General features: G+C 69.4%; 83 protein-coding genes, 2 tRNA genes, 2 pseudogenes and 1 riboswitch. Of the genes and pseudogenes, 45 read left to right on the top strand and 42 right to left on the bottom strand.

Annotated features, from left to right (window positions below; translation table 11 throughout):
• Positions 1 to 34: 34 nt before the first annotated feature.
• Together G6O68_RS24450 and G6O68_RS24445 are read left to right on the top strand one after the other, a co-directional pair.
• Positions 35 to 307 (top strand): hypothetical protein, encoded by a 273-nt coding sequence (locus tag G6O68_RS24450; RefSeq protein ID WP_165251272.1) that lies wholly within the window; start codon positions 35 to 37, stop codon positions 305 to 307.
• A 5-nt stretch (positions 308 to 312) separates the two neighbouring features.
• Positions 313 to 1500 carry a phosphoadenosine phosphosulfate reductase domain-containing protein gene (locus G6O68_RS24445; protein ID WP_165251271.1) on the top strand — a complete coding sequence of 396 codons (1188 nt, stop codon included), beginning with the start codon at positions 313 to 315 and terminating at the stop codon, positions 1498 to 1500.
• 10 nt (positions 1501 to 1510) lie between these two features.
• Here the strand turns inward: G6O68_RS24445 and G6O68_RS24440 are convergent, their stop codons facing one another.
• Positions 1511 to 1681, bottom strand: coding sequence for a hypothetical protein (locus G6O68_RS24440; protein WP_165251270.1), 171 nt, complete (start codon positions 1679 to 1681; stop codon positions 1511 to 1513).
• Positions 1682 to 1838: 157 nt separating this feature from the next.
• On the opposite strand from G6O68_RS24440, the gene G6O68_RS24435 reads away from it, so the two are divergent.
• From G6O68_RS24435 to G6O68_RS24385, 11 genes are all read left to right on the top strand, one after another.
• The gene (locus G6O68_RS24435) at positions 1839 to 2081 is read left to right on the top strand and encodes a hypothetical protein (protein WP_165251269.1); all 243 of its coding nucleotides are present in this window, start codon (positions 1839 to 1841) and stop codon (positions 2079 to 2081) included.
• A gap of 85 nt (positions 2082 to 2166) precedes the next feature.
• Positions 2167 to 2466: a hypothetical protein gene (locus G6O68_RS24430; protein ID WP_165251268.1), complete on the top strand. Its 300-nt coding sequence runs from the start codon at positions 2167 to 2169 to the stop codon at positions 2464 to 2466.
• Between the two features lie 79 nt (positions 2467 to 2545).
• The gene (locus tag G6O68_RS24425; protein ID WP_165251267.1) at positions 2546 to 2779 is read left to right on the top strand and encodes a hypothetical protein; all 234 of its coding nucleotides are present in this window, start codon (positions 2546 to 2548) and stop codon (positions 2777 to 2779) included.
• A gap of 440 nt (positions 2780 to 3219) precedes the next feature.
• Entirely contained in the window at positions 3220 to 3861 is a 642-nt protein-coding gene (locus G6O68_RS24420) for a GTPase domain-containing protein (protein ID WP_165251288.1), read from the top strand.
• 1138 nt (positions 3862 to 4999) lie between these two features.
• Positions 5000 to 5072, top strand: a tRNA-Val gene (locus G6O68_RS24415).
• Between the two features lie 129 nt (positions 5073 to 5201).
• On the top strand, positions 5202 to 8372 hold the full coding sequence (locus G6O68_RS24410) for an efflux RND transporter permease subunit (protein WP_165251266.1): 3171 nt from the start codon (positions 5202 to 5204) through the stop codon (positions 8370 to 8372).
• A 7-nt stretch (positions 8373 to 8379) separates the two neighbouring features.
• Positions 8380 to 9750, top strand: coding sequence for an efflux RND transporter periplasmic adaptor subunit (locus G6O68_RS24405; protein ID WP_206108202.1), 1371 nt, complete (start codon positions 8380 to 8382; stop codon positions 9748 to 9750).
• A 105-nt stretch (positions 9751 to 9855) separates the two neighbouring features.
• A complete protein-coding gene (locus tag G6O68_RS24400; RefSeq protein ID WP_206108201.1) occupies positions 9856 to 11457 on the top strand; it encodes a TolC family protein in 1602 nt (533 codons plus the stop codon).
• A 180-nt stretch (positions 11458 to 11637) separates the two neighbouring features.
• Positions 11638 to 13011 carry an MFS transporter gene (locus G6O68_RS24395; RefSeq protein WP_206108200.1) on the top strand — a complete coding sequence of 458 codons (1374 nt, stop codon included), beginning with the start codon at positions 11638 to 11640 and terminating at the stop codon, positions 13009 to 13011.
• A gap of 61 nt (positions 13012 to 13072) precedes the next feature.
• Positions 13073 to 13363 carry a hypothetical protein gene (locus G6O68_RS24390; RefSeq protein WP_165251265.1) on the top strand — a complete coding sequence of 97 codons (291 nt, stop codon included), beginning with the start codon at positions 13073 to 13075 and terminating at the stop codon, positions 13361 to 13363.
• A 22-nt stretch (positions 13364 to 13385) separates the two neighbouring features.
• A complete protein-coding gene (locus tag G6O68_RS24385) occupies positions 13386 to 13724 on the top strand; it encodes a hypothetical protein (protein WP_165251264.1) in 339 nt (112 codons plus the stop codon).
• Here the strand turns inward: G6O68_RS24385 and G6O68_RS24380 are convergent.
• From G6O68_RS24380 to kaiC, 18 genes are all read right to left on the bottom strand, one after another.
• A complete protein-coding gene (locus tag G6O68_RS24380) occupies positions 13681 to 14163 on the bottom strand; it encodes a YpsA SLOG family protein (RefSeq protein ID WP_165251263.1) in 483 nt (160 codons plus the stop codon). The genes G6O68_RS24385 and G6O68_RS24380 overlap by 44 nt on opposite strands.
• Positions 14164 to 14191: 28 nt before the next feature.
• Complete coding sequence (locus G6O68_RS24375; RefSeq protein WP_240911491.1) at positions 14192 to 15199, bottom strand: 3'(2'),5'-bisphosphate nucleotidase; 1008 nt, start codon at positions 15197 to 15199, stop codon at positions 14192 to 14194.
• A 99-nt stretch (positions 15200 to 15298) separates the two neighbouring features.
• Complete coding sequence (locus tag G6O68_RS24370) at positions 15299 to 16153, bottom strand: uroporphyrinogen-III synthase (protein ID WP_165251262.1); 855 nt, start codon at positions 16151 to 16153, stop codon at positions 15299 to 15301.
• 46 nt (positions 16154 to 16199) lie between these two features.
• Entirely contained in the window at positions 16200 to 17456 is a 1257-nt protein-coding gene (locus tag G6O68_RS24365; RefSeq protein ID WP_165251261.1) for an MFS transporter, read from the bottom strand.
• Positions 17457 to 17515: 59 nt separating this feature from the next.
• Positions 17516 to 20464, bottom strand: a complete 2949-nt coding sequence (nirB, locus tag G6O68_RS24360; RefSeq protein WP_165251260.1) for a nitrite reductase large subunit NirB — start codon at positions 20462 to 20464, stop codon at positions 17516 to 17518.
• Between the two features lie 19 nt (positions 20465 to 20483).
• Entirely contained in the window at positions 20484 to 22748 is a 2265-nt protein-coding gene (locus G6O68_RS24355) for a molybdopterin oxidoreductase family protein (RefSeq protein WP_165251259.1), read from the bottom strand.
• Entirely contained in the window at positions 22745 to 24418 is a 1674-nt protein-coding gene (locus G6O68_RS24350) for a DmsC/YnfH family molybdoenzyme membrane anchor subunit (protein ID WP_165251258.1), read from the bottom strand. Before G6O68_RS24350 ends, G6O68_RS24355 begins: the two co-directional genes overlap by 4 nt.
• 240 nt (positions 24419 to 24658) lie before the next feature.
• Positions 24659 to 25306: a response regulator transcription factor gene (locus G6O68_RS24345; protein ID WP_165251257.1), complete on the bottom strand. Its 648-nt coding sequence runs from the start codon at positions 25304 to 25306 to the stop codon at positions 24659 to 24661.
• Positions 25275 to 26729 (bottom strand): ATP-binding protein, encoded by a 1455-nt coding sequence (locus tag G6O68_RS24340; RefSeq protein WP_165251256.1) that lies wholly within the window; start codon positions 26727 to 26729, stop codon positions 25275 to 25277. The genes G6O68_RS24345 and G6O68_RS24340 overlap by 32 nt, the downstream gene beginning before the upstream one ends.
• Positions 26730 to 26953: 224 nt before the next feature.
• Positions 26954 to 27895 (bottom strand): sugar phosphate isomerase/epimerase family protein, encoded by a 942-nt coding sequence (locus tag G6O68_RS24335; RefSeq protein WP_206108199.1) that lies wholly within the window; start codon positions 27893 to 27895, stop codon positions 26954 to 26956.
• The gene (locus tag G6O68_RS24330; protein WP_165251255.1) at positions 27892 to 28578 is read right to left on the bottom strand and encodes an ester cyclase; all 687 of its coding nucleotides are present in this window, start codon (positions 28576 to 28578) and stop codon (positions 27892 to 27894) included. The genes G6O68_RS24335 and G6O68_RS24330 overlap by 4 nt, the downstream gene beginning before the upstream one ends.
• Positions 28579 to 29238: 660 nt before the next feature.
• Positions 29239 to 30012 (bottom strand): ester cyclase, encoded by a 774-nt coding sequence (locus tag G6O68_RS33005; RefSeq protein ID WP_240911490.1) that lies wholly within the window; start codon positions 30010 to 30012, stop codon positions 29239 to 29241.
• Between the two features lie 446 nt (positions 30013 to 30458).
• Positions 30459 to 34586, bottom strand: a complete 4128-nt coding sequence (locus G6O68_RS24320) for a ThuA domain-containing protein (protein ID WP_165251254.1) — start codon at positions 34584 to 34586, stop codon at positions 30459 to 30461.
• Positions 34587 to 34747: 161 nt separating this feature from the next.
• A complete protein-coding gene (locus G6O68_RS24315) occupies positions 34748 to 35041 on the bottom strand; it encodes a hypothetical protein (RefSeq protein WP_165251253.1) in 294 nt (97 codons plus the stop codon).
• Positions 35042 to 35485: 444 nt separating this feature from the next.
• Positions 35486 to 37435, bottom strand: coding sequence for a glycosyltransferase family 2 protein (locus G6O68_RS24310; RefSeq protein ID WP_165251252.1), 1950 nt, complete (start codon positions 37433 to 37435; stop codon positions 35486 to 35488).
• Positions 37436 to 37472: 37 nt separating this feature from the next.
• Positions 37473 to 38819: an HlyD family secretion protein gene (locus tag G6O68_RS24305; RefSeq protein ID WP_165251251.1), complete on the bottom strand. Its 1347-nt coding sequence runs from the start codon at positions 38817 to 38819 to the stop codon at positions 37473 to 37475.
• A 30-nt stretch (positions 38820 to 38849) separates the two neighbouring features.
• Positions 38850 to 39182, bottom strand: a complete 333-nt coding sequence (locus tag G6O68_RS24300) for a circadian clock KaiB family protein (RefSeq protein WP_165251250.1) — start codon at positions 39180 to 39182, stop codon at positions 38850 to 38852.
• Complete coding sequence (kaiC, locus tag G6O68_RS24295) at positions 39175 to 40947, bottom strand: circadian clock protein KaiC (protein ID WP_165251249.1); 1773 nt, start codon at positions 40945 to 40947, stop codon at positions 39175 to 39177. The genes G6O68_RS24300 and kaiC overlap by 8 nt, the downstream gene beginning before the upstream one ends.
• Positions 40948 to 41246: 299 nt before the next feature.
• Here kaiC and G6O68_RS33820 point away from each other — a divergent pair.
• The 5 genes and pseudogenes from G6O68_RS33820 to G6O68_RS24270 form a co-directional block, all read left to right on the top strand.
• Positions 41247 to 41417 (top strand): annotated as a pseudogene (locus tag G6O68_RS33820) (transposase); the annotation flags it as partial.
• 85 nt (positions 41418 to 41502) lie between these two features.
• Positions 41503 to 41907, top strand: a pseudogene (locus G6O68_RS33815) (transposase); the annotation flags it as partial.
• A gap of 1379 nt (positions 41908 to 43286) precedes the next feature.
• On the top strand, positions 43287 to 44480 hold the full coding sequence (locus tag G6O68_RS24280) for an efflux RND transporter periplasmic adaptor subunit (RefSeq protein ID WP_165251246.1): 1194 nt from the start codon (positions 43287 to 43289) through the stop codon (positions 44478 to 44480).
• Positions 44481 to 44499: 19 nt separating this feature from the next.
• The gene (locus G6O68_RS24275) at positions 44500 to 48018 is read left to right on the top strand and encodes an efflux RND transporter permease subunit (RefSeq protein WP_165251245.1); all 3519 of its coding nucleotides are present in this window, start codon (positions 44500 to 44502) and stop codon (positions 48016 to 48018) included.
• 134 nt (positions 48019 to 48152) lie between these two features.
• Entirely contained in the window at positions 48153 to 49748 is a 1596-nt protein-coding gene (locus tag G6O68_RS24270) for a TolC family protein (protein ID WP_240911488.1), read from the top strand.
• 259 nt (positions 49749 to 50007) lie between these two features.
• Here the strand turns inward: G6O68_RS24270 and G6O68_RS24265 are convergent, their stop codons facing one another.
• From G6O68_RS24265 to G6O68_RS24255, 3 genes are read right to left on the bottom strand one after another with little or no spacing between them, the layout of a single operon-like run.
• Complete coding sequence (locus tag G6O68_RS24265) at positions 50008 to 50334, bottom strand: DUF5681 domain-containing protein (protein ID WP_165251244.1); 327 nt, start codon at positions 50332 to 50334, stop codon at positions 50008 to 50010.
• Positions 50335 to 50372: 38 nt separating this feature from the next.
• A complete protein-coding gene (locus G6O68_RS24260; RefSeq protein ID WP_165251243.1) occupies positions 50373 to 50948 on the bottom strand; it encodes a terminase small subunit in 576 nt (191 codons plus the stop codon).
• 3 nt (positions 50949 to 50951) lie between these two features.
• Positions 50952 to 51302 carry a hypothetical protein gene (locus tag G6O68_RS24255; protein WP_165251242.1) on the bottom strand — a complete coding sequence of 117 codons (351 nt, stop codon included), beginning with the start codon at positions 51300 to 51302 and terminating at the stop codon, positions 50952 to 50954.
• Between the two features lie 513 nt (positions 51303 to 51815).
• Between G6O68_RS24255 and G6O68_RS24250 the strand changes: the two genes are divergently transcribed.
• Both G6O68_RS24250 and G6O68_RS24245 read left to right on the top strand, forming a co-directional pair.
• Positions 51816 to 52658, top strand: coding sequence for a hypothetical protein (locus tag G6O68_RS24250; protein ID WP_165251241.1), 843 nt, complete (start codon positions 51816 to 51818; stop codon positions 52656 to 52658).
• 170 nt (positions 52659 to 52828) lie between these two features.
• Positions 52829 to 53071, top strand: coding sequence for a hypothetical protein (locus G6O68_RS24245; protein WP_165251240.1), 243 nt, complete (start codon positions 52829 to 52831; stop codon positions 53069 to 53071).
• Positions 53072 to 53777: 706 nt separating this feature from the next.
• On the opposite strand, the gene G6O68_RS24240 is transcribed toward G6O68_RS24245, so the two are convergent.
• The 5 genes from G6O68_RS24240 to G6O68_RS24220 form a co-directional block, all read right to left on the bottom strand.
• The gene (locus G6O68_RS24240) at positions 53778 to 55952 is read right to left on the bottom strand and encodes a DNA polymerase (RefSeq protein WP_240911494.1); all 2175 of its coding nucleotides are present in this window, start codon (positions 55950 to 55952) and stop codon (positions 53778 to 53780) included.
• Positions 55953 to 56457: 505 nt separating this feature from the next.
• The gene (locus G6O68_RS24235) at positions 56458 to 56670 is read right to left on the bottom strand and encodes a hypothetical protein (protein ID WP_165251239.1); all 213 of its coding nucleotides are present in this window, start codon (positions 56668 to 56670) and stop codon (positions 56458 to 56460) included.
• A 42-nt stretch (positions 56671 to 56712) separates the two neighbouring features.
• A complete protein-coding gene (locus tag G6O68_RS33635; RefSeq protein ID WP_165251238.1) occupies positions 56713 to 56997 on the bottom strand; it encodes a DUF1580 domain-containing protein in 285 nt (94 codons plus the stop codon).
• 668 nt (positions 56998 to 57665) lie between these two features.
• Complete coding sequence (locus G6O68_RS24225) at positions 57666 to 58784, bottom strand: tyrosine-type recombinase/integrase (RefSeq protein ID WP_240911487.1); 1119 nt, start codon at positions 58782 to 58784, stop codon at positions 57666 to 57668.
• A 248-nt stretch (positions 58785 to 59032) separates the two neighbouring features.
• A tRNA-Ala gene (locus G6O68_RS24220) sits at positions 59033 to 59105 on the bottom strand.
• A 90-nt stretch (positions 59106 to 59195) separates the two neighbouring features.
• Between G6O68_RS24220 and G6O68_RS24215 the strand changes: the two genes are divergently transcribed.
• From G6O68_RS24215 to G6O68_RS24205, 3 genes are all read left to right on the top strand, one after another.
• The gene (locus tag G6O68_RS24215) at positions 59196 to 60101 is read left to right on the top strand and encodes a glycosylase (RefSeq protein ID WP_165251237.1); all 906 of its coding nucleotides are present in this window, start codon (positions 59196 to 59198) and stop codon (positions 60099 to 60101) included.
• Positions 60102 to 60455: 354 nt separating this feature from the next.
• On the top strand, positions 60456 to 61616 hold the full coding sequence (locus G6O68_RS24210; protein ID WP_165251236.1) for a DUF1559 domain-containing protein: 1161 nt from the start codon (positions 60456 to 60458) through the stop codon (positions 61614 to 61616).
• 41 nt (positions 61617 to 61657) lie between these two features.
• A complete protein-coding gene (locus G6O68_RS24205) occupies positions 61658 to 62137 on the top strand; it encodes a hypothetical protein (protein WP_165251235.1) in 480 nt (159 codons plus the stop codon).
• Positions 62138 to 62186: 49 nt separating this feature from the next.
• Here G6O68_RS24205 and G6O68_RS24200 read toward each other — a convergent pair whose 3' ends face one another.
• The 5 genes from G6O68_RS24200 to G6O68_RS24180 all read right to left on the bottom strand — a co-directional run bounded on the left by G6O68_RS24200 (position 62187) and on the right by G6O68_RS24180 (position 70757).
• Positions 62187 to 64736 carry a hypothetical protein gene (locus G6O68_RS24200; RefSeq protein WP_165251234.1) on the bottom strand — a complete coding sequence of 850 codons (2550 nt, stop codon included), beginning with the start codon at positions 64734 to 64736 and terminating at the stop codon, positions 62187 to 62189.
• A gap of 852 nt (positions 64737 to 65588) precedes the next feature.
• Positions 65589 to 66629, bottom strand: coding sequence for a hypothetical protein (locus tag G6O68_RS24195; protein WP_165251233.1), 1041 nt, complete (start codon positions 66627 to 66629; stop codon positions 65589 to 65591).
• Between the two features lie 19 nt (positions 66630 to 66648).
• The gene (locus tag G6O68_RS24190; protein WP_165251232.1) at positions 66649 to 68043 is read right to left on the bottom strand and encodes a glycoside hydrolase family 5 protein; all 1395 of its coding nucleotides are present in this window, start codon (positions 68041 to 68043) and stop codon (positions 66649 to 66651) included.
• Between the two features lie 120 nt (positions 68044 to 68163).
• Positions 68164 to 70032, bottom strand: a complete 1869-nt coding sequence (locus tag G6O68_RS24185) for a M6 family metalloprotease domain-containing protein (protein WP_165251231.1) — start codon at positions 70030 to 70032, stop codon at positions 68164 to 68166.
• Between the two features lie 161 nt (positions 70033 to 70193).
• A complete protein-coding gene (locus G6O68_RS24180) occupies positions 70194 to 70757 on the bottom strand; it encodes a DNA-3-methyladenine glycosylase I (RefSeq protein WP_165251230.1) in 564 nt (187 codons plus the stop codon).
• Between the two features lie 205 nt (positions 70758 to 70962).
• Here G6O68_RS24180 and G6O68_RS24175 point away from each other — a divergent pair, with 205 nt between their 5' ends.
• Complete coding sequence (locus tag G6O68_RS24175; RefSeq protein WP_165251229.1) at positions 70963 to 74985, top strand: Ig-like domain-containing protein; 4023 nt, start codon at positions 70963 to 70965, stop codon at positions 74983 to 74985.
• Positions 74986 to 74988: 3 nt separating this feature from the next.
• On the opposite strand, the gene G6O68_RS24170 is transcribed toward G6O68_RS24175, so the two are convergent.
• Genes G6O68_RS24170 through G6O68_RS24160 form a run of 3 tightly spaced genes read right to left on the bottom strand, consistent with a single transcriptional unit; the run spans position 74989 to position 77061 of the window.
• The gene (locus G6O68_RS24170; RefSeq protein WP_165251228.1) at positions 74989 to 75765 is read right to left on the bottom strand and encodes a sugar isomerase domain-containing protein; all 777 of its coding nucleotides are present in this window, start codon (positions 75763 to 75765) and stop codon (positions 74989 to 74991) included.
• Positions 75762 to 76592, bottom strand: a complete 831-nt coding sequence (locus tag G6O68_RS24165) for an SDR family NAD(P)-dependent oxidoreductase (RefSeq protein ID WP_165251227.1) — start codon at positions 76590 to 76592, stop codon at positions 75762 to 75764. Before G6O68_RS24165 ends, G6O68_RS24170 begins: the two co-directional genes overlap by 4 nt.
• A gap of 7 nt (positions 76593 to 76599) precedes the next feature.
• Positions 76600 to 77061 carry a RidA family protein gene (locus tag G6O68_RS24160; RefSeq protein ID WP_165251226.1) on the bottom strand — a complete coding sequence of 154 codons (462 nt, stop codon included), beginning with the start codon at positions 77059 to 77061 and terminating at the stop codon, positions 76600 to 76602.
• A 227-nt stretch (positions 77062 to 77288) separates the two neighbouring features.
• Between G6O68_RS24160 and G6O68_RS24155 the strand changes: the two genes are divergently transcribed.
• The 12 genes from G6O68_RS24155 to G6O68_RS24100 all read left to right on the top strand — a co-directional run bounded on the left by G6O68_RS24155 (position 77289) and on the right by G6O68_RS24100 (position 89506).
• A complete protein-coding gene (locus G6O68_RS24155; RefSeq protein WP_165251225.1) occupies positions 77289 to 78182 on the top strand; it encodes a carbon-nitrogen hydrolase in 894 nt (297 codons plus the stop codon).
• Between the two features lie 278 nt (positions 78183 to 78460).
• Positions 78461 to 79585 (top strand): agmatine deiminase family protein, encoded by a 1125-nt coding sequence (locus tag G6O68_RS24150; RefSeq protein ID WP_165251224.1) that lies wholly within the window; start codon positions 78461 to 78463, stop codon positions 79583 to 79585.
• Positions 79586 to 79622: 37 nt separating this feature from the next.
• Positions 79623 to 82181 carry a DUF5060 domain-containing protein gene (locus tag G6O68_RS24145; protein WP_165251223.1) on the top strand — a complete coding sequence of 853 codons (2559 nt, stop codon included), beginning with the start codon at positions 79623 to 79625 and terminating at the stop codon, positions 82179 to 82181.
• A 48-nt stretch (positions 82182 to 82229) separates the two neighbouring features.
• On the top strand, positions 82230 to 83633 hold the full coding sequence (gene tnpC / locus G6O68_RS24140) for an IS66 family transposase (RefSeq protein ID WP_165251222.1): 1404 nt from the start codon (positions 82230 to 82232) through the stop codon (positions 83631 to 83633).
• A gap of 46 nt (positions 83634 to 83679) precedes the next feature.
• Positions 83680 to 84294, top strand: coding sequence for a hypothetical protein (locus G6O68_RS24135; protein ID WP_165251221.1), 615 nt, complete (start codon positions 83680 to 83682; stop codon positions 84292 to 84294).
• A gap of 57 nt (positions 84295 to 84351) precedes the next feature.
• Positions 84352 to 84747: a hypothetical protein gene (locus G6O68_RS24130; protein WP_165251220.1), complete on the top strand. Its 396-nt coding sequence runs from the start codon at positions 84352 to 84354 to the stop codon at positions 84745 to 84747.
• 414 nt (positions 84748 to 85161) lie between these two features.
• Positions 85162 to 85383 carry a hypothetical protein gene (locus G6O68_RS24125; protein WP_165251219.1) on the top strand — a complete coding sequence of 74 codons (222 nt, stop codon included), beginning with the start codon at positions 85162 to 85164 and terminating at the stop codon, positions 85381 to 85383.
• Positions 85384 to 85476: 93 nt separating this feature from the next.
• Entirely contained in the window at positions 85477 to 86541 is a 1065-nt protein-coding gene (locus G6O68_RS24120) for a DUF1559 domain-containing protein (RefSeq protein WP_165251218.1), read from the top strand.
• 168 nt (positions 86542 to 86709) lie between these two features.
• Positions 86710 to 87396, top strand: a complete 687-nt coding sequence (locus tag G6O68_RS24115; RefSeq protein ID WP_240911486.1) for a M15 family metallopeptidase — start codon at positions 86710 to 86712, stop codon at positions 87394 to 87396.
• Between the two features lie 38 nt (positions 87397 to 87434).
• Positions 87435 to 87516, top strand: a riboswitch (Fluoride riboswitch).
• Positions 87517 to 87744: 228 nt separating this feature from the next.
• Positions 87745 to 88320: a fluoride efflux transporter FluC gene (locus G6O68_RS24110; protein WP_165251217.1), complete on the top strand. Its 576-nt coding sequence runs from the start codon at positions 87745 to 87747 to the stop codon at positions 88318 to 88320.
• Complete coding sequence (locus tag G6O68_RS24105) at positions 88317 to 89054, top strand: DUF190 domain-containing protein (RefSeq protein WP_165251216.1); 738 nt, start codon at positions 88317 to 88319, stop codon at positions 89052 to 89054. The genes G6O68_RS24110 and G6O68_RS24105 overlap by 4 nt, the downstream gene beginning before the upstream one ends.
• On the top strand, positions 89051 to 89506 hold the full coding sequence (locus G6O68_RS24100; RefSeq protein WP_165251215.1) for an EamA family transporter: 456 nt from the start codon (positions 89051 to 89053) through the stop codon (positions 89504 to 89506). The genes G6O68_RS24105 and G6O68_RS24100 overlap by 4 nt, the downstream gene beginning before the upstream one ends.
• 46 nt (positions 89507 to 89552) lie before the next feature.
• Here the strand turns inward: G6O68_RS24100 and G6O68_RS24095 are convergent, their stop codons facing one another.
• The 3 genes from G6O68_RS24095 to G6O68_RS24085 form a co-directional block, all read right to left on the bottom strand.
• Entirely contained in the window at positions 89553 to 92315 is a 2763-nt protein-coding gene (locus G6O68_RS24095) for a serine/threonine-protein kinase (protein WP_165251214.1), read from the bottom strand.
• Between the two features lie 115 nt (positions 92316 to 92430).
• Entirely contained in the window at positions 92431 to 94629 is a 2199-nt protein-coding gene (locus tag G6O68_RS24090) for a calcium-binding protein (protein WP_165251213.1), read from the bottom strand.
• A gap of 95 nt (positions 94630 to 94724) precedes the next feature.
• Entirely contained in the window at positions 94725 to 95291 is a 567-nt protein-coding gene (locus G6O68_RS24085; protein WP_240911485.1) for an ECF-type sigma factor, read from the bottom strand.
• Between the two features lie 526 nt (positions 95292 to 95817).
• Here G6O68_RS24085 and G6O68_RS24080 point away from each other — a divergent pair.
• The 7 genes from G6O68_RS24080 (at position 95818) to G6O68_RS24050 (ending at position 109209) form a co-directional block, all read left to right on the top strand.
• The gene (locus G6O68_RS24080; RefSeq protein WP_165251212.1) at positions 95818 to 98097 is read left to right on the top strand and encodes a DEAD/DEAH box helicase; all 2280 of its coding nucleotides are present in this window, start codon (positions 95818 to 95820) and stop codon (positions 98095 to 98097) included.
• A 144-nt stretch (positions 98098 to 98241) separates the two neighbouring features.
• Positions 98242 to 101028: a phosphoenolpyruvate carboxylase gene (gene ppc / locus G6O68_RS24075; RefSeq protein ID WP_206108197.1), complete on the top strand. Its 2787-nt coding sequence runs from the start codon at positions 98242 to 98244 to the stop codon at positions 101026 to 101028.
• A gap of 1045 nt (positions 101029 to 102073) precedes the next feature.
• Positions 102074 to 104845, top strand: a complete 2772-nt coding sequence (locus G6O68_RS24070) for a type I restriction endonuclease subunit R (protein WP_165251211.1) — start codon at positions 102074 to 102076, stop codon at positions 104843 to 104845.
• Positions 104842 to 106449 (top strand): restriction endonuclease subunit S, encoded by a 1608-nt coding sequence (locus tag G6O68_RS24065; RefSeq protein WP_315852139.1) that lies wholly within the window; start codon positions 104842 to 104844, stop codon positions 106447 to 106449. The genes G6O68_RS24070 and G6O68_RS24065 overlap by 4 nt, the downstream gene beginning before the upstream one ends.
• Complete coding sequence (locus tag G6O68_RS24060; protein WP_165251209.1) at positions 106446 to 106751, top strand: hypothetical protein; 306 nt, start codon at positions 106446 to 106448, stop codon at positions 106749 to 106751. The genes G6O68_RS24065 and G6O68_RS24060 overlap by 4 nt, the downstream gene beginning before the upstream one ends.
• A complete protein-coding gene (locus G6O68_RS24055) occupies positions 106751 to 107725 on the top strand; it encodes a PD-(D/E)XK nuclease family protein (RefSeq protein WP_165251208.1) in 975 nt (324 codons plus the stop codon). The genes G6O68_RS24060 and G6O68_RS24055 overlap by 1 nt, the downstream gene beginning before the upstream one ends.
• The gene (locus G6O68_RS24050; protein ID WP_165251207.1) at positions 107722 to 109209 is read left to right on the top strand and encodes a class I SAM-dependent DNA methyltransferase; all 1488 of its coding nucleotides are present in this window, start codon (positions 107722 to 107724) and stop codon (positions 109207 to 109209) included. The genes G6O68_RS24055 and G6O68_RS24050 overlap by 4 nt, the downstream gene beginning before the upstream one ends.
• Positions 109210 to 109348: 139 nt before the next feature.
• Here G6O68_RS24050 and G6O68_RS24045 read toward each other — a convergent pair whose 3' ends face one another.
• From G6O68_RS24045 to G6O68_RS24035, 3 genes are all read right to left on the bottom strand, one after another.
• Complete coding sequence (locus tag G6O68_RS24045) at positions 109349 to 109654, bottom strand: terminase small subunit (protein ID WP_165251206.1); 306 nt, start codon at positions 109652 to 109654, stop codon at positions 109349 to 109351.
• Between the two features lie 284 nt (positions 109655 to 109938).
• Positions 109939 to 111252: a Calx-beta domain-containing protein gene (locus tag G6O68_RS24040; RefSeq protein ID WP_165251205.1), complete on the bottom strand. Its 1314-nt coding sequence runs from the start codon at positions 111250 to 111252 to the stop codon at positions 109939 to 109941.
• Positions 111253 to 111624: 372 nt separating this feature from the next.
• Positions 111625 to 111930 carry a terminase small subunit gene (locus G6O68_RS24035; protein ID WP_165251204.1) on the bottom strand — a complete coding sequence of 102 codons (306 nt, stop codon included), beginning with the start codon at positions 111928 to 111930 and terminating at the stop codon, positions 111625 to 111627.
• A 599-nt stretch (positions 111931 to 112529) separates the two neighbouring features.
• Here G6O68_RS24035 and G6O68_RS24030 point away from each other — a divergent pair.
• Positions 112530 to 113129, top strand: coding sequence for a PEP-CTERM sorting domain-containing protein (locus G6O68_RS24030; protein ID WP_165251203.1), 600 nt, complete (start codon positions 112530 to 112532; stop codon positions 113127 to 113129).
• Positions 113130 to 113245: 116 nt separating this feature from the next.
• Here G6O68_RS24030 and G6O68_RS24025 read toward each other — a convergent pair whose 3' ends face one another.
• A complete protein-coding gene (locus tag G6O68_RS24025) occupies positions 113246 to 114190 on the bottom strand; it encodes a hypothetical protein (protein WP_165251202.1) in 945 nt (314 codons plus the stop codon).
• A 255-nt stretch (positions 114191 to 114445) separates the two neighbouring features.
• Here G6O68_RS24025 and G6O68_RS24020 point away from each other — a divergent pair, with 255 nt between their 5' ends.
• Positions 114446 to 115300, top strand: coding sequence for a hypothetical protein (locus tag G6O68_RS24020; protein WP_165251201.1), 855 nt, complete (start codon positions 114446 to 114448; stop codon positions 115298 to 115300).
• The last annotated feature ends 43 nt before the right edge of the window (positions 115301 to 115343 follow it).

Raw genomic sequence — 115343 nt, 5'->3', positions numbered from 1 at the left:
TGCGGGCCCTCATCTGGATAGGCGAGGTGCTGGGATGATGTCCAACCCGCGGATCGGCGACCGCTGCCGGATCCACTACCGCGAGGCCGTCGCGGCTGTCATGCCCCACCACGGCAAGCTCGGGACCATCCGGATCGTCGCGCGTCCGTCCGGCTCCGTGGCGGAGACCATCCGCTGGGTCGAGGCCGACGTGTTCGAGCGACGGAAGGTGGTGAAGCGCGGCCCCCGCAACCACCTGGTCGAGCTGGACGAGGGCGGCGAGGTCGTCGTCCCGTGCGGCAACCTCTACGCCCATGAGGAGGATTGACCGTTATGCAGGCGACTTTTTTCGACGCCCAGCGGATGGGGATCTCCGACTCCGTGGAGCTGACGGCCCGATCGCTGCAGGCCCACGGCGTGAGGCATCGCCACTGGGCGATCGCCTACAGCGGCGGCAAGGACTCGACGACCCTGTTGACGGTCGTCATGCACCTGCTCAAGACCGGCGCGGTCGAGAGGCCCGAGCGGCTGACGGTGTGCTACGCGGACACGCGGATGGAGCTGCCGCCGCTGGCCGCCTCGGCGAGCCGGATGCTCGGAACCCTCCGAGCCGAGGGCGTCGAGGTCCGCGTGGCTCTGCCGCCGATGGACGAGCGGTTCTTCGTGTACATGCTAGGCCGCGGCGTCCCGCCGCCGACGAACCACTTCCGCTGGTGCACCGGCCAGATCAAGGTCGAGCCGATGGAGGCGGCCCTGCGCGAGATGTACGCCGGCGAGAAGATCCTGATGCTGACCGGCGTCCGCCAGGGCGAGAGCGCCGCCCGCGACGGCCGGATCGCGATGAGCTGCGGCAAGGACGGGGCCGAGTGCGGCCAGGGCTGGTATCAAGAGACTCTGCCTGACCACCTCTGCGACACGCTCGCCCCCATCCTCCACTGGCGGACGTGTCTGGTCTGGGACTGGCTCACGGGCGCCATGCCGGCGGAGCTGCGCCACGGCTACGAGACCCGGCTGGTGGCCGAGGCGTACGGGCTGGATGAAGAGGGCAGCGTCGCCGAGAAGAACGCGCGGACCGGCTGCAACGGCTGCCCGCTCGCCTCGCAGGACGCGGCGCTCGACAACCTGCTGAAGTCGCCCCGCTGGGGCTATCTGCGGCCGCTGAAAAAGCTGAGGCCGCTCTATCGCTGGCTCCGCGAGCCGACCCAGCGGCTTCGCAAGCCGGGCTTCGAGCGGAGCAAGGCCGGCGTCGTCCGCCACACCAACCGCATGGGCCCGCTGACGATGGACGCCCGGCGGACCGCCCTGCGAGAGGTGCTCGCGATCCAGGCCCGCGTCAACGAGTATGCCGGCGACATGCCCGCGGTCGACATGCTCGACGAGTTGGAGGTGGCGAGGATCGAGGAGCTGATCGAGGCGGGGACGTGGCCGAACCGCTGGACGGGGGACGAGCCGACCGGGGATCAGCCCTTTGAGCGGGTGCACCGAGACGGATCGCTGCAACGCGAGATGTTCGGTGGCTGAGGAGACCTTGTCAACCGCCGCCGTCGGTCGGCCCGGCGTCGTGACCGGAGAGGGGCGGCTGCAACGCCTTGTCTGCGGCATCGAAGAGCACGTCCCTCGCCCACGTCGAAGTCGGCGACCCCACCGCCTCCGCGGCCGCATCGAGCTTCGCGCGCTCCTCGTCCGTGAGCCTGATCCGCAAGGGCCGATCGCTCTTCCGCTCTCCCGAGATGGCTTTTCTGCCCACGAAATCGACCCTCGCAAGAAAAAGTGTAGCCACACTATTGACTGTTTGGTTTGTGTGGCTACAATATGAGTGTAGGCGATGACGACGAGCGAAGCAAGGCAGGAGCGACGAGATGACGACCAAGACCCTGACCGTCGGCGACGCGGTGATCGCGAAGGAAGAGGGCGTCTTCATCGTGCGGTTCGACGACGACGCGGCCGAGTTCGACACGCTCCGCGAGGCCCGCGAGTTCGCGACCGAGCGGCGGAACGACCTGCTGCTGGAGAAGTTGATCGAGAACGCCGGCCGGCTGGGGATGAGCAACCCCAAGACGACAGCCCGGCTGCTGGCGGCGATGGAGGCCTTGAAGGCCTGAAATGGAGAGGGGGCGGCCGGTGCTGGTAACACCGCCGCCCCCGAGCATCCCCCCGAACCCTGTCAGGAACGAAAGGACGGACGCAATGTACGACCCCGACCTCCGGATGATCAAGGCGGACCCGATCAACAAGGCCCTCGGCGAGTTGCGGTTCGCCCGATCGCAGGTCGACTGCGCGAAGCCGGCGAGCTTCGAGGGCCGGCGTGAGAGCGCCCTGAACGCGATCGACGACGCGATGAGGCGGCTCGAAGAGGCGATGGAGGAAGGCCGCCGCCTCGCGGAGGCGAGGGCCTTCGAGGAGCGCGTGGCGGCGATCCACGAGGGGACCGAGGACGGGCGGGTGACCGAGGCCGACGTGATGGCCGCGGGCCTGGCGGTGGGGTGAACCCGCCGCAACGCGAACCAGCCCCGCCGGATCGGCCGGCGGGGACCTCCCGCGACCCCTCGGAGCCAGGACCCCCACGATGGACGAAGCCCCCAAGATCGCCAGCCCCGACCAGATCGATCGCGACGCCGCGCGAAGGTCGTACGAAGGCGTCAGCATGGACCCCGAGCGACGGGGCGATCAGGACCGCGAGGATTACGCCGCGACGGTGAACGGCCTGTACGCCGAGCTTTGGCCGCTCGCCCAGACCGAGGAGCAGCGCGTGATCCTCGACCGCGAGATGCACCGCTTCCGCAACTGCTACCGCCATTAGGTGACGGAGTCTTCGCGCGGATTCACTGGTGAGCTGACTATTTCGCGACGAGGAAGGTCTCCATGTTCGCGAACGATGGGTGAGCTGGAACTTGGCACACGCGAGAAGCTTGCTTAGAATCGCAGGGAGCATTGAGACACTGCTGGTTTTGGTGGGTGCGTGAGTGGGTGTTAGCTATCAGAAAGTGCGCGAAGTAGGGGGGCAATACTATTGTTCCCTTTTGTTCAATCGCGAGGATCGCAATGGCAAGCAAGACCAGGTTGTTTCAGTTCGCGACAAACCTAGGACAGCAATGCGTAGGGCCTGCTGGATGGGTGTTTGGCACTGGGCTTGCGGTTGGTTCCATAGGCATTGGTATTTCCGGGCCAATCGGTCTTGGCTTGGCATGGGCTGGCGGGGCAATCATGGTTGGGGCCAGCGGTGCGGGGTGGTAGAAAGCAATCCCGCCAAGGCGACGGACGGCTGTTGAACTGAACTCGCGAAAAATCTCTATCAGGGATGCCTTAGAGCTAGAGCCTCCCATTTTCAAGTTAGGCGTCGTTGGGGACTCCGAAGCGGGGAAGACCACTCTTGTAAATAGGTTGCTGCAACGACCGCTTCCTCAGCAACGAACCCAAGGGGTTGGTGCCTATATTGCAGCCCTGCAGACAAATCCGTCCGAGCATGTCGCGCTTGTTGACGGTGGAGGCGAGGAGTACGTTCAGCAATTCCAGGTTGCCGAGTATGCTGATGCGTTGTGTGTTGTTCTTGATCATAACCGAAGCCATGTTGATGAAGCGGTGGATCCTCGACGTCTTGATAAAAGCCTTGAATTTCAAAGGAACTTGCGCGGTTATATACGGGATGTGAGGCTTGCCAATAGGCCTCTTGTTTGGATCCTGGTTAACAAGAGGGATTTATGGGAGAAGCTGGATGAGCAGGCAGTTCTCTCTTTTCGCGAGACAATCAAGGCGATTGAGCATGACTGGGTGCATAGCAATCTGGCTCGGGAAGTTGTCGTCTTAAATCATAGTAATATGATTGGGGATGATGTTGCAGCTTTTCACGCCTTGGTAGTTCGGCATTGTGGTCGGGAGGGCTGAGATGGAGTGCCGTAAGCTGGGCCGTACTTGGGTGGTGAACTCAGCACCGTTTGAATTTGTGTTGATCGGGCCTAGGGTTTCAAGCACTGAGTATACTGGGGCGCAAGAGCGGCCGTACGAGCGTGATGTGGTTTTGGTGCGAACTATTGATTTGAATCCCGATCTTTTGGCGTTGGCAATTGAGAGTCGAGAGGGGGATCCTGTGGGTGGTGATGCGTACTATGGGCACTCATACGAGTTTCGGTTGGATTATTTATCGTCTCTAGCGAGGTTGTTTTTTGTTGCGCCGTATAGGTTGCCCGGTCGTCTTCGCAGTCTAGCAGCCGTACGTGTAGGTATGGTCGTTTGGTCCGATCAGCGGGACTTTAACTATGTGTTCGCTTGGGCGGGTAGAGTGAATGAACCTGGAAAAAAATACGTCGAGGTTGTCGTGCGTCGGTATATAGCTGATCTACAGGCGGGGTTATTGACCGAGGATGACGAAAGAATCGAATGGGCTCTTGCGCCGATTGTTTATGGTTGCATGCGAGTAAACATTGGGTCATATCAGGAGAGTGTCAAAGCAGATGGTGTTGCCAGGGAGGCCAGGGTTAGCAGCTATGTATCTCTTGTTGTGTCTGGGGTTGCATTTCTGATTGCGGTGGCTTCTGTGTATATTTCGGTCGTATTCAGGAAATAATGCGTGATTATTGGTTGTGTCGCAGGTGTAGAGTGCGCGGTTACGCTGTGATTGGTGGTTTGAGATGACCTCGGCGATCGGTCCTTGGCAACTCGGCGTCGAGGGCTGACCGCGGAGGTCTTCGAACATGTCGCATGCGTCTCCCGAGCCTCGTCCGGACCGCCCCCAGGATCATTTCGCGTGCCTGACCGCCATTCCCTCCGCGACGCCCGCCGCTACAGAATCGCTACAGAAAAGCAACGATCCCGGTGAAGCTTGCCCGCTCGGCGGCGAACCAGTAAAATCCAATCGGCGGACGGCTTGGACGTCGCCCGCCGCCCCGAACGACCTGCTGCCTCGAGGGGAGACAAGACGCCCCCCGTTCTCTGGGCGACGCCCCCGCTCCCACGCCCTGACCCCCTCGCCTTTTCGCGAACCGCGCTCGCGCCGGTCGGGTCTTTGATTAGAATGCCAGCCGAAGGGCGATTAACTCAGCGGTTAGAGTGCCTGCCTTACACGTAGGAGGTCGGGGGTTCGAATCCCTCATCGCCCATTCGACCGCCCGGCCGGCTCCCCACGTCGATGAATTTCTGTTAAGATTGTCTCCTGGGCCGATCGCGACGGATCGGCGTCTGGGGAGAGGCGTCCGGCCCCCCGTCCTGACTCGTTCCGGGGGCCGTCGATGGTCCGTGCGATAATCGTCTGGAGCCTGCACAATCGGCTGATCGTCATCCTCGGGGCGATCGCGCTGATCGGCGTCGGGTCGTACTCCGCGGTCCACCTGAACGTCGAGGCGTATCCCGACCCGACGCCGCCCCTGGTGGAGGTGCTCACCCAGAACCCCGGGGCCAGCCCCGAGGAGATGGAGCGGCTGATCGGCATCCCGATCGAGACGGCCCTGAACGGGATGCCGGGGCTGGAATACCTCCGCAGCACCTCGATCGCGGGCCTGAACGACGTCAAGTGCCAGTTCGCCTACGGGACCGACTACTCCGCGGCGCGACAGGAGGTCCTGAACCGGATCGGAATGGTGGACCTCCCCGCCGGCGTGAAGCCCGAGCTGTCGCCGTGGAGCCCGACCGGCGAGATCGTCCGGTACGTGCTGGAGGGCCCCGCCTACACGACCAACCAGATCAAGGCCGTGCAGGACTGGGTGGTGACCCGGATGCTCAAGCAGGTCCCGGGCGTGATCGACGTCATCGGCTTCGGGGGGACGGTCAAGCAGTATCAGGTGCTGCTGGACACGCGGCTGCTGAAGCAGTACGGCGTGACGATGCAGCAGGTCGAGGAGGCGATCACGCGTTCGAACGCCAACGTGGGGGGGGACGTCCTGACGCTCGGCTCCCAGGCGCACAACGTGCGGGCGATCGGGCTGCTCGGCGGCGGGGTGGACCCGCTGGACCCCGCGAACGTCGATCGGGCCATGGTCATCGAGACCGAGAAGCTCGACGACGTCCGCGACGTGGTGATCGCCGCCGCGCCCGACGGCACGCCGATCTTCGTGCACCACGTCGCCCGAGTGGTCGTCGGTCACCGGCCCCGGCTGGGGGTCGTCGGCCGCGGCGCCGAGGACGACGTGGTCGAGGGGATCGTGATGATGCGGAAGGGGGAGAAGTCGCTCCCCACGTCCGAGGCGGTCGCCGAGAAGATGCGGCAGATCGAGCGTGACAAGCTCCTGCCGGCCGGCATGACGATCCGGGTGTTCAACCAGCGGACCGACCTCGTCCACGTCACGACCCACAACGTCCTGCACAACCTGCTGGTGGGGATCGGCCTGGTGGTGGCCGTGCTGTTCGTCTTCCTGGGGGACCTGGCGAGCGCGGCGGTCGTGGCGCTGGTGATCCCGCTGGCCCTCTTGTTCGCGATCTCGGTCCTGTACGCCCAGGGGAAGTCGGCGAACCTGCTGTCGATCGGCGCGGTCGACTTCGGGATCATCGTGGACAGCTCGGTGATCATCGTCGAGACGATCTACCACCACGTCACGAGCCCGACGGCGGACCGGTCGAAGCCCCTGGTGGACCGGATCGCCGAGGCCTCGCGCGGGGTGGAGCGGCCGATCTTCTTCTCGACGATGATCATCGTCTGCGCGTTCCTGCCCCTGTTCGTGATGAGCGGCCCGGCGGGGGCGCTGTTCGGGCCGATGGCCGCGACCTACGCGTTCAGCATCCTCGGGGCGCTGCTGATCGCCGTGACGCTCGCCCCGGTGCTCTGCTCCTTCCTCTTCCACGGCAAGACCGAGGAGAAGGAGACGCTGGTCGACCGGGCGATGAAGTGGGTCTACTCCCGGGCCCTGCGCGCGGCGCTGGCGAGCCGCCCGCTGGTTCTGCTGGGCATGGGGGGGCTCCTGGCGGCCACCGTCGCCGCGGCGGCGAACCTCGGGGCCGAGTTCATGCCCGAGCTGGAGGAGGGGAACCTCTGGATCCGGGCGCTGATGCCGTCGACCGTCTCGCTGGAGGAGGCGGCGCGGATGGCGCCGCGGCTCCGCGCGGTGATCGCCTCGATCCCGGAGGTCCGGGGGGTGATGTCGCACGTCGGCCGCCCCGACGACGGGACCGACGTGACGAGCTTCTTCAACCTGGAGTTCAACGTCCCCCTGCGGCCGATGGAGGAGTGGCGGCCGGGGATGACGCGGCGGAAGATCGAGGCCGAGCTGAACGCGAAGTTCGCGGACTTCTCCGGGGTGGACTTCGGCTTCAGCCAGCTGATCCGCGACAACATCGACGAGGCCCTCTCGGGCATCAAGGGGGCGAACTCGGTCAAGCTCTTCGGCGGCGAGCTGAAGACGCTGGAGGAGACGGGGCGACGGGTCGTCAACGCGCTGCGGTCGGTGCCGGGGGTGGAGGACGTCGGCCTGTTCCACATCCTGGGCCAGCCGAACCTGGAGATCCGCATCGACCGCCGGGCGTGCGCCCGCTACGGCGTGAACGTGGAGGACGTGGAGGACGTGATCCAGGTGGCGATCGGCGGCCGCGCCTTCTCCGAGATGGTGGAGGGGGAGAAGCGGTACGACATCATCCTGCGGCTCCCCCCGGACCTGCGCAACGACCCGGACGACATCGCCCGCATCCCGGTCGACGTGCCGGGCCGCGACGGCGGCCGCGGGGCGCGGATCCCGCTGTCGCAGCTGGCCTTGATCGAGCCCCACAAGTCGGGGGCCTCGTACATCTACCGCGAGAACAACCTCCGCTACATCCCGATCAAGTTCAGCATCCGGGGCCGGGACCTGGCCTCGGCCATCGACGAGGCCCGGCGGAAGGTCGAGGACCCGAGCACGGGGGCGAAACTGCCCGAGGGCTACCACCTCGTCTGGTCCGGCGAGTTCGCCCAGATGCAGGCGGCGAACCGCGGGCTGATGTTCACCGTGCCCCTCTCGGCGGTGCTGGTGCTGGTGCTGCTGTACACGCTGTTCGGCTCGATGAAGGACGCCGCGATCGTCATGCTTGGGGTCTTGCCGGCCGTGGTCGGCGGGATCTGGGCCCTGGTGCTCACCGGGACGACGTTCAGCATCTCGGCGGCGGTGGGGTTCATCTCGATCTTCGGCGTCGCGGTCCAGAACGGCGTCCTCCTGATCTCGTACTTCAACGAGCTGCGGTCGGAGGGCGAGAGCGTCCGGGAGTCGATCGTCGGCGGGGCCGAGCGCCGGCTCCGGCCGGTGGCGATGACCTCGCTGACCGCCATCCTGGGGCTGCTGCCGGCCGCCTTCGCCACGTCGGTCGGCTCGCAGGCCCAGAGGCCGCTGGCGATCGTGGTCGTGGGCGGCATGTCCGCCGCGCTCTTGCTCTCGCAATTCCTCATCCCCGTGCTCTATTCCTACTTCCCGGCGCGAGGGGTCCGCCCCGCCGGGGGAGACTGAGGCCCGCATGACGACGCCGACGCCGGCCGCGGCCGAGACCCCGGGGCCGCCCGACCGAGCGGGGGGCGGCCCGACGCGCCGCGGCCCCGCACGGTTCCTCAAGCCCGCCGCCTGGCTCGTCGCGATCGCCGCGGCGGCCGTCGTCGTCTGGAGGCGCCCCGACGTGGCGTCCGAAGCCTGGCGGGCGATCGCCGGGGGCCACCAGGCGGCCCATCATCCGGCCGACGCGACCCCCCCGCGGGTCGCGTCCGGCCCCTGGGACGGCGCGATCGTCGTCGCGGAGCGGGCCCGGGAAGCGATGGGGATCCGGGTCGAGCCGGCGAGGCCGCAGTCCGAGCCCATCCGCCTCGAACTCCTCGGGACGACCGAATACATCTCCGACACGCTCACCAAGGTCCGGCCGATGTTCGAGGGCCGGGTCGACAAGGTGTACGTCACGGTCGGCGAGTCGGTCCGCAAGGGGGACCCGCTGATCGACCTCTACAGCACGGAGCTCGCCGCCGCGAAGAGCGTCTACGAGATCGAGAAGATCCAGTGGCTCTACGACAAGAAGCTCCTGGAGATCCGCGAGTCCCTGCTCCAGTCGAAGGCGGTCTCCCAGCAGCTCTACGACGAGACCAGGAACAACGAGATGAAGAACCGCCGCGAATACGAGGTCGCGCGGGACAAGCTCCTGGTCTACGGGCTCACCGAGCAGGAGGTCGAGGGGGTGGAGTCCGAGCCGGGGTCGGAGAAGGCCCGGCTCACGCTCCGGTCGCCGGCCGACGGCCTGGTCATCGACCGCGACGTCGCCGTGGGGAACCTCTACGACGAGAACGACACCCTGCTGGTCGTCACCCCGCTGGAGCGGCTCTGGGTCTGGGGGAACGTCTTCGAGAGCGACCTCGACCTGGTGAGCCTCGGGCAGTCGTGGGAGATCCGGTTCCCCTTCCTCGGCTACACGGCCCGGGGCAAGGTCGAATACATCTCGAACCGCGTCGACCCGTCGAGCCACGCCGTCCGGGTCCGGGCCTCGATCCCCAACCCCGAGGGGAAGCTCAAGTCCGACATGCTCGTCCGCGGCCTGCTGGAGATCCCGCCCGTCGAGGGCCGGGTGGAGGTCCCGAGGACGGCCCTGGTGGTCGTCGACGGGCTCGCCTACGTGTTCGTCGAGGTCGAGGGGAGGCCCGACGCTTACGAGCGCCGCGACGTGACGGTCGCCCACGAGAAGGAGGACCACGCCGTCCTCGAGCGCGGGCTGAAGGCCGGCGAGCGGGTCGTGGTCGTCGGCGGGCTGCTCCTGCAGCAGATCTACGAGAACGAGGAGGCCGCGGCCGTCGGCGCGGCCCCGGGGACCTCGGAGCCGGGTCGGGCCCCGGCCGCCTCGCAATCGCGTTAAGCGCCGCGGCCGTCGCGACCGATATCTTGGGAGGTCGGCGAGACGGGACCGTCGGCGCCCATCCTGGGAGGCCGCATCTCGCTTCGGGGTCACGAGGAGCGGGGGATGAAGCGATCCAGCCGGGCCGTCCGCGCCATGATCCTGCTCGGGGCCCTGGCGCTCCTCGCCCTCGTCCGCCCGGCCCGCGCCCAGGGGCCCGCGGTCGATCCGGCCGGCCCGCCGGGGCGGGTCGAGTCGCGGGGGGGCCTCGGCGTGCCCCTGGGCTCGGCGGGCATCTCGGCCTTCGACACGACCCCCGGCGCCATGGGCCAGCCGATCGGCGGCCGGGCCGGGCCGTCGGTCAGCCGGGCGCCCGTCGGCGGCCTCCAGCCCCCCACCACGGGGCGGGAGCCCGAGCAGCCGGAACGCTTCAGGCTCCGGGCCCTGGAGCCGGCGGACGTCCCCCAGTACGGCGAGCTGGAACTCCCCGCCGACGCGCCCGACCAGACGGGCCCGCCCGACGGCCTGACGCTGGATGCGGCCATCGACCGGCTCGTCGAGCGGAACCTGGCCCTGCTCGCCCTCAAGCACGAGATCGACCAGGCGCGGGCCGACGTCCTCACGGCGAGCCTGCGGGTCAATCCCGTGCTCTACGCCGACACCCAGTTCATCCCCTACGGCCGGTTCAGCAACGAACGCCCCGGCGGGCAGACGCAGTACGACGTCAACGTCACCCTCCCCGTCGACGTGACCGGCAAGCGGAAGGCCAGGACCGCGGCGGCCCGGCAGGCGAGCCGCGTGACCGAGGCCCAGTTTCAGGACGCCGTGCGGCTCCAGATCGACAACCTCTACACGGCCTACGTCGACGTCGTCGCCGCCGAGGAGACCCTGCGGTTCAGCCGGGCCTACGCCGACGGCATCCGCAAGCTCCTGGAGCTGAACCTGGACCTGCTGGAGCAAGGGCAGATCACCGAGGCGACCACCGACGCCCTCCGCGCCCAGGTCGAGCAGGCCCAGTACCAGGTGCGGGAGGCGACCCAGGCCGTCGGCCGGACCTCCCGCGCGCTCGCCGTGCTGCTGGACGTGCCCAGGGTCGAGGTCGACGCCCTCCGCGTCCGGGCGCCCCGCCGCCAGGTCTCGGACCTCCCCATGCCGATCGACGCGATCGTCGCCGAGGCGGTCGCCTGCCGTCCCGACCTGGTCGCCTACCGGCTCGGCGTCGGCCGCGCCGACGCCGACCTGCGGCTCGCCCACGCCGAGCGTTACTCGGACGTCTACGTCCTCGCCCAGCCCTACACCTTCCAGGACAACAGTCCATTCGGGAGCAAGAGCGCCACCTCCTGGGCCGTCGGCGTGACCGTCCCGCTGCCGCTCTACAACCGCAATCAGGGGAATATCGCCCGGGCCCAGTCGAACGCCGTCCAGACCCGGATCGAGGTGGCGTCGATCGAGCGGCAGGTCGCCGCCGAGGCCGAGGAGGCCGCCCGCGAGCTGGAACTCAGCCGCGACGGCGTGTTCGAGCTGGAGCAGCAGATCCTGCCGTCCTCGCGACGGGTGCGGGACGCGGCCTTCGCCCGGTTCCGCGGCGGCGAGGCCAACGCCCTCGAATATCTCGAGGCCCAGCGCCAGTACAACGACGTGGTCCGGCAGTACCGTGACTCCCTCGTCCGGCATCGCCGAGCCATGCTCGACCTGAACACGGCCGTGGGCGCCCGCATCCTCCCCTGAGCCTTCGACCGACCGAGGCAAGCGGCCGGCCGGGACCGACGGCTCCCACCAACTTCCTCCTCAGGCGACGCCCCCGAAATCCGGCATGGAGATTGCGTTCTGGACGGGCCGGGGCGCGGCGGGGACGGCGGGGGAGTCCGACTCGCGGGCGAGCGCCGAGCGTCCGACGGGGGGCCGCCGATGGCGTCGGAGGAGATGGGGCCGGCTCGAAGCTCGCGGTGGAGCGCCATGGGCCGGGCGTTCGCGAATCGGAATTACCGCCTCTTCTTCCTGGGTCAGGGGGTCTCGCTCGTCGGCACCTGGATGACCCGCCTGGCGACCGGGTGGCTCATCCTGCGCCTCGCCGGCGCGGACGCCCCGTGGCTGCTCGGCGTCGCGAGCTTCGCGGGCCTGGCTCCGACCTTCTTCCTCGGCCCGATCGCCGGGGTGTTCGTCGACCGCTGGGACCGCCGCCGCGTCCTGGTGGTCACCCAGGTCCTGGCGATGTTCCAGTCGGCCGCCCTGGCCTGGGTCGCGTTCAGCGGGCCGAGCGGCCCGCTCGCGATCGCCCTGGTCGTCGCCCTGAGCGTGGCGCAGGGGGCGATCAACGCGTTCGACATGCCGGCCCGGCAGTCGATGATGGTCGAGATGGTGGCCCGCCGCGAGGACCTCCCCAACGCCATCGCCCTGAACTCGTCGCTGGTCAACGGCGCGCGGCTGGTCGGCCCGGCGACGGCCGGCGTGGTGATCGCGGCCGTGGGCGAGGCCTGGTGCTTCGCGATCGACGCGGTCAGCTACGCGGCGGTCGTCGCGGCCCTGCTGGCGATGCGCCTGACGCCCCGACCCCGGGCGGCGGCGGTCGGCTCGGTCGGTCGTCGCCTGGTCGAGGGGTTCCGATACGCCTTCGGCTTCCCGCCGATCCGGGCCCTGCTCCTGCTGCTGGCCCTGATCAGCTTCGCCGCGATGCCGCAGTCGGTGCTGATGCCGGTGTTCGCCGCGAGGGTGCTCGGCGGGGGGCCGTCCACGCTCGGCCTGCTGTCGGCCGCCCAGGGGCTGGGGGCGCTGGCCGGGGCGCTGTACCTGGCCTCGCGGGTCTCGGTCCTCGGGCTGGGGCGGGTGATCGTGGCGGCGGCGGGCGTGCTGGGGATGGGGCTGATCGGCTTCTCGCAGTCGGGGTCGGTCTGGCTGTCGGCCGCCCTGCTGACGGCGACCGGGGCCGGGATGATGGTCCAGATGGCCGCGTCGAACACCCTGATCCAGACGATGGTCGACGAGGACAAGCGGGGCCGGGTGATGGGCTTCTACGGGATGGCCTTCCAGGGGGTCGCGCCGTTCGGCAGCCTGCTGGGGGGCTGGCTGGCGGGGCTCGTCGGCCCGCGCCCGGTGGTGTTCGGGTCGGGGCTGCTGGTGCTCGCGGGCGGCGCGGCGTTTGCTTCCCAGTTGCCCAGGCTGCGACGCCACGCCCGGCCGGTCTACGCCCGCCTCGGCATCATCCCCGTCGCGGCCGATGCGGCCGCCCCCGTCGCAGTCCGGCCGCCGAGCCCGAGGGAGATGGGCGAGCCCGTCGGGCCTTGATTCCGCGTCGCCCGCCCCGAAAGATCCTACCGGTCCCCCATTCCGGTCCCAGGAGGCCCCCATGGACGAGCCGCCGAGGCCGAAGTTCACCCGCGTGGCGACGCTCGCCGGCCCGGACGGCGAGCCCCTGTCGTTCATCACCCGCATCTGGCGCAAGGGCGCGGCCCGCCGCTGCACCCTCTGCCCGACCTGCAACCGCCAGTCGCTGGCGATCTTCTCCATGTGCGTCGTGGTCACCCCCGGCTTCGTCGACGACGAGGAGGCCGCGATGCACGCGTTTCAGTCGGGAGACTCCCAGCCGGAGACGCACGTCGAGATCCGGGAGCTGAACCCCGACGAGGGCGAGGACTGAGCGGGGAAGGCGAGGACGAGCCATGGTGATTCTGCGGCGGGTCGCGATGCTGGTCTTCATCGCCCTGCCGATGTCCCTCTCGTTCGTGGGGACGCTCCTGAGCCTGATCGGCGCCCTGGACTATCCTTCTCGACCGGCCTTCTCGGCTCCGGCTTGGTTCTTCGTCATCCTGCCCGCCGTCTCGGCCGCCCTATACGGGATGGGCGCGTACGACAGGATGCGGGGACGATCCTGGCCGGGGTGGGTCGACGGCGTGGCCTTCGTCCTGCTGATCCCCGGCCTGTTGATCTGGGGCTTGATGCTCTGGATCGGCCTGATCATCGCCGCCCACGGGGGGGGCTCGATCGTAGTTTGGCAATGACGCGGTCGAGGAACGCCCCGACGAGCGGCCCGATCTCGGGCGACCGCGACGTCGGCTCGCCCGCCGCGACGAGGACGCCGATCTCGAAGACTTGCAGCCAGTCCGCGGCCTCGGCGGGATCGGCGAATCGCGGGTGGACGACCAGGAAGGGCTTGCCCAACTCGCGGCACGCGGCGAACACGTCGGCGGCGCCGGGCGAGTCGGCGTCGCCGAACCAGAACAGCCCGTCGGCCCGTCGCAGGTTCGCCCGGATCCGCCGGGCGTCGTCGAACGGGAACTCGATCGCCCCGTAGAGCGCGCCGAGCCTCGGCGCGGGGCCTTCCTCGGTCAGGAAGCCCCGCGGCATGTAGCCCCCGGTCTCGACCCCCGCGCGGCGGGCCGACGCCCAGGCGGCCTGCTCGGTGCCCGCCTGCCCCCCCGTCACGAGCTTGCGGAGCATGGGGAATTCCTCGGAGGAGCGGGAGCCTTCAGGCGGATCCGTAAGCCTCGGCCAATGCGGCGATGACCCGGTCGTGCAGGGTGCCGTTGGTGGCCACGACGCCGCGGTTCTCGGACAGCTCGCGACCCTTCGTGAAGTCGAGCGGGCGGCCCGTGACGTCAGTCACGACGCCGCCGGCCTCGGCGAGGATCAAGGCCCCGGCGGCGTGGTCCCAGATCTTCTCCCGGTAGTCCTTCCGCGTGGGGAGGCGCAGGTAGATGTCGGCCTCGCCCCGGGCCACGACCGCGTACTTGGCCTGGCTGTCCAGGCGGACGGGGGCGGCGGCCACGCCGAGCCGCTCGGCCACGAGCGCCGACTGGTCCTGGGCGCTGTGGCCCGACTCGACCGACTCGCAGATCCGCGCGTCGCGCGGGTCGGTCCCCGCCCCGACCCGGATCGGGGTCGCCGGGCCCGCCGCGTCGAGCGGCCGGACCTCGGCCCCCTCGCCGCGAACGGCAGTGAAGACCGCCCCGACCGCCTCGTCGCCCGCCCGGACCGGTAGATTCGGGCAGGCCATCGCGGCCACCTCGATCCGGCCGTCGACGATCAACGCCAGCGCGACGGCGTACTGGCCGCCCCGGAGGAAGCCCTTGGTGCCGTCGATCGGGTCGAGCGTCCAGAACCGCCCGGCGCCCCCCTCGTCGCGGCCCAGGTCGATCCAGCTCAGGACCGATTCGCCGTCCGCCTCGGGCCGGATCCCCTGCACGAACTTGAGGACTCGCGAGGCCGATTCCTCGGCCCCCGCGCGACGGAGCATCGCGGCGTCTTCCTCGGCGACGATCCGATCGCCGGGGAAGGCCTCCGCGAGCGTCCGGCAGATCAACGCCTGGCTCCCGAAGTCGGCGATCGTGACCGGGCTGCGGTCTTCCTTGTCCATCGCGGCGGTTTCCAGGCCGCGCTGGACGGCCCGGCAGAGGATGGCGGCGTCCCGCACGGCGGCCGTGGCGACCTCGCGTTCTCGTTCGAAGGCCGCGTTCGGGCTCGTTCCATCCATCATCCCGCTCCTCCTGGTCCGCGATCGAAAACGGCCGCTCCACGGCCTCGGTTCCCATTCATCGGCCGACGAGGCCTCGCGCGTTGAATCGCCGTCCCGCCGTCAGGAGGGCTGGGCGACCTTGCCGACGCCCCGCCAGCCGGCCGCGACGGCGGCGACGAGGTGGCCGGACTTCGGGTGCTCGGGCTCGACGTCCACCGGCAGGCCGTGGGCCCGGAGCGCCTCGGAGGTCGTCGGCCCGATCGAGCCCACGACGACGCGTGCGGCCAGGGCCTCGCGCAGGGGTCCTTCCAGGCCGTCCTCGCGGGCGACCTGGAGGACGTGCTCCACCTGCTGGGCCGCCGTGAAGAGCGCGACGGGGATCCGCCCGGCGGCCAGCTCGGCGAGCGTGGCGCGGAGCGGGCCGACGTCCTCGGGCAGGGCCCAACGATAGACCGGCACGCGGGTGACGGTCGCGCCGCGGGCTTCCAGCCCGTCGGTCAGCTCGGGGACGGGCTTGCCGTACTCCTGCACCGCCACGCGCAGGCCGGCGACGGGCTTGCGCTCGTCCAGCGTCGCCAGGGTCTCCCGCCAGGTGTTCGGCGACGGGACCGAAACGTCGATCGCCACGCCCAGCTCGCGGAGCGCGGTCGCCGGCTTCGGCCCCCGGGCGACGACCGTCGTCCGGCCCAGGACCTCCGCCCAGCGTTCGCGGGGGAAGCGGGGCGCGAGGGCCTCGACGAGGTAGCGGATCCCCACGCCGGTCTCGAAGATCACGAGGTCGAAGCCGCCGGCTTCCAGGGTCTCGGTGAACGCGAGGGCGGCGGGGTTGTCCCCCAGGGGGATCTCGCGAAGCGCCGGGGCGGCGACCGCGAGGCCGCCGTGGCGGGCCACCAGGTCGGCCAGGATGCCCGCCATCCGCGCCTCGAAGACGGCCACGCGGAGGCCGTCGAAGGATCGGGCCGTGGGATTGCTCATGGGGCTCACATCCGAAAGGCGAAAGGGCGGGGGGCCGGTCGGTCGGTCAGGCGGCGCCCGGGGCCTCGGCCAGCGTCGGGCCGGGGACGAGGGCCGCGTCGGCGGCGGGCCCGCCTTCGACGACCAGGCTACCGCGCCAGCCTCGGCTCGCGTAAGCCAAAGCCGCCGCCCCGCCGAGGCCGCCGGCCAGGGCGAAGGCCACGAACCCGCCGCTGAAGCTCCCCGTCGCCCCCTTCATCGCCCCCAGCAGGGTCGGCAGCAGGAAGCCGCCCAGGCCCCCGGCCGCGCCCACGATGCCCGTCGCCACGCCGATCTCCGCCGGGAACCGCTGCGGCACGAGCTGGAAGACCGCGCCGTTGCCCATGCCCAGCGAGGCCATCGCCGCGAACAGCAGCGCGGTGCCCGCCCAGAGCGGCGGCAGCGTCCCCAGGCCCAGCAGCGACACGCCGGCGGCCAGGTACAGGACCGTCAGCATCCGGACCCCGCCGAGCCGGTCCGCCAGGTGTCCGCCGATCGGCCGCAAGGCCGAGCCCGCGATCACGCAGAAGGTGGCGAAGTTCCCCGCCTCCACCCGCGAGAGCCCGTACTGGCTGAGGAAAAAAACGCTCAGGAAGCTCGCCAGGCCGACGAACCCTCCGAACGTGATGCCGTAGAGCAGGCAGAACCACCAGGTGTCGCCCCGCCCCAGGACCTCGGCGTAGGCCCGCAGCGGGCGGGGGGCCGGCTGGTTGGGGCCGTCCTTGGCGAACGCGGCGAAGAAGGCCATCGTCGCCAGCAGCGGGATCAGGGCCAGGCCGAAGACCGCGTGCCAGCCCCAGGCCGCCGCCAGCCGGGGCCCGAAGAACGTCGCCAGCGCCGTGCCGCTGTTCCCCGCGCCGGCGATCCCCATCGCCAGCCCCTGATATTGCGGCGGATACCAGCGGCTCGCCAGCGGCAGGGCCGCCGCGAAGCTCGCGCCCGAGATCCCCAGCAGCAGCCCGACCAGCAGAATCGCGCCGAACGAATCGGCCCAGAGCCAGCCCAGGAGCAGGGGGATCGTCGTCAGCACCATCCCCAGCAGGCCCGTCCGCCGCGCGCCGATGCGGTCGGTCAGGAGCCCCAACGCCAGCCGGAGCACCGCGCCCCCCAGCAGGGGGACCGCGACCATCAGCCCCTTCTGCGCGTCGGTCAGGCCGAAGTCCGGCGCGATCGAGGTCGCCAGCGCCCCCGGCAGGAGCCAGACCATGAAGCTGACGTCGAAGTAGAGGAACGCGCTCAACAGGGTCGGCGCGTGGCCGGCGCGGCGGAAGTCTCTCAGGTTCATCGGGCCGGGGCTCCGGGGGGGCGGGGTAAAGGGGTGGAAGCGGGGACGGTTCGGGTCGGTCAGGAGCAGCCCGAGGCGCAGGCCAGGGCCATGCGCGCGAGTCGGCCCATCTCGGCTTCGGGGGGCAGCTCGACGTACACGTCGTCCCCCTCGACCTTCACGGGGAAGACCTCCAGGCGGTACGGCTCGCCGCCGAGGCACGAGCCCGATTCGAGCGAGAAGGCCTTTTTGTGCAGCGGGCAGGCGACCTTCGGCACGCCCTGCGCGTCGCCGAGGATGCCGCGCGAGAGGACGGCCTCGCGCTTGTGGGGGCAGGTGTTCTGGCTGGCGTACCATTCGCCCTTCGACGCGAACCGGAAGACGGCGATCTCCGCCTCGCCGTGCTTGATCGCGCGGCCGCCGTCGCGGGGGAAATCCTCGACCGACCCGGCGAAGACCCACGACCGACCGGCCCGGGCGGCGGGCGTCTTCGCGACGGGCAGGCCGACCTCCTCGATCGGCACGACGTCGGCCGGCCAGTCGGCGGGGCGGGTCTGGCCGCGTTCGGTCACGAACTCGATGCCCGGCGTCACCTCGTCGGTGTTGGCGAACTGGCGGAAGAACCGGCGCTTCTCGGGGTCGTCGACGACGGCCTTCCACTCGCATCGGTACGAGTCGACGTGTCCCTGCATCTGCCGCTCCAGCTCGTCGGCCAGGCCGAGGCGGTCGTTCACGATCACGTCGCGGAGGTAGTCGATGCCGCCTTCGAGGTTCTCCAGCCAGGTCGAGGTCCGCGTGAGCTTGTCCGCGGTGCGGATGTAGTACATGAGGAAGCGGTCGAGGTAGCGGATGGCCGTCTCCTCGTCCAGGTCCGAGGCCAGCAGGTCGGCGTGGCGCGGGCGGGCGCCGCCGTTGCCGCAGACGTACAGGTTGTAGCCCTTCTCGGTGGCGATCAGGCCGAAGTCCTTCCCCTGGGCCTCGGCGCACTCGCGGACGCAGCCCGAGACGGCCCCCTTCAGCTTGTGCGGCGACCGCAGCCCCCGGTATCGCAGCTCGACCCGGATCGCGAACCCGACCGAATCCTGCACGCCGAACCGGCACCACGACGAGCCCACGCAGCTCTTGACCGTCCGCAGCGACTTGCCGTACGCGTGGCCGCTCTCGAACCCGGCCGCGATCAGCTCGGCCCAGATGTCCGGCAGCAAATGCACCGGGGCGCCGAACAGGTCGACGCGCTGGCCGCCGGTGATCTTGGTGTAGAGCCCGTACTTGCGGGCGACCTCGCCGAGCACGATGAGCTGCTCCGGCGTGATCTCGCCGCCGGGGACGCGCGGGACCACGGAGTAGGTCCCCCCGCGCTGGATGTTGCCGAGGAAGCGGTCGTTGGTGTCCTGGAGCGTGGCGTGGGCGGGGGCCAGGACGTCCTCGTTCCAGAGGCTCGCCAGGATCGAGGCGACGGTCGGCTTGCAGACCTCGCAGCCGACGCCCCGCCCGCAGGCCGCAATGAGGGCGTCGAACGTGCGGAAGCCCCGGACGAGGGCAATCTGATAAAGCTCGCGGCGGGTGTGCGGGAAGTGCTCGCAGAGGTGGTCGTCAACCTTCGCGCCGGCGGCCTTCAGCTCGGCCTTGAGCAGCTCGCCCACGCGGGGGAGGCAGCCGCCGCAGCCGGTGCCGGCCTGCGTGCAGGCCTTCACCTGGGCGAGCGTCGTCAGCTTCTCCGAGCGGATCGCCTCGCGGACCTGGCCCTCGCTCACGTTGTTGCACGAGCAGACCTGGGCGTCGATCGCCCCGCCGAGCGCCGGGCCTCGGCCGGTGGAGAGCAGCTCGCCGGGCGGGAGCGTCAGGGGCTCGGGACTCTTGAAGACCGAGAGCAGGGCGCCGTAGTCCGAGGCGTCGCCCACGAGCACGCCGCCGAGCAGCTTCGTGCCGTCGGGGGCGAAGAGGAGCTTCTTGTAGACGCCCCGGAACGGGTCCTCGAAGGTCAAGGCTCGCGCCCCGGCGGCGTCGGCGAACGGTTCGCCGAAGCTCGCCACGTCGACGCCCATCAGCTTGAGCTTGGTGGACATATCAAAGCCCGAGAACCGTTTCACGGAGCCGGTCAGGTTCGCCGCCGCGACCTCGGCCATCTCGTAGCCGGGGGCGACCAGGCCGTAGACCATGCCGTCGTGCGCGGCGACCTCGCCGACGGCCAGGATCTCCGGGTCGGACGTCCGCATCGCGTCGTCCACCACGACCCCGCCGCGCGGGCCGACCTCCAGGCCGCAGGCGCGGGCCAACTCGTCGCGGGGCCGGATGCCCGCCGAGACGACGACCATGCCGACGTCGAGCACGCCGCCGTCGGCGAACGCCAGGCCCTCGACCTTGCCGTTGCCGAGGAACTCCCGCGTGCTCTTGCCCAGGTGGACGCGGACGTTCATCGCCTCGATCTTGTCCAGCAAAGCCTTCGATCCCGCGTCGTCGATCTGCCGCGGCATGAGCCGGGGCGCGAACTCGACGACGTGCGTCTCCAGCCCCAGTTCGCGGACCGCCTTGGCCGCCTCCAGCCCCAGCAGCCCGCCGCCGATCACCGCCGCCGAGCCCGCGCGGGGGGCGTAGGCGAGGATCGCCTCCAGGTCCTCGATGGTCCGGTAGACGAAGATCCCCTTCTTGTCCACGCCCGGCACCGCCGGCACGAACGGCGCGGAGCCGGTGGCGAGCACGAGAGTATCGTAGTCGACCTCCAGCCCGTTCGCCGAGACGACCCGCCGGTTCTCGCGGTCGATGCTCGCCACGCGGTCGCCGACGTGCAGGTCGACCCCGTTCTCGGCGTACCAGGTCCGGCAGGCGATCTTGAGGTGCTCGGCGTCGCGCTTGTCGAAGAACTTCGACAGGTTGACGCGGTCGTAGGCCGGCCGGGCCTCCTCGCAGAACGTGGCGAGCTTGTAGCGGCGCTCCAGGTCGAGCGCCACCAGCCGCTCGCAGAAACGGTGGCCGACCATGCCGTTGCCGACCACCACCACGGACTTTCGCGGGTCGCGTTTCCTGATCATGAGGCCCTCGTGCTGGCGTTCAATGGCTGGTCGACGTATCGGCGCGCCGGGGGATCTCGCCGGCGCGGGCCGCGCGGACCCGCGCCGCGCAGGACTTGTAGGAGGGCTGGCGGGACTCGGCGTCGAACGCCGCCAGGGTCAGCCGGTTGGTCGCGGCGTCGTGCATGGGGAGGAAGAGCTGGCCGGCGGCGACGGTCGGCGTGACGAAGGCCCGCGCCCGGGCCTCGCCCCGGCGGGACGCGACGACGGCCCAGTCCCCAGTGGCCAGGCCGGCGGCCTCGGCGTCGACCGGGTTGATCTCGACGTAGGGGTCGCGCGGGTGGAGCTTGCGGAGGACGTCGGATTTCGCGGTCCGCGTCTGCGTGTGCCACTGCGCCGCCGAGCCCCGGCCGGTCAGGAGCTGCATCGGGAAGTCGCCGCCCGCCGGCTCGGGCGCCGGCCGGGGCTCCTCGAAGAGGAACCGGGCGCGGCCGTCCGGGTGATGGAACCGGCCGTCGGCGAACAGCCGACGCTCCGGGCTCGGGTCCGCGCCCTCGGCCGGGAAGGGCCACTGGATCCCCCCCGCCTCGTCGAGCGCCCGGTAGTCGGCGATCCCGGTGACGTCGCAGGGGCGGCCGGCGGAGAGCCGCTTGAGGATCTGGAAGGCCGCCTCGGGCGACGACCATTCGTCGAACAGGGCGTCGCAGCCCGCGTAGTGGGCGGCGAGCTTGAAGATCTGGAAATCCGCGAGCGCCTTCCCCGGAGCGCGGCGGACCTTCTTGTGCAGGCCGACCCGGCGCTCGGAGTTGATGAACGTCCCCTCCTTCTCGCCCCAGCCCGCCGCCGGCAGGAGCAGGTCGGCCAGCTCGGCGGTCTCGGTCGAGTGGTACATGTCCTGGACGACGAGGAAGTCCAGCTCGCCCAGCGTCTCGCGGAACCGCGACTGGTCGATCCAGGAGTGCGCGGGGTTGGTGCCGATGATCCAGAGCCCCCGGATCTCCCCCGCGCGGACGCCGTCGAGGATCCGGTCGTACGACCAGCTGGGGCGGTCGGGGATGCGGCCCTCGGGGATATCGAGGATCTCGGCGACCTCGGCGCGGTGGGCGGGGTCGGCGAAGTCGCGGCCGCCCAGCAGGTTCGTCGTGTTCGAGAACAGCCGCGAGCCCATCGCGTTGCACTGGCCGGTGATCGAGTTCGCCCCCGTCCCCGGCCGGCCGATGTTCCCGGTCAGGAGCGCCAGGTTGATCGCCGCCTGCGCGGTCTTGACCCCCTGGTGGCCCTGGTTGACCCCCATCGTCCACCAGAACGAGACCCGGCGGCCGTTCGCGATCCGGTCGGCGGCGTCGCGCACGACCTCCTCGCGCAGCCCGGTTTCGCGGGCGACGTATTCCGCATCGAACCGGCCGACGAAGGCCGCGAACTCGTCGAAGCCCCGCGTGTGGGCGTCGATGAACGGGCGGTCGATCGCGCCTCGTTCGATCAACAGATTCGCGAGCCCGTAGAGGAACACGAGGTCCGACTTGGGGCGCACCGGCAGGTGGAGCGTGGCGGCCATCGCCGTCTCGGTCCGGCGCGGGTCGACGACGAGGATCTCGGGCCGGTGGGGGTTGCGCGTCGCCCGCTCCCAGAGCACCGGGTGGGCGATGCAGGGGTTGGCTCCGATCAGGACGATGCAGTCGGATTCTTCGAGGTCCTGATAGGTGTAGGGGGGGGCGTCGAAGCCGAAGGCCTGCTTGTAGGCCACGACCGCCGAGGCCATGCACTGGCGGGTGTTGCCGTCGCCGTGGACCATGCCCAGGCCGAACTTGGCGACGGCCCCCAGCAGGGCCATCTCCTCGGTGGCGATCTGGCCGGTGCTCAGGAAGGCGACCGAGTCGGAGCCGTGCTCCTTCTGGATCGCGCGGAAGCGGGCGGCGAGTGTCGTCATCGCCTCGTCCCAGCCGACCTCGCGACGCCGGCCGTCGGCCCCTCGGAGCAGGGGGGCGGTCGCCCGGTCGGGGGCGTCGAGGACGGTCAGGGCCTCCCAGCCCTTGGGGCAGGCCATCCCCCGATTCACCGGATAGTCGGCCGTCGGGGTGAGGTTGACCGCCTCGCCGTCGCGGAGGTGGACGGTCAGGCCGCACCCCGTCGAGCAGAAGCCGCAGACGACGCCCGTCGTCGCGTCCGGGGCCTTCGAGGCCGGGACCTGCCCCAGCCCGAAGCCCCCCGGCTCGCGGCGAAGCTCCCGGGTCAGCCGGCCGTCCCTGGCGCGGACCAGGCCGAGGAGGCGGTCGAGGACGCCTTCGCGTCGGAGTTCGGTCGTCATGACGGCAGCCCCCCCGGCATCCTGGGTTTGGAGACGGCCCGGAAGAACAGGCTCCGCTCGACGAACTCGCCCGCCAGCGACGCCCCCAGGGCCAGGCCCGAGGCGATCGCCGTCCCGATCGGCGCCCCCGCGAACAGGACCAGGACCGCCGCCGCCGGCAGGACGAAGCCCCCCGCGATCCCCAGCGTCCGCCTCAGGTCGACGGCCCGTCGCAGGGGGCCGCGCAGCAGCCGGGCGGTGCGGCCGAGCGGGTCGTCCCCCGTGGCGTCGAGGTCGCGGGCCTCGAAGGCCAGCTTGACCGCGGTCGCCGCGCCCAGGGCGAGCGCGGTTGCGATCAGGGGCGTGGTGGCTCGTCCACCCTGGACGCCCAGGCAGGCCAGGGCCACGGCCAAGCCGAGCACGACGGCCGTGCCGGCGAACTTGCAGCCCGCGATCGAGGCCCGCCAGTAGGGCCGGCGGACGACGTGGTAGACCATGACCGAACTCCCCACCCCCGCCCCGCCGCTCGCGACGACCGCCGCCAGCATCCCCAGGCGGAGCCCGGGGCGGCCGTCGAGCCAGCCGGGGAAGAGCAGGTCGGCCGCCACGTAGGCCGCCGCGACCTTGGCGAACAGGCCGAGGGTCGCGATCTCGCGACTGAGCCAGGAGTGCCGGATCCCCAGGATCGCCCGGTAGGCGTACAGGGGCCGCCCCAGGTGGAGGAGGCTCGCGCCCAGGCCCAGGAAGCCCATCGCCAGGCAGGCCCGGGGATGGGCCGATCCGGCGACGCCGTCCGTGGCCCCCGCCAGTCGGGCGAGCAGTTCGATCAGGAAGCCGCCGGCGGCGAGCTGGGTCAGCACGAGCATGACCGCCAGCGGCGTGTGGCCGTGCTCAGGGGTCGGCAGGTGATCGTCGGCCGGGCGGAGATCGCCCGGGACGAGCGAGCGGAACCGCGTCGCGGGCCGGGTGTAGGCCGGGTCGAACGCGCCGGGGAGGAACGCGCCGGCCTCGGCGTCCGCCCGGACCTCGGCCACGTCCACGACCCGGATGCGGATCGCCTCGTGCGGGCAGGCCTGGACGCAGGCGGGGGCCTCGCCGACCTTCAGGCGGTCGGCGCACATGTCGCACTTGCGGACGATGCCCTTCGCCGGGTTGTACTTGGGGGCGTCGTACGGGCAGGCCAGGGTGCAGTACTGGCAGCCGATGCACTGGTCGTCCAGGTGGCGGACGATCCCGGTGATGGGGTCCTTCTCATAAGCCTCCACCGGGCAGGCGCTCTGGCAGGCCGGCTCGACGCAGTGGTGGCAGGCGGTGGTGACGTGCTGGAGGACCGGCAGCGCCGTCGAGCCGCCGATCAGGAGGCCCACGTCCCGCCAGGTCTCGTCCGCGTCCAGCCCGTTCAGCGAGTGGCAGGCCGCGACGCACGCCTTGCAGCCCGAGCATCGGCCGAGGTCGACCTCGAACGCCAGCTGCTGGCCGGGGCCGGGCGGCTCGGCCGGCAGGAGCGCCGAATAGTACTGCGCCTGGATCGGCTCGGCCGCGTCCTGGTGGACCTGCGCGAACCGCTCGACGGCGGTCAGGTCGCCCTGCTCGGCCAGGAGCGAGGCGACGAGCCGGTCGCCCCGAGGCCTGCTGGGGGCGGGCGCTTCACGATCGGCGATCGCGGTGGGACGTTCCTCGACGACGGGCATGGCCGCTCCTCGCTCGGACGGTTCGAGGGGTCGCGACCGGTCGGGCAAGGGGCCGGTCCGTCCTCGTCGAGGGACCTACCTATCGCAGCGAGAGTGCCGAGGCTCGGGAGAGTGCCTGGTTTTGCGGAAGCCCGAAGGGGCCGGCGGGGTGGTCCTTCGCGAAACCGAAGGGTCGATGGGGCTCGTGAGCCGGAGGGCTGTTTGAATCCTCGGCAGACGTGCCTTGATCGCGGGCTTCGTTCAGGCCGAGCGGGGAGGCGAGATCTGCCGCGAAGGCGGCTCGGCCTCCTCGACTGCGATCGCCAGCCGCAGCAGTTCCGACAGCGACCCGGCCCCCAGTTTCCGCATCAGCCCGGCGCGACGCAACTCGACCGCGCGGGGGGTGATGTCCAGGAGGGCGGCGATCTCCTTGTTGGGCCGACCGTCTCGGATCATCGCCAGGACCTCGCGCTCCTTGCCGGTCAGGGTCTCGAACCGCGAGCGGATCGCGTCGGCCTCGGCCTGGCGGGCGAGGCGGGCGGCGTCGTCGCGGATCGCCCGCTGGATCTTCTCCAGCAGGACCTGGCCGTTGAAGGGCTTCTCCAGGAACTCCACCGCGCCGGACTTCATCGCCCGGACGGCCATCGGCACGTCGGCGTGGGCGGTGATGAACAGGACGGGCAGGCGAATCCCCCGGGCCGCCAGGCTCTCGAACAAATCGAGCCCGCCGGTCCCCGGCATCCGCACGTCCAGCACGAGGCACGCGGGGCCGGCGTCGAGGGACGCCGCCGAGAACGCCTCGGCCGAGTCGTAGGTGACGGCCCGGAGCCCGACCGTCGTCAGCAGCCAGCGCAGGGAGTCCCGCATGTCGGGGTCGTCATCCACGATGTGGACCGTCGGCTCGTTCATGATCCGGCGGGGCGGCGGGGATCTGGAACCGGAACGTCGTGCTCACGCCCGGCTCGGACTCCACGAAGAATCGCCCCTGGTGGGCCTCCACGATCGTGCGACAGATCGCCAGTCCCATGCCCATTCCGTCGGCACGAGTGCTGAAGTATGCGTCAAAAATTCGAGACAGGATCTCGGGCGTAATGCCCTCGCCGTTGTCTCCCACCTCGAATTCCACGCCGTCCGGGTTGGACCTCGTCGTCCGGATAACCAGCCTGGGATTCGGGACTTGCGACTGGGCGAGGGAGTCCAGGGCGTTGCCGACGAGGTTCACAAGCACCTGCTGGATCTGCACCGGGTCCCCGACGAGACAGGGCAAGTCGGGCGCCATGTCCAGATGGACGGCCGCGCCGGAGGCCTGGAGGCGGCCCCGGAGGATCTCGATCGCGTCGTTCACGGCCGCCTCCGCCCGGAACGGTTCGAGGCTCGGGCCGTGTCGGGTGACGAACCGTCGGACGTGGCCGATGATCCGCCCCGCCCGCAGGGTCGCGTCCCGGAGTTGGCGGAGCGCGCCGCGGACTTCTTCCAGGGGCGGCTCCGGCTTTTCGAGGGCGATCAGGCAGCCCTCGGCGTAGTTGGCGACGGCCCCGAGCGGCTGGTTCAGCTCGTGGGCCAGGGCCGAGGCCATCTCGCCGACCGTGCTGGCCCGCCCGGCGTGGCTGACCTGCTCGAGCAGGCTCCGGTGCCGCTCCCTCGCCGCCTCCAGCTCCTTCGTCCGTTCCCGGACGCGGGCCTCCAGCTCATCCCGAGCCCGCGCCAGCTCGTCCACCTGGCGCCGCAACAGCTTCGCCGCCGGCCGGAAGATGAGCGCCCCGATGGCCACGAGGCTCGCCAGGGTCATCCCGGCGAGCGCCCAGCCGATCCGGCGGAAGGTCGCGATCCGGCCCCGAGCCTCCTCCTCGTACAGGCCGACGACGCGGTCCATCCGCCGGAGGTACTCCCCCTCGTGGTCCAGGATCGCGGCCACGGCCTCTCGTGCGGTCGCGGCGTCGGGCGGGTCGGCCGAGGCCGAATCCAGGAGCCGGCGGGCCGCGTCGCGCATCGCCACGAACGACGGCCCCAGCGCGGCGAGGGCCTCGCGGACGGCCCGGCCGTCCCGGCCGTCTCCCCGGAGCAATCGGTCGTGCGACTCGGACCAGAGGTCCAGCACCCGCCGCACCTCCCCGAGCGCCTCCCCCCCTTCCGCACCCCGGCCCCGATCGAACTCCAGGGCGGCCTTCGCCAGCCGCTGGCTGAGCATCCGCTGGCGGCCCGAGACGTTGATCAGGGGGGCGTCGGTCGCCAGCCGGGCCAGGTACGGCTGCACCAGCAGCCGGTCCCCCAGCACCAGCAGCATCACCACCGCCAGCGCGGCCCGGTACTGCCGCTCGAACACGTCGATCATCGCGGCGCTCGTCATCTTCGCTTCACTCGAATCCTCGATCCGCGGGTCTATGTTTAATTTAGCGTGAATGCCTTGAATGGAGGCGCCGAAGGAATAGAATGTCTTCGCGGTCGGGGTCGACGCCGACGAACGAGGCGGCCTGGGATGGACCAGTCCGCCCCCCGTAATGCACGCGAGGTGCCGTCGGGAGCCCCGGGGCGACCGGCGGCATCCGCGTATGCGCCTCAGCCCAGCAGGGCGAACGCCCGCTTCAGGGACCGGGCCGCGGCGGCGACGGCCTCGTCGGCGGGGAGGGTCCGCAGGGTGGCGTTGAACGGCTCGGCCCGGACGGGGCCGTCGTAGCCGAGGGCGACGAGGGCCGACAGGAAGGCTTTCAGGTCGATCACGCCGGTGGCCCCGGGGAGTTCCCGGACGCCGTCGCGCTGCTGGTCGAGGGGGACGGACCGGGGGGCGTCGTTGAGGTCGCAGGCCACCACGTCGCGGTTGGCGAGGCCCTGGAGGTCGTCGGCGGTCTCGCCAGCGGTGTGCCAGTGCCAGGAGTCGAGCACCAGGCCGACGTCGTCGCGGCCGATCTCGGCGATCAGGTCGCGGGTCTCGGCCAGGGTATGGACGAACGGGTGCCGCGAGGCCGTCCAGGCGGTCTTCGGGCCGACGTACTCCAGCCCCAGCCGGAGGCCCTGGTCGCCCAGGACCTTCGCGACCTCGCCCAGCCGCCGGGCGTGGCGGCGGAGGTTCGCCAGGTAGGTCAGCCGATCGTCGCCCGGCCGGATCCAGGTGCCGACGCGGGTCGCCCCGGCTCGGGCCAGGGCTGCGGCGAAGGCGGGCAGCTCGGCCATCCCGGCGCGGAAGGCCTCCTCGTCGCCCCGGAAGTCGACCGCCAGCGCGGCGGCGCCCCAGGTCAGGCCCTTCACCTTCAGGTCGGCGAGCAGCTCTTCCACCTGGCCGTCGGACAGCCCGCCAAGGTGGCCGGCGTCCGGCGCGACCGACCGGAACCCATGCCGATGCGCCAGCGCGATCGCCGTCGGCAGGTCGGCCTGGACGCCGAGGTTGCCGCAGACCAGGTCCATCGTCATCGCCGAGGCCGGCGCCCGGGACTCGGCCCCGGGGACGAGGCCCGCCAGCCCGATCGCGGCCGAGGCCCGCAGGAAACCCCGCCGCGTCGTCATCGCCCGCCCTCCGTCCGGATCCCCGCGCCTTCGGCGAACCGCGGCCCCTCGCCGTCGCGGAGCCAGCGCGGGGAGGCCCCGGTCTCGGCGAGGAAGTCCAGCAGCACCTCGGCCGGCATGGTGACGCCGGTCTCGTAGTTGTACCAGGTCCGCACCGGCAGCCCGAGCCGGCGCGCCATCTCGGGGCCGCCGGAGGGCCCCAGCAGCTCCTCGCGGATCTCCCGGATGCGCTCCGACAGCTCGGTCCGACGCCGGATCCGCCGGTCGCGCTCCGCGTCCGAGACCTCGCTGAGATGCTGCAGCAACGCCCCCTGGTTCCAGGCGTCCCAGGCCTCGACCATGACGCCCTTTTCGAACCGCTGCCAGGTCATCCCCCGGACCGAGACGTGGCGGTGGCAGGGCTCGATCCCCAGCGCGTCGCCGGCGTGCGTCCCCGTCGCGGCCCAGCGGACGACCACCTCGTCCCCCTCGCCGAGCAGGCCTTCCATGTCGAATTTCAGGTCCGGGAAGGCGGCGAGGAACTGCTCGCGGACCCTCAGGAAGGGCTCGATCCCGAAGGTCTCGCCGGATTCCATGTGGCCGACGACGTCGGGGCTCATCAGCTCCGTGATCGGCTCGTCCCGCCGCTCATTCCAGACCTCCTGGAACCACCGCCGCGATAGGTCGCGATTCTGGGCGCTCATGTCCGTCTCCCGGCTGGGGGATCTTTCACCGCCGCAAGCCCACGAAACCCAGGATAGCCGAGCGGCTGGCTGGCTCATACCATGAACCGACCGATGACGCGGCCCCCGAACCCGGCCCCGAAATCGGCTTCGTTCGCGCCGGCCTGAAAAGGAAACCGTCGGACGCAAGTGGTTTCAGGTCAAGGCCTTGTCTAGCGTTCTCAGTGTCCGGAAATTGGCTTCGTTCGGCGCGATTCGCGACACTCCTCTCACTCAACACCACCAGGGCGGGTAGGAAGGCCGCAGGGTGCCACGGGTTCGGGGAATTCGTGGCACCCGGTTTAACGCCCCTCGACGGTCCCGAGCCGGTGGCATCCCGGACGCAACGTCGCGAATCGGCTTCGTTCGCGCCGGCCCGAAAACGAACCCGTCGGACGTAAACTCTTAGCCTTGATGGTGTTGTCGTGCGGTAATCCCGCCCGGAATTGGCTTCGTTCGGCGCGCTTCGTGGGTCGAGGCCGTGCGCCTCGACGTGGTGGCCGACGCGGGAGCACCGCCCACTTTCCGACCGCCGGCTTGCCAAAGATCCGGGCGCACCGCCCCCTAACCCCATCATGCGTCACGAAGTCCGATCGGGGAGACGCCGATTCTGCGGAAGGAGGGGGCGGCCGGCTCGTGGGATCAGGTGAGCGGGGCCGAGTCGGGGTCGTCCCGCTCGGCGTCTCGGTCCTCGGACTCAAGCTTCTCAAGGCCGATGCGGAGCAGCTCGATCGGCGAGGGGCCGGCGGCTTCGGGGGTGCGGCGGTAGCGCGGGCCCTCGCCGGAGAAGAGCCAGTGGGGCTCCACGCCGGTCTCTTCGAGGAAGCCCAGGAGGACCTCGGCGGGGACGGTGACGCCGGTCTCGTAGTTGTACCAGGTCCGGGCCGGCAGCCCGAGCCGGCGGGCCATCTCGGGGCCGCCCGATTCGCCGAGGACCTCGGCGCGGATCTCGCGGATCCGGCCGGCCAGCTCGGAGCGACGTCGCACGACCTCGGGGTCCCCGACGCCGGCCGGGCCCGGCTCCAGCGACCGGAAGAGGCCGTCCTGGTTCCAGCCATCCCAGCCCTCGACGAGCACGCCGTCCTTGTAGCGGTGCCAGGTCATCCCCCGGAACGACACCGGCCGGCGGCTGGGCTCGAAGCCGAATCCGTCGCCGGTGTGCGTCCCCGAGGCGCGCCAGCGGACGACCACGTCGTCGCCGTCCGCGACCACGTCCTCGATCTCGATCCGCAGGTCCGGAAACGCCGCGAGGAACTGGTCGCGGATCTCCTTGAACGGGCCCGGCCCTTCGAAGTCGCCCGATTCCATGTGCCCGATCCCGTCCGGGCTCATCAGCTCGTCGATGGCCTCCGTGCGCCGATCGTTCCAGACCTCCTCGAACCACCGTCGCGACAGCGTGCGATGCAAGGCGCTCATGGTCGTCCTCGTGGGTTGGTCCCCATCATCGGGGTATGCAGGAGCGTTTCCGAATCGTCGGCGGGCGGGGCGGCGAAAGCGAGGAAAATCCGGCGAGACCTTCAAGGCGACTCAAGGTCGAGGCGGGAACCGCGTCGCTCGCGATCGAGCCGCAGCAAGGGGAGGCGTCCGACACTCATAGTCCTTCCCCCCCGTCGGGGGAAGGTGGCCGGAAGGGTCGGATCAGGGGGAGCACGAGCGCCGTACGGAGAACCAGCCGGTCTGGCAAGCCGTCGCGTCCTCGCGTCGTCCGCCTTGATGGTCCCCCTCATCCGGCCTTCGGCCACCTTCCCCCACCAGGGGGGAAGGGAAGTCGTGCGAGGGCCGACGGAGTTCTCAAGGACGCAAGCCGTCCGGCCGTCCCCAGCCGAGGGGGGCGGCCTCCGCCGCCGATTTTCCGCGATCGCTCACTCCAGACGCGCCCCCTCGGTCGCCAGGTCGATCAGGCGGTCGGTCGGGTGGTCGGCGGTCCAGGCGATCGCGCGGAGGAGGATGAGGCGGAAGAGGGGGTCGTCGAAGCTCCAGGTGTAGTGGCCGGGGATGGAGACGAAGACGCGGCCCTTCCCCTGGCTTCGGGTCCACATCAGGGGGCGGGGCTCGCCTTCCTCGGGGGCCGTGGCGAGGACCTCGATCCGGCCGACGTCGCCCCGGAGGTTCCAGTAGGTCTCGTCGACAAGATGAAGTGCGGCGAGGCCCTCGGTGATGGGCGACTTCGCGGCGAACGTCAGGTCGAGCGGGCCGTGGCGGAACTTCGCGCCGTCGGCCCAGGCGAGGCCGATCAGATCCGCGAGCGCGTCCGGGGCCTTGCCGCCGTTGACGGCGAAGTGGATCACGACGAGCCCGCCGCCCCGGTCGAGGTACGCGCGAAGTTTCGCGGCCTGGTCGTCGGACCAGGTGCCGTTGGCGGAGTACCAGACGATCACGTCGGACTCGTCGGCGAACTCCAGTCCGGTGCCGTCCGCCACCTCGCGGACCGTGACGTTGGGGGCCGAACGCAGCAGCGGCGCCCAGCGGTCGAGCCAGAGGGGATAGTCGTGCTCGTCGATCCCGTGGTCCTTGGGGCCGGCGGCGAGCGTGATCCGCAAAGGCTTTGCGGCGGCGTCGGCCGGGGCCTTCCTCGCCTTCGTCGCGGCCTCCCACTCGGCGCGGGTGCGGGGCGGGGGGGCGTCGTCGCGATGGATAGGGGCGGGGGCCGGCGGGCCGAGCAGGAGGAAGGCCATCAGGTGCTTGAAGTCCTCGGCGCCGATCGCGGCCGGGAGCCCCCCGGGCATCGTCGAGATCCCCGCCGGTTTCATCTCCTCCACGTCGGCCCGCGAGACGATCAACTCCTCGCCCGTCGTCAGCCCCATGCGGAGCCGGTCGTCCTCGGTGCGGACCGAGCCGGTGAGCGTGCGGCCGTCGGCCATCGCGACCTGGTACGCCACGAAGTCCGGGTTGATCGCGGCGCTCGGCTCGGTCACGTCGCGCAGGACGGACGCGAAGTCGCGCTCGACGAGGTTCGACAGGTCGGGCCCGATCGTCCCCCCCTCGCCCCGGATCGCGTGGCACTGCGAGCAGCGGGCGCTCGCCCCCAGGAAAACCTCGCGGCCCCGGCGGCGATCGCCCCCGGCGAACTCGGGCGGGAACGTCGACTCGCGCGAGGGCTCGGGCGAGCCGTCCTCGGCGACGCTCGCCCACGGGACCAGCAGCCGATTCGGCGGCAGCAGGCGCGGACGCGGGTCCTCGTTCGTGCGGTAAGACACTTCGAGCATCCCGCCCGGGCCCGTCGAGCAGGCGGCGACGATCGGGACCGGGGCCTCGGAGACTTCCCCAAAGGTGGCGACGATCTCGACGAGCCCCTCGCCGGCGTCTCGGGTTTCGAGTTGGGCGCCGGGCGCCTCCACGCTCAAGCCGCGACGGCCCTTGAACGTGAGGATCGGCCGCTCCGGTGGCAGGCCCGGGTCGACGGTGGAGCCCGGCTGGACGGCGGGGCGGAGCAGGTCCTTGAGGCGGACCTGGGCGCGGAGCGTAAGCAGGCCCGGCCGGTCGAGGCCCGCGAAGAAGCGGTCGTGCTCGGCGCTGGCGAGGGCCAGGCCGCGCGCGACGGCCGGGTCCAGGTGGGGGAGCCAGAGTTCCTCCGCAGGTCCTCCGCCCTCCGGTTCCCAGCGCGCCGCGACGCCGTGCAGGTCGAAGGCCAGGTCGGTCTCGGGGCTCTGAGGGAGGGGGCCGGTCTTCGCGCCGGGCGCCGGGTCGGGCCGACCCAGGCCGGGGATCGTGAGGGCGTGGGGCAGGGGGGCCGACTGGGCGTCGGTCGTCAGGATGAGCGTCCGGCGGTCGGGCGACAGGCCCACGCTCCGAACCGGCAGCAGGTCGCGCGGCGAGGCGAGCTGGCTCGCGACGACGGCGTAGCCCGGGCGCAGGGTCTCGAAGCGGTCGCCCGGCGCGACGGCGCGGCCGGACTCGATCAGGATGCGTTTCGACATATTCTGGAGCGACGCCGGGTCGAGCGGGCGGTCGAAGGCGATGCGGACCTCGCGAGGGCCGCTCGACCAGGCGAGCGTCGGCAGCGGCAGGCGAGCGGCGTGGCGGATCTTGTAGAGCTTGCCCTTGCCTTCGGGGCCGCTCCCCCAGTCGGGGGCGCCGCTGTGCGCCGCGACGACGAGCGAGCCGTCGGCCCCGACGCACGAGTCGACCAGCAGCATCCCGGCGACGGCGATCAGGTCCGTCCGCGCGGCGTACTCGCCCCGGACCTTGACCAGGTGCGTGCGGTCGAGCTTGCCGCGCGAGTAGCCGCAGACGATCGCGTCGCCGGCCCACCACTCGGGGCCGAACCTCGGCTCATCGCCCCGGCCGTTGAACGTCAGGCCGCAGGTCGACTGGTGCTGGGGCGCGTAGTCGAACGTCGAGGGCTCGTCGATCACGCCGGGGAGGTGCTTCGCGTGCCGCGGGGGGAAGCCGTAATGGCGCCCCGGCCGGACGTGCAGCAGCTCGTCGAACGGGTTGCCGTTGGCGAGCCACGTCGCCCCCTCCTGGTCGGTCGCGAACAGGTCCCCCTCGGCGTTGAACTCCAGGCCCACCGAAAACCGGATCCCGGTGGCCACGACCTCGCGCGAGCGGAAGTCGGCCGCGACCTTGAGGATCGCCCCGCGCTCGCCCCTCACGTCGTATCGGGCCCGCCCGTCGGCGTCCAGGAGGTAGCCGTTGGTGAAGTTCTGGGTGCCGGTGCCCAGGTAGATCGAGCCGTCCGGGCCGAGGGCCACGCCCATCGCGTCGACGCTGTGGATCAGCTCGGGCCAGCCCTTGGCGACGACGATCTCCCTGTCGGCGCGATCGTCGCCGTCCACGTCGACGATCAGGGCGAGCTTCCCCTTGCAAGGGATGAACAGGCCCGAGCCGTGGGGATAACCCGGCGGCGTCAGGGCCGCGTCGATCGGCGAGACGATCGATCCTCGGCCGTCCCAGAACAGCTCGGCGCGGTCTTCCAGGCCGTCGCCGTCGGAGTCGGACAGGACGTGGATCATCCCGTCGTAGCCCACGGCGAACAGCTTGCCGTCGGGTCGGCGTCGAAGGTTGTTCACGTTCTTCAGGTCGAGAGGCAGCTCGAAGACCTCGAAGCCGGGGACGAGCATCTGGAACGGCGGCGGGTTCTTCACGGATTCCAGCCGGCGTCGGCCGTCGGCCTCGGGGATGGTCCGGAGGACGTCGGTAAGGCCGCGATGCCTGGCGTCCAGGTAGTCGCGCACCGCGTGGGCCTCGGAGTCGGAGAGGGCGCGGTCGTACAGGAGCACCTCGGCCACGTCGCCGTGCAGGAAGCCCTGGACGAACGGGGGCCGGGCCTCGTTGCTGTAGAGCCGGGCGCCCAGGGTGAGGCGGTCCAGCCGCATCGGCTCGGACTTGCGCGGGCGAGGCTTCTGGGGGGCCCGGTCGAACGTCGTGACGATCTCCGACCCGTCGATCCGCACCATCACGACGACGAACTCGCGGAAGTCGCGCGGGGAGTCGACGACGTTGAAGAAGCCCTGGAAGCCGCGACCCTCGACGTTGAGCGCGTCGAACCGCGTCGACGCGAACGGCCCGAGGTCGATCGTCAGGCCCGAGGTGTAGTCGTTGCGGCCGTCCTCGGAGCCCGCGAGCAGGCCCCGGAACATCCCCAGGTTGCTCGCCGGCGCGACGACGACGAACGCGGTGGCCTCGCGGATCGGGCCCTCCAGGCCCTTCGCCTCCAAAAAGTCGTCCTCGCCGTCGAACCGGACGAACGAGCGGCCGTCGGCCTGGATGAGCCGGGGGCGGGCTTTCGCCTCGGGCTGTTCGAAGTCGCGGCGCGAGCCCGAGGCGTCGGGCCAGGTCGCCATCGCCGCGCCGGGAGCGGCCTCGACGCCCGCCGGCCGGCGCCCGGCGTCGAGCCAGGCTCGCAGGCCGTCGCGAACCGGCAGGCCGGCGTCGGCCCAGGGCTCGATCTCGACGGCCGCGGCCGCGCGGGCCGCCATGAGGATGATCGCCGCGAGCGCCTTGAACGCTCGACGGCTCGACCGGACCCGCAACCCTTCGCGCGACATCGGCCCGCCCTCCCTCGTGTCGGGGCCGCGCGATCCGCCGACGCCCGGCGATCGTCGCCCCGCCGCCGATGGTATCCGCCGGGGGTCGCTTGAGGAAGCCGCCCGCCCGGCCGTCGATCCGCCGCGACGCGCGAGGGATCGCGAGCATGCTCGTGTTCGAATCAGCGACGCCGGCGGTCGGCGTCCGACGGGGGTGCGGAGCCCTGGTCGCGCATCGCGGCCCGGAACTTCGCCGCGAACGGCAGCAGCCAGAGGATCATCCGGAACCTGGACAGGAGCTGGGTGATGGCGATGCCGCCGATCAGCCCTACGACTCCCAGGAAAATGGAGAGCCAGGCGAGGGTCCCCGGCCAGTAATACCAGCCGCCGACCGCCCCGAGCAGGGCGAGGCCGACCGAAGTCGCGTAGGCGACGCGGATCGCCCGCAGGATGAATGGCTCCGGTGGCTGCGTCATGATGGCCCATCCCGTCCGGGCTGCTGCGGGAGTGGAACATCCCCGCCGGCGACCTCACCCTGACGGGAGACCCCTGGGGGGTGTTGAAGGCGCCGCCGACGTTCGTCGAAACCCTGGGAAGTCAGGAGTCGACCTGGAGACTCGGGCCGCTAAAGGCCAGTGGAGCGGAAGGGGATCGAACCCTCAACCACAGCATTGCGAAGCGGCCGACGGCGACAGTCAGAAAACCGCGTAAACCCTGTCGCTGTAAACAGTCTACCGGCTTCAGGCCCTTTTGCAAGGCCCATCGAACGATTGCGAGGGATCGCGGTGTCGACGATCGGCCGGCCGGTAGAAAACAGGTAGTGTAAGGGATGGCAAATTGGGACTATCCCCAGGCCCCGTGGTGCGGGTGGAAATCCGAGTCGATCTGGTCCCGTCCGCCTCGCCTTCAGGCCAGTTGCCTCAGTCAAAGCCTCGGAGCGCGATGCCCTTGGCGAGTCGGCGCATCGAGGGCCGGGTCTGGATCGTGCCCGGGCCCATCGTGTAGACCCAGGGCAGGACGCGTTCGCGGACCCCCTTCTCGGCCAGGTCGAACCGCAACTCCAGGTCGTCCCCGCGCACCCCCACCGCAACGGCCCGGAACGCGACGTCCTCCGGCAGCCGGATCTTGAGGGAGGGTGGGACGGCCTGTCCCCTGGGCCACCGGATGAAAGCTCCGCCGGCCGACACCCCGGACATCACGACGACGAACGACTTCCCGTCCTCGGTCTCGCAATCCACCGCTTCGGAGGACGGGGCGGGCGCCGATTCACACCGGCCGTCCCGACTCGCCAGGACCACCAGGAACAGGAGCAGGATGTTGGGGACGGAGAAGAAGAAGGCCGCGATCAGATGATCCGGATTGGCGATCAACCGGGTCTCCGGTCGCGTATTGATCAGCAGGCCGAGGACGTTCAGGGCGATGAGGGCCTGCGCCGAAGTTCGGGCGAATCGATCGACGCCCCGGGCGGCCCCGCTCCCTTTCGGAGTGACCCGGAACGGGACGCCGAAGGGCTTGATCAAGGTCGCCGCGATAGTCGGCACGATGCGGAAGCTGAGCAGGAGCGACTGCCCGGCCGTCACGAACGGAACGTGTCGACCATCCGACAGCCAGCCGATCAGGCCTAACAGGGCGATGATCACGGGGAGCTGGTAATTGATCAAGTCCGACAGGTGGGCGTTCCGGATCGGTGCCAGCCCGGTCCACAGGAAGATGATCGGGACCAGCACGCTGAGCAGTCGGGCCGGGGTCTGCACCAGCCAGTCGAGCGGGAAGAAGAGCAGCCGTTGGAGCAGGGTGAGGCCGGGGCCGAACACCCCCTCTTTCAAGAAGAGCATCTGGAGGCCGCCCCGGCACCATCGCTGACGCTGCACGAACATCGCGGAGACGCTCTCCGGCGCCAGGCCGAAGGCGAGCGGCTCGTTCAGGAATCGCGTCACGAACCCCTGGCGCATGAGGACCAGCGTGGAAAGGATGTCTTCGGTCACCGACGCCGTCGGCACGCCGCCGACGCCCATGATCGCGGATCGCCGCTGCACGCTGGCCGAGCCGCAGCAGAAGGCGCAGCCCCAGGCGTCCCGGCTGGGCTGCAGCACGTCGAAGAAGAGGTGCTGCTCGTTGGGCATGTCGTCGAGGCGAAGGTTCGCGAGGTAGGGGTCGGAGTTGAAGAAGTGGTGGGGCGTCTGCACGATGGCGATCGTCGGGTCCGCGAAGAAGCCGACGGTTCGCATCAGGAAGTTGGGCTCGGGGACGAAGTCGGCGTCGAGGACGGCGAAGAACTCCCCGTCGGTCCTGGAAAGCGCGTGGTTGATGTTCCCGGCCTTCGCATGGAGGTTGTCCGGCCGGGTCAGGTAGTTCACGCCTTGCGCCGCGCAGTAGTCTCGCAGCCACGGCCGCCGGCCGTCGTCGAGGACCCAGACCGTGAAGCTCGGATAGTCCAGGTTCCGGCAGGCTCGGATGGGCCGTCGCAGGACCTCGAGATCCTCGTTGTACGTGCAGAGGAAGACGTCGACGCGCGGATGGTCCCCGTCCGGCAGTCGACGCAAGTCGTGCTCGCGTCGATTGGCCTCCCCGGTGCGATCGCTGGTGCTCGAGAGCATGGCGAACGTGAGGCCGAAGTTGGCGGTCGCCGCGATCTCGCACTGGAACAGGAACCAGATCCAGGCCCCGGCCGCCGTCAGCGGCGACTCCGGCAGGACGGTCGCCACCAGCCGCCATCGCATGTAGCGGACGGCGACGATCATCCCCAGGGCCACGGCGAGCGTCCGGGCCCAGGTCCGCTTGCTGGGCAAGGCGGGCAGGACCGCGAGGAGGAAGCCCGTCACGGCCAGCGAGACGGCCCACTCGCCGCCGATCGAGGGAAAGCTAGTCATCGCGGGGCGCATCCGTGAGGGGGGTGGGCTTGGGCCGTCAGCGGGCGATCCAGACGTAGGCCGAACGGCCGACGTGGAAGCAGTTCGCCGCCGAGCCGCCCTCGGGCTGACGGTCGAGCGCGATGATCGCCCGATAGGTGTCGGGGGTGCGAGGGATCAGGGCCGCCGCGCCGCCAGGCGCGGGCTCGGTCTCGTGCGAGCCGGCCAGGCGGACGACCCGGCCTTTCACGACTTCCGAAGAGCCCAGCAACCGAGCCTGGATCGGCTGACCCGGGTGGACCCGAGCCAGGTCCGACTTGCTGAAAGTCGCTTCGAGCATGAGGCGGCCCGGGTCGAGGATCTCCATGGCCACCGAGCCGGGGGAGACCTCGCTGGCGTCGGAGACCGTGGAGGCCCACACCACACCGCCGACCGGCGCGGACACGGTCTGGGCGTCGTGCGTCGAAAGGTAGGCGTCCTCGCTGAGGATGCGGGCCGCCAACTCGCCCAGCTCTCCCTCCAGCTCGGACACGCGGGCCCTGAGGGCCGCCTGCTGGATCTCGATGTCGTCGCCCCGCTGCTCCGAGTTGACCCGATCCTGGCCGCCGTCGCCCTCGCCCAGGAAGAGGCCCTTCCGGGCCGCCGCGAGCTGGAGATCCGAGCGGGCCGCCGCCTGACGCGCGACATTCAGCTCGTGACGGTTTCGCTCCACGTCGATCTCGGCCTGGCCGAGCTCGAGGCCGCTCGTCTGACTCTTCCGCGACAGGAGCCCGAGCGATCGCGCCTCGGCTTCGCTCGATCTCAGGCCCGAGGCGACGGCGTCGGCGTGAGCCCCCCGCTCCGCGGCGAGCGTCTCGGCGTGGCGAATCCGCAGATCTCGGTATTCTTCGAAGTGGCTCCTGAGGGAGTCCTTCAGCCGGTCCAGGTCGCCGATCTCGACGTTCAGGGCCGAAACGGTGTGGCGGACGGCCGCGATCTCGGCGCGAAGCCGCTCCGACGGCCGACGGTCCGCCGGCGGGGGCTGGACGATGAACAACGCCTGCCCCGCGACCACCGTCTCGCCGACGGCCGGAGGGGTGCCGCGCACCCGGCCCTGCACGGGCACGGCGACGGCCACCAGGGGGGCCGTGATAGCCGCCTGGACGCTGCCCCGGTACAGGTACGCGAAGATCGCGAACCACGCGGCCGCCCCCAGCAGCGTTAGACCGAACGCCAGGCGCAGGAGCCGTCGCGGCCAGACGCGAATCCAGAGCGGGCGCAGCTGGATCCCGTCCGGCGTCTCGACGATCAGGGCGTCGACTTCGCCATCGCGGATCGCCCTGAGCGCCTCCTCGGCCTCTTCGAGCCGCCTCCGGAGCTCGACGTCCCCGGGGGCCTCCGCCACGGCCGGCCGATGGTCATCCATGACGACCTCGGATGGGTCGCGGGCCTCCCATCAAGGCGGCGTGGGCTCGACTTCCAGCCCCGCGAGGACCCGCCGGACGTCGGACAGGTCGCCGATCACCTTGCGCTTCGGCAGCGGGGCGGTCCGCACCAGGGTCGGGATCGCGACGATCTCGTGGGCCTTGGCCAGTTGCGGGCTCGTCGCCAGGTCGATCACCTCGATCCAGTATCGTCCGCACAGGTGCTCCTCGCAGATCTTCTTGAGGTTCGCGATGGCCACGAGGCATCGCGGCGTCCGTCCGGCCACGTACAGTCGGAGTTCCCACGTTTCCGGCCCGGCCGCCGACGCGTCCGGCTCCGGGGGGGCGTCCTGGAGGTCATTCATAATGCCCTTCCACCAGTGCGGTGCCCTCGCCCTGGGCGTCCGCCTTGCGGTTCTTCGCCATGGCTTCGGTGACTTCGACGCGCTTGACCTCTCGCTTCTGAACGCCGAGCAAGAAGCGCTTCAGGTCGGCCTCCTCGGCCTCGTGTTCCGCCTTGAGGGCCTCGATACGGGCGTCGATCGCCCGGCACTTCATCCCCACGTCACGCTGCTTCTGCTCGACGTCCTCCGCCGTACTCCTCTCGGCCGCCAGGTCTTTCGCCTCCTGGGAGAGCCGGGCGGAGCCGGTGAGGACCCCGTCGGCCCCCAGGTAGACGTCCGTGAGCTTAAGCCCTTCGGAGCTCAGCACGAGCTCCCGGACCTGGTTGGAATGGGCCATCCCTCGCGACTTGAGGATGTTCAGGGCCCGGTTCCGCTCGCCGTTGAGCTCGATGGCGCGGATCAGCATCCAGGTGTCGATCAAGGACGCCATCCCGGCGTCCCGAAGCTCCATGGTGTCCCCACCGTTGGAGAGGCTGGTGAAGAGGCCGGTTATCTCGCGATCCTTGAGGGTGTCGACCAACCGCATCAGCATCCGCTTGACGTCCGCGTGGCCCCCGACGGCGTTCAAGTTGGTGATCGGGTCGACGACCATGGCCTGGGGCTCGAAGTCTCGGACCTGCTCGTGGATGTAGGCGAGGTGGTTCTCCAGCCCGAAGAGGGTGGGCCGGGTGGCGTGCAATCGGAGCAATCCCTGGTCGACCCACGGGGCCAGGTCGATGCCGATCGACCGCATGTTTCGGATGATCTGCCTGGGCGACTCCTCGAAGGCGAAGTAGAGGGCCCGCTGGCCACGGCGGCACACCGAGTCGACGAAGGCCGCGGCAAGGCTCGACTTGCCGGTCCCGGCCGTTCCGGAGACCATGACGCTGCTGCCGCGATAATACCCCCCCCCGCCGAGCATCGTGTCGAGCCGGTCCACCCCGCTCGGGATCCGATCGATCGGGGCGGCGTGTTCCAGGCTCATCGCGGAGACGGGCAGGACGTCGATGCCCCGCGGGCTGATCAGGAACGGGTACTCGTTGGTTCCGTGGGTCGTGCCGCGATACTTGACGACCCGGATGCGCCTCGTCGCGACTTCGTCGATCACGCGGTGGTCCAGCAAGACCACGCAGTCGGAGACGTACTCCTCCAGCCCGCGTCGGGTCAGGCTTCCTTCCCCCCGTTCCGCCGTGATGACGGCCGTGATGCCCTGATCCTTCAGCCATCGGAACAGCAGCCGAAGCTCGCTGCGGACGACGTCCTGGTCGAGCAGCCCTCCCAGGAGGTTCTCGATCGTGTCGATGAAGATGCGCTTCGCCCCGACGGAAGAGATGGCATGTGCGGCGCGGAGGAACAGCCCGTACAGGCTGTACGAGCCGGATTCCGCGACGTCGCCGCGGTCGATTTGGACGTAGTCCAGGGCCAGCCGCTTCTGCGCGACCAGCTCGTCGAGGTCGAAGCCTAGGGACCGCACGTTCGCGGTCAGCTCCTCGGCGGTCTCCTCGAAGGCGATGTAGACTCCCGGCTCATCGAACTGGACGGCGCCCTGCACCAGGAATTCCAGGCCGAACAGGGTCTTGCCCGACCCCGCGCCGCCGCAGACCAGCGTCGGCCGTCCGCGGGGCAGCCCGCCGCCGGTAATGTCGTCGAAGCCGCGGATTCCGGTCGGCGTCTTGGGGAGCGACCGTAGGTTCGAGACGTTTTGCTCACCAACCGGCGGGAGCTGGTCGAATATGAGAGTTTCCATACCCCCAACCTAGGACGCGGGGACGGCTTTGATGCATCAGGGCCGCCGGGGGCCGAAATTAAGTAGGTTCAGGAGGTCCAACACCTAGTTGGGGTCGCCCGGGATCGACCAGAAAAGCGACCTTCGTGCGATGCATCGGTGGACCAGACGCCACCCTTGCGGGGGGGGGCGACGAGACTGGCGGCGACCCCTTACATCCTTGGACATACGAGCAAAGAAGCCCCTTAGGGTGTGCTTGATGAACCGGCCGTCGGTCGCGTTCGTAGAACCTTGTTCCGATCGAACAAGGAGGGACGAAGATGAGACGGCACGAACTGACGGAGGCCCAGTTCGAGGCGATCCGCCGCCTGCTGCCCCGGGGCGGCGGCCGCGGCGGCCGGTGGCGCGACCAGCTGAAGGTGCTCAACGGCTTGTTCTGGAGGCCGCGGACCGGCTGCCCCTGGCGCGACGTCCCCGAGCGTTACGAGCCCTGGCCCACGATCTACGGCCGATTCCGCCGCTGGAGCCGCGACGGGACGCTGGATCGAATCGTGAAGGCGTTGCAGATGCGGCTCGATGAGGGGGGCCGCATCGACTGGGACCTCTTCTGCGTCGACGGGACGTCGATCCGCGCGGGCCGGGCGGGGCCGCCGGCGGCGGAAAATAGGGGGCGCGGAGGAGCCCGGAGACCACGCCCCGGGCCGCTCGCGCGGCGGATTCGGGACCAAGGTCCACCTGGTCGTCGACGGTCAAGGCCTGCCCCTGGCTGCCGAGGTGACCGGCGGTCAGCGGCACGAGTCGACACGGTTCGAGAAGGTGATGGACGCGGTCCGCATGCCCCGCCGCGTCGGACGCCCTCGCAGCCGACCGGCGAACGTGGCCGGTGACAAGGGCTGCAGCTACGATCGCATCCGACGCTGGCTGCGCAGCCGCGGCATCGGTGCGACGATCCCGCAGCGATCCGACCAGAAGGCGAGGCATCGCGGCCGGCCCCCGAAGCTCGACGCCGATCTCTATCGTCGCCGCAACGTGGTCGAGCGGCGTGGGTTGGCTGAAGGAGTGCCGGGCCGTGGCCACGCGCTTCGAGAAATTGGCGCGCCACTACCTCGGCATGGTCAAAACCGCCATGATCGAAAGGTACTTGCGCCTACTCGATCCGTGATACAGACCCTAGTGTGACGGCCGCTTGGCCGGAGGGCTTGTGGTGCCGGTATGTGTGCGTCCGGCGGGTGGGCGTGGACATGGGCCAAATCTCCAAAACCGGTAGGCTACCGGCTTTCTTGGAGTCATTCGGCCGCACCGCCGAGGTCCGGCGGGTATCCTAACGCAAGGATTTGAGGAGAGTTAGGAATAGTGGAGCGGAAGGGGGTCGGACCCTCAACCTCAGCATTGCGAGGCGGCCGGAGGAGTCAGGGGGAAAGCCGTATAACCCCTGACGCCGTAGAGATCTGACACGATTATCGCCCGTTGGCAAAACTTCTCGTTCGATGGCGTAGAACTGCGGGGGATCGCAGTAGACATGAGCCGCTATCCAGTAGTCGTCCGGTAGTCGCCGGATGCCTCCCCCGTGCCCTGAGAGATCTCCCAGGGCCCCAGTCCGGCTTGCTACGCTTGCCCATCCGACCGCCCGTATGCGACTCTGGATGGATCGAAGCGGCAGGGAGGTAGTTAATGGTGAACGTAATGCGTTCACCGCCTGCCGGGCGGGGGCACGCCCTCGGCGAGGGTAGGATTGCGTTGCCAGGCCGGTAAATTCTACTTTGCTGACGAAGAGTACCAGTAGCCGCCCGAGCCAGGTAGGATGATCTCCGATCCGCACGAGGCTGCGATCGGACGAGCACGCCGGAGTTCGCGAGGTACGCGACTTTTAGAGAGGACTTCGGACGCCGGCATCGGCATGGAAGAGCGTACCGCGCTGCCCAGGTGTCAGGCCAGCCCTCGCTCGGCATTCCCCTGAGCCAGGCCGCAGCCCCCGCCGCTGGGCCATGGTACGTCAACATTCCTTGGACGCGGGTCGCTGGATTTGCCGAGGGAATCTTACTGCAACGTTCGCGACCCATCCCGTCGCGGGGACGCCGAAGGCCGTGGAAGGGCCCCGGCTGTTTAGCACTCGCCGCGTGCAGGTCGACGCGGCAACGCGAATTCCGATCCCGGGGGGGCTCATGGGCCGTCGTTTTCGGACGCTTCTGCTTGTCCTCGCGGTTCCGGCCTTCGGCCTCGCCCTTCTGATTCCGGAAGTGCGCGAGCCGATGTTGCGATCGCTCGAGTCCGCTGGCTCGCCGGGGGAGGTGGCTCGCCCTGAGGAGCTCCCCCACGAGGCCGGGCGGCCCGCGGTCGAACTGGTTCCAGGGCGACGGGATATGCTCGTCGTGCCCGCGGCCGTGGTGGAGGCGCTCAAGATCCGCACCGAGGCGGCGCGGGCGGCGAGCGAGGTTCGCAGCCTTTCGTTGTCCGGATCGCTGGCCCTCGACGCCAACCGTTTGGCGAGGGTGCACCCCCGCTTCGAGGGCGAGGTCGTCGAGATCGGGACGATGCCCGAGCCGGACGCACGATCCGCCTCCGGCGGGACCCCGGCCCGCCCGCTCCGGTTCGGCGACGAGGTCAAGGAGGGGCAGCTCTTGGCGGTCCTCTGGAGCACCGCGTTGGGGGAGAAGAAGAGCGAATACGTCGACGCCCTCTCCCGGCTCCGCCTCGAGCAGGAGACGCTGGCGCGGCTCGAGAGGCTGCTCAAGGACCAGGCGATCCCCGAGCGCAACGTCCGCGAGGCCAAGCGGGCCGTCGAGGCCGACGAGATCGCCGCGGCCCGCGTCGAGCGGACGCTGCTCTCGTGGCGGCTGACCGACGCGGAGATCGGGGCCCTCAAGGCCGAGGCGGAGCAGATGCACGAACACAAGGCGGCGAGGGTCAAGGACCTCGAGCGGTCCTGGGCCAGGCTTGAGATCCGGGCGCCGTTCGCGGGCACCGTCGTCGAGAAGAACGTCGCCGTGGGCGACATCGTCGCGCCGGACTCGGACCTCTTCAAGATCGCCGACCTGAGACGCTTGGCCGTCTGGGCGCATATCTATGAGGAGGATCTTCCGACGCTGCTGGCGCTGCCCGCCCCCGTGACGTGGACCGTCCGGCTCAAGTCGGACCCGACGGCCGCCCCCCTGACGGGGGTCATCGACGAGATCGGCGACATCATCGACCCGAACCAGCACACGGCGCTCGTGATGGGCCACGTCACGAACCCGGCGGGGAGGCTGCGGGCCGGGCAGTTCATCGTGGCCTCCATCCCCCTGCCGCCGACCCCGGGCGAGGTCGAGATCCCGACTTCGGCCCTCGTGGAGGACGGCGACGAGAGCGTGGTCCTCGTGCAGCCCGACCCGGCCCGGCCTTGTTACGAACTGAGGCGCGTGGCCATCGCGCGGCACACCAGCGAGGTCGCCTTCATCCGCCCCGCCGCGGGCCGGCCCAGCTCGGTCGCCCTCGGCGAGCGGGTGGTCAGCTCGGGGGCGTTGGAGCTCCGGGCGGCCTTGAGGGACCTCCAGGCTTCGGCCAAGAACTCGAACTAAGCAAGGGCCCCCTCCTCCCATGGTGCGCAAGCTCTTCGACTGGGCCGTGGGCAACCCCCTCGTGGTCATCCTCCTCGCCGTGGCGCTGGCCGGGGTCGGGGGCTACTCGTTCGTCCACATCAACGTCGAGGCCTACCCGGACCCGGCGCCGGCGATCGTCGAGGTGGTCGCGATGTACCCCGGAGCCTCCGCGGAGGAGGTCGAACGCCAGGTCACCATCCCCCTGGAGGTCGCGCTGGCCGGGATGCCGGGGCTCAAGGCGTCGCGCAGCAAGGCCCTCTTCGGGCTGGCGTTCGTCAACAACCAGTTCGACTACGGGACCGACTACAACCAGGCCCGTCAGGAGGTCATCAACCGGCTGAGGTCCGTCGAGCTGCCCGAGGGGGTGGTCCCGGAGATCTCGCCCAGGTCGCCGATCGGGGAGATCTTCCGCTACACGCTGAGCAACCCCGAGGACGCGCTCGGCCGCCCGATCTACTCGATGAACGACCTCAAGACGCTCCAGAACTGGACCCTCGTCCGCGAATTCCGCCGCTTGCCCGGGATCATCGACGTCATCAGCTTCGGCGGGACCCGCAAGCGGTACGAGGTCCGGCCCGACCCGGACCGTCTGAAGCGCTACGGCGTCACGTTGACGCAGCTCCAGGAGGCGATCGCCGAGAGCAACGCCAACGTGGGCGGCGATTACATGGTGCAGGGGGACACGGTCCAGGTGGTCCGCGGCCTCGGGCTGCTGGGCAAGGGGCTCGACCCGTTCCAGCGCGTGCTCGGCCTCAAAGACCCCGCGGCCGCCCGCGATATCCTCCGCGCCGAGGAGCGGAAGCGGATCGCCGAGATCCGCCGCATCGTGGTCACCTCGACCGACAATGTCCCCGTCCGCGTCGAGGACGTGACGGAAGGGGGGCCGCTCAAGTCCTGGGAGGAAGTCGGGGCCCAGGGGGTCGTGGTCGCCAATCACACCCGCCTCGGCCGCGTCATCCTGAGCCGCCCCTCCGGCCCGTCCGGCGAGCGGGACGGCGTCGAGATCGAGCGGGGCGGGTGGGTCGACGAGGACGACGCGGTCCAGGGCCTGGTGATGCTCCGCAAGGGGGCCGACACCCTGCCGGCGCTCAAGGCCGTGGAGGCCAAGATCGAGGAGCTGAACACGGTCCCCGGCCGCCTCCTCCCGGGCGTCAAGATCGTCCCCTATTACAACCGGACGGATCTCATCAACGTCACGACCGAGACGGTGCGCGAGAACCTCCTGGTGGGGATGGCCTTGGTGGTCGCCATCCTGCTCATGTTCCTGGGGAACGTCCGCTCGGCGCTGATCATCGCCATCAACCTGCCGCTGGCCTTGCTCTTCGCGTTCGCGGTCCTCTACCTGCGGGGCCGGTCGGCCAACCTGCTGTCGATCGGGGCGGTCGATTTCGGCATCATCGTCGACAGCTCGGTCATCGTTGTGGAGAACATCTATCGCAAGCTGAGCACGGGCGAGGACGCCGACCTCCCCCTGGGAAGCCGGATCGTCAGGGCCGCGATGGAGGTCGAGCGGAGCCTGTTCTTCTCGACGATCGTCATGGTCTGCGCCATGCTCCCGCTGTTCACGATGACCGGCCCCGAGGGGCAGATCTTCGCCCCGATGGCCGACACTTACGCCTTCGCCCTGGCCGGGGCCCTGGTCCTGGCCGGGACGCTCTCCCCGGTGCTCTGCCTCCTCCTGTTCCGCCGCCTCAGGCCGGCCAGGGACAACGCGCTCGTCCGGGGGATCAAGGCGGCCTACCTCTGGCAGCTCGGCTACGCCCTCAACCATCGCGTGCTGAGTCTCGCGGCGTTCCTCGCCCTCGCCGGCGTCACGGCGGGCTGGGCCGTCCCGAGGCTGGGCCGCGAGTTCATGCCGGAGCTGGACGAAGGCCATATGTGGATTCGGAGCATATTCCCGATCAACATCTCGCTGGACGAGGTGTCCGACAAGGCGAAGCTCGCCCGGTCGATCATGCGGAAATACCCGGAGGTCGAACTGGTCGCGGCCCAGCTCGGCGGTCCCGACGGTGGGACCGATCCGACGAGCTTCTACAGCGCCGAATTCTTCGTCCCGCTCAGGCCGCAGCATGAGTGGCCCGCCGTCAAGGAGCAGGTCGGCTGGCGACGCTGGATCGCCCCGAAGCGGCCGAGGAGCCGGGAGGAGCTGGTCGCGGAGCTGAGCGCCGAGCTGTCCGGGACCATCATCGGGGTGAACTGGAACTTCTCGCAGCAGATCCGGGACAACGTCATGGAGGTGCTCTCCGGCGTCCAGGGGGAGAACTCCGTCAAGATCATCGGGCCCGACCTGGACGAGCTCGAATCGGTCGCCGCCCGCGTCGAGGCGGCGCTGACGGAGGTCCGAGGACTGACCGACGTCGGGGTCTACCGGATCAAGGGGCAGTCCAACCTCGAGTTCCCGATCGACCGCGAGAAATGCGCCCTCTGGGACGTGAGCGTCCAGGACGTCGAGGACGTGATCCAGACGGCCGTGGCCGGCAAGCCGTTCACTCGCATGATCGAGGGGGAGAAGTCGTTCGACGTGACGCTCCGCTGGCCCGAGAGGCTCCGCCAGAGCGATACCGCGATCCTCGACATCCCGGTGAACGTGGCCGGGCACAGGGTCAGCGGCGGGCGCGATGACGTCGCCGGCACGTCGCTCACCGGCCCGAGCCAGAGCGTGGCCTCGATCGGCACGAGCGGGGCGATGCCGGCCCTGGCGGGCAGCACCCTGAGCACCGGGGTCAGCGACTTCGGCGACTCCCCCTGGCGGCGCCTGGGAGACCTGGTCACGCCGACCGACGCCCACGGCGACCCGGCCCCCGACGCGACCTTCATCCACCCCGGGGCGTCGATGATCTATCGCGAGGAGGGGAATCGGATGATCGCCGTCAAGTTCGGCGTCCGCGGCCGTGACCTCGCCGGGGCGGTCGCGGAAGCCCAGCGCAAGGTCGGCCCCCTGGTCGAGGCCCCGTATCGGATCGAGTGGAGCGGCGACTTCAGGCAGATGGAACAGGCCGAGCGCCGCATGCTGCTCATCGTGGGTCTGTCGCTCGCCCTGATCTTCCTGCTGCTCTACCTCGCCTTCAATTCGCTCCTGGACGGGATGGTGATCTTCGCCAACGTGGTCGCCATGTCGATGGGCGGCGTCTGGGCCCTCCTCCTGACGGGGACGAACTTCAACATCTCGGCCGCCGTCGGCTTCGTCTCGGTGCTCGGGGTCGCGGTCCTGAACGGGCTCCTGATGGTCTCCACCTTCAACGCCCTGAGGGCCCAGGGGCTCGACGTCCGCGCGGCGGTGACCCGGGGCGTCGAGCGGCTGATCCGACCGGTGACCATCACGGCGCTGGCGGCGATCCTCGGGCTGATCCCGGCGGCGTTCTCGACCCGCATGGGCTCGCAGGCTCAACGACCGCTGGCCATCGTCGTGGTCGGCGGCATGATCATGACCCTGATCGTTGCCAACCTGGTCCCCGTCCTCTACAGCCTCTACGGCCATCGCGAGCCCCCCGCCGGCTCCGGTGACATGGCGCATTGATCCCGCCGTCGGGAAAGCGCCGATCCCGCCCAAGTCCCGCCGTCATTCATGCCGATCTAAGCTGAGGCCGTACACCACATGTGCGGCGGGCACCGGCAGGACGCCGGGACCCTATCCCGGCAAGGAGGTCGGCCGTGATTCGCAGGCATTCGATCCCATACCGATGGGACCTTGCAGCTTTACTGGCCGTCGTTTTGGCCGTGGGAGCGTCCCGCGCCGCCGCCCAGGGGCCGACCGTCGATGCCCAGGATTCCGCCCGGGTGCCGTCCGGGACGACCCTGGGCCCGCTCCCCGGCTCCGGGGGCACGCGGGGCGGGGCCCCCGCCGACATCGGGACGATCCTCGGCGGTCGCCCGGGCCCCTCGGTGCCCCGGGCGCCGACCGGGATCACCCGACCGGGACCCGGGTTCGGCATCCGCCCCACCGAGGGGGTCACGCTCCCCCCGGCCCTGCCTTTCACCGAGGCGCCGCTCTACGGCCCCCTGTCGATCCCGCCGTCGGCCGAGGACGAGGGCCCGCCGGACGGCCTGACGCTCGACGCGGCGATCGACCGCCTGGTCGGGGAGAATCTCGAACTCAGGTCGCAATATCACGAGATCCCCAAGGCGCGCGCCGATGTCCTCACCGCGAGCCTCCGGGCGAACCCGATCTTCTACGCCGACAGCCAGCTCATCCCCTACGGCGACTTCTCCGAGAAGCGGCCCGGCGGCGCGACCCAGTACGACGTGAACGTCACCTATCCGCTGGACGTCTCTCATAAGCGCCAGGCCCGCACCGCGGTGGCGGCGCAGGCCGTGCGGGTGATCGAGGCCCAGTACCAGGACGCGGTTCGGCGGCAGATCGACGCCCTCTACGAGGCCTACGTGACCATCCTGGGCGCCAGGGAGACCGTCCGATACGCTCGGGCCAGCGTCATCGGCCTTGAGCAGCTCCTCGAGAAAGCCGAACGGCTCCTGACGGGCGGCGAGCGGAGCCGTGGCGACGTCGAACGCATCCGGGTGCAGCTCAACGCGGCCAGGGTCGGGCTGGCGGACGCCGAAGAGGCCCTCCTGAGCGCCAAGAGGCCCCTCACGCCCCTACTGCGAATCCCGCTGGCCGAGGTCGAGTCGCTGGAGCTTCTCGGGACCGTCGGCGATCAGTCCCCGCCGCCGCCGCCGGGGGAGGCGCTGATCCAGATGGCCTTCGAGGCTCGGCCGGACCTGGCGGCCTCCCGCCTGGGGATCGCCCTGGCGCAGGCCGACGTGAAGCTGGCGAAGGCCGAGCGCTACCAGGACGTCTACCTCCTGGCGCAACCCTACACCTTCCAGAACAACGCCCCGTTCGGCACCAAGAGCGCCCATTCGTGGGCCGTGGGAGTGACCGTGCCGCTGCCGATCTACAATCGAAACCAGGGGAACATCCAGCGCGCCTACGTCAACGTCTCCCAGACCCGGACGCAACTTCACCAGCTCGAGCTGACGATCGCCACCGAGGTCCGCCAGGCCGAGCGGGAATATCTGGTCACCCGCGAGGCCGTCGACCGCATCGAGCGTGAGCTGCTGCCCGGCGCCCGGAGCATCAGGGACGAGGCGCTCCGACGCTACAACGAGGGCGAGGCGGCCCTGGTCGACCTCGCGGTTGCGCAGCGGGAGTACAACGAGATCGTCCGCCAGTACCGCGACACGCAGGTCCGCCATCGCCGCAGCATGCTGGGACTGAACACGGCGGTGGGCCGTCGCGTCCTTCCCTGAGCCCGACGTCCCCGGCCGGGGCGTGCGACGCCGAACCTGATTTCTCACCCCCACCTCCCAGTCCCATTCGTTCGCCATTGCCTCGACCTCACGGCGGAGTGTGGCGAGTTGAGAGATCCTCAAATTCGTATGGGGAGGTCGGAGCGGTCAGCGAGGTACGGTGGCCTGCCATTTCGCGGCCTCCGGGGCCGTCGCTCGAAGCGAACTCATTCGACGCTCATGGGTCGTCGCCGGGGAGGTCCCCCCCGGATGCCGACGCTTATCGGAGGACTCCCGGGAGGTTGATCCGGGGGAATTTCTGGGCCATCCTCCGCGCGACGTCGACGAGCGTGGTTTGCGGTCCTCCGGCCCCGGCCGGGGGTGACGCGCCTTCGAGCCACTTGAGTACGGCGAGACGATCTCCGGCCCTGGTCGCGCCGTTCACGATCTCGGCCGCCCACGCGTCCAGGGTGGTCCGCTCCGGGGCCGCCGGGTCGGGTCGTGCCAGGGCCCGCCGGAACGCGTCTCGGGCGCTCCTGGAGCCTTTGGGGCGGCCGGCGGGGTTGCCGCTCCGGCCGGCCGGGAATTGCGTCTCGGAAGAAGGCATGGGCCGGTCTCCTGAAATCGTCCTGCATCATCAGGGCGTCATGCCGCCGGGATGCGAGCCTCCCCGGCGGACAGGTCGACCTCGGGGTCGTCGTCGGCCAGCAGCAGGGCCAGGCCCATCGACGATTCCCGGCGCTCGCGATACAGGCCGTGATAGCGGGCCAGCTTGTCCAACGCGTCGAGCTTGTCGAGCAATTCCAACTCCACGCGCGTTTCCACCGTCTCGCCCTCCCGGGTCGTCGTGGTGCGGGTCGTGAGCTTGAACCGCTTGACCAGACGGAGCCGGTCTTCCCGCTTCGCCCTCTCCAAATCGAGCGAGACGCGGCCCCGGTCGTCGAAACGGAGGAAATGCCGCATATCGCCGGTGGCGATCTCGGCGAGCCGGGCGAGGATCTCGTCCGAGTCGAGCGCGGCGGCCGTCCGGCCCGAGATCGCGGCTCGGATTCCATCATTCGCCATCAATCTCGGCCCGGCCATGTGGGGTTGCCGATATCCGGCGCGACGCGCGGCCTCGGTCGAGTTGCCCCGGGCCGGGCCGACGAACGCTTCGACGATCAGGCGTCGACGATAGGTCAGGTCTATCGGAGAGTCTCCAAGCCTCGATCGTGCTTTCATGATTTAAGCTTCGACGTCCAGGATCGTGACGATCGGAGACCGGCCCGGCGATCGGACCGTCGAGACCAGCCCCGCCCGCTCCAAGAGGTCCAGGCCCGGGGAGGCCGAGAATCGGGAGAGGCCGAGATCCGGCCAACCGTCCAAGGCCAGCTCGAACACGGCCGGCCGTTCCCATCCGGCCAGTAACCAACAGACCATGCCGACGTGGGGCGCACGCCTGGGGAGTCGCGACGCGGGCAGCCACCAACGCCAGGGGATCGGGCCGTACAACGGCCGACGGGCCGATGCGGACCCCGAGCCGGCCGGGACCGAGACGGCCGGCTTGCAACCCGGCTCCCGTTCCACGTCCAGCAACCCGGCACCTTCGGCCGCATGGAGGCCGCGTCGGGCCGAGTCGGGCGATATCTGCAACCCTCTCGCGATGGCGTCCAGGCCCCATCGGTTCGGCGTCCGCTATCGACAGCAGAGGAACCGGCAGGCCATCGCGACGTGGAGGCCAGAACCCGGGAGCCGACAGGCCGACGCCAGCCAGAGATAGGGGATCGGCCCCTTGATGAATGGATCTCCCGGCCGATGGCGGGGCGGCCGCTTCCGGGCCGGAGCCTCGCCTGTCAGCTCAGGCGGGAGCCGGAATCGCTCCAGATCCCACGTTTCTTTCTCCGACGCTGGGGAAGGCCCCATAGATCGCTCCTCAGAAAAGGAACCGGCTTTTCGAGATTACAGACCAATTTGGATATGCTGATAGGAACTAAAGTGCGCGCGGAGAATTCCCGGAAAGCTCAGCGGGAAGGGACGCCCGAAGGGCGGGAGAAAGGTCGCCGAGTGGGGCAGCCGAAAGGATGTGGGTTACGGATCGAAAGGGCGGCCATGCATTTGAAGCGGATCGGGGGCCGGTTCTACACCTATGAGTCGGCACGCCGGGGCGGGCGGTCCACCTCCCGCTGCTGGGGCCGCATGCCGGATCTCTTCGTCTCCGCGTGCCTGGAAGTGGCGAGGGACTGCCGCGAGACGAGAGAGGCCGACGCCGCGATGGAGCGACGCAAGCAGGCCCGTCTGCTGGCCCCGCTCGTAGCCTTGCAGGACGAGATCGCCGCATATGGCGCGGAGGTCGACGCGGCGGTCGCGGAGGCCCTGGAATCGCTCGGATACCACCGCCGGAGGCGCGGGCCCTGGCGTCAGAGGAGGGGGGCCGACGTGGGCGAGACGACGATCCAGGTGACCCGGACCAACCTCGGCCAGCTGCTCCATCTGGCGAACAAGGGGGACGCCTTGGCGGCGGAGAAGCTTCCGGCCGCACTCGAAGCGGCGGCGAGGGCCGGTGGTGACATCGGGACGGAGACCGCTTCTCTGGTATTGGACGTGCTCCCGGCCCCGAAAGAGCCGGCCGAGGCGCAGGTCGAGTTAATGCGCCGCGAACTGTCCCCGCCGGGATCGTCGCCGGTCGTGCGGCTGATGGCCTCGCGCGTCGTCTGCGACTGGCTGCACGTCCAGACCTGGGAGCGTTACCTGGCCTTGGCCTGGGGCAACAAGCACCCGATGTCGGCGGGGACCTTGCGGCTGATCGAGAAGAACTTCGACCAGGCCGTGCGACGCTACCAGGCGAGCTTGGTCGCCCTCGCCCGTATCCAGCGGTTGAGCCTGCCTGTGGTCGCCCAGGTCAACATCGCACAAGCCGGATCTCGGCAGGTTAACCAGGCGGCGGTGAGGTAGGGTCGATCCTCAGACGCGGCGTCATGTAGGTAACTCGCTGACGACGCCAGTACCGCATTCCCGAGTCGCGGGGAACTAGGATTCGGTTCCTGCCAGCAGCGAAAGAATCGGAGGTTGCAACTAGGAATTCTGGACCCGTTTCCACCTCGCCAGCTTGGGAGACCGCAGCAATGAACCGAGCCGACCGGCAGTTCCTCAAGCTCGTGTCGAAGATCGAACGGGCCCGACGGAAGCGGAAGCGCCCTAGCGTCCCGGGTATTACCGCGAAGCAACGGGCGTTCATCGACGCGTACCTGTGGAAGACCAAAGGCAACGCGACCGAGGCGGCCCGGCTCGTGGGCTACAAGTGGCCCGGCAAGGTCGGCCCGGCGCTGGTCCATCACCCGCTCGTCAACCGCGTCCTACACGCCTAGGTCGGCCTTATGGTCGCATCGCACGGGGGGCCGCTCCGGGCCGGACTGCTGACGTTTCAGTGAGAGGATTGGAGCCGCCGTCTTTTGGGACCCTCGTGAATCACCGTCCATACCGGATTCGTTACGACACGTAGAACGTGGGTCCTGTCGGAACTGGCAGCCAAGGCCGCCATACGGCCTTTTTGTACAAACGCCTCAAGCGAGCACAAGTCTCGGCGTGCTTCCCATAATCTTTAGCCGCGCGTTCATAATCGGCAGCAATTCCGAGTCGCTCCGGCTCTCGGAGGTCGTTTAGAATTCGAAGACTCGTCCCGTCTATCTCGCATCCGAGACCGTCCCAATTCATCTCTCTTAGGCTTTGATCAAGGGCCGCCTCATTGCGGGGAGGGTTTCGGAAGATTCGGCTCATCAGGACCGCGTTCTGCTGTCGCCGCCGGTACCCTTCCTCTACCCATCCATACCTCTCAGCCCGATCGGAGCAGATCGCCCACCGCTGCCAACCCTGCACGAGCCCCAGCGAGATGCCCACGAAGACAACGAGGAAAATCAGCCGCCGGACCGTGATTCGCACACGGCTCGCTCGCATAGTCAGACCCCCCGTCGCATGACAATGGTCACTCTTCAACGACACAGCACCGAAACCGGCAAACCGCTCCGCCGACCGACCCCCACTATATGCCGAAAGAGGAAGACAGAAGAGTAAGAGTTAGGCGGGGTTGGCGATTCCGCACGGGTTCGCCTGCAATCCAACACAGCCCCTCCCGGCGATCCCGCTCGGGTGCGGCTCCAACGGGAGCCAAGCCTGCCATGCTCGGGCGAGGGGCCGGCGGTCGGCCTTCCTGCTCCCGGGAAGCAACGCCATGACGCGCCCCCAGAATTCCCGGCCTCGATCGTCCATGTAGCGTTCCGGCCATCGGACGATCTTGACGTCCGACCGGAGGCGGAACCCGTCCAGGATGACGGCCGACGCCTCCGCCATCGCCTCTTGGGTCGCGGCCGCGATTTCGTCGATCGATTCGGCTGGCCCCTCCGCCAGAATCGCGTCATGGACCGGAGCGATGATTGGGAGGCCCCGATCCGTCGCCAGGCAGCAGGCCAGCCGCAGCATCTCGGCCCCGTTCGCCTGGCATGGGTAGTTCCGGAGCGAACGCGGGTTGGCGTCGGGCCCGACGTGAAGGGTCCAGCCGAACACGGTATGGAGCCGGCCGAGCAGCATCGCGTGGGTCTCGGCCCCCTCCGACCATCGCCAATAGGCCGGGTAAGTCTCGCGGTGGAGCCGCAACAGCTCCCGACCGTAGGCCGTCGGCTTGCCGATCCTCCGGGCCAACGCCTCCGGGCCCATGCCGTACTGGACGCCCAGCACGCAAGCCTTGAAGAGTTCACGATCGGCCCCGTGGGTTTGCTTGGTCCCGTCCTTCGGAATCCGCCCGGCTTGCTTGCCGAACGCGAGGTAGGGGTTTCCGGATCGGTAGGCGTCCGCCATCGCTTCATCTCCGGAGAGGGAGGCCGCAATCCCGAACTCCTGTTGCGACCAATCGAGGTAGGCCACGGCCCGGCCCGGCTCCGGCTTGATGAGGCCCCGGAGCCATGTGGACGGTCCGAAGATGAAACGGGAGTTGGACGGAGCGTTGCGGCCCGTCTTGGCCCGGTAGGGGCTCAGCAGGCTACGATTCCTGCCGTCGGCCCCGACTGCCAGCTCGCGGAGGCGCAGTTGGGAGAGGGAGACTCGGAGTTCCCGCATGAGGGCCACGTCGGGGTGGCTCCGGGCCATCTCCCGGAACGTGTCGTCATCCAGCGCCAGCTCCCCGGATTCGAGCCTCGGCCACGACACACCGGATCGGGCCAGCCAACCGGCCCAACGCTCGGCCTTGAACGTCTTGCCGTCGAACACGCCGAAGCGGGAGTCGACCGACCGAATGAGCCGCTCCTGGACGGACTCCCAACCCTCGCGGAGCCGGGAGAGGGTTTCCGTATCGATCGGGACTCCGGCCCATTCCATCCTGGCCACGGCCCCCATGTATCGGCCTCGGCAGGCCACGGCCCGGGGGAGATCCAGTTCCGGCAGCATCCGAGGGAGCAATTTCGACAACGCCAGGACGTCGGATTCGCAATAGGCCGGCAACGCCTCCCGTTCCTCCGCCGTCCAGGGGCCGCCCCGGATGGCCAGATCCCGCATAGCTCCCTTCTCGGTCGCGTCCATCGCGTCCAGGCCGTACCGCATCAGCGCCCCCAGCAGGCCGAACCCGTTGGGCGGACAGAGGCCATTGGCGACGTTCCGGAACTCCGCGTAGAGATCCAGGACGCGGGCCGGGAGCGGCCAACCCAACGCCAGATGGCAACCCAGCTCGGCCGAGGCGAAGTAGGCGACGAACAGCGCATTGGGGCCGATCGGATAGGGCGGGAGCCGACGGGCCCTGGAGGTCGTCTTGCCAAAGCCGGATGGTCCGGCCCGACCGGAACTCCCGAGCCACCAGACAAACGGGGGTGGGCCGTTCGCCTGGCGGGGTCGAGAACACGAAATCGGCGAGCCAAACCTCCCGGTAGGCGTCCAAGCCATGTCCGGGAGGCATCGATTAGACCTCCCCGCGAAGGCGTTTTGGAGGACGGGGTGGGACCTGTCGGAGACCATCTTGTCCCGGAACGCGGTCTTGATGATCTCCTGGAACGTCAGGTCGGGCCAACTGGGCTCCGCCGCCGGGCCGGTGGCGACGGAGAGATCGTAGGCGCCCAAACTCATGTTGGCCGTGATTCGGACCCAGCGAGACTTGGCCTCATCGGCCGCGTCCAGGGCGGATCGGCTCCAATCGTCGATTTTGCCATCGGGGCCCGGCAGGCGGATCGGCCAGAGGAACGGCACGCCTTGCTGGTTGACGGCCGTCACCAGCAACCGGGGGGAGAACGTCGCCTCCGAGGCCAGCTCGGGCCAGAGGCCCTGCGCGACGAGGTAGACCTCCCGGTCCTCTTTCAGCTCGAGGACCGGCGTCGAAAGCCAATACGACGAATCGGGGTGGGCCCGGACGAACCACTCCTGGGATGGCTTCCGAACAGGAATCGTCGTGACGAGCCGTTTGACGCCGACGGCCGACGCGTGTCTTGCGGGAGCCGGAGCGAGGCCAGGTCGAACGGATCGGCCGCACCGGGCCGTAGCGCCTCCGGAGGGCCTGGGAGGCCGACAGAGGCCGCTCGACCGTCGGTCCCGACGTCCGGTGTGGTTTCGTCGTCGGGCCCGTAGCGGCCAAGCGGGAGGCCGTTCTGTTCATGATTCGCATCGCGGGATTCCCCGCGCGTGAGACGCTTGCTGGGATTCATCTGGATGAACTCCGTCGTTAGCGAGACGCGAGCTATGAGAGGCCGTCGGGATCACCTCCCCGACGGCCTCTCCCGTTTCAGGCTCCGTTGGATTTCACGGCTTGCGCCAGGACCTCGGCGACGAGACTGGTGAGGCCCGGGAGCCGGTCTTTCAACTCCGACAGGGCGAGGGTCTCCACCGTCGGCTTGCGGTCTTCGGTTTCGAGCACGAACCGCAGGGAATCCAGCTCGATCGAGAGCCACGCTTCTCGGCCGGAGCCGAGCCCGATCAGCAGGTAGGGCTTTTTCACGGCTTAGGCCCCCATGTCGGTCAGCTTGCGTTCGGCCTCCGCCTAGGCTCGCCGACGTTGAGCGAGGGTCCGGCCGGAAGGGCTCGGTGCGATCCCGGCTCCGGCTTGGACGGGAGTCGACAGCCGCTCGAAGAACCGTTGCAACGCCTCTCGTCTGGTGCAACGCGTGGCCCCGACCTGGATGGTCTCCAACACGACTCCCCGGCAACCGGCCGTCGCCCATCGGTAGAGAGTCGAGATGTGGGTTTTCCGCCCCCTTCGACGTCGGGGGAGTTCGTCGGCCGCTTGGGCCAGAGGGAGGAGCGCTTCGCATGACGAGTCGATCATGATGACCCTCGGGGCAAAAGGGGACCGGGGGCGGCGGTTACACCCGCGCAGGGTGAAGCCGGCCCGTGAGGGAGCCTTTGGAAGTTGGTGGTGTGAGGAATTGAAGTGGGGGGGCTTGCGCGCCCCAGAGATCCTCATCGCAAGTCTCGCGGGAGTCCGACTCCCGCTGATCGAGAATTTGCTGACGGTGGCGATAGAAGGTGGGACGCGAGATCCTTAAAGCCATGCAGATTTCGTCGGGCGTGAACAGCTCTTGGGAAAGGAGATGTTCGATCGCCATTCGGACGGCCTGTGCGACGGCCGTTCTATCGACCTGCTTCGATGACGCGCAGGCCTTACGCTTGGGACGCGACGGGGAAGTCGCATGAGATTGGGGTTTCTCGGAGCGAGATCGGGGCATCTGCGCCGCCCCTCCCGGATGAAAGGTGAGCCCCGGCTCTTGGGCGTCGTCGAACTGAGCCGTCCCAGAACTGCGGGATACACGGAGCGAGGTGGGATGTGAGCGGGGGGCGCTTTTCGAAATGCGAAAACCCGAGGGCATTCGAGTGCCATCGGGTCTTTCTTCGCTTCATAGTTCTATTTAAAGGGCCCTGTCGGGAGCGTGTCTCAAATCTCACGCTCTCGCAATCGGAACCAGTTGTTGGCGAAGGGGATAAAACCTTTGCGGATTATCGCGAGCATGCAATTCGGGCTTGCCGCTCATCCGAATCCCGATTCCATCGGCCGATCCGTCCCATCGCCTCCGCCGCTTTCGTCCCGTCCAACTTCGCATACAGTTCCGTTACGACCGGGAAGCTATGACCGAGGACGGCCCTCGCCACGTCGAGGCCGAATTCCTTCCGGAGCCGGGTCGCGGCCGAATGCCGGAGTTGGTGGGGGTGCCATGACGGGACCTCCGACTCTCCCCGCTTCGCCCGATCCGCGTTGGCCCGCTTGACCCCATAGGCGATCGCCCGGCGGTAGCTCTCCGTGGTGTAGACCTCGCCCGGCTCTTTCTCCGGCCTGGCCTTCCCCCGGTTTCGTTGCGAGGGCTGGACGCGGGTCCTGCGCCGCTCCCGCATCGCGGCCTGCCGCTCGGCCGTCGCCTCCGCCGGGGAGAAGAGGTAGGCCGTCAGCTCGGTCCGGAGCCACGGTCGGAGGATCGCTTGGGCCGCCGGGCCGAGATAGATCCGCCGCTCCCGGCCGTGGTGCTCGGTCTTGTGCCGCTCCGGCGTGTAGACCCAGACCTTGCCCGAAGTGTCGATGTCGGCCGTTCGCATGACGCACGCCTCGCCGGGCCGCATGCCGGTGAGACGCTGCAACTCGACCAGCGCCCAGACCTGTCGCGAGACATAGGGCTCGATGGCGTCGACGAACGCATCGGGGACCGGCCGAACCGGCTCCGACTCCCGAACGTCGGCCCGGCCTCGCCGGAGGCCCGGGACGGTTTGCAGGGCTTGATGGACCGACGGGGGGACCATCTCCTCCGAGACGGCCCACTTGAAGACGCGAACGATGCGGCCGATGCGGCGGTTGATCTCGGACCGGCAGATGTCGGCCTCCGCCATCGCCCCCCGGACCGCCTTCAAGGCCACGGGGCCGAACTCCCGGGCCGGAGTTTGGCCGTAGAGTTGCCGAAGCGGCCGGCCGGCCAACCGGATGTTCCCCGGCTCGACAGTGGGCTTGCCGTTCTTGACGTAATACCCGTCGGCATGCCGGAGGTAGGCCAAGAACAGTTCGTTGACGGAAAGGTCCGCCTCGGCCGCTGGAGTCGCGAGCCGACGGCCGTTGGAGAGCCACTCGGCCAAGAGACGATCGTACTCCCCCGACTCACCGGGGAGCCGTGCCGTCCGAGGTAGAAGTCTCGGCCGTCAAAGGTGACGACCGCTTGGCCGGAGGGCTTGTGGTGCCGGTATGTGGGCGTCCGGCGGGTGGGCGTGGACATGGGCCAAATCTCCAAATCCGGTAGACTACCGGCTTTCTTGGAGTCATTCGGCCGCACCGCCGAGGTCCGGCGGGTATCCTAACACAAGGATTCGGCAAGGGTTAGGAATAGTGGAGCGGAAGGGGATCGAACCCTCAACCTCAGCATTGCGAACGCTGCGCTCTCCCAATTGAGCTACCGCCCCGATCAGCTTCGGGTTAGTAAAGAGAGTAGCGATGGCGGGCCGTCGATGCAAGACGAACCTAGACGATTCAGGGCGAGGGGGGCGGTGGGGATGTTGAAGTCGTTGGTGCGGTTGGTGTTGGGGACGGCGGTCCTGGTCGGAGGCGGGGCGGGGGCCTTAGGGGAGGATGAGCCCTGGCGGTTCACCTCGTGGCGGCCGGTCGCGGGGAATCCGGTGTTTCGGGGGACGGGCGAGGACACCTGGGACCGCCTGATCCGCGAGCGCGGGTTCATCCTGCCGGACGGCGACGGCTTCACCCTGTGGTACACCGGCTACAATCCGGAGCGCCCGAGGGGCATGGCGCTGGGGAGGGCCACCTCGCCCGACGGCAAGGTCTGGAGGCGCGATCCCGGCAAGCCGATCTTCGCGAAGTCGTGGGTCGAGGACCTCTGCGTCGTCCGGGTCGACGGGACGTTCCAGATGTTCGCCGAGGGGAGGGGGGACGTCGCCCATCGGCTCAGCTCGACCGACGGCGTGAGCTGGACCGACCACGGCTCGCTCGACGTCCGCAAGGTCGACGGCTCGCCGATCGGCCCCGGGTCGTTCGGCACGCCGACCGCCTGGTACGAGGACGGCGTCTGGCACCTCTTCTATGAGCGTCGGGACGACGCGATCTGGCTGGCGACCAGCCGCGATCTGAAGGTCTGGACGAACGTGAAGGACGAGCCGGTGCTGGCCCGGGGGCCCGAGCCCTTCGACCGCGCGGCGGTGGCCGTCAACCAGGTCGTCCGCCGCGACGGCTTCTACTACCTGTTCTATCACGCCCTGGCCGACCCCGCCGTGCGCGTCTGGACGACGAACGTCGCCCGCTCCAGGGACCTGGTCCGCTGGGAGAAGTTCCCGGGCAACCCGATCATCGGCGACAACTGCTCGAGCGCCGTGCTCGTGACCACGCCCGACGGGGACCGCCTCTACACGATGCACCCGGACGTGAAGGTCTTCGAGCCGGCGGACTGACAGTCGTCCGGCGACGGGACGACCCGGCGCGATTGGGACATGCTCGAAAAATGAAACGACAGGTTGGAAATCGCGGACACGCCTTGTAAACTCGGGTCGGCCGGCGCCCCTCCTCCCCCTCTCTCCTCGCCTGGTCGCATCGATTCGACGGATCTTCACGTCGGATCCACGGCGCTTTCATGATCGCACGTTATCCCTGGACGACGACGACGACGACGATCGGGCCTCCTCTCTCGGCCGGGATCGCTCCGCGTCGTCCGCGCGAGCTTCGATCGGCGGGCGTCCGTCGGGCCTGGCGCGTCGCCGCGTCGCATCGCGTTCTCCGCCCTCATCCCCTTATGTGAGAGAGCCCCGATGCCTGGAAGACCCCCGAGCCGGGACTGCGCCCGGTCCGCGTTCACGCTGATCGAGCTGCTGGTCGTGATCGCGATCATCGCGGTCCTGATCGCGCTTTTGCTCCCCGCCGTGCAGTCGGCCCGCGAGGCCGCCCGGCGGGTGCAGTGCACGAACAACATGAAGCAGATCGGCCTGGGACTGCACAACTACCTGAGCACGCACAACACGTTCCCCCCCGGGCGGATGACGCCCGACCTGAGGGTCGGCTCGACCGTCTCCACCAGCTACACCAGCTACGGGACGATGACTCCGGACACGGCCGGCGGCTGGACGGGGTATTACTCGGTCCATTGCCACATCCTGAATTACATGGAGCAGGTCAACGCGTACAACGCGATGAACTTCTCGGCGCCGAACACCTCGCGGATCACGTCGGGCGGCGGGGCGACGGTGTACTCGCCGAACTACACGGCGTTCGCGATCGCGCAGAGCACGTTCCTCTGCCCGTCGGACCCCAACACCACGGCGGGGGGGATCAGCGAGAACAACTACCGCTACAACTTCGGCGGGTCGACCCCCTACGCCGGGGCGGAGGCGCACAACGCCCAGGCGACGATCACGGCCGCGTCCGGCGGAAACGGCGCCTTCACGATCGGTCCGGGGATCTCGGTGGCGGGCTTCACCGACGGCCTGAGCAACACGGCGGCGTTCGCCGAGCGGACGAAGGGGACGGGCTTCCCCGTCGCCACGCAGCTCCCCTCGCTCTCGGACAACGTGACGCGAGTCGGCCGCGCCGCCGGGCTGCCGAACCGGGACGAGCTGTTCCAGGACTGCCTCACGGCGCGGCGGATCGACTCCTTCAACTTCAACGCGCAGGGGCGGCTGCTTCCCGGCTCGGACTTCTCCGACGGCTGGCCGTTCGCCTGGTACATCGCCACGATGTACAACCACGTCGCCACGCCGAACTGGAGGGGGATCGACTGCGGGTCGTACAGCTCGACCATGGACACGCCGGGCGAGCACGCCATCGTCTCGGCCCGGAGCCAGCACCCCGGCGGCGCGAACGTGCTGCTGGGGGACGGATCGGTGAGGTTCGTCAAGGATTCGGTGAACCTGGAGACGTGGCGCGGCCTCGGCACCCGCGCCGGGGGCGAGGTCCTCAGCTCCGACGCCTACTGACTCCCGACAGCCCCCTTGTCCCCTCCTGGAGCGATCGCGAGATGACCAATACCCCGGGGCGGGCCCTTCGGCTCGCCCTGCTCCTCTCCCTCGCCTCGGCACCCCTCGGGTGCGGCTCCCCCGCCGCGCCCGGGGGCGGCTACGTCGCGGACGAGGTGGGGCCGCACGGCGGCCTGCTCGTCCCCCTGCCGAACGACGTCGGCTTCGGCGAGGTGCTGGCCAGGCCCACCCCCAAGGCGACCGCCCGGGCCGACGGCGTGCTCGCCGCCTACTTCCTGGCCCCCGACAAGGCCGCGGCCCTGACCCCGCCCCCGGCGTCGGCCTCGCTCAAGGTCCGGCTGCCCGGGCAGGACGCGCCGGCGGACGTGGCCCTCCATCACAAGCCCGACGCCAAGGACCCGCGCGGCGGGTCGCTGTTCGTCTCGGAGCCCGGGATGTACCAGACGGATCAGCTCTTCGGCGATCTGATCGTCGAACTCGGCGGCGGATCGGCGACGATCCCGTTTGAGAAGCATCGCTGACGACCCGGGCCCGGCGCGGGGGCTCCCCGGCCGGGCCCGATCGCCTCGCTCAGGGGCGACTCGATCGGAGCCGCGTCAGCGGCGGCTGGTCCTTGCCGGTGAAGTACAGGAAGACGGGCCCGGCGCTCGTGGGCGCATTCTGGCTGAGGACGAACTGGTTCTGGTCGATGATCGCGGTCTGCGTGAGGTTCGTCCCCGGCCGGATGCCGGGGCCCCAGACGTACGCGCCGACCACGGCGTTCGCCTTGTCGTTCGGCCGGATCTGGTTGTAGACGACCGGGTCCTGCAGGGAGATGATCGACTGCCCCGCGAGGTCGCCGGTCCCCTGGGTGATCGTCGCCAGGCTGCCGACGGTGCCCCACTGCGCGCTCGGGGCCCATTCGACCTGATTGCCGAGCCCCTTGAGGCCGCCGATGGCGATGGAGAGGGTGCTCGTGCCGTTCGCCCCCACGTCGGCCGTGTCGTCGTCGAACGAGAAGCCGTAGCCGGAGAGGCCGAGCCGGCTGTGGATGAACCAGACGTAGGGGTCGAGGTTGAACACGTTGTAGGTCTGGCCTCCGGTCGGCTGGCTCGGCGGCGGATACCAGAGCGATTCCCCGTACTGGACGAAGTCGGGCACCCCGCGGAGGGCGGACTTGACCAGGTCGCGGACGTCGGCCGAGATGTTCACGTAGTTCGTCGGCAGGGCCGTCGGCAGGAACCCGACGTTGCCGCCGATGGAATTCCCCACCACCTCCATCGAGCCGGGGAGCGCGGGGACCTTCCTCGGCGCGGTGCTGAAGACGCTGAGCACCTCATACACGGTGGCCGCGAACTGCTTGGCGTACGCCTGCCGGGCGGGAGGGAATCGCAGCGGGATGATCGTCGCCTGGTCGGCGAAGGCGATCGGCTGCGGGGCTGTGAACGTCAGTTCCGCCTGGGTGGGGGCCGACACCCCCGGGATGGGCGCGCTCAGGTAGATCGTCTGGACGTTGTTCACCGTCTCGATCTTGACGATCGTGGTTAGGGCGGTGATCCCCGCGCCGGTCACCTGCATCCCCAGGGCCAGGCTCGGCTGGTTCTGGGTGAAGGTGAGGACGCGGTAGTCGTCGCCGCTGTTGTCGGTGTCGGAGGCGATGTTTGCCGCGAGGGTCTGGGGGGCGACGCCGTTGAACAGGCCCTGGTAATAGGCCGCCCAGGAGTACCAGAGGTTCGTCAGCTTGGACGCGTAGGGGTCGCTGGCGGGGTTGGAGAAGACGAACGTCTCGGGCGTGCCGTCGGGGATGTTCGGGGCCCCGGCGAGGAACACGGTGTTCGTCGCGGTGCTGACCGACTGGACCCGGCCCGCCGGCGCCCCGTTGGCCGTCACCGCCATGCCCGGCGTGAGCGCCTGGAGGATATTGTCCACCCCTGGCACGTTGGTCACGACGGCCCGGTTGGGCGCTCGGAAGTTGCCGCCGAGCGCGTACTGGATCGGCCCGGTTCCGCCGCTCGAAAGCATCCAGTGGTTGTTCGGCCCGAAGGGCCGGCTGTAAGACGACCGGATGCCCGCCAGCGGGCTGGCGAAGAGGATGTTGGCCCCTCCGGGGATGCGGAGGCCCACGCCGCGGTTGGTCGGCCCGTAGTTCGGGTTGAAGAACGTCGGCCAGCCCCGGCCCCCGAAGTAGGTCCCCAGGCCGTTGGCCGGGGTGTTGCCCGTGAAGTTCGCGATCGCGGCCTGGAGGCTGTTCGGACCTTGCAGGTAGGACTGCTTCGCGCCGATCCAGCCGTAGTCGCGCTTCACGTTCGTGTTCGGGACGGGGACGTTCGTCGCCTGCATCGCGACCGGCAGCAGAAGGTGGTCGACGTAAGACACGTCGTAGTTGATGAGCGTGACGAGCTGAGACGGGTCGATGGGATTGCTGGGCGTGGAGAGCTTGGTCAGGAAGTCCTGGTCGCGGATCGTGAACTCCAGGAGCTGCTCGGGTGCGTCGGCGCCCGGGTTCACGGCCGCCATCGGGTCCTCGGAGTGGTAGAACATCACGATCCCGTCGCCGCCGCTGCTGGCGGCCGCGTCGACGACGAACCGCTCCGTGTCGGTGCCGTCGATGTTCTTGTAGAAGAAAAAGAACGGGTTGGTGATCGGGCTGTTCTTGCTCGTGTTCGGGTCGGTCGGCAGCAGGTCGGCGGGGTCGGTGGCGACGGCCGCCCGTCCCGAGTCCCAGAAGACCAGCGGGACGTTGACCGTGATCGACTGGCCGGGGAGGAGCCCCAGGTAGTTCACACCCGCCTGCGCGTAGCCGATGTAGCCGCGATATTCCTCGTTATGGTCGTCGATCGGGTCGTAATAGCCGCCGGCCGTCGACTGGCCCGTATTGGGCCCGTACAGGAACGGGTACATCGTCTGCGCGGAGTTGTTGTAGATCGTGATCTGCTTGACCGGCACGTCCCCGTACGTCGCGTCGCCCACGAACAGCACGTCGCTCAGGGCGCCGACCGTGTTGTACCTGTCCGGCGAGCCCGGGGGCGCCAGCGGCATCTCGACCCCCGTCATCAGCTGACGCTCTTCCAGGATCGCCGCCCCGACCGCGAACCGCGCCGCGACCTTCCGCCGACGCCAACGCGCATCGTCTTTGACCAACGATCCAACTCGGAGCCCGGAGAGCCGATCCGCGAGACGCCTGGGGCTGATCATGGTGTCGCCTTCGAGAAGGGCCGGGCCCACGCCGGGGACCGGATGTCGGGTGGTTCTGCACGACTTCATGGATGACCGTCGACGGTCTTACGCTCGAGCCGATCGGATGGTGCGGATCCGATGCGACTTTTGAATATTGGGTAAGATATGCTGTTTGGGGTGGCCTGGCAAATGGGTTCGCCGCGACGTGATGATTTCTTGGCCGGTGGGTAAGCGGACGGGGCTTCAGGCCGACGAACCCATGGTGCCGGCGACGTCTCCCAAGGGGATCCAATCGCCCCGGTAGACGACCGAGCCGCTCGCCTTCTCGATGACGAACAGGATTGGCCAAGTCGAGACGGGCATGGCTTCGGCGGAGAGGTCGATCTTCACGAGGCGGCCGAGGGCCGCGCCGCTCCACCAGACCCACTCCCGGTCGTGCAGACCGTCCAGCCAGTTCTCGACCTCGTAGGACGGCTCACGCCCGAGGGCCTCGCGGAGCCAGCCTGGCAGTTCCGCGAGGCCGTCTTCCGAGTCGAGCTATTCTCCAGGCTCCTCGTCGCACCACCGCCCCCACCTCGCTATCACCTCCCACGCTTGGCGAATCCGCTCCAGCAGGGCGAGGGCCTCTCCTGCATCCAAACCACGCGCGACGAACGTGAGTCCGAAGCCCGGCGGCCTGGCGTCGGGGGTGCGATTCGCCAGGTTCGCGAGTTCGTTTGGCGTCATCGGATTGGGATCCCTCAGGGCGTTCGCGGCGTGGCCGAGGGGGCGTCGGGAGTCGCGCCCGTGGAGCGCGGCCGGCCGGGAGGGATCCGGTCAGGGCTCGGACGTTCGGGGCGTGAGGCGGAACTCGTAGCGCTCCAAATCGTCGCGGGCGAACCGTTCGGCGTCGGTGAGCATCCCCTCGTCCTCCACGCCTCGGTTGACGACCGCGATGTTCAGGTCGTATTCGCCCGAGGGGATGGCGACCTGGGGCGGTTCCGCCTCATCGAAGCCACAGGTCATGGCGATCGCGTCGACGATCCGGAGCGGGGCCGCGAAAACGGGCTCGCCGACGGCCCCGGGCGGAGGATCGTCGAGGAGGACGTCCACGCGGATGCTGATGGGGTCGTCCTTGGTGTAGAACTCGATCACCTCGGGCGTGATCTTCCGACCGCCGCGGTCGAAGTCTTCGTCGGTGGGCAGGCCGTGGTCGAGCAGGAGGGCCTGGGGATCGCCGATCAGGACCGGCGCGGGGGGCATGGAGAGCACGAACTTGGCGATCGGCGAGCCCGGCCGGCGGTCGCGCTGATAGGCCCGCCAGGCCGGGGGGACCTCGCGGTCCGGCCTCGACTGGGGCTCCAGCCGCAGGGCGCGCACCATCGCGTCGATGGGGGCCGGGTCGAGCGGCCGATCGAGGTCGCGCGACCCGGCGTGTGCGGAGATCCAATCGCCGTCGAACGAGATGAAGTACTCGATCCGGACCACCTCGGCGGGGTCGCCGTGGCGCTGGACGAGGCGGTGGATCGTTGAGCCGTCGGCCCCGTGCAGGATCTCTTCCAGGAAGGGGGGCAGGGGGGCCCGCATCGCGCGATAGGCCCGCAGCCCGTTGTCGACCTGGTCGGGCTCCAAAGGACGGACGTCGAGCCACCAATCGGGTTCGAAGACCTGAGCCTGGGTCGCGTCATGCTCGGTCACGGCCGCGCCGGGGGGGAAGGCCAGGCGGAGGAGGTCGGGCGCGGGCTTCATGGGGCGTCCCTTCTTGGACGAGAAGACGGCCAGGCCGAGCAGCGCCAGGATCGCGAAGGTGAGGAGCGGCAGCGGTCCCCGGCCTCTCGGGGCGGCTTCGACCTCGTCTCGGCTCGTCTTCGGGTCCATCGCACGCTCCGGCGTCGTGTCACTTGGCGAGGAGGATGAGCACCACGTCCTCGGCGAAGGCGGGCGAGACGAACTGGGCGCCGGTGACCGCCCCGTCGAAGTCCAACTCGCCCTGCGCGAGCACGTCGCCGGTGATCGGGTCGATCCAGCGGTACGCATACGAGGCCGGCGGGAGGTTCAGCGTCAGTCCGAAGCCCGGCCCCTGGTCGACGTAGGCGAGGACCGCGCCGGGGCGGGCCAGGATGTCGAGGTGGCTTCCTTTGAAAAGCTTGGCCCCCCCGAGGACCTCGCGAGCGGGCCCCATCTTCCAGACCTGGGCCTCGCGGAGGATCCCGGCGAGGACGCTCATCTGCTTGCGGAAGGCGGGGCCGCCGCCGCCGGGGGTGGGGGGCGTCACCTCGGCCGTGCCGTCGGGGTGGGCGGCGGTGAACGAGTAGTCGAGGTTGTTGAAGAGGGCCCCGCCGGCCATCAGGAACCGCCAGGCCTGGGTCCGGTAGACGCGGTCGTCGTTCCCCTTGAAGCCGGTCTCGTTGTCGCCGATCGGCCGGTCCAGGTGGGCGTTCATCGTCACGGCTTCGGGGACGGCGTAGTGGAAGTTGTAGAACGAGACGTTGGGGTCGGGATTCTCGACCTTCCCCTTGTCGTTGGCGAAGTTCTGCGAGATCAGGTGCTTCTTCGGCAGGGCCCGCTCGGCCTCGACGATCGTCGCGGCGATCTGCGCCTGCCATTCGGCGTTGGCGCCGAAGTAGGGCTCGTTGCAGATCTCGTAGTAGAGGTTGTCGAACTCGTTCAGCTCGGCCACCGTCTTCTTCACGAGCGCGACCTGGCGTGCGGTGAGGTCGTCGTGCTGGAGGGTCAGGACCTCGCCTCGGGGGCACTTCCCCTCGCCGTTGACGTTGTTGGCGGCGTTCATCGGGTTGATGGCCCAGAGGCCGTCGTCGTAGAGCACGCAGAAGAGGTCGTACTCCACGACCACCCCGCGCTCGGCGGCCAGCGTCAGGAACTGCTTCAGCCGCTCGAAGTAGGCGTCGTCGTAGCGGTCGAGGTCGAACTTCTCGGGCTCGCCGGGCTTCGAGACGAGCAGCCAGGGGGACGCGAACCGGCCGGGCTTCGGCGCCAGGGTGTTGTCGCGGATGTTGAACGAGCCGGGCGTCTCGCGATAGGTCCCGGCGAACGTCCGGGTGTTGTTGAGGCCGTGGCGTTGCAGCTCGTCGAGATAGGCGCGCTGGTCGAAGTCCAGGTTCAGGACGGCGCCGTAGTGCTCGCCCGAGGTGATCAGCAGCGTGGGCTCGCCGCGGAACTCGAAGTACCGCGGGTTCTCCGCCAGCAGCTTGATGGGCCCGTCGGCCCGGGCCGGGGCGAGGGCGGAGGCCGCGAGGAGGGCGGACAGCGTCGCGACGATCGAGGTGCGCATGGCGAGGGCTCCGGAGAGGCCCCCCCGCCCGCGACCCGGCGGGCGTGGAGGGGAGGGGCCCTCATGATCGCAGCGCCGTCGGCGCGGGGCAATCGTCGGGGGCCTCGCCGGGGTCGGCGATCAGCTCGACGCGGTCTCGATCTCCAGGCTCCAGCGCACGAGCCGGCCGACGTCGCGGCGGGCGCGGTCGGCGACCCGGAGGGTCCAGTTGCCTCGGATCGGCTGGCCGAGCATCGCGGCCAGCTCGCCGGGGCGGTCGGAGTCGAACGCGGCGATCAGGTCGTCCTTCGACCCCCCCTGGCGGGAGTGGAGCACGGCGCGGGCGGCCGAGGGGGCGAGTAGCTCGACGACGAGGTCGCCGATGAACGGGTGGCGGATCTCCAGGTCCACCTTGATGCGACGGACGACCCCGGACGCGGCGATCGGGATGACGCTGGAGACGCCGGCGGTGGTGTTGTCCGGGATCCGCGCCTCGGTCGCCTGCTCGCCGCGGACGACCTGCGAGGCGGCGCGTTCGCCGACGCGGAACCGGATGAGATCGCCGTCGATCTCCACGTCCGAGAGGATCAGGCCCGACTCGCGGCCGTCCCACTCGCGCGAGTGCGGCGTCGACATGCTGGAGAGCACCACGCCCCCCATCGGGCCGAAGAGGTCGCCGCCGTCCCCCGGGTTGCCGAGGCTCGGGTCGGCCTCCAGGTCGCGGCGGCCGTCGGCCTGGAGCAAGGCGCACTGGTAGTGCCGGTCGGCCGTCCCCTGCTGCAGCTCGTTGGACCCGAGGATGTCGCAGTGGTAGACGGCCAGCCCGCTGGAGGAGCCCGCCCGGTCCAGGCCCACGCGCATCCGGTTCTCCACCAGGAAGTACTCGTTGGGCCTGCTCGTGCGGAACTTGAACGCCACGTCGTAGCGGCCGGCCTCGGCGGCGTGCACGCCGGGGGCGTTGAGGTCGACGACCGTGCCGACCCAGCCGGCCAGGTCGCGCAGGTAGGCGCAGACGGGCGCCGGGCTGCGGCCGCCGTCCAGGTGGTTGCCGGCGCCCATCAGGCAGTAGTAGCCGATGCCCGAGCTGTCCTGCTCGTCGTCGTCGCGGCTGCCGTAGTCGTACATGTCCGGGAACCGGCAGAGCAGGTGGCCGTTCTCGTGGCAGAACGTCCCGATCGACAGGTCCGAGGGGTCGCGGCCCAGGCCCGTCAGCAGGTACAGATTGGTGCGCACGCCGCCGGCGCGCACGTTGATGAACGAGTTGTGCGGCCAGAGGTTCCCCTGGTAGAGGCTCTGGCCGGCGTAGAGGATGTTGAGCGCGTCGACGATCCCCTCGCCCCGCGAGTCGAAGCGGCGGAGGTCGACTCCCGACGCGACGGCCAGCCGCAGGGCCTCCTCCACCAGCAGCGTGTTGACGTAATCGCGGCGGTTCCGGCTCAGCGTGAACGGGCCGACGACGGTGTTCGTGTAGTCGAGCATCCCGTTGGAGACGCGGAGGAAGTACTGCCGGGCGGACGCGACGTTGCCGTTGCGCGTGTAGTCGTCGGCGTTGAGCATCGCGTCCACGTCGGCGGCGGTCGTGGAGCTGGCGACGTCCTGGAAGTTCACGAGGATCGTCAGCCCTTGCACCCGGCCGATCGAGAGCTGCCGCCCGGCGAGCAGCCCCTGGTTGGGCCCGAACGTGCGGACCACGCGCTCGAAGGCCTCGGCCTCGGGCGGGTGGTGGAGCATCTCCCGCTCCTCCGTCTTGGCCCGACGCGCCGCCAGCGACTCCTGGAGGTGCCGGACGACCCCCGGGGGCGGGGGCCCCTCGATCGGCTCGCCAGTCGAGATCAGGCGGTTGCCCGGCATCGCGGCGTAGCAGAACCGGCCCAGGGCCTCGTCGTAGACCGCCGTGTAGCCGTCGACGTTCTCGTAACGCGCGTAGCGCTCGTCGCCGAAGACCCGGAGCCGCACGTCCGGGCCGTTCTCCTGCGGGAAGGTCAGCAACTCTCCGAAGATCGCGCTCATGACCACCTCCTCAGGACGCCCGTCGCCGCGACGCGCCGGCCCGCCAGGCCGGCCGACGCGCGGCGACTCCTCGCCTGATCAGGAACGATCGTCGACCGGGTGAACTTACGCGGCGGGCCCGATTCGCGCGGAATTCCGCCGCCGGCCGCCCCGACCGGGCGTCAACGCCCCCCCAGTTTCCCGTGGCGATGGCAGTCGACGAGGTGGTCGTCGACCAGCCCCGTCGCTTGCATGAGGGCGTAGCAGATGGTGGATCCGACGAAGTTGAACCCGCGCCCCTTGAGGTCCTTGCTCATCGCGTCGGAGACGGCGGTGCTGGCGGGGACTTCCTGGAGCGATCGCCAGGAGTTGCGGATCGGGCGGCCGTCGACGAACCGCCAGATGTAGGCGTCAAACGTGCCGAACTCGTCTCGGACCTTCAGGAAGGCCCCGGCGTTGCGCACGGCCGAGGCGACCTTCAGGCGGTTGCGGACGATCCCCGGGTCGGCCAGCAAGGTCGCCACGCGGTCGGCGTCGAACCGGGCGACGGACTCGGGATCGAAGCCGTCGAAGGCGCGCCGGTAGTTCTCGCGCTTGCGGAGGATCGTGTCCCAGCTCAGGCCCGCCTGGGCGCCTTCCAGGATCAGGAACTCGAACCAGCGGCGGTCGTCGCGCGTCGGCACGCCCCACTCCTCGTCGTGATAGCGGATCGACGCCTCGTCCTTCGCCCAGCCGCAACGCTTCATCGACGCCTCCCCCCGGCCTCTTCGGGTCCTCCAAGCCCGCGATCCTAGTCGACCGCCGGCGGCCTCGCCACGTTGGATCGCCTCGACATTCTGGAGGGATGATACGCGACATGATAGGATCTGGCTGTCGGATCGTCGCCGGGCGGGCGGCGACGGCCTCCGCGTTCTCCTGGAAGGGAAGCGCCTCACCGGACGAGTGCCTCTGATGACCGGAATGGACGCGAAGGGGCCGGGATCCCTCCCGGCGGGGTCGGACGGCCGGCGTGCGCGGGAGATCGAACGCCGGAAGCGGCGGCAGCGGCCGAGCCTCGACGGCCTGGAGGCGCGCGTCGCGCCGGCCTCGGGCTTCGCGGCCGGGCTGCCGGTCGCGGCGCGTTACGCCGTCTCGGAGTCGTTCGGGAGCCGCGACGCCTCCTATGCGGCGACGGACGACGGCGGGGCGATCGTCCTGGCGAACGCCGCGAACGCCTACGACGCGACAGTCGGCCCGGGGGGATTCCGGATCGTCTCCGGGGCCGATTCGTGGTCCCTCTCGGTCCGGGGCCTGGGCTACGGCGAGGACGTGCGACCCCTGGGGGCGGCGACCGTCTCGACCGACACGAACCGCGTGGAGTACGACCACGGCGCGGTGACGCAGTGGTACGTCAACGGCCCGCTCGGCCTCCAGCAGGGCTTCACCCTCGACGCCCGCCCCGAGGGCTCCGACCTCGGCGGCCCGCTCACGATCGTGCTGGGTGTCGACGGCCTGGTCGTCGCCCCCGAGCCGGGCGGGACCTCCGTCGCCCTGGTCCGCGGCGACGGCTCGACCGCCGCCTCCTACGGCGGCCTGATCGCCTACGACGCCGCCGGCCGGTCCGTCCCCGCGACGATGTCGGTGGACTCCGGCGGCTCGATCGCGATCCGGGTCGACGACGCCGGGGCCGCCTACCCGCTGGTCGTCGACCCGTTCGTGGCGCGGGCGCGATTGCCGGTGGATTCGTCCGAATTCGCGATGAGCGCCGACGGCCGGACGCTCGCCGTCGGCCAGGAGTTCTTCGGCGAGGTGGGCGACCTCTTCTGGGCCGGGGCCGTCTTCATCTACGAGCGGGCCGGGGAGACCTGGGTCGAGACCGCCCGGATCCAGCCCGACCTGCCGATCGCGCAGAGCGGGTTCGGGCACTCGACGGCCCTCAGCGGCGACGGCTCCACCCTGTTCGTCGGCGCCGATCGCGCCCGGTTGGACACGTCGGAGCGAGGCGTCGTCTACGTCTTCGCCCGCACCGACGACGGCTGGGACCAGGTGCAGGTCATCGAGCCGGGCCCCGACGGCCGGGGATACTTCGGGGCCACGCTGGCGACGAACGCCGACGGGGGCGTCGTGGCGATCCCCGACTTCCCCCACGCCCAGGAGCCGGCCGGGGGGCCGAGCGTGGTCTGGATCTACGCGAAGGACGGCCCGACCTGGGCGGTCGAGGCGGGCTTCGGCTCGCCACCCGGCCCCGCCTTCTCCGGCCTGGGACCGCCGATGGAATTCGACGACGCCGGGACGACGCTGCTGGTCGGGGCGTCCTCCGCGTCGAACTCCGGAGGGGAGGCGTACCTCTTCACGAAGGAGGCGTCGGGCTGGATGCGAAGCCTGCTCACGGACCTGGACCCGAGCCTCGCGGGCTCGACCCGCCGGCTCGGCGAGGGGGTGGCGCTGAGCGGCGACGGCTCGACCATGCTGGTCGCCTCGGCCCCGACCTCCGAGACGAACGCCTACACCCGGTTCGCGATCCGGACGTACCGGCGCACCGGCGCGGGCTGGGACTTCACGGGGGACTTGCCTTTCCCGACAGGCCTCGGCGAGGCCGTCGGCGACGGCACCGTGGCCGTCAACGCCGACGGCACGATGGCCGTGGCCCTCGCCAGAGCCACCGGCTACGCGTACGTCTTCCGGAAGGAAGCGGGGGCCTGGACGCACCTCTCGACCTTCTGGACCGGCGACGCGTACCGATTCGGCCTGGCCTTCGCGGGGGACCTGCTCGCGGTCGGCGCCTACGTGGGCTATCCGACCGACCCGGCCGCCGGCGGCCTGCGGCTCTACTCCTACGAGCCGGGCTTCGAAGTGACCGGCCAGCCGGCCGACGTCGTCGCGATCCCCGGCCGCCCCGCGACGTTCACCGCCGAGGCGGGAGCCCCCGGGCTGGTCGCCGTCTGGCAGGCGGCCGACCTCGGGGGGGCCTGGACCGACCTGGCCGGCGGCGAGACGGCGACCATCGGCGGCCGGACCCAGAGCTGGTACGCCGCGACGACGCCGCAACTCACCGATCGCCAGTTCTACCGCGTCGTCTTCACGGACCCGGGCTCGGGCCAGGTCCTGGCCAGCTTCGCCGGGACCTTGAGGAGCCGACGCGCCGAGGTCCGCGTGGAGGTCGACGCCCCCCGGGTCCCGACGCGGGTCGGCGAGGCGACGACGATCGAGGTCCGCGTGGCGACGAACTCGGCCGGCCTCCCCGCGCCGACCGGGAAGATCACGCTGAGCCTCGGGTTCGATCGATACGAACTCGAGCTGACGGACGGCCGAGCCGTGTTCCAGATCCCCGGAACGACCCCGGCTGGGGAGTACGCCCTGTACGCCCAATACGAAGGGGACGGCCTCCACGGGACCGGAGCCTCGCCCGAGTCCACCCTCGTCGTCGAGCGTCGGGGCTCGATCCTGACGGCCGAGGCGCCCATCGAGGCGGCCGTCGGCGGCGGAGCGACGATCACGGCCGTGCTCTCCCCCCGGGACCTCCCCCTGGACCCCATCGGCGGCGTCGTCTTCCTCGACGGCGGCCAGCCGATCGCCTTCGTCCAGGTCGTCACGGCGGGCGGCCGGACGACGGCGACGTTCTCCACGTCGGGCCTGAGCGTCGGCGACCACTACATCCAGCTCGTCTACCTGGGCGACCTCAAGACCGCGGCGGCGTCGTCCGGGGTCTACAAGATCACGGTCAGGCCGTCGGGGGCGACGGTCGTCGGCGGCCTGTCCGCCCCGCTCGCCGGGACCTCGCCGGCGATCGCCCCCCCGGCCGACGGCCCCCCGCCGCCGGAGACCTCGCCGGGCGACCCGGCCGTCGCGTCCGCGACTCGGTCGGTCGACTCGGGCGACGACGTGATCTTCACTCTCCCGACGGGCGGGGACTTCGCCTCGATCCAGTGGCAGGAGAGCGACGACCTGGGGGCGACCTGGAGCGACGTGCCCGGCGCGACCGGGGCCTGGCTCCGGTTCACGGCGAGCTTCGGGCTCTCCGGCCGCCGGTTCCGCGCCCGGCTCGTCGACGGCGGGGGGACGGCCGTGTTCTCCCCGGCCGAGGTGCTGGAAGTCGCCCGGCGGCCGATTCGCGTCGCCGTGCAGACCTACCCGCTCCGGCCGATCATCGGGGAGGACTTCGCCATCGTCGTGCAGGCCGCCCCCTCCGCGACGGGCTCGGCCGCGACCCCCGAGGGCGATGTGACGCTCTCGTTCGGGACGTTCACTCAGACGCTTTCCCTGGTCGACGGCCGGGCGCAGTTCTCGATCCCGGCCGGCGCCGCGTCGGGTCATCGCGTGGCCCGCCTGACCTACGCCCCCGCGACCCCCGAGTTCGAAGCGTCGGTCGTCGACGTCCCGCTCACCGTCGGTCGCCGCTCGTCGTTCTTTTACGCCTCGGCCCCGTGGGACGTCATGCTGCCCGACGCGACGCCGGTCCAGGCGCTGATCTCGAGATCGGAGAGCGGGGCTTACGCCACCGGCGGCGTGATGGTCCTCGACGGCGGCCGGCCGATCGCCCTGATCCCGCTGGATCCGGCCTCCGGTTCCTCCTCCTACTCCATCGCCAAGGCCTCGCTCCGGCTCGCGGCCGGGGTCCATTACCTGCAGTTCGTCTACCTGGGCGACCCGAAGACCTTGATGTTCTCCTCGGGCGTCAATCGCGTGGAGGTGCTGGACGCCAGTCGACAGGCGGCGGCCCCGGCGGCTTTCGCGGCCTCCGCGAGCCCGGATCCGGCTCGCCCGGCGTCCGGCGTGGCGACGGCCTTGCGGGCCCAGGAGACGGCCGCCGCCCAGGTCGCCTCGTCGCTCGCACCTTCGAAGCCCCGATGGCGAGGCGCCGCGGCGGCGTTCTCCGCCCGGCCGAGGCCGCAACGCGCCTCGCCGGTCCCGCCCCCGGCCCGCCCCCGAACGCGGTTCGTCGATCCGGGGACGATGGTCCGGGCCCGCACGGGCGGCTGGCCCGGCTTGCCGTGACGATCAGCGGTAGAGCACGCCGACCCGTCGCCGGTAGTCGTCGTAGGTCTCCTCGAACAGGCGGCGGGCGGCTTCGGGGCCGAGGTGGAAGGCGGAGGTGAGGACCTTCGGGGGCTTGCCGGCCTCGGTGAGCAGGCGGGCGACCTCGGCCTTGATCAGGTTGATCAGGGCGCAGCCGGTGACGGTGGAGAGGGGGGCGACCGGCGTCGGCAGCCCCTCGACCCACACGGCCGAGTCCCCCGGCGGGGCTTGCTGGTCGAGGACCAGGTCGGCGATCTCGTGGAGCTTCCGGCCCGACTCGTGCTTCGACGTGGAGACGTCGGCGTTGGCCCGCGAGGTCAGGGCGACGACGGTCATGCCCAGGCGTTTGGCCTCGGCCGCCACGTCGATCGTCACGGCGTTGCAGCCGCTGCTGGAGATCGCCAGCAGGACGTCCGCCGGGCTGACGACGAAGTTCCGCCAGAGGACCGGGCCGAAGCCCTGCACGTTCTCCAGGAACATCGCCTGCCGCTGGCCGTTCGCCCCCACGACCGGGTTGTGGTAGCTCATCGACAGCTCGACGATCGGGTGGAACCCGGGGAACGACCCATAGCGCGGGAACATCTCCTCGACGGCCATCCGCGAGTGCCCGGTCCCGAAGACGTGGACCAGCCGATCGGCCAGGATGGCGTCGGCGAACAGCCGGGCCGCCTCGCGCACGGCCGGGAGCTGCGTGGCCTCGATCGCGTCGAGCCCCGCGCGGGCGGCGCGGAGGTACTGAGACAGGACGTCGTCGCTCATGAGTTCTCGGAGGTTGCGGGGGCGGGGGGGAGGCGGCCTTCGGAGACGCACCAGCCGCCGTCGACGTTCAGGACGACGCCGGTCGTGAACCGCGAGGCCGGCTCGCAGAGGAAGAGCGCGGCCTCGGCGCAGTCCTCGGCCGATCCGGGCCCGCCGGCCATCGGCTGCTTGGCGGCCAGGTAGGCGAGGATGGCCGGGTCGCCGCAGGCGCGGGCGGCCATCGGCGTCTCGATCAGGGCCGGGGCGATCAGGTTGAACCGGATCCGGTCGCGGGCGTACCTCGATGCCGCCGCCAGGGTCATCGACTCGACGGCGCCCTTGCTGGCCGCGTAGGCGATCGTCCCGAAGAGGTCGGGGGCCGGCGACCGGGCCAGGACCGAGCCCATGTTCAGGACGGTCCCACGCAGGCCGTGGGCGTCGGGCTCCTGGGCGAGCATCGCCCGCACGGCGGCGCGGTCGGTCAGGAACGTGGACCGGGCGTTGGCGTCCAGCACGGCGTCCCAGCCCTCGACGGTGCACTCGTGCAGGGGGCCGTCGCCGAAGCGTCGGCCGCTGATGCCGGCGACGTGGAACATCACGTCCAGCCGGCCCCCCAGGAAGGCGAGGGCCTCTTCGAACAGGCGGTCGACGTCGGCCGGTTCGGCGGCGTCGGCCGCGAGCAAGAGGGCCCCGGGGCCGAGCGCCTCGGCGGCGGCCGCGCGGGCGTCGGGCGAGCGGCCGCAGGCGACGACTCGCGCGCCCTCGGCGAGGAACCGCCGGGCCGTCGCCAGGCCGATGCCGCTCGTCCCGCCGACGATCAGGCAGCGCGAGCCGTCGAGGCGACCCATGGCCGCGTCAGTCCTTGACCTGGAAGATGGCCTCGACCTCGATCGCCATGCCGCCGGGGAGCGAGCCCGCGCCGAAGGCGCTGCGGGCGCCGATGCCGGCGTCGCCGAATACGTCCTTCATCAGGTCGGAGAAGCCGTTGATGACCTTCGGCTGGTCCTTGTAGTCGGCCGGGCAGTTCACCAGGCCCAGGGTCTTCACCAGGCGGACGACCTTGTCGAGCGAGCCGAGCTGGTCCTTGAGCGTCGCCAGGATCGCCAGGCCGGTCTGCCGGGCGGCGGCCTGGCCGGCCTCCAGGTCTAGGTCGACGCCGACCTTGCCTAGGATCAGGGAGCCGTCGGGCTTCAGCGGCCCGTGGCCCGAGACGTACAGCATCTCGCCCACGCGCACGGCCGTGACGTAGGTCGCCACCGGCTTCGGGGCGGCGGGCAGCTCCAGCTTCAAGGCGGCGAGGCGTTCTTCGGCTCCCATGGGCGGCGAGGTCCTTACGTCGTGCGGTCGAGGATCGATCGGATTTGGAGGCGGGACGCGCCCCGCCGACATCGCAAGAGCCTAACGGCCCGCCGCCGCCGATTCAACCGGGGCCGCCCCCGGGACCGTCGCGAGGAGGCCGGCCCGGTAGCCCGCCGCCCGTCGGGCTGTTAGCATGACGGGGACAGGAATTCGACCCACCCGCCAGATAATCGAGGCTCGACGCAATGAGGGCGAACCGCCCGCCGTTCCGCGTGGGATTGATCCAGATGATGTGCTCGACCGACCCGGTCGACAACCTGGCCCGGGCCTCGGACATGCTGCGCGAGGCGGCGGCGAAGGGGGCCCAGGTGGCCTGCCTCCCGGAGCTGTTCCTGACGCAGTACTTCTGCCAGACCGAGGACGCCGCCACCTTCGACCTCGCCGAGCCGATCCCCGGCCCGAGCACCGAGGCCCTGGCCGCCCTGGCGCGCGAGACGAAGATGACCATCGTCGGCTCGCTCTTCGAGCGCCGGACGGCCGGCGTCTACCACAACACGGCCGTCGTGCTGGAATCCGACGGTTCGCTCGTCGGCAAGTATCGCAAGATGCACATCCCCGACGACCCGCTCTACTACGAGAAGTATTACTTCACCCCCGGCGACCTGGGCTTCAAGGCTTTTGAGACCAAGCACGCCCGCGTCGGCACGCTCGTCTGCTGGGACCAGTGGTACCCCGAGGCCGCCCGGCTCACCGCCCTGCAGGGGGCCGAGGTCCTCTTCTACCCCACCGCCATCGGCTGGCACCCGAGCGAGAAGGCCGAGTTCGGCGAGGCGCAGGCGTCCGCCTGGGCGACCATGCAGCGCGCCCACGCGATCGCCAACGGCGTGTTCGTCGGCGCCATCAACCGGATCGGCCACGAAGGCCCGGCCGACGGCGGCCTGGAGTTCTGGGGGGGCTCGTTCGTCGCCGACCCGTTCGGCCGCATCCTGGTCCAGGCGAGCCGCGACCGCGAGGAGGTCCTCGTCGCCGACTGCGACCCCCGCCTCCAGGAAGAGACCCGCCGCAACTGGCCCTTCCTCCGCGACCGCCGCATCGACGCCTACGCCCCGATCACCCAGCGATTCCTGGACGGGGGCTGAGCCTGGAGAAGGCGAGGGCCGCCGAACTCCGACGGTCCGCGTGCTCGTCTCCCCCCTCAGCCTGTCTTCCCTTCCCCCCTCGGTGGGGGAAGGTGGCCGAAGGCCGGATGAGGGGGACGATCCAGGCGGACTATGCGAAGAGGCGACGGTTCCTGGAACCGCTGATTTCTCCGCCGGCTCTCGTGCTCGTCCTCCCCCTCCTCCGGCCCTCCGGGCCACCTTCCCCCACGAGGGGGGAAGGGAATTCGGAAACGCATCCCACGCCCGGAATCTCTCCCATGACCGCCACGCCCGCCCAGCTCGGATATCGGATGCCCGCCGAATGGGAGCCGCACGAGGCGACCTGGATCGCCTGGCCCCACAACCGCGAGGACTGGCCCGGCAAGTTCGCGCCGACGCCCTGGGTGTATACCGAGATCGTCCGCGTCCTGAGCGGCCACGAGACCGTCGTGGTCGTCGTGGCCGACCGCGCCATGAAGCGGAAGGCGGCAAAGATGCTGGCGGACGAGGGGGCGGACCTGGATCGCGTCCGGTTCTTCAAGGCCGCGACCGACCGCGTCTGGCTCCGCGACTCGGCCCCCTCGTTCGTCGTCCGCGACGGCGACGCCCCGTCGGCCGCCGAGGCGGAGGGGGAGGGCGAGCCCGCCGGCCCGGTGGCGATGGTCAACTGGAAGTTCAACGCCTGGGCCAAGTACGACAACCACCAGCAGGACAAGCGGCTGGGCCGCCGCATCGCGCGCAAGACCGGCCTGCACCGCTGGGCCCCGCGCGCGATGGTCCACGGCGTCGCGCGTCGCGTCGTGCTGGAGGGGGGGGCCATCGACGTCAACGGCCGGGGCACGCTGCTGACGACCGAGGAATGCCTCCTCAGCCAGGTGCAGGCCCGCAACCCGGGGCTCGGCCGCGAGGGGATCGAGCGGGTCTTCGCCGACTACCTGGGGATCGCGAACGTGATCTGGCTGGGTCGGGGCGTCCTCGGCGACGACACCCACGGCCACGTCGACGACATCGCCCGGTTCGTCGACCCGAAGACCGTCGTCGCGGCCGTCGAGGGCGACCCGGACGACCCCAACCACGAGCCGCTCCAGGACAACCTCCGCCGCCTTCGCGAGGCCCGCGACCAGGACGGCGAGCCGCTCCGCGTGGTCGAGCTGCCCATGCCCGGCCCGGTGGTCTTCGAGGGCCAGAACCTGCCGGCGAGCTACGCCAACTTCTACATCGCCAACGGCGTCGTGATCGTCCCCACGTTCAACGACCCCAACGACCGGCTCGCGCTCAACATCCTCGCCGACCTCTTCCCGGACCGGAAGGTCGTCGGCATCCACTGCGTCGACCTCGTCCTGGGCCTGGGCACCCTGCACTGCCTCTCGCAGCAGCAGCCGGCCGCACCGGCCGGATCCTGAACCGCTCCTCGCACCCGATCAGGGAAAGGGCCGTCCCATGAAGACCGCGTCCTGGACCGCCGTGCTCGTGTGCCTCGCCGTCGCCCCCGCCCGCGCGCAGCTCGCCGTCGAGGCCGACGCGCGGGGGGTGGTCGAGGCCCGCGTGGGGGGGACGGCGTACCTGTCGGACCTGGCGGTCTCGGTGGTGAAGCCGGGATGGTCCGGGGACCTGGCGAATCAGCGTGCCGTCGACCCCTCGACGGTCAAGGTCCACCGGGAAGGCGCGACGACGACCTACACGATGCCGCTCGCCGGGGGGCCGCTGTCGGGCCTCCTGATCGAGCGGATCACCCGCGAGAACGACGGGGTCACGCTGGAGTTCGAGGTGATCCCCGACCGCGAGGCCGAGCTGGAAGCCGTGCTCCTCCGGGGCTCGCTGGCGACGGCCGAGCACGCCGGCAAGACCGCGTATCTCGTCGCCGAGCCGGACGGCCCGCGCGGCGTCCTGCCGGCTTCGCTCGACGCCGACCGGTACGTCGTCTGGTCGGGCGACCCGGACTGGCTCGGCCTGGAACGGCCCGGCTCAGGCGGACTTCGGCTGACGCCCCGCGACGTCCGGTTCCAGCTCCAGGACGACCGCAAGTGGGACGCGTCCCACTTCAGCCTCCTGATGACCGCGAGCGGCGGCGAGGTCCTCGCGCGCAAGCCGATCCGGTTCGGTCTGGCCCTCCGCGCCGAGGCCCCCGGTGCGCTGGCGAAGGCCGCCGCGCCGGCCGCCGCCCCGGCCGGGAAGGACGACCGTCCGCTGGCGATCGTCGACCCCCGGCTCGACCGCGACCGCGTGGACGTCTTCGCGACGGTCGCGCTCGACGCCGACGTCCACGCCCGCTACGAGAACCCGTTCGACCCCGATCAGGTCGCCGTCGACGCCGAGGTCCGCAGCCCGGACGGCCGTAAGGTGAGCGTGCCGGGATATTATCACGTCCCGTTCCGTGTCGAGACGAAGGGGCGGGCCGAGATATTGACCGTCGACGGCGCGCCGGGCTTCCGCGTCCGCTACGCGCCGACCGTCGCCGGGAAGCACGAGGTCGTCCTTAAGGTCCGGGACGCGACGGGCGACGTCCGCTCAGCGCCCTTGACGTTCGTGGCCGAGGCCTCGAAGTCGCCGGGGTTCGTCCGCGTGGCGAAGGAGGCGCCGGGCTACTTCGCGTTCGACGACGGCTCGTCGTACTTCGCGATCGGCGAGAACGTCTGCTGGGCGAACGGCCGCAGCCCGCTGGCGAGCTTTAAGGCCTGGTTCGAATCGCTGGGTAAGGCCGGAGGCAACTGGGCCCGGCTCTGGCTGGCGTTCAACGAGAAGGGGCTCGAATGGAGCCCCTCGCCCACGCCCAAGCCCGGGACCGGCTCGTACCAGGGGCTCGGCCGCTACGCGATGGACAACGCCTGGCGGCTCGACGAGGTGCTCCGGATCGCCGAGGCGAACGGAATCCGCCTGATGTACTGCATCGGCACCTACGGCGAGTTCAAGGACGGCGGCTTCTTCAACGAGGGGAGCTGGGTCAGCAACCCCTACAACGCCCGCAACGGCGGCCCCTGCGCCCGTCCCGAGGACTTCTGGACCGACGCCGCGGCCCGCAAGCTCTACAAGCAGCGGCTGCGTTATCTCGTCGCGCGCTGGGGGCATTCGCCGTTCGTCTTCGCCTGGGAATTCTGGAACGAAGTCGAGCCCGGCCCGGGCGTCGCCGCCTGGACGAGCGAGATGGCCGCGTACCTCAAGTCCATCGACCCCAACCGCCGTCTCGTCAGCACCAGCTACGGCTCGCCGCCGATCTGGAACGACCCCAACGTCGATTTCACGATGACGCATATGTACGGCCAGGCCGGCGAGACGCTGGACTTCACCGACCGGATCAAGCGCGAGACCTGGGCCAACCTGGAGTTCGGCAAGCCGTATCTCCTCGCCGAGTTCGGCATCGACTGGCAGGCCGGCGACGAGAAGTGGGACCCGGAAGGCCGCGGCCTGAACATGCACAACGGCGCGTGGGCGTCGATCGCCTCGGGCGCGGCGGGGACCTCGATGCTCTGGTGGTGGGACGGCTACGTCCACCCCAGGAACGTCTATCACGTCCTCACGCCGATCAAGGCGTTCGCCGACGCGATCGACTGGGCGAACAGCCCGATGAAGCCGATCGCCCGGATCGCCGTCGAGGCGGCGGCCGACGAGGCCGAGTCGTTCACCGACGTCACCGTCCGCTCCTCGCAGGGCTGGGGCCGCACCGCGTCGAACCGCCACGAACTCCGCCGCGACGGGACCGTGGAGGGGGGGCCGATGGCGACGACCCTCGGCAGCCCCACGCGGGGCGGAAACGGCAAGGAGCTGTTCTCCGAGGTCGCCTGGACGCTCGACATGCCCCGGGGCGGCGAGGTCCTGGTCCGGATCGGCGAGGTCTGCACCGCCGCCCGGCTTCGGGTCGCCGTCGACGGCCGCGAGGTCCTGGACCGGGCGCTCCCGACGGGCGAGCCCGGCCAGGGGCCCTGGAAGTCCTCCCGGCTGCTGGAGCCGTACAAGGTCTGGGTCGCGGATTACGACCGGGGTACTTGGTTACCGGGCCTTTGACCGCTGCCCCGTAGCGTTTCGCGAGTCTTGTCGAGTAAAACACTCGACATGGATGCCATCTCGCCGCCCACCTACGAGGAACTCGTCGACCTGACCCGGCGTCAGTCCCGTCAGATCGACGAGCTACGCGCCGAGGTGGAACGGCTCAAGGCCGAGTTGGAGCAGTCCAGGAGGGCCGGCAAGCGGCAAGCCGCCCCCTTCTCCGAGGGCTCACCCAGAGCCGACCCCAAGCGGCCCGGCCGCAAGCCCGGGCATCCGCCCAGCCATCGACCCATACCGCCGCCAGGGCAGGTCGATCGCACCATCGAGGTCTCGCTGCCGCCGGACTGCCCGGAGTGCCACACGCCACTCGGCGAGGCCCCTGTCACGATCCATGACCAGTATCAGATCGACTTGCCCGAGCCCAAGCCGGTCGTCACACGCTTCCGCGTCCCAGTCACCCGCTGTCCGTCCTGTCGCCGCCGGGTCCAAGGCCGTCACGCCGAGCAGATCTCCGACGCCCTGGGCTCCGCCGCCATTCAGTACGGCCCTCGCCTGCTCGGCCTCGCCGCCGACCTGAAGCATCGCCTGGGCGTCTCCTACCGCAAGTGCTCCTCGGTCCTGCTCACCCTCACCGGCGTGGTCGTCGCCTCGGCGGCCCTGGTCCGTAGCTCGCATCGCCTGGGGAAGCTCGCCCAGCCCAGCTATGACCGGCTGGTCGAGGCGGCGCGGAAGAGTGCCGTCCAGCAAGTCGATGAGACCGGCTGGAAGATCGGCGGCCGGTCGGCCTGGCTCTGGGTCTTCGCCGACGAGCACGCGACCCTCTACCGCATCCGCCCCAGCCGGGCTCATGAGGTGGTCGTCGAGGTCCTGGGCGAGGGGTTCGCTGGGGTACTGGTCAGCGACTGCTTCCTGGCCTACGACCCGCTCCCCTTCTCCAAGCAGAAGTGCCTGGCCCACCTGCTGAAGACCTGCGGCGAGATCGAGCGGTCCAAGACCCGGGCGGCGGTGCGGTTCAGCCGTCGCGTGGCGGCCCTGCTCCGAAAGGCTATGGCCCTGAAGCGTCGCCGTGCGGACCTGAGCCCTCATGGGTACGCCGTAGCGCGGGGCCGACTCCACGCCGAACTTGATCGGCTCTTGGCCGGCAACCTGACCGACCCGGACAACGCCCGGCTGGCCAAGCGGCTGCGCAAGCACCAGGCGCACCTCCTGAATTTCCTCGACCACGACGGGCTCGATGCGACGAACACCCTAGCGGAGCGAGAGATTCGCCCGGCGGTGATCGCGCGTAAGCTGTCGGCGGGGAACCGGACTGAGGCTGGTGCGGAGACGCATGCGGTCCTGGCGAGCGTGCTACGGACGTGCCGCCGCCAAGGGTTGGACGTCCTTCAATCCGTGGGCGAGTTGCTCCGCCATGGTCCGGGTTCCCTCATCCCATTCCCTCACATTCAGGCCGGCTCATCGAAGTCGTAGCCCACGCCCCCGGGCGAGGAGCGCCGAGCCCGCGAGGATATCTGACTTGGACGCCCGGACGGGGGCATCGATGGTCCGCGACGAATCCCATTACGAAGTCTTCGAGTGGCTGGGAGAGGGGCTGAGCCCTTCTCCGCCAGCTTACCTCCGGCTGCTCGGTCCTGGCGGGGGTGGGCGGGGCGATCATCTCCTCGCGAACTTGGCGACCGTCGCGGGCCGGCTGCGAGAGAGGCCGGGATATTGGGGTGAGTTGATCAGGGCACGGAACTGGCGGCCTACGTTGGTCGGGTGCTCGGCGGCGCTCCTCGCGCGAGACCTACGATTCCTCGACGACCTGCTGGACCGCTTCAAGCGGGGCTCGTGGGTCGCCCCGCAACTGGCGGTCGCCTTGGGCCTCCTCCATCCGGCGGAGGCTGCGGTCGAGCTCGAAGGCGTGATGCGTCAGCAAAGTGATTCGGCCGGCCTCAAAGCCGTCTTCTCCGCATACGCCGTCCTGAAGCAAATGGGTAGTCGGGCAACTCAAGAGTTTGAGGCGAGTGACCTATTCCGCCAGATACAGAGCGAACGACCGGGGACATCGGCACCGGCTTACGATTGGCTCGTAGTTGTCCAGGTTGTCCATCGCCAATGGGATTTCTGGAAGGAAACAAAACTCCCCTGAGTGTCGCGGAGCAACGTCAGGGCTATACGGTAACCTGATACCGACCGGGACTTCGCCGTGGAGGTCCCCGCCGGCCGCCACGAGCTGACGATCGCCAACGGGGAAGGGGACTGGCTGCAGGTGAAGTCGATCTCCGTCCCCGCCTACCGCTCCAGCCGCTTCCCCGACGTCGACGCGCTGGGGATCGCCGGCGACGACCTGATGGTCCTGTGGGTCCACGACCGCCGGAGCACCTGGCGCGACCCTTACAAGGGCCCGGCCCCATCCCCCCGCCGCGGCCTGCGGCTGTCCGTGCCGACCGCCTCGCCCGACGCCTGGCGGGTCGAGTGGTGGGACACCTTCCGGGGCGTCGTCGTCCGCTCCGACGCGGTCCGCCCCGAGACGGGCGCGCTGACGCTCAGCCCCCCCGACTTCGAGCGCGACCTGGCCGCCCGGCTGACGCGGACGCCCTGAGCCGACGGCCCACGTCCGATCCCGCGAAGGGCCGCGGTCCGGCGGCCGAGGGCCCTTGCGCGCCGATCCCGGCGCTGGGATCAACCCCAATACGACATCTGTTTAACACTTATGGAATACGGATTGCACTGGGTGGCCCCCGAGCTCAGGTGCTCGGCCTCGCCCGAATCCTACCCTGCAATGACTTAGGTGACTTCGGCCGTCCGCGGCCGTCCCGGCTCCGCCCATTCGGCGGGCAGCCCCTGCCCGGGATCGCATCAGGACGGGTCCGTCGAGCCGACGCGTCACGGTAGGATCGGTGAGCGAGTGATCATTAATGCAGGCGTTCGTTTAAAGGGTGCGGAGTCGCCCTTCGGACGACCCGGGTTTTCCGTTCGGTCTCTGCCAGGAGAGGGAGTCTCGATGTTCGGCCGAATGAGAGTCGCTTCGATTTTGTGCGTCTTGGCGGCCGCGACGGCCTCCGGATGCGGAGACGCCGCCTCGTCGCGGACGGTGGTCCCGCGCGACGAGAAGAGCATCGGCGCGGTCGGGAGCCAGCACGCCCTGGGGGCGGACCCCAAGGCGGAGATGGTCCGACTGAAGAAGTCCGCCGCGGCCGCGGGGGCGCCCGCGCCGGGGCAGCTCCCGGGGCGTTGAGCTGAGAGGACCCCGCCCCCCGCCCGACGCCTTCGCTCGGGCCCCGTGAAGCCCCTCGTGATCCCACCCCTTCTCGAATCGAGGAAATTTCGTATGCATTCGCGTCCGTCTCGCGCCTTCACCCTGATCGAGCTGCTCGTCGTCATCGCCATCATCGCCGTCCTGATCGCCCTGCTGCTGCCGGCCGTCCAGGCGGCGCGCGAGGCCGCTCGCCGCTCCCAGTGCATCAACAACCTGAAGCAGATCGGGCTGGCGTTCCACAACTACGAGAGCACGCACGGCTCGTTCATCCCGAGCTGCATGTACCCGTCGCCGACCGACAACTGGGGCTGGGCGCCCAGCGGCATGCTCAGCATGCTCCCCTTCATCGAGCAGGGGACGCTCTGGAACGCCTACAACGTCGGCCCGGTGAACAGCAACTCCGTGACCGGGTGGAGCGAGTACTACAAGAACACCACCGTGTTCAACACCCAAGTCGCAGGGTTCCTCTGCCCGTCGGACGGGCCCGAGCGCAACGTTTCGCTCTGCAATTACGTCGGCAACTACGGCGGGCCGTTCCAGCTCTCGCCGTACTCGGGGACGTTCATCCCGACCCCCTCGAAGCGTCCGGAAGACGCTTGGCTCGTGGGCAACTCGGCGACCGTCAAGATCGCCTCGATCACCGACGGCACGAGCAACACGGCCCTCTTCAGCGAGGTCCTGACCGGCGCCAACGACGCCTCGACCGCGCGGCCGGGCGTCATGCCCAAGGCGAAGCGCGGCTATTTCTACCAGAAGGACATCTCGGCCTTCCCGGCGACGGCTGACGGGGTCAACGCCAACCTGGCCCTCTGCTACGCCCTCCCCCCGACCACGCAGGGCTTCGGCGCCTCGCGAGGCGACTGGTTCCTGGGCTATCCGTTCTATGTCAACTACAGCGTCTACAACCACATGGGCACGCCCAACACGACCGCGTGCTCCACGAACGAGTCCGGCGGCAACTCGACCGGCCAGGACCGATTCGGCCCGGCCCCGCCGAACAGCAACCACTCCGGCGGCGTGAACATGGCCCTGTCCGACGGCAGCGTGAAGTTCATCAAGGACTCCGTCAACCGCGCCTCGTGGTGGGCCCTCGGCACCCGCAACGGCGGCGAGGTGCTCAGCTCCGACCAGTTCTGAGCCCGGGCGAGGCCCCTCGCGAAGCGACCTTCGGACGGCCCCGCCCGGTCCTGGCGACCCGGCGGGGCCGTTCCGCTACACTGGATGCGGCCCGGCTCGACCGGGGGCGCGGCGCCGACGTCGGCGCCGGCCCGGTCGCCGCGCCGGCCGAACTCGGAGGGGCGAAGGGTGACGAGCAATCGACTGGCGGGCGCCTGGCGCGCGGGGATGTTGGCGGCGATGTTCGTGGCCCTGGTCGCGGGCCCCGCGACGGGCCGGGAGCCTGCGGGCACGATCGAAGACCCGGTGATCGACAGCGCCATGACCGAGGCCGAGGCGTTCGAGGGCCTCCGCCCCGGCTGCCCGGAGGAGATCCGCAAGGCCCAGCGCCTCTTCGACGTGACCTATCTCGGCTTCGACGGCAAGATCCACAAGGGCCAGATCGTCGCCCACGAGGAGCTGGTCGACGACATCCGCCACGCGTTCGCCGTCGCCCTCCGCGAGAAGTTCCCCATGCAGTCGGCCATCCCGGTCTCGCACCCGAGGTTCCGCAAGAACGGATTCTGGGACGACGACCTGTCGATGGAAGCGAACAACACGTCGTGCTTCAACTACCGCCCCGTCACCGGCGGCACTCGGATCTCGAACCACGGCTACGGCCGCGCGATCGACGTGAACACGGTGCAGAATCCTTACGTGAAGGGGAAGCTCGTCCTGCCGCCGGGAGCGAAGTACGACCCCGAGGCCCCCGGCACGCTCACCCGCGACCACCCCGTCACCCGCGCCTTCGTGGAGCGCGGCTGGACCTGGGCCGGCGAGTGGAAGAGCCCCAGCCCGACGGACTACCAGCACTTCGAGAAGCCCGACCGCAGATGAGCCGGCGCGGTCGACGAGCCGCTTCCCCGGCGGATAAGGTCTCCCATGGGCATGGGGTTCGCCCTCCTCCGGGAAACCGCCGCCGGACCGATCGATCGTGCTGATGACTCCTACGGGCAGGCATGCCGTAGCAGGAACTCCGCGCGGGGCGAATCGCTCCCCCGCCATCCCCCTCCGGCGCGCCGCGACCAGAGCCTCGGTCTCGGGCAGGCTCCATGAAGGTCAACGTCCTCGAACGACTCGCGTTCGAGGTCGCGGTCTTCGGCCGGGGCCCGGCGTAGTCGCCTTCGGGCGCCGTCGTGGTTAGAATCAGGCCGAGAGACACGGTCGCGAGTCGGGAGGTGTCGCGTGGAAGCCTGGAGTCGCATCCTGATGTTGTCGCTGGGCGGCGTCGCGGGCGTCAACGCGCGGTACTGGCTGGGCGTCTGGATGAACCGCTGGACGGCCTCGCACTGGGCGACCTTCGCCATCAACACGAGCGGCTCGTTCGCGATCGGCTTCCTCTCGATGGCGCTGGCGCACTGGCTGCCGCACCCTCACATCCGGCTCGCGGTCCTGACCGGCTTCCTCGGCGGCTACACCACGTTCTCCACGTTCGCCTTCGAGTCGGTCACGCTCTGGGAACGGGGCGAGCGCGGGATCGCGGTGCTGAACCTGTCGGGCAGCGTGGTCGCGGGCTTCGTGGCGGCGTTCCTGGGGATCGCCCTGGCCCGCGACGTCCTGATCCCCTCGCGACACCCGCAAACTCCCTCCGTCCGGGGTTCGGCGGCGGCGGCCGCGGCGGCCCGGGATCGACTCCTGGCCGAGGACGACGAGGGCTCGCCGGATCTGGAACTCCCGCCCGACTTCGCGGCCCTCGACCTGCGCCGTCCCTCGACCGACCCGGCCGAGCCGCCCCCGGGCCGAGAGGGGATGAACCCGTGATCCCGACGGACGCCGCCCTCCTGCGGCTCTACCTGAACGCGAGCCTGCGATGGCGCGGCCAGGCCGTCTACCGGGCGGTGGTCGGGGCCGCCCGTTCGCTGAAGCTGGCGGGGGCCTCGGTCTTCCTCGTCGACATGAGCTATGGGGCCCGGAACCTCCTGCGCGACTCCCGGAGCGAGTACCTCGGCGTCGACGTCCCGGTCGTGATCGAGATCGTCGACGTGCCCGACCGCCTCGGCGTCCTGCTCGACGAGCTGGAAGGCCTGGGGCCCGACGGGCTCGTCACCCTGGAGCCGGTGCGGGTCGTCTCCCGCGCCGGCGCCCCGCCCGCGCGCATCGGATCGTCGACACCCGATCGGGGAGGCCCCACGATGAGGCTTGAGGAATCGGCCCGCCGCGTCACCGTCTACATCGGCAGTTCCGACCTCTGGCGCGGCGTCCACCTGGCCTCGGCCATCGTCCAGCGATGTCGCGAGCTGGGCGTCGCCGGCGCGACGGCGAGCCTCGGCGTGATGGGCTTCGGGCGGCATTCGGTCATCCACCGGACCCACCTCCTCGGCCTATCCGAGGACGTGCCCGAGAAGGTCGAGATCGTCGACCGGCCGGATCGCATCGACGCCCTCCTGCCGGTCCTGGAGGAGATGGTCGACGGCGGCCTGATCCTGGTCGAGGACGTGCGCGTCGTCCGCCGCGCGCAGCACGCGGATCGGGCCGTGAAAGGGACGCCGGCATGAGCACGAGCTGGCCCGCCTACGCCGCGTTGTCGGCCGTCTTCGCCGGGCTCACCGCGCTGCTCGCGAAGATCGGCGTCGGCCAGGTGCCGTCGAACCTGGCGACCCTGATCCGCACCCTGGTGGTCGTCGTCTTCGCCTCGGGGATCGTCCTGGCGCGGGGGGAGTGGCGCGGGCTCGGCTCGCTGACCGGCCGCGACTGGACCGCCCTGGTGCTCTCGGGGGTGGCGACCGGCCTCTCCTGGCTCTTCTACTTCGCCGCGCTCAAGGCCGGCCCGATCTCGGGGGTGGCGCCCATCGACAAGCTGAGCTTCGTGATCGCCATGACCCTGGGGTTCCTCGTCCTCCGCGAGCCGATCCGGCCGCTCACGCTCGCCGGAGCGACGCTCATCGTCCTGGGCGTCCTGCTCACCCTCCCCTCGGTCCAGGAGACCCTGCGACGGGCCTTCTCCTGACCTTCAGGGGTGCGGCCGGCCCCTTGGAACTCAGCCCTCTCGCCGATCAGGGCTTCTGGAGGCCTCGCCACTTCGCCGCCTCGTCCGGCTTCCCCAGGCCGACGTACAGCTCGGCGAGGCGCCCCGGAAGCTCGTCCATCCTGGCCCGGATGGGGGGCGGGAGTTTGTCCTGGCGCTCCTTCAGGCCGCGATACCCGTCCAGCAGGAGCGGCTCGGCGTCCGCGTGTCGCCCCTGGGCCAGGGCCGCGCGGCCGAGCAGGCCGCGCAGGTGGAAGACGACCCAGTGATTCGGGTCGCGACCCTCGTTCAGCGCGAGCAATTCGCGGACGAGGGGCTCGGCGTCCGCGTGGCGATCGGCCGCGAAGCGGACGTCGATCAGGTGCTGGGCGATGCGGACCGTCATCGGGTGCCCGGCCGGGTAGGCCAGGCGGCTCAGGCGGAGGGCCTCGGCCAGCTCGCGGTCGGCCTCGACATGGCGCCGCGTCGACTCGTACAGGCAGCCGATCTGGTAGGCGTAATGCACGACGTCCGGGTGCTCGGGCGGGAGCGTCGCCCGGGCCGCGTCGAGGGCCTCGCGCAGGAGCGGCTCGGCCAGGTCATACCGCTCCTGATCGAGCCGGCAGTTCGCCAGGCCATCGATGTACGTCAGGGTGTCGACGTGAGTCGGGCCTAGGTGGCGCCGGGCGTCGTCCACGAGCTTGGTGAAGGCCTCGATCGCCTCGTCCGTCCGGCCCAGCTTCGAGAGGGCGTTGGCCCGGTTGTTGGCGACGATCATCGTGTCGGGAGCGGTCTCCGACAGGACCCGACGAAACACCGGCAGGGCCTGCTCGTGCAGCGACAGGGACCGCTCGTCGTCGTTCAGGTCGCCGGCCGCGTTGCCGAGGGCGGTTCGGGCCTGGGCGACGAGGAAGCTGTCCTTCCCGAGGGCCTTCTCCCGACCTTCCAGGGCTCGGATGAACCTCGACTCGGCCTCCTCGGGGTGGCCGAGGGCCATGGCCACCACGCCGAGGTTGTAGACGAACGTGAGGACTCGGGGGTCGTCCGGACCGAGGGCCGGCTCCAGGAGGTCCAGGTAGCGTCGGTTCAGCCGCCCCGCTTCCTCGTGCCGCCCGCCGCGACGATAGGCCGTGGCCAGCTCGTCGGCCGTTTCGACGGTCTCGGCCGCGGGGGGTGGCGCGGCGGCCTCGGCGAGTTGGAGGGCCCGCTCCAGGTGCCGGATCGATTCCGGGTAGACGCCAAGTCCTTGGTAGGCCTTGCCGACCGTGAGCCGCACCGCCGCCTCGACCGCGGGGCGGTCGGCGAACCGGCCGTCGAGCCCGGCGGCGACCGCGTCGAGCAGCGTGCGGACCTTGAGGTCCGGGTCGGGGGCCCGGCCGGCGGTCGCCTGGGCGTTCGGGTCGGCCTGGCCCAGCAGGCCCCGGGTCAGGATGGCGTTCACCTCGCGTGCCACGGCGGCCTCGGCGTCGGCGCGGAGGCGTTCGGCCTCGGTGAGCGCGGCGTGCCGCCTGGCTTCGAGCAGCCCGAGGGTCGTCCCCACCACCCCGGCGACCAGGGCGAGGAAGACCAGGGCCGCGGCGACGACCGCCGATCGGTTCCGACGGACGAACTTCCGCGCCCGGTAGGCGGCCGTCGGCGGGCCGGCCGAGACCGGCTCATGGTTCAGGAACCGCTCCACGTCGTCGGCGAAGGCGGCGGCCGACTCGTAGCGCCGGTCCCGATCCTTCTCCAGGGCCTTGAGCGCCACCCAGTCCAGGTCGCCCCGGATCAGGCGGCCGAGCCGGCCCGGCTCCGTCCGGCGATTGACGGCCACCGAGGGGAGGGCGTCGGATTCGCCCAGCCGTCGGCTCGGGGCCGGCGGCTCGTCCTCTCGGATCAGCCTGACGACCTGGGCCAGGGCGGCCTGCTTCAGGACGTCCCGGGGGATCGGCGTCGACCCGCTCAACAGCTCGTAGAGCATCGCGCCCAGGGCGTAGACGTCGGCCCGGACGTCCACGTCCCCGGCGTCGGGGCCGGCCTGCTCCGGGGCCATGTACAGCGGCGAGCCGGCGAACGTCCCGTGCAGCGTGGGCAGGGTCTCGTCGGTCAGGACGGTCCCGCCCACGGCCTTCGCCAGCCCGAAGTCGATGACCTTCGGCGTGGGCTTGCCCCCCTGGTCCTCGATCAGGACGTTGGACGGCTTGAGGTCGCGATGGATGATCCCCTTCTGGTGGGCGTGCTGCACCGCCCGGCAGATCCGCCGGAACAGGTCGAGCCGGTCGGCGACGGGGAGCCGACGGCGGTCGCAGTAGGTCGTCAGCGGGACGCCGTCGACCAGCTCCATGACGAAGAACGGCCGGCCGTCGGGAGTCGCGCCGGCGTCCAGGACCCTGGCGATGTTGGGGTGGTCCATCAGCGCGAGCGCCTGACGCTCGGCCTCGAATCGGTTGAGGATGTGGCGCGAGTCCATTCCGGCGCCGACGAGCTTCACGGCCACGGTCCGCTTGACTGGCCGGAGCTGCTCGGCCCGATGGACCGTCCCCATCCCGCCGCGGCCGATCTCCTCGCCCAGCACGTAACGGCCGTCGAGCTGAAGGCCCACCAGGCTGGGGCCGGCCGAAGCCCCGGGTGGGAGGCCGGGGATCGTCCCCTCGGGGGATTGTTCCGCGGCCGGCCGGGCCATGAAGCTGCCGGTCTCGGCGTGGGCCGACAGCAACTCCTCGATCCGCGCGCGGAGCTTCGGATCGGCCCCGCAAGTCTCGTCCAGATAGGCCGCCCGAGCGGTCGGGTCGGGGATCTCGAGGGCGGCCAGGAAGAGCGAGCGCTCGGTCATGTCGGCGTCCGGATCCGAGGGGAGTCAAGGGCGGGGAGTCGATGCACGCGAAGCGACGAAGCCGGCCCCGGGATCCTCCCGAGGCCGGCATGAGCAAGTGTCACGTTCCTCGATGTCAGGCCCGCGCGGAGGCGGCGAAGAGCGTGCCCGACCGCTTGGTCGGCATGGGCGACTTCGAATCGGCCTCGTCGCTGAGACGGTACAGTTCCGCCAGGGCCGAGTCCACACTCGCGTCGCCCTGGGCCGTCGAGGGCGAGGTCGACGTCATCTTCACCCCCGAAGCGGCCGTCCCGAAGGCCGACGTACTGGGCCGGAAGATCTGGAAGGTGTCGATGGACTGCTGGTCGCCGACGTAGTCTTCGAGCTGGCCGTCCGCCCGCCGCATGATCACGAAGCGGTCGGACCCGGCCCCGCCGTACATCGTCTCCCTCGCGTCGTAGTAGCCGGCGAACAGGTAGTCGCGCCCCGCTTCGCCGCGCAGGGTGTCGAATCCGCCCTCGCCGTACAGTTCGTCGTCCCCGTTGCCGCCCTGAAGGATGTCGTCCCCTTCCCCCCCCCAGTTATTGCCGGCGTTGTCGCCGTAGAGGATGTCGTTGCCGTCGAAGCCGCTCAGGACGTCCGACCCCATCTCGCCGCGCAGGTAGTCGTTCCCCTGGCCGCCGAGGAGGTAGTCGTTGCCGGCCCCGCCGAAAAGCGAGTCGTTCCCCGTCTCGTACATGTTGGCCGGGTCGTCGCCGAAAATCTGGTCGTTGCCGTCGTTGCCGTACAGGATGTCCTCGTCGGAGCCTCCGAACATCAAGTCGTTCCCGCCCTGACCGGCGAGGACGTCGTTCCCGGGGCCGCCGTAGAGGCTGTCGGACTCCCACCCGCCGAAGGGGTCGGTCCGCTCGTCGCCCCAGAGGCTGTCGGCGCCGGCGCCGCCGTCGAGGTAGTCGGTGCCGAGGTCGCCCGAGAGCTGGTCGTCACCGCCGCCGCCCCGGAGGCTGTCGTTCCCGGCCCCGCCGTAGAGGACGTCGAGCCAGCCGGGGGCGTTGACGTCGTCACCCACCAGGAGGTCGCTGCCGTAACCTCCGAAGAGCAGGTCGGAGCCGGACTCGCCGTAGAGTTCGTCGTCTCCCCCCTGGCCGTAGAGGGTGTCATGGCCGTCCTCGCCGTGGAGGTAGTCCTTCTCCCAGCCGCCCGACGGCTCATACCGGTTGTCGCCCCAGAGCATGTCGTTGCTGGTCCCTCCATAGAGCCAGTCGGTCCCCAGGTCGCCCGACAGATAGTCGACCCCCCCCTCGCCGGCCAGGATGTCGTTCCCGGGGCCGCCGTAGAGGTAGTCGGTCGCCTCGCCGGCCAGGGTGGTGCCGTAGTTGTCCCCCCAGAGGACGTCGTTGCCGTCGTAGCCGAAGAGGCTGTCGGAGCCGCCGTCGCCGTAGAGCGCGTCGCTCCCGCCGCCGCCGACGAGGTAGTCGTCGCCCCAGCCGCCGAAGAGCGCGTCGATGCCGTCGCCGGCCCAGGGGTTGTTGCGATCGTCGCCGAAGAGCTGGTCGGCGCCGTCGTTGCCGTAGATCGTATCGTGGCCGGCGTCGCCGGCGATCTGGTCGGCACCCCCCTGGCCGACGAGATAGTCGTCGCCGGCGCCGCCGTAGATCACGTCGTTGCCGGTCCCGCCGTAGGGCTGGGCCGCGCTGTCGCCGTAGACCACGTCGTTGCCGATGTCGCCGTAGAGGGTGTCGTCGCCGCCTTCGCCGTAGAGCTGGTCGTTCTCGGAGTCGCCGTGTATGACGTCGTTGCCCTCGCCGCCGAACACGAAGTCGGCACCGGCGCCCGCCCAGACGCGGTCGACGCCGTCGTTGCCGTAGATGAGGTCGCCGCCGCCGTTGCCGTAAATCTGGTCTTCGCCGATGCCGCCGGACAGGACGTCGGCCAGCTGGCCGCCTCGGATGACGTCGTTGCCGAGGCCGCCGTCCGCCCGGATCGGGAAACTCAGGAGGCCCGTCGCGTCGAGCTGATCGTTCCCCCCGAAGCCGCGGAAATCGACCTGACGCGACGTGATCTGGTAGCGGTAGAAGTACTGGGCCGTGCCGTTCGTGACGACCTTGATCTGCCCCGCGGCGCTATCGGGCCATCGATCCTCCACGGTGACGACGTCCGAGGCGTCGGTCCCCTCGATCATGAGGGTGCCCTGCCAGAGGTAGGCGGCAGGGACGATGCGGGTCTCGAGCCGATCACCGCCGCAAGACGGTCGGAATCCGTTCGAGAGGCGTCGGTTGCGGGGGGCCGGCTTGAAGATGCGGCGCAAGTTGTTGCGGATCGATCTGGCGGACATGAGGTGGTCTCCCTGGATGTCGGATCGGAATTCGATCCGTCATCCCCGGACACGCACTCCGTCGAGCGATCGCGCCAGGACGCCGCGAGATTTTTCTAAAGCTCGCCCACGGCGGTCCGAAGCCAGGCCCGCGCGTAGGCCCAGATCCGGTCGGCCGTTCGAGGTGCGATCCCGAGGGCGGCGGCCGCGTCCGGGATGCTCATCCCTGCGAAGTATCGGAGCTTGACCAGCTCGGCGGCCTGCGGATCGGCCTCGGCCAGCCGGCCCAGGGCCTCGTCGACCGCCAGCAGCTCGACGTCGCCTCGGTGGTCGGGGGCGATGAGGGCGTCCTCGGGCAGGTCGATCCGGGCGGCGCCCCCGCCGCGCTTCAAGGCGTTCCGCCGCCGCGCCCGGTCGACCAGGATGTGTCGCATGGCCTCGGCCGCCGCGGCGAAGAAGTGGCTCCGCCCGGCCCACCGCGGGCCGTCGGCCTCGCCGACCAGGCGGACGTACGCCTCGTGGACCAGCGCCGTCGCTTCCAGCGTGTGTCCGGCCGCCCGCCCGGCCATCCGGGCCGCGGCCAGTCGCCTCAACTCGGCGTAGACCAGCGGGAACAGGTCGCCGGCCGATCGTCGGCCTCGTTCTTCATCGCTCGAAACCCGAGCGACCTCGGAGATGACCACGGATCAAGTCCCCCTACCCGGCGGATGGCCGCGGACCGCCACTCGACGAGAGGTGACATCCGGCCCGCTCCCCTACGAATCGAAGGATGAGATTGGGACGCGACATCATAACCGAACTTGATCGCCCGATCCGCACGATGCGGATCCGAACAGGCTCCGACGAGCCGAGGAGCGGAGAGATTGCGCCCGAGCAATTACGGTGCGACCCCTGCGGCCTTCGTGCCAGGTCGTGCGTCTAAGTGCCGGATTTATCTGCACATCGGTCGACCAAGCCGAGGCTCGCAGCGGCTTCGGCAAACCTGGTGAGGGTGACGTGATCGTTCTTCTGGCGAGTCTCGTCGAGGAGGACCGGGTTTCGGGAAAGCGCGTCGGCGGTCACACTGGAAGGGGCCTCGCGTGAGGGGCCGGCCCGGGGCTCGGCGTCCGATCCGATCACCCGGTGTTTTCGCAGGAGCAGGCTCAAATCCGACCCATGCGAGAGAATCTCGACGGAGTTCCTGACCACCAGCCCGGGAGATTGCGGCCGATGCCGTTGGAGATTCCGACGCGCGACGAATTGTACGTTCGGTATGTGGACCAGCTGCCCTACGAGCCCTACCCCGTCCAGGACGCCGCGCTGGCGGCCTGGTTCGAGTCCGAGCAGGGGGTCCTCGTCTGCGCGCCGACGGGCACGGGCAAGACCCTGATCGCCGAGGCGGCCCTCTTCGAGGCGCTCCATACGGGGAAGGTCGCCTACTACACGACGCCCCTGATCGCGCTGACCGAGCAGAAGTTCCAGGAGATGCAGGACCGCGCGGTCGATTGGGGCTTTCGACGCGAGGACGTGGGGCTGGTCACCGGCAGCCGGAAGGTGAACCCCGACGCCCGGGTGCTCGTCGTCGTGGCCGAGATCCTCCTGAATCGGCTGCTCAACCGGGACGACTTCTCCGACGTGACGGCCTGCGTCATGGACGAGTTCCACAACTTCGCCGAGATCGACCGGGGGATCGTCTGGGAGCTGTCGCTCGGGATGCTCCCCAAGCACGTCCGGCTGCTCCTGCTCTCGGCGACGGTCGGGAACTCGTCGGAGTTCGTCGGCTGGCTGGCGAGCCAGCACGACCGCAGGATCGCGCTGGTGGAGGGCAAGGAACGCCGGGTCCCTTTGACCTACGAATGGGTGCCCGAGAGGTTCCTCAACGATCAGCTCGTCGCGATGGCGGCGGGCGACGAGGACGGCCCCCGGACCCCCGCCCTGGTCTTCTGCTTCGACCGCGAGGAGTGCTGGAGCGTCGCCGAGAACGTCATGGGCAAGGACCTCAACCTGTCCGACGAGCAGCGGAAGGAGCTGCACGACCGGGTCAATGCGCTCGACCTCGGCCAGGGGGCCGGCCCCAAGCTCAAGCGGCTGCTCCACCGCGGGGTCGGCGTCCACCACGCGGGGCTCCTGCCGAAGTATCGCCTGGTCGTCGAGGACCTGTTCCAGCGCAAGCTCCTCCCCGTCGTCGTCTGCACCGAGACCCTGGCGGCCGGAATCAATCTCCCGGCGCGCTCGGTGGTCCTCTCGTCGCTGGTGAAGGGGCCCTTCGGCGCGAAGAAGCTGATCGGCGCCAGCATCGCCCACCAGATCTTCGGCCGGGCCGGCCGGCCGCAGTTCGACGACCGGGGCTTCGTCTACGCCCTGGCGCACCCGGACGACGTCGACCTCGCGAGGTGGAAGGCGAAGTACGACGCCATCCCCGAGGACACCAAGGATCCGGGCCTGATGAAGGCGAAGAAGGCCCTCAAGAAGAAGCGGCCGAAGCGCCGCGAGACCGAGCAGTACTGGGTCGAGGGGCACTTCAACCAGCTCCAGGCGGCGCCCCCCGGCAAGCTCTACAGCAAGGGGCCGCTCCCGTGGCGGCTGCTGGCCTATCTGCTCGAGGTTTCGCCGGAAGTCGAGGGCATCCGCGCCGTGGTCCGCAAGCGGCTGACGGACGACCCGCGGATCGCCGCCGGCGAGAAGGCGCTCGACCGGATGCTCCTGGCGCTGCAGGACGGCGGGTTCGTGACCCTGAGCCCCGAGCCGCCGGGCCCGCCCGAGGACGGCCAGCCCCCGACCCCCTACACGCCGATCCTGGCACGGCCGACGCACGCGCTGGGGAGGCTGCTGGCCTTCCGGAGCATCCATCCCCTCTACGGCGCCTTCCTGACCGAGGTCCTGGCCGAGGCCGACCCCGACGAGCGCCTTCAGGCGATGGAGAGCGCCCTGGAGGTGCCCGGCCCGGTCCGGAGGCGTCTCCGGGTCCCGCTCAAGCTGCTGGAGTCGGGTGCCCTCGCCGCCTCGAAGCTCGACGCCGAGCTGATCCAACGCGGGCTCATGATCGCCAAGGTCGAGAAGGATGAGGAGGACGACGAGGACGCCTGGGAGGAGCGGCCCCCCAGCTTCGCGGACAAGCTCCGGTCCTACTTCGACCACCGCTACCCCGAGGTGGGCGACGTCCGCACGCACCCGCTCTGGTGCGTCGGCGAGTTGGTCGAGTACGGAGGCAACTTCAACAAGTTCGTCACGACCCTGGACCTGACGAAGCAGGAGGGGATCATCTTCCGCCACGTCCAGCGGATGATCATGCTCTGCGGCGAATTCGAGCGGGCCTGCTCCCTCGACGTCGCGGCCGGCGCCGACCCTCCCCACCTGTCCTGGCGGGCCGACCTGCGCGAGCTGGCCGCGATGCTGACCGAGTGCTGCCGGGCCGTCGACCCCGCCAGCACCGACCAGCTGATCGCCAAGATCGCCGAGCCCGACGTGATCGACGCCGAGGCGGCGAAGCTCGCCGGCGGGGCGACCTGAGGGCCGACGGGGCCGATCGCCTCCCGTCCCGGCCTCGCCGCGGCGAGGCGGACGGGTCGACGTCGTCCTACCGACCCATCGGCGACTCCGGGTGATGGAACGGGCCGCGGGATGCTATAGTTTCAGCTCGTGGATCGGTCCCGAATGAGCCTACAACGCGGAGTCGCCATGCAGCCCGAGGCCCTGGAATCGCTCAGCGAGGACATCCACCGGCTCGGCGACCTGCTCGGCGACACGATCCGCCGGCTCGCCGGGCCGGAGGCCTTCGACCTGGTCGAGGAGGTCCGAGGGACGGCCAAGGGGCTCCGGGCCGACCCGTCGGTGGAGGAGGCGAGGCGGCTCCGCGACCGCCTCGGCCGGCTCGACCTTCCCGAGCTGCGGACGCTCATCCGCGCCTTCAGCGTCTATTTCGACCTGATCAACCTCGCCGAGCAGCAGGCCCGCGTCCGGGCCCTCAGGGCCCGGCAACGCGCGGCGAAAGACTCGCCCCAGGTCGAGAGCCCCGGCGCGGCCCTGCGGGCCCTCCGCGATCGGGGCGTGACGGCCGAGGAGATGGCCGAGCACCTGGCGCGGGCCTTGATCTGCCCGGTCTTCACCGCCCACCCGAGCGAGGCCCGACGGCGGACGATCCTCGGCAAGCTCTCCGCCGTCGCCCGCCAGCTCGATCGGATGGAGCGCGACGACCTGGTCCCCGCCGAGCGGGCGAGGGCCGAGGAGGCGATCGCCGAGGAGGTGGAGACGCTCTGGCTCTCCGACGCGATCCGCGGCACCCGGCCGACGGTCCTCGACGAGGTCCGCCAGTGCCTCAACATCGTCGAGGGGAACCTGCTCGACGTCATCCCGCGGGTCTACCGGACGGTCGAGGCGAGCCTCCGCGAGGTCTATCCCGAACACGACTGGCGGATCCCGCCCTTCCTCCATTTCGGCTCGTGGATCGGCGGCGACCGCGACGGCCACCCCGGCGTCTCCCCCCTCGCCACGGCCGAGGCGATCCGGCTCCAGTCCGAGACCCTGCTCCGCCACTACATCGAACGGATGGACGCCCTCTGGTGGCGGCTCAGCCACTCGGACCGCTCGATGGAGCCGGGGGAGGAGCTGCTCGCCTCGATCGCGAAGGACGCCGCATCCTTCCCCGAGTCGCCCCGCCCGCCGGTGCACGAGCCGTACCGGGCGAAGTGCCGGCTGATCTCGGCCAAGCTCGGGAGGACGCTCGAATCCCTCGGGACGATCCCGTCCTGGACCGACGCGGCCCAGACGCCGGCGCCGGGGGCCTACTTCGGGCGCGACGAGCTGCTCGCCGACCTTCGCCTCATGGCCGACGACCTGGGACGCGTCGGCGCCCGGGCCGCCGCCACCGGGGCGATCCGCGACATGATCCGGCTCGTCGAGGTCTTCGGCCTCCACCTGCTCACGCTCGACCTCCGCCAGCACAGCGCCCGGCACGCCTCGGCGCTCGACGAGATCCTCCGCGGCGCCGGCGTCTGCGAGGGCTACCTCTCGCTCTCCCCCGACGCCCGGCTCGACGTCCTCGCCCGGGAGCTGGACGGGACTCGCCCCCTGATCCCGACCCACCTGGCCTACTCCGACGCGACCAACGAGGTCGTCGAGACGTTCCGGATCGTCGCCGCCCTGCTCGAGGAGTGGAATCCCGAGGCGATCGACAAGTACATCATCAGCTCGACGACCGAGCCGGCCCACCTGCTCGAAGTCCTCCTGCTCGCCCGCGAGGCGGGACTCTTCCGGCCCGCCGAGGGGATCAGCCGGCTCGACGTCGTCCCGCTCTTCGAGGCGCTCGAGCCGCTCCAGACCGCCTCGCCGATCATGGAGAAGCTCCTGGGCCTGCCGATCTACCGCCGCCACCTGGAGCTCCGCGGGAAGCTCCAGGAAGTGATGATCGGGTACTCCGACAGCAACAAGGAGAGCGGGTCCCTCCAGTCGGCCTGGGCCCTCTATCGGGCCCAGATCGACCTGGTGGAGACGGGGCGGAACGCCGGCGTGGCCATGCAGATGTTCCACGGCCGGGGCGGCGCGGTCGGCCGGGGCGGCGGGCCGGCCAACCACGCCATCCTCGCCCAGCCGCGCGGGACGGTCGACGGCCGGCTCCGGATCACCGAGCAGGGCGAGATGATCGCCGACCGCTACGGCCATCCCGGGATCGCCGAGCGGCACCTCGAGCAGGTGATCCACGCCGTCCTCCATTCGAGCTTCCCCCACGAGGGGGAGCAGCCCGAGCCGGCCTGGATCCAGGCCCTCGACCGCCTCGCGCCGGCCGCGTGCCGGATCTACCGCGGGCTCGTCTACGAGACGCCCGAGTTCCTGACGTATTTCCAGCAAGCCACGCCGATCGGCGAGATGGCCGACTTCAAGATCGGCTCGCGGCCGGCGCGGCGGGGCAAGTCGACGGCCCTCGAGGGCCTCCGGGCCATCCCCTGGGTCTTCAGCTGGATGCAATGCCGCCACACCCTCCCCGGCTGGTACGGGCTCGGCGGCGCGGTCGAGGAGCTCCTCGCCGAGCGGCCCGAGGCGCTGGCGACCTTGCAGGAGATGTACCGCCGCTGGCCGTTCTGGCGGACGCTGATCAACAACGCGCAGATGATCCTGGCCAAGGCCGACATGACCATCGCCCGGCTCTACGCCGACCTCGTCGACGATCCCGCCCTCGCCGACGCCGTCTTCGCCCGGATCTCCGGGGAGTACCGCCGCACCGTCGACGTCGTCGGCCGGATCTCCGGCCAGTCGACGCTCCTGGAGGAGATGCCGATCCTCGAACGCTCGATCCAGCAGCGCAACCCCTACGTCGACCCGCTCAGCTTCATCCAGCTCGTCCTGCTCCGACGCCTCCGCGCCGAAGAAAGCCCGGACGAGGAGCTGCTCGCCGGAGTCCTGGAGAGCATCAACGGCATCGCTTCCGGCCTGAAGAACACCGGCTGACGGCGACGGCGCTCGCCCCCGGAATCCAGTCCATCGCATTTGAGACCGGCGATGCGAGAATCGGCCCTTGAGAGGAGGGCCCGAGTCGTTTCAAATGGCGGGCGAGCCCCCCGACCGTGACCGTCGCGGCCGGCCACACCAGGAACGGCGAGGCGCTGAGAGTCGAGGGCGTGGTCCCCGGTGGGGCCGTGTTCCGGCTGACCGACGACCGGGACGCGAGCATGCTCCGCGCCGACGACGTCGGGGTCAGTCTCCGTGTCGTCCAACGCCTGATGAGTCGCAGCAAGCCGGAATTCACCGGGCGAGACACCAAGCCGCACGCCGTCGACATCGAGCGGACCGCGCCTGCGCAGGCCGCCTCGTCGATCCTGGCCGCGACCGGGACCGACGGCCTTGCCCGCCCGCTCGTCCTATTCTCTGGAGGGACGAATCCGGCCCCTCCGATGAGCAGGGGACGGGGCAGGGGCGTATCAGCGAAGTCCTTGCCCACCGGAGGGGACGGATCGAGTCGGCATCCGTCGGAGACGGATCGAACGACAAGCGACGATGGGAAGTCGGGCGAAGTGGGTTTCGCCCGAGAAAAGACGGAGCCCGACGGGCCGGGGCGGCCTGTGACGGACTCGGTCGGAAGTGCCCCCCGATGGACTCGAACCATCAACCCGCTGATTAAGAGTCAGCGTGCCGATTCGAGCAAAGGACGAATCTCAATAGGGTTGCGTCTCCCCCCCGAGAGCGTTGCCGCGCCCTTGCCGCACGACATTCGTCAGAGCGAACCCGCCGACGCCGACTTGGCCGCCCTGGTCGAAGCGTGGCCTAGATTACCTGAGGCGATCCGCGCGGGCATCCTGGCGATGGTCCGCACCTGCAAGCCGTGAGGCGGTGGGGGGCCGATCGGGTTCGCCCTGGATGTCAGCCCCTGCATGCTTGGTTCGACCGCGCGACTGCTATAGAATACGGGCTCCCGCCGTACCGATCGGGCGAGGCGGGCCGGTCGGATGAGTGTTCGGGCGATCTCAAATCTCCGTGGCCCCCTGGGGCTTGCCGAATGAACCCCGAAGATCAGGCGCGGCAGGACATCGACCGCCAGCTCGAACAGTGCGGGTGGCACGTCCAGGACCGGTCGGCGATGAACCTCTCGGCGGGGCCGGGGATCGCGATCCGCGAGTTTCCGATGCAGACCGGGGAGGCGGATTACCTCCTCTACGTCGCCGGGAAAGCGATCGGGGTCATCGAGGCCAAGCCGAAGGGGCATCCGCTCATCGGGGTCGAAACGCAGTCGGCGAAGTACGCCGGCGCGTTGCCGCCCGGCATCCCGGCCCACGGCAATCCGCTGCCGTTCTCCTACGAGAGCACCGGGGCGGTCACGCAGTTCACGAACCTGCTCGAACCCGACGCCCGCAGCCGCGAGGTCTTCACCTTCCACCGGCCCGACGAATTGCTTCGGCTCGCCCTGCTCCGCTCCGAAGAGCAGGTGCGGAATAAGCTGAAAAACCTGCCGCCGCTCGGCCCGTCGCAACTCTGGCCGGTCCAGCGCCGGGCGATCGAGAACCTGGAACAGGCGCTAGCCAAAAACAGCCCCCGCTCGCTCATCCAGATGGCCACCGGCAGCGGCAAGACGCTGACCGCCGTCAACGCCTGCTATCGGCTCATCAAGTTCGGCGGGGCGAAACGCATCCTCTTCCTCGTGGATCGCTCCAACCTCGGACACCAGACCTACCAGGCGTTCCAGCAGTTCGTCAGCCCGATCAACGCTTACAAGTTCACCGACGAGTACCACGTCCAGCAACTCACCTCGAACTCCGTAGCCCCGACGAGCAAGGTCGTCATCACGACCATCCAGCGCCTCTATTCCATCCTCAAGGGCGAGGAGCAGTTCGACGACACCGCCGAGGAGCATTCCCTCTTCGAGTTGGAAACGGGCCTCGTCAAGGAGCCGTTGCCGGTCGTCTACAACAACCGCATCCCCATCGAAGCCTTCGATTTCGTGGTGGTCGACGAGTGCCACCGATCCATCTACAACGTGTGGCGACAGGTGCTGGACTACTTCGACGCCTTCCTGATCGGGCTGACCGCCACGCCGACCACGCAGACGATCGGCTTCTTCAACAACAACCTCGTGATGGAGTACGGCCACGAGCAGGCGGTGGCGGACGGCGTGAACGTCGGCTTCGACCTCTACCGCATCCGAACCCGGATCACCGAGGGGGGCGCGACGCTGGAAGGCGAGCCGGGCCAGTTCGTCCCCCATCGGGATCGCCGAACGCGCTCGAAGCGTTACGCCGAACTCGAAGACGACCTGACCTACACCGCCAACCAGCTCGACCGGGACGTGGTGGCCGAGGATCAAATCCGTCTGGTGATCCGCACGTTCAAACAGCGCGTTCTGACGGAGATTTTCCCAGGCCGCACCGACGTACCGAAGACCCTCGTCTTCGCCAAGGACGACAGCCACGCCGAGGACATCACCCGCATACTCCGCGAAGAGTTCGGCAAGGGGAACGACTTCGCCCAGAAGATCACCTACCGGACGACCGGGAAGAAGCCTGAAAACCTGCTGGCGGAATTCCGAAATTCCTACAACCCCCGCATTGCCGTCACGGTGGACATGATTGCGACAGGCACCGACGTGAAGCCGCTGGAGTGCCTCGTCTTCATGAGGAACGTGAGGAGCGCCGCCTACTTCGAGCAGATGAAGGGACGGGGCGTCCGTGTCATCGGCATCGACGCCTTGCGGAGCGTCACGCCCGACGCCGACGCGAAGACCCACTTCGTCCTCGTCGATGCGGTCGGCGTGGCGGAGCAGGACAAGACGGCGTGCAAGCCGCTCGACCGGACGCCGAGCGTCCCGCTCGACAAGATCCTCGGCCTGGTGGCGATGGGCGCCGCCAACCCCGACATCGTCTCGACGCTGGCGAGCCGCCTGACCCGGCTCGACCGCCAACTGACCGACGAGCAGCGCGAGCAGGTGACCCATCAGGCGGGCGGGACGGACCTCCCCGCCCTCGCGGCGAGCCTGCTCGGGAGCCTCGACCCCGACGCCCAGGCGAGCCGGGCGGCGGAGGCCTTCGGGCTCGCCGAGAATCAGGAGCCGACCGAGGCCCAGCTCGACCAGGTGCAGGGGGAGATGATGGCGGAGGCCCTGAAGCCTCTGCACGACCCCAAGCTGCGCGACCTGCTGCTGAACCTGAAACGGAGTCATGAGCAGGTCATCGACGAGGTGACGCAGGACGAACTCCTCCACGCCGGCTTCGACGCCGCCGCCCGGGAGAAAGCCCAGGCCCTCGTCACGGACTTCAAGGCGTTCATCGAACGGAACAAGGATGACCTCGAAGCGATCCAGGTCCTCTACAGCCGACCCCACCGGGCGGGCCTGCGGTTCCGGCAGGTGAGAGACCTCGCCAACGCCCTCAAGAACCCGCCGCTGTCGGCGACACCGGAGCGGGTCTGGAACGCCTACCAGGCGACCGAGCCGCAGGCGGTGAAGGGCAGGGGGGGCAAGGACCTCGTGGACCTCATCGCCCTCGTCCGCCACGCCCTCGACCCTCAGCAGCCGCTCGTCCCCTACTCCCTCTCGGTGGACGAGAGGTACCGGCGGTGGCTCGCCGAGCAAGAGCAGCGGGGCGTCGTCTTCACCGACGAGCAACGCCAGTGGCTCGACGCCATCCGGGACCACATCGCCAAGAGCCTGCGGATCGAGGAAGATGACTTCGAGTACGCCCCGTTCAATCAGATCGGCGGCCTGGGGCGGGTTCACGACCTGTTCGGCGAGCGTCTGCCGGAGATCATGGAAGAACTCAATCGGAGGCTGGCGGCGTGAGCGGATTCGTGTTCCCTCAAGGATGGTGCTCTGCGAGGCTCGCAGATCTCGTGCTGGGACCCAAAAGCATCACTTACGGAGTGCTGAAACCTGGGCCATTTGCTCCGGAGGGAAGAGTTCTGCTTCGCGTCAAGGACGTGGTAGCGGGGGTGGTCGACGACACGGACGCCTATCGAATAACAGAACAACTACATAGGCAGTTCCAGAAGTCAGAATTGCGTGGGGGGGAGGTCGTCCTGTCGATACAAGGGACCGTCGGTCGGGTAGCAAGGATTCCGAAGCACCTTGAAGGTGCCAATATATCCAGAACGCTTGCGGTCCTTAGGCCAGCCTACGAGGAGGGTACTTCTTGGATCTGGGCTATGCTTCAAACACCTCAAGTCGGGTCAACTCTCCGAGGGTGTATAACCGGTAGCACCCGTGACAGTTTGAACCTGGAGGACTTGCGTGACGTCGCCATACCTGTTCCTCCGTTAAACGAGCAACGCCGCATCGTCGCCAAGATCGAGGAACTCTTCTCCAAACTCGATGCCGGTGTCGCCGCCCTGGAGCGGGTGCGAGCCGGCCTGAAGCGGTATCGCGCCGCCGTCCTCAAGGCGGCGGTCGATGGCAAACTCACCGAGGACTGGCGGGCGCAGCACCCCGACACCGAACCCGCCTCCGTCCTGCTCGAACGCATCCTCACCGAACGCCGCCGCAAGTGGGAGGTCGATCAGCGCGTTGAGTCCGAGCGGGAAGGAAGTGGTCTGCCGAAGGGATGGCTGGGGAGGTACAGGACACCAGAAGGTGTGAGAGATCCAGAGTTGCCCCCTCTTCCGGACAGATGGGCTTGGGCCACCGTCGATCAACTCGCCGACGTTGGCACGGGGACGACTCCCCTTAGGAGCAAGAAAGAATACTTTCAAGAAGGGTCGATCCCTTGGGTGACCAGCACTGCGGTAAATCAGCCCGTTGTTCGTTCGGCATCTGAGTTCGTCACCGAACGAGCGCTCAAAGCGACAACGCTCCGAATTTACCCTGCTCAGACTCTTATTGTCGCACTCTATGTAGAGGGGAAGACTCGCGGAAAGGTGTCGGAGTTGGCGATCGACGCCACGATCAATCAGGCACTCGCCGCTTTGGTTATGGTCGGGGTTTCTTCTTCCTGTCGTGCGTACCTGAAGTCACATTTGGCGGCGAACTACGAAAAACTGCGTCGCCAGGCAGCGGGGGGCATGCAGCCGAATCTCAATCTAGGCTTGGTCCGGTCGATCGTTGTGGCCCTACCACCCCTTGCTGAACAAGTCCAGATCGTCGCCGAAGTCGAACGCCGCCTCTCCATCGTCGACGAAATCGAGACCCAGGTCGAATCCAACCTGAAGCGAGCCGCCCGGCTCCGTCAGGGCATCCTGAAGCGGGCCTTCGAGGGCGATCTCGTCCCGCAAGACCCGACCGACGAGCCCGCCGAGCAGCTCCTTGACCGCATCCGGCATGATCGTCAGTCGTCCAACTCCTCGGAGAACGGCAAGCCCGCCGCTCGAAGGCGTGGTCCTCGCCGCAAGACCATTGCGGCACCCTCGCTCTTCCCCAAGAACGATGGCATAGACGAGAGAGATGAGTCATGAGTCTCGTCATGCAGCACGTCACCTTGAGCGGCGACCGCCACTACGGTTGCCGCCGGCCCCCGCAGGCCCTCGGACACACCCTGACGGCGATTTCAACCGTCGTCCTCCCCGCCGTCTTCGAGAACGTCCTCGACGCTTCAGTCCAAGAGCACCTTCTCGATTCGCACCGCCAATCTTCGGCCGCGCCTGAGGCCACTTCCCCAGAGATCATGCTCACCGCCCTGCGGCTCAACGACGAGACCGAGCGGGCGCTTTGTACGGCGAATCATGAAGACGCATCTCGTGATCGAGGATGGCCCTGATGGTCACGAACAATCTCCTTTCACGACTTCATCGGTACGCCTCTCGCCAGGACGAGAACTTCGTCACCGAGGCGTTCGCCTACCTCCTTCGTCATCTCCTCGAAAATGAGCCGAACGTCGCCGTTCGCATCCTGAGCAGGCTGACCGGGGGGATTCTTAACGCCTCGGCCGACCAGGCATCTTCGATCACGGTGACGACGCAGGTTGCAACCGAGCAGGGGCGCCCTGATCTTGAGATCTCCACCCTCGACTCCCTCATCTACGTCGAGGCGAAGGTGGACTCCGAATTGGGGGACCGCCAACTGGAGAGGTATCGAGAAGAGCTTCAGAAGCAGGCCGGCTTTGCATACAGGGGACTGGTGCTTCTGTCACGGTATCCTGTCTCAGTCCCGCATTCGGTCGCCGGTTTGGTCGTCTCCCGACGATGGTATCAAGTCGCCGACTGGCTTCTTGATGAGCTTCAGGGAGGCTCGCTCGGTTCCGACGTGAGCCGCTTTCTCGTCGTTCAGTTCACCGATTTCCTCACCCAGAGGGGCGTCACGATGGAAGCCGTAGGATGGCAATTGGTCGAAGGTATGAAAGCCTTTCGAGGGCTCCTGGGCTTGGTTCAGGAGGCACTCGCCGCATTGAAGATCACATTCCAGAAGACCAACGGCTGGGAATCCATCAACTTCTACCTCGACGCGAAAAACTTCTGGGTAGGGATGTCCTATGACCGCCCCGGCATCCTGATCTTCTCGACCCTCCTGTCACCCGTCGGGAGCGACGGAGTTGAGAAGGCGGGCTTCGGGAGGGTGGAGCCGGAGGGCAACTCGCCAACTGGTATCAAGTGGGTCAACGAACTGGTCCTCTATTCGGAGGATGTCCATTTTTTCGCTCGATCTCGGGCGAGTCAGCTTCAGTGCATCGAGCAGTTCTTGAAGGACAGCCTCGCCGCCGCGCAGCGGGCTCGTCCAGTGAGTGACCAGCCATGAGCACCGCCAGCCAGCAGATCGTCAGCAAGGCCTGGAACTTCGCCCACGTCCTTCGGGACGACGGCCTGAGCTACATGGCCTACGTCGAGCAGATCACGTTCCTGCTCTTCCTGAAGATGGCGGACGAGCAGACGAAGCCCCCCTACAACCGCAAGCCGTTCGTGCCGGAAGGATACGATTGGGCCAGCCTCAAGGGCTTGGAGGGGGAAGCGCTGGAGATCCAGTATCGTCACGTCCTGGAGCACCTCAGTTCGCGGCCGGGGATGCTCGGCGAGGTCTTCAAGAAGGCGAAGCCGGAGATCCAGAACGCCGTCACGCTCCGCCGCCTGATCGTGGACCTGATTGACCCCGAGAAGTGGATGTCGATGCAGGCCGACGTGAAGGGCGACATCTACGAGGGCCTGCTCTCCAAGAGCGCCGCCGAGTCGCCGAAGGGGGCGGGGCAGTATTTCACCCCGCGCGAACTCATCAAGGCGATCGTGGATTGCATCCGCCCGACGGCGAGCGACACGGTCTGCGACCCCGCCTGCGGGACCGGGGGATTCCTGCTGGCGGCGCATGATTACGTCGTGGAGAAGGAGGGGCGGGACCTCGACCCCGACGAGAAGAAACACCTGAAGCGAGGCTTCGTGAAGGGCTGGGAACTCGTCCCGAACACCGCCCGCCTCTGCATCATGAACCTGATGCTCCACGGCATCGACGCCGACCCTTGCCCGATCGCCTCGGGCAAGGACAGCCTCGCCCAAGACCCCGGCGAGCGCTTCAGCCTTGTGCTGACGAACCCGCCCTTCGGGAAGAAGTCCACGATGTCCATCGTGAACGAGGAAGGCGACCTGGAGAAGGAGGACCAGGCCTATGAGCGCCTGGACTTCTGGACGACGACCAAGAACAAGCAGTTGAACTTCCTGCAGCACGTCAAGACGCTGCTCAAGGTGAACGGCCGCTGCGCCGTCGTGGTCCCCGACAACGTCCTTTTCGAGGGCGGGGCCGGCGAGACGGTGCGCCGGAAGCTGCTCGAACAGTGCGACATCCACACCCTCCTGCGGCTGCCGACCGGCATCTTCTACGCCCAGGGCGTGAAGGCGAACGTCCTCTTCCTCGACGCCAAGCCGGCCCGCGAGCAACCCTGGACCGATCGACTCTGGGTCTACGACTACCGCACCAACATCCACCACACCCTGAAGACCAAGCCCCTGAAGCGCTCGGACCTGGACGAATTCGTTTCCTGCTACCACCCAGAAAACCGCCACGAGAGAACCCCCTCGTGGAGCGAGTCCAACCCCGAGGGACGCTGGCGTTCCTTCAGCTACGACGAGATCGCCAAACGGGACAAGTTCAATCTCGACATCTTCTGGATTCGCGACAAGAGCCTCGAAGACGCCGAAAGCCTCCCCGAGCCGGACGTCCTGGCGCAGGAGATCGCCGAGGACTTGCAGGCCGCGATGGAACAGTTCGCCTCGATCGCGGCCGAGTTGAAAGAGTAGGGCCGGACCTGCGTTTGAGCCTCATGGGCCGGAGTCGGTTCGCGAACCGGAGTTCGCGCACCGACCCCCTGACCCCCTCGGGCTTTCTCCGTTTTGTGCGGTCGCTTCGCGGGATGGCCGGAACACTGCCCTGCGGAGATCAGTCGAACTGGCAGACGGATCGGCTCGCCTTGTCGGCCCGTCGCCGCTCCCGTCGACGTGCATTCCTAGCACTCCTGACCGCCTCACGTCGCTTCGCCTCCGCCCACTCCGCCTCCATCCTCGCGACTCCCGGATGCCGCCTCAGGAACTCGGCCTCGACGGCGGGCCCAACCTCGGGATGCTGCATGAGGCGCGGCCCCTGCTTGTTCGGCCAGGCGAAGCCTGCCAGCCTCGCGGCCTGGGTGGCGTTGTAGCGGGCACCATCGAGGTACGCGTCGCAGAACCGTCGCTGCATCTCGGTCATATGGCTGAATCCCCTGGGGATATCGCATATCCGAGGCTCGGCAGATCGCGGCGAACTCGCCGGAACACCAGCTTTTTCTAGCAAATACCTACATGCATCCGGGAGGCAATTCGAAGGCCGCGAATGCTAACTGCCGCCGAATCCCCCCCGGATGCATCGCGTTGATCGTCACCCAGATGCGAGCTTTCTTGGGGTCGAGAAGCCCGGTGGACCGCTGACGGCCGGGCTCCGAGTCCTGAAAGGCCCGGCCGTTTGAGTGAATGATCAGGATCGGGTGCTCGGGCTCAAGCGCTCGCGAGGGCGATGCGGGATGCCGATCGATCGTTGAGCTTGCGGTAGCCCCTCAAGCCGTCCCATCGCCAGACACCGGCATCGCCGAAGTCGAGCACGACGCCGTCGGAGGAGGCGTCGACCTCGACAAGCTCGGGCGACCTGGCGTTGAGGTGGTCCCATCGAGTCATCGACGGGACGTACCTCCAAAAGCCGGCGTAGCCGAAGTCGACGAAGACCCCGGCCTCCGAGGCGGTTATCGATCGAGGGTCGACTTCGCTGAGCCTCTCCCAGCGTCCGATCCCATCCACCATCCAGAGCCCCTCGGTGCCCAGATCGACGTAGAGGAGGCCCCGAGAACCGATGATCGCCTCGGGATCGGCCTCGTTCACTCGCCTCCACTCGCCTCCTTGGAGGCTCCAGAGGCCGCTCGCGCCGTAGTCGAAGAAGACCGGCAAGCCGCCGTCCCCGCCAACCATGGCTTCGGGGCTGGCGTCGTTGAGCTTGGTCCAGCCGCCCTGAAAGCTGTCCCAGCGCCACACGCCCTGCGGGCCGTAGTCGAGGAGGACGCCGTAACCGTCTGCGACCATGTTCTCGGGGCTGACGTCGTTGACCTTCCGCCAGTCGCCCGCGTCTTGACCCAGGGCCCATAGCCCGCCTTGGCCGAAGTCGACGAGCAGCTTGGGGCCGTCCCAGATCGGCCCCGCCTCCGGCCCGAACTGCGGCGTCGGGGCGTGCTTCGTGGGGAGCAGGGCCAGGCTCTCGGGGTCGGAGTCGCTGAGCTTCCTGTAGCCCTGCAAGGCGTCCCAGGCCCAGAGCCCGGCGGTCCCGAAGTCCATGTACGCGCCACGATCGGGCGTGGTCACGATCGCCTCGGGAGAGCGGTCGTTGATCTTGCGGTAGCCTTCCGCGTCGTTGTAGGTCCAGAGCCCGGCTTCGTCGAAGTCCATGAACGCCAGGCTGGAGTAACTTCCAGGTTCGTCGTCTTCCAGTTGGAATCCCACGACCGACCAGAAACCGAGGCCGTCCACGCCGGTCGGCTCCGAAAGTCGGACAAGGATGAACTTGCTAAGCGGCTCCGAGACGTCATCGTCGAGTATAGGTACGGAGAAAGTCGCTTGCGACTCGCCCGGGGCGAAATCGACGACGACGTCGACCGGGGCGTAGTCAAATCCCGCGAATGCCGAGGTTGACTCGGTCCGGACGCGCACGCTCGCCGGTCCCGACAGGTCGCCTGTCCGCACAACCGTCAGTGGTACGCTGCCCGCCGACTCGATTACGCTCGGGATGACCAGGCCGGGGAAGGCGATCTGCGAGGCGTCGGCCAAGAGACGACGACCCTCCAGTGGTTCCAAGCCCCAGGCGCGGAAGTGGGACCGGCGGGACCGTCCATGCGTCCGATTCATGCTGTCGCTCCATCGCTGTGGTCGGCGGTCGGGTCCGCGTCCTTATCCAATTCGGACGATCTGTGCCGCCGCCGGGAGGCGTAGCTTAACGCATGCGAGCACGGACGGACAAGGGCCTATAGTCCTGCGTTATGTGCCCATACTACTGTCGCGATTCTTAACCACGGGCGAGTTCTAAGACGCCCCGCTCCCGAAGTCGAAAGGTCGGCAATCCTTAGCTGTCACCCAAATGCGTCGGGGGCAGCTCCGCTCTCTTTTATGCACTCTCAGAACCTCTCAATACCCCCTGACAGCTCACCGGAATGACAGCAGCCCGGCCCGGAGCGGCCCTCGATGCGAAGCGACCATGAGGTCGACCTGGTTGTTGAGAATGGGCTTGATCAGTGGGTGGTGGACCAGCGCCGGTCCAACCTTGCCGGGCCACTTGTAGCCCACGAGGCGGGCCGCCTCGGTGGCGTTGCCCGTGGTCTTCCACAAATACGCGTCCACGAACGCCCTCTGCCTCTCGGTCAGCGTCGGCACTCGCGGCGGCTTATGCTTCCGCTTGGCCTTCTCGTGCCTGGCCAGCAGTCTCAACAGCCCGCGCTCGAATCGGCTCATCGCGAGACCTCCCGGCCTAGGTGCGGCACCTCGAAACTTTCACTGCTCCGGTGGAAAGACGCCCAGCCCTCGCATCGCATTCGGGCCAAAACCCCTAGTTGCACGGCTCGAAATATTCCCTGCTTCAGGGAAAGGAAACCTAGTTCCCCGCGACGCCGAAACTCGACGCGCTACTCGTTGTTGAGTTTCCCCCCGGGGGGCTGGGGAAACCCGGTGACGCCGTCGTCACTGAGTTTCCGAGCGCGGTCGCATTTCAATACTCCCATCGTCACCGAGATTCCCCGATGGGCCCTGTCCTCAGACGGGAGCTTCCTGGGATGGCGTCCCCTGCTCGCGCCTGCGATCGGCCCTCCACCGCAAGGGGAACCGTCGCTCCAGCCGCCAGGCCGCACCGCGCCAGCCCCGCCGGGCTTCCCGGCCCCGACGATCTGGTCGGCCTCGGCATCAGTGGCCCGGACTGCAAAGAGCCATCGCGTGCCTGAACGGATGATTGACTCCGCCGTCGTTCGTCGGGATGATGGCGGGCCCCATGGGCTTCGCATTGATCCGGTTCGACAAGGGATTCAAGTATGTCGTCTTCGCGTCTTGGGCGAGCCTGCATGTTCATCTTTGCCATCGTGCTCGCCTCGGGTATCGGCAGCCCCGTAAAAGCCGGCTTCGCACGCCTGGAGCTTCACAGCACGCCGGGGAGCTACATCGGAGGGGGCCTGGATTATCTAATCACGGACGACAATGCCCAGGGCTACAATCCGCTCCGGGCTGCAAACCTGCCCAATGGCGATTGGACGTACATCGAGTTTCGGGTCAGAGAAAGCGCCGAAGTCTACTCAAGGCTCAACTTCAGCACCTTCGGACTCGGAACGGGCATCCTCCCCGGGGTCTACGACGACGCCCAGCGGTCGCTCTTCGCGGCCCAAGGGCACCCTGGCATGGACGTCACCTTCGCGGCCCAGGGCAGCAACGAGTTGAGCGGAACCTTCACCATCCACGAGGTTTCGTTCACCAGGCTTCCGGGCGGATTCCGGCGGGTTGAGCGGTTCTTCGCGACTTTCGACCAGGTCAGCGACTACGGCACCTCGCGCGTATATGGCTCGCTGTTCTACAGCTTCGCGCCGGTGCCAGAACCTGCGTCGTTCGCCCTCCTGGGCACGGCCGTAGTGGCAGGCCTGGGCCTCGCATGTCGGCGTCGCGGCCGCTGAAACCACCCCGCTCGGCGAGCAACCGTCGCACGTGCCCAGGGCCGAGCTGCTTTGATATTGATCCGGCCTCATGTTTTCGCGTCTGGAGGTTTCCCGGGGATAACCCCCCGGGACCATCAGGCCCGAGGACTCGATGCGCTTCTCGTCGCCGAGTTTCCTCGACGTCGATCTTTGGGCTGGCGCGTAGCATCGCCCGCGAGGGTCGAATCCACGCGGGCCTGGTTCAGTTGCTGCGATCCCGCCTCTGCGATGTTGACCTGGGCGATGACCGGAAGGTCCAGGCGTTTGATCCTGGCCAGGGCGACGAGCCCCCTCTGGTAGCGGAGCACGGCCGCATTCAAGCTCTTCTCCCATCGCATCGCGTCCCCGACCGTCGCCTTGAACTTGCCGCTGTGGGCGCCCGCCAGGAACTTCTCCCAAGTCTGGACGTGGGTCCAATCGGCGACCACTCGGCCGGCCATCAGCCGCACCATCAGGGAGGACCCAGGCGGGGCCAGCTCGCGTTTCATCAGTTCGACCCTCGCCTCGGCCGGCTCCTTCGGGGCCGGGAGCACGTCCAACATCAGAGAGAATGTTTCGGTCTCCACATCGCCGCCGGATCTCCCCGCCGCCGCGACCAGGGCCGCAGGCAGCTTCTCGGCAGCCAGGGCGTCACCCTTGTTAGCCAGGTGGATCAGCTCGCCGATCTTGGTTCGGGCCACCTCCACCTTCGCCTTCGCCGCTGAGTCGCCCATGTCGCGCCCCCTCTGCTTGCGCCACGGCCCGCGCCGAGGCCGGTGATATCCGAACGCGGTCAAGACCGAGGCGACAGCCGCGTCCACCTCCGCGCCGTAAGCGATCACCTCGTCCCGCAAGGCCACGAGCGGGGCCAGCGTCCGGGCCTGCTCGCGCTCGGCCTCGGCCTTCTCGATCGCCCGCATCTCCCGACAATCCCTCACGAGTTCGAGACACATGGGGACGTGCCGGTCCGGCATGCGGCCCCAGCAGCGGGACGTGAACCGGTCGCCCTGGCGCGTCGACTCGTAGGCGTAGTACCTGCCTTCGATCCGTTTCAGGTGCACGGCCGTCCCTCCGTCTCGTAACCCACATCCTCCCGACTGCCCCACTTGACGACCTTTCGCCCGCGCCTCGGGGCGTCCCGAGCATTCGACCGATCCAGGCACGTCGAAGGGAGCCGTCCGCTTGTCGGCGAGATGATATAATTATATCGCGGGTGCGCTTGTCGGTAGGCCAACCACAAGCCAAGCGGACCCGGCCGGGCGCGGTCATCCCCTGACGCCCCGGCCGGGTTCGGCCCGCGTTCAGGGGAGCCCGCCATGCCGGACGAACGTCCTCGCCTCGCCCATGCTCCGATCGTCGAACATCCCTCCGAACTCCCCGAGCGATGGCAGGGTGGTGCCCCCCGGTTCCCGGTCACAGCTAAATTCTATGTGGCCGTGATGAGGGGCGAACTGGCTCATCTGATTCACTTCGGACGGCTTTATCGCGAGCCGCCCGACACCGGCCGAGTGCCCGTGGGACTGGGTCGGGTGATGGAGGCGATAGCTTATGAGATCGAACTTTGCGCCATGGGGCTTCGGCGATATCACGAGGCTTGGTCGCACACAGTCCGCAACCAGATTTCCTGGGGCCGCTCGACAATCCCTACGGGCGAAGTCTGCCTCCAGAGACTCATTAGAGAGATCTGGCGGCCGGGGCAGGGGGTGACCGCTCACGAGGTGGCCGCGCGAGTCGCTACTCGCGAAATCATCGCGGAGTGCGAGGGGATTCTCTTGCTGTGGCCTGTTATCGAGCTGAATTTCATCCTTCCTCAGATTGAAGTAGTCCCGTCCACTCCGCCGCCAGCAAGCCAACCAAGCGCAGTAGTCGCCGACACCCCGCCGGCGCTTCCCGACCTCGTGACGCCCGACCAAGCCGCCGCACCGGGTGGAGGGAGGCGAGACAGCGCCGAGGTTCGGGCGATAGCCGTCGCACTCGCTTGGGCGCGGGAAGGCCGCAAGATCACGATCGCCTCGCTCGCCCGCGAGGTGGGACGCTCACGAAGACGCCTCTACGACTATGAGGAGCTTGGGAGGTTTCTGGAGAGCCTCAAGCGACCGAAAGACTCCTTCGCGCGAGGTCGGAAATCTCGCGAGACCGGCCAGCTTGAAGCGTGGGAGGATGACGATTAAGCGGGGTGTGAAGTTCACACTTCGGGTTCACACTTCTCACATT

It is taken from the genome of Paludisphaera soli, assembly GCF_011064595.1.
GTDB classification, from domain to species: Bacteria; Planctomycetota; Planctomycetia; order Isosphaerales; family Isosphaeraceae; genus Paludisphaera; species Paludisphaera soli.
The sequence above is the reverse complement of the archived record's forward strand: the minus strand, read 5'-3'. Positions and strand labels throughout refer to the sequence as shown.

What these genes read in the sequence shown, in the direction of transcription:
- G6O68_RS24450 (WP_165251272.1), top strand. Translation starts at nt 35, where the DNA reads ATGATGTCCAACCCGCGGATCGGCGACCGCTGCCGGATCCACTACCGC.
- G6O68_RS24445 (WP_165251271.1), top strand. Translation starts at nt 313, where the DNA reads ATGCAGGCGACTTTTTTCGACGCCCAGCGGATGGGGATCTCCGACTCC.
- G6O68_RS24435 (WP_165251269.1), top strand. Translation starts at nt 1,839, where the DNA reads ATGACGACCAAGACCCTGACCGTCGGCGACGCGGTGATCGCGAAGGAA.
- G6O68_RS24430 (WP_165251268.1), top strand. Translation starts at nt 2,167, where the DNA reads ATGTACGACCCCGACCTCCGGATGATCAAGGCGGACCCGATCAACAAG.
- G6O68_RS24425 (WP_165251267.1), top strand. Translation starts at nt 2,546, where the DNA reads ATGGACGAAGCCCCCAAGATCGCCAGCCCCGACCAGATCGATCGCGAC.
- G6O68_RS24410 (WP_165251266.1), top strand. Translation starts at nt 5,202, where the DNA reads ATGGTCCGTGCGATAATCGTCTGGAGCCTGCACAATCGGCTGATCGTC.
- G6O68_RS24405 (WP_206108202.1), top strand. Translation starts at nt 8,380, where the DNA reads ATGACGACGCCGACGCCGGCCGCGGCCGAGACCCCGGGGCCGCCCGAC.
- G6O68_RS24400 (WP_206108201.1), top strand. Translation starts at nt 9,856, where the DNA reads ATGAAGCGATCCAGCCGGGCCGTCCGCGCCATGATCCTGCTCGGGGCC.
- G6O68_RS24395 (WP_206108200.1), top strand. Translation starts at nt 11,638, where the DNA reads ATGGCGTCGGAGGAGATGGGGCCGGCTCGAAGCTCGCGGTGGAGCGCC.
- G6O68_RS24390 (WP_165251265.1), top strand. Translation starts at nt 13,073, where the DNA reads ATGGACGAGCCGCCGAGGCCGAAGTTCACCCGCGTGGCGACGCTCGCC.
- G6O68_RS24385 (WP_165251264.1), top strand. Translation starts at nt 13,386, where the DNA reads ATGGTGATTCTGCGGCGGGTCGCGATGCTGGTCTTCATCGCCCTGCCG.
- G6O68_RS24380 (WP_165251263.1), bottom strand. Translation starts at nt 14,163, where the DNA reads ATGCTCCGCAAGCTCGTGACGGGGGGGCAGGCGGGCACCGAGCAGGCC.
- G6O68_RS24375 (WP_240911491.1), bottom strand. Translation starts at nt 15,199, where the DNA reads ATGATGGATGGAACGAGCCCGAACGCGGCCTTCGAACGAGAACGCGAG.
- G6O68_RS24370 (WP_165251262.1), bottom strand. Translation starts at nt 16,153, where the DNA reads ATGAGCAATCCCACGGCCCGATCCTTCGACGGCCTCCGCGTGGCCGTC.
- G6O68_RS24365 (WP_165251261.1), bottom strand. Translation starts at nt 17,456, where the DNA reads ATGAACCTGAGAGACTTCCGCCGCGCCGGCCACGCGCCGACCCTGTTG.
- nirB (WP_165251260.1), bottom strand. Translation starts at nt 20,464, where the DNA reads ATGATCAGGAAACGCGACCCGCGAAAGTCCGTGGTGGTGGTCGGCAAC.
- G6O68_RS24355 (WP_165251259.1), bottom strand. Translation starts at nt 22,748, where the DNA reads ATGACGACCGAACTCCGACGCGAAGGCGTCCTCGACCGCCTCCTCGGC.
- G6O68_RS24350 (WP_165251258.1), bottom strand. Translation starts at nt 24,418, where the DNA reads ATGCCCGTCGTCGAGGAACGTCCCACCGCGATCGCCGATCGTGAAGCG.
- G6O68_RS24345 (WP_165251257.1), bottom strand. Translation starts at nt 25,306, where the DNA reads ATGAACGAGCCGACGGTCCACATCGTGGATGACGACCCCGACATGCGG.
- G6O68_RS24340 (WP_165251256.1), bottom strand. Translation starts at nt 26,729, where the DNA reads ATGATCGACGTGTTCGAGCGGCAGTACCGGGCCGCGCTGGCGGTGGTG.
- G6O68_RS24335 (WP_206108199.1), bottom strand. Translation starts at nt 27,895, where the DNA reads ATGACGACGCGGCGGGGTTTCCTGCGGGCCTCGGCCGCGATCGGGCTG.
- G6O68_RS24330 (WP_165251255.1), bottom strand. Translation starts at nt 28,578, where the DNA reads ATGAGCGCCCAGAATCGCGACCTATCGCGGCGGTGGTTCCAGGAGGTC.
- G6O68_RS33005 (WP_240911490.1), bottom strand. Translation starts at nt 30,012, where the DNA reads ATGAGCGCCTTGCATCGCACGCTGTCGCGACGGTGGTTCGAGGAGGTC.
- G6O68_RS24320 (WP_165251254.1), bottom strand. Translation starts at nt 34,586, where the DNA reads ATGTCGCGCGAAGGGTTGCGGGTCCGGTCGAGCCGTCGAGCGTTCAAG.
- G6O68_RS24315 (WP_165251253.1), bottom strand. Translation starts at nt 35,041, where the DNA reads ATGACGCAGCCACCGGAGCCATTCATCCTGCGGGCGATCCGCGTCGCC.
- G6O68_RS24310 (WP_165251252.1), bottom strand. Translation starts at nt 37,435, where the DNA reads ATGACTAGCTTTCCCTCGATCGGCGGCGAGTGGGCCGTCTCGCTGGCC.
- G6O68_RS24305 (WP_165251251.1), bottom strand. Translation starts at nt 38,819, where the DNA reads ATGGATGACCATCGGCCGGCCGTGGCGGAGGCCCCCGGGGACGTCGAG.
- G6O68_RS24300 (WP_165251250.1), bottom strand. Translation starts at nt 39,182, where the DNA reads ATGAATGACCTCCAGGACGCCCCCCCGGAGCCGGACGCGTCGGCGGCC.
- kaiC (WP_165251249.1), bottom strand. Translation starts at nt 40,947, where the DNA reads ATGGAAACTCTCATATTCGACCAGCTCCCGCCGGTTGGTGAGCAAAAC.
- G6O68_RS24280 (WP_165251246.1), top strand. Translation starts at nt 43,287, where the DNA reads ATGCTCGTCGTGCCCGCGGCCGTGGTGGAGGCGCTCAAGATCCGCACC.
- G6O68_RS24275 (WP_165251245.1), top strand. Translation starts at nt 44,500, where the DNA reads ATGGTGCGCAAGCTCTTCGACTGGGCCGTGGGCAACCCCCTCGTGGTC.
- G6O68_RS24265 (WP_165251244.1), bottom strand. Translation starts at nt 50,334, where the DNA reads ATGCCTTCTTCCGAGACGCAATTCCCGGCCGGCCGGAGCGGCAACCCC.
- G6O68_RS24260 (WP_165251243.1), bottom strand. Translation starts at nt 50,948, where the DNA reads ATGAAAGCACGATCGAGGCTTGGAGACTCTCCGATAGACCTGACCTAT.
- G6O68_RS24250 (WP_165251241.1), top strand. Translation starts at nt 51,816, where the DNA reads ATGCATTTGAAGCGGATCGGGGGCCGGTTCTACACCTATGAGTCGGCA.
- G6O68_RS24245 (WP_165251240.1), top strand. Translation starts at nt 52,829, where the DNA reads ATGAACCGAGCCGACCGGCAGTTCCTCAAGCTCGTGTCGAAGATCGAA.
- G6O68_RS33635 (WP_165251238.1), bottom strand. Translation starts at nt 56,997, where the DNA reads ATGATCGACTCGTCATGCGAAGCGCTCCTCCCTCTGGCCCAAGCGGCC.
- G6O68_RS24215 (WP_165251237.1), top strand. Translation starts at nt 59,196, where the DNA reads ATGTTGAAGTCGTTGGTGCGGTTGGTGTTGGGGACGGCGGTCCTGGTC.
- G6O68_RS24210 (WP_165251236.1), top strand. Translation starts at nt 60,456, where the DNA reads ATGCCTGGAAGACCCCCGAGCCGGGACTGCGCCCGGTCCGCGTTCACG.
- G6O68_RS24205 (WP_165251235.1), top strand. Translation starts at nt 61,658, where the DNA reads ATGACCAATACCCCGGGGCGGGCCCTTCGGCTCGCCCTGCTCCTCTCC.
- G6O68_RS24195 (WP_165251233.1), bottom strand. Translation starts at nt 66,629, where the DNA reads ATGGACCCGAAGACGAGCCGAGACGAGGTCGAAGCCGCCCCGAGAGGC.
- G6O68_RS24190 (WP_165251232.1), bottom strand. Translation starts at nt 68,043, where the DNA reads ATGCGCACCTCGATCGTCGCGACGCTGTCCGCCCTCCTCGCGGCCTCC.
- G6O68_RS24185 (WP_165251231.1), bottom strand. Translation starts at nt 70,032, where the DNA reads ATGAGCGCGATCTTCGGAGAGTTGCTGACCTTCCCGCAGGAGAACGGC.
- G6O68_RS24180 (WP_165251230.1), bottom strand. Translation starts at nt 70,757, where the DNA reads ATGAAGCGTTGCGGCTGGGCGAAGGACGAGGCGTCGATCCGCTATCAC.
- G6O68_RS24175 (WP_165251229.1), top strand. Translation starts at nt 70,963, where the DNA reads ATGACCGGAATGGACGCGAAGGGGCCGGGATCCCTCCCGGCGGGGTCG.
- G6O68_RS24170 (WP_165251228.1), bottom strand. Translation starts at nt 75,765, where the DNA reads ATGAGCGACGACGTCCTGTCTCAGTACCTCCGCGCCGCCCGCGCGGGG.
- G6O68_RS24165 (WP_165251227.1), bottom strand. Translation starts at nt 76,592, where the DNA reads ATGGGTCGCCTCGACGGCTCGCGCTGCCTGATCGTCGGCGGGACGAGC.
- G6O68_RS24160 (WP_165251226.1), bottom strand. Translation starts at nt 77,061, where the DNA reads ATGGGAGCCGAAGAACGCCTCGCCGCCTTGAAGCTGGAGCTGCCCGCC.
- G6O68_RS24155 (WP_165251225.1), top strand. Translation starts at nt 77,289, where the DNA reads ATGAGGGCGAACCGCCCGCCGTTCCGCGTGGGATTGATCCAGATGATG.
- G6O68_RS24150 (WP_165251224.1), top strand. Translation starts at nt 78,461, where the DNA reads ATGACCGCCACGCCCGCCCAGCTCGGATATCGGATGCCCGCCGAATGG.
- G6O68_RS24145 (WP_165251223.1), top strand. Translation starts at nt 79,623, where the DNA reads ATGAAGACCGCGTCCTGGACCGCCGTGCTCGTGTGCCTCGCCGTCGCC.
- tnpC (WP_165251222.1), top strand. Translation starts at nt 82,230, where the DNA reads ATGGATGCCATCTCGCCGCCCACCTACGAGGAACTCGTCGACCTGACC.
- G6O68_RS24125 (WP_165251219.1), top strand. Translation starts at nt 85,162, where the DNA reads ATGAGAGTCGCTTCGATTTTGTGCGTCTTGGCGGCCGCGACGGCCTCC.
- G6O68_RS24120 (WP_165251218.1), top strand. Translation starts at nt 85,477, where the DNA reads ATGCATTCGCGTCCGTCTCGCGCCTTCACCCTGATCGAGCTGCTCGTC.
- G6O68_RS24100 (WP_165251215.1), top strand. Translation starts at nt 89,051, where the DNA reads ATGAGCACGAGCTGGCCCGCCTACGCCGCGTTGTCGGCCGTCTTCGCC.
- G6O68_RS24095 (WP_165251214.1), bottom strand. Translation starts at nt 92,315, where the DNA reads ATGACCGAGCGCTCGCTCTTCCTGGCCGCCCTCGAGATCCCCGACCCG.
- G6O68_RS24090 (WP_165251213.1), bottom strand. Translation starts at nt 94,629, where the DNA reads ATGTCCGCCAGATCGATCCGCAACAACTTGCGCCGCATCTTCAAGCCG.
- G6O68_RS24080 (WP_165251212.1), top strand. Translation starts at nt 95,818, where the DNA reads ATGCCGTTGGAGATTCCGACGCGCGACGAATTGTACGTTCGGTATGTG.
- ppc (WP_206108197.1), top strand. Translation starts at nt 98,242, where the DNA reads ATGAGCCTACAACGCGGAGTCGCCATGCAGCCCGAGGCCCTGGAATCG.
- G6O68_RS24070 (WP_165251211.1), top strand. Translation starts at nt 102,074, where the DNA reads ATGAACCCCGAAGATCAGGCGCGGCAGGACATCGACCGCCAGCTCGAA.
- G6O68_RS24060 (WP_165251209.1), top strand. Translation starts at nt 106,446, where the DNA reads ATGAGTCTCGTCATGCAGCACGTCACCTTGAGCGGCGACCGCCACTAC.
- G6O68_RS24055 (WP_165251208.1), top strand. Translation starts at nt 106,751, where the DNA reads ATGGTCACGAACAATCTCCTTTCACGACTTCATCGGTACGCCTCTCGC.
- G6O68_RS24050 (WP_165251207.1), top strand. Translation starts at nt 107,722, where the DNA reads ATGAGCACCGCCAGCCAGCAGATCGTCAGCAAGGCCTGGAACTTCGCC.
- G6O68_RS24045 (WP_165251206.1), bottom strand. Translation starts at nt 109,654, where the DNA reads ATGACCGAGATGCAGCGACGGTTCTGCGACGCGTACCTCGATGGTGCC.
- G6O68_RS24035 (WP_165251204.1), bottom strand. Translation starts at nt 111,930, where the DNA reads ATGAGCCGATTCGAGCGCGGGCTGTTGAGACTGCTGGCCAGGCACGAG.
- G6O68_RS24030 (WP_165251203.1), top strand. Translation starts at nt 112,530, where the DNA reads ATGTTCATCTTTGCCATCGTGCTCGCCTCGGGTATCGGCAGCCCCGTA.
- G6O68_RS24020 (WP_165251201.1), top strand. Translation starts at nt 114,446, where the DNA reads ATGCCGGACGAACGTCCTCGCCTCGCCCATGCTCCGATCGTCGAACAT.